This is a genomic window from Nostoc sp. DSM 114167 (assembly GCF_052692655.1).
Genome location: NZ_CP195116.1, coordinates 7,432,501 through 7,547,843, shown reverse-complemented (window position 1 = coordinate 7,547,843; position 115,343 = coordinate 7,432,501). Strand labels below are relative to the sequence as shown.

Genomic DNA, 115,343 nt, shown 5'->3' with positions numbered 1-115,343 from the left:
TATCTTTCATCAGAAATTACCTCGATAGGTTTACGCCGAAAAAGCCATGTTAGTGCTAACCTATGAGATGCCACTCAACATAGGTGAACTGAAACAGCTTTGTTTCGGTTCACATTAATATAACACTAAAAGCTTGTCTGTAGTAAAGAAGTGATTAATATGCTCAATCAACAAAATTATGAACGAGGTTTTTTTAGATGTATACTGAAGAAGCCTTGAGATTCAAACCTAATCCCTATCAGGGATTGAAATTGTAGGAAAGATGTGATCAAGGCATTAAGATAATTCCTAAATCCCTATCAGGGTTTGTTAGCCAGAGCAAGACTCTGGCTTTTTTTATATATTTATTCCAATACCTTATATTCTGTCCGTAATTAGTTGTTAAAAACTATATTTGCACGCAAAATAGAAGTTGACAAGAGAAAATATGTACAAAGTATACGGACATTTTTAATGAGTCGAAAAGGTCAATCTATTACACTGTCGATATCAGAACGTGATAAAGCCGAGCTAGAAGCGATCGCCTTAGAATTCGGTATGATGTGGGGCGATCGCCCAAATATCTCTAAACTGATAGAAGCGATCGCTCAACGTAAGTTACTCATCGGTAACAATAACGATTGGAAACAGTCACGCATCCGTGCACTACATCGCTGTATTGCGGCTTTAACTGATATTGGACAAATTGAACAAGCCCAAATCATTGCAAACTTACTTCTCGAACGCAGTGAACTATCATTACCATTGCGAGGCGAAATTGAACGTTTCTTAGAGAATTTGCCTCCACCTTGGCGCTTAGAAGTAGACCGTTATATATTACGGGAACAGCCCTTTCAGCTTTCTTATCAAGATGCAGCAGAGCGTGTGTTTAATTTTACTGTTCGCTGTGCCAAAGTTACGCCCCACGAAAAGCGGCTATATCTTGATTGCTGGTGCGAAGAGACAGAAGGAAACTTTGATATACCAGAACTGGCTCACAACTGGAGTTTACGGTTAGACAGGATTACTGAAGCTGCTGTCATGCCAATTTCTGGCGATTGGCGAAGTTTGGCTGAAATAGAAGTGGAAATGCATCTATTTGCTGGCTTGGCTTTTGCCTATCAAGCTAAACCAGAAGACAATATTAATGAGTGGATACCAGATAAAGCACGAGTCAGGCGAGTTGTCAGGCGAGTATCTAGTACATTTTGGTTTATGCGGGAAGTTATGCAGTATGCGCCAGATTGTGTAGTGATATCGCCTGAGAATGTGCGCGATCGCCTCAAACAAAAACTCCTCACTCTATGCCAGTTATACGATATCGAAACCAAAAGTTAAGTCTTGTGGGATAGGCATCTTACCTGCCTGGTTGTTGAGTTTCGACTACGCGGCAGTTGAGCGTAGTCGAAACACTGCCTCCAGCCTTTCTTTGTAAAAATTCTTTCTGTTGAATAACCCATTGGGGCGGATTCTAGCAGTTGTAGCAGGAGTGAGGGGTTTCCTTTTGGGAGCAGTGACGATGCTATTATTACGTCGCAGGACTAAGCCACGAACCGAAAGGATGTAGCAAATAAAGTGGGAATAAGTACCTATCAACTCAGTAAAAATACTAGCTTTCATCGTCGTCTCAAAGCAACCCTAGTAGTTTTATTAGTCTGGGGTGGCGTGAGTTTGCTGCACTGGCTACCAGAAACACAATGGTTGATGCTGGGATTAACGGCAATCCTGACTGTGCAAACGTTACGGATGCTGTTAGCCAAACCAGCGGCGGCGGTGATGGAGAGTGAAATTTATTTACCGCCAGTCTCGATTTTAGTTCCGGCTAAAAATGAAAGTCCAGTCTTGGCTAATCTAGTTTACAGCTTATGCCAACTGAATTATCCCAGCGATTCTCTAGATATCTGGGTTGTTGATGACGGTAGTACCGATGAAACGCCCCAGGTTTTGAAAGAATTACAAACTCAATTTCCAGCTTTACAAGTTCATCGACGGGAATCAAAAGGTGGTAAATCAGGCGCATTGAATGCGGTGTTTCCCTTTACTCAAGGGGAGATTATCCTAATCTGTGATGCGGATGCTCAGTTAAGAGCCAATTTTCTCCAGCAAACAGTACCTCTGTTTCATCAGCAAGCGATCGGTGCAGTGCAAGTACGAAAAGCAATTTCTAATGCTAATACCAATTTCTTAACTTGTTGTCAGCAGATGGAAATGAATTGTGATAGCTTTCTACAAACCCATCGCATTGCTATTGGTGGTATGTCTGAACTGCGCGGTAATGGGATGTTAGTTCGTCGGGAATTGTTAGAAAAGTGTCAAGGTTGGAATGAGAACACTGTCACCGATGATTTGGATCTCTGTTTCAAACTCTATTTAGCAGGTACGGAAATTGAGTTTGTTACAGTTGCATCAATTCAGGAAGAAGGTGTAACCACTTGGGAAAAACTTTGGAATCAACGCTGTCGTTGGGCTGAAGGTGGCTATCAGCGTTATCTAGATTATTTTCCGCAAATTCTTACTTTAGGTTGGGCAAAAGAAATTGATTTAATATTATTTTTTATATTGCAATTTCTTCTACCAATTGGATTAATACCCGACTTACTTTGGACAATTTTTTATAGCCATCATCCAGTTCTGTTTCCCTTGCAAACACTACTCAGCATCATTCTGACAATTGCCTTTACTGCTGGACTTTACCAATTTCAAAATTTACGAGGATGGTCTTTGGTTTGGGCAACAATTCAAGGGTCATTATACATGGTGCATTGGATTCCTGTGATGATTGTAGCCACTTCAAAGATGTGTGTGCAGCATGAGCGATCGCGCTGGGTAAAAACTGAACATAGAGGAGGATTTAATGGAGAGGCTTGAACCCAAGTTGTGAGCGCTCAGTCGAAGGATTTTCATTTTAATCCAAAATCGTTCGACTGAGCGACTTGCCTTGAGTTTCGACTGCGCGGTAATCGAGCGACTTGTACTGAGCGTAGTCGAAGTAAGTCGAGATTCAACTACCGCGAAGTCGAAAGGAGCCGAAGTCTAAAATCTAAAATCTAAAATTGTTCGGTCACAGCTTCTAGACATAACCAAGGTTAGTTAATTCGGAGAAGCTGTGATTAAACTTGGCGTTTTTTTTGATGAGATATTAGCTAATTTAATCCATCAGATGCTGCTGTACTTTGGAAACTAGTTCATTTGTCCAGTAGTTGGCAAGTTCGGCATTGGCTGCTTCCACCATTACTCTGATGACTGGTTCTGTGCCAGAAGCGCGAACCAAAATTCTGCCGGAATCGCCCATTGCCGCTTCAGCAAGAGCGATCGCTTGTTGCACAGGTTGGCAATCTTGCCATCCCAAACGGCGATCGCGATCGACAACGCGCACGTTCCGCAATAATTGGGGATAGGTTTGGAAGCTTCGATCTACTAATTCGCTCAAGGGAACACCCGCCTCTCTCACCAAAGATGCTATGTGTAATGCGGTTAACAAGCCATCCCCAGTCACGGCATAATGGCGGCAAAGAATATGCCCTGATTGTTCGCCACCTAGCATTCCCCCAGTGCGCTGCATTTCGGCTTGCACGTATTGGTCGCCAACTGCGGTACGAATTAAGTTACCACCAATTTGCTGCCAAGCTTTTTCAAAGCCTAAGTTAGCCATGACTGTAGATACAATCAAGTTGTCTGGCAATTGTTGGTTTTGTTGTAAGTGTCGTCCCCACAGGTAGAGAATGTAATCGCCGTTAACTTGCCTGCCTGTATTGTCTACTGCTAAGACGCGATCGGCATCGCCATCGAAGCCAAAGCCGATATCGGCGTTGTGTTCTTGTACCGTTGCTGCCAGAATGTCTAGGTGCGTGGAACCGCAGTTTACGTTAATGCGATCGCCATCTGCCTCGTTATGCAAGCAGATTACCTCCGCTCCCATTTGTGTAAATACTGATGGTGCTAACCCAACTGCGGCTCCCCACGCCAAGTCTAAAACAATCTTCATTCCCTGAAGATTTAGGGCACCGTTTAAGGGTTTTTTCAACGCCGAGCTATAATCTTCCACTAACTCGAAACGTGAGTAATGCCGTCCGCAATTACTGACTCTCGCGATCGGTGATATCTTGCCACGCAGTCCTGCTTCTATTTCTGTCTGCAATATTTGCGGCAACTTCCCACCATTGCTACCAAAAACCTTAATCCCATTGTCTTCTGGAGGATTATGGCTGGCAGAAATCATTACTCCGCCAATGGCATCACTGATACTGGTGAGATAGGCAACGCCAGGAGTGGGACATAATCCCAAATACCAAACCTCTAACCCCGCTGCTGTTAACCCTGCACTCAAAGCCATTGCCAGCATATCGCTGGAGTTTCTAGAGTCCTGTCCGAGAATGACTGGCCCTACTTGAGTTGCATGATTACGTAAAACAATCCCCGTCCAAAAACCAACTTGCAATGCTAAAGGCGCATTCAGTAATTCTCCGACTCGTCCGCGAATCCCATCTGTGCCAAATAAGGGATTTGCTGGTAATGGGATTAAATTCAGTCCAAAACTGCTCTCAATCCCTTTGCCCAATCCCTCAACTTCAGAAGTAGAATTCCCAGAAATGCCCGATGTCCGAGTTATAGATGAAACCATATTTTTAAACACTCCACACAATCACACTGAAAAATAAATAGCACTTAAGACTTTATTCAGCAATTTTGACATGCTTTTTCTCTTTAATAAATTCATTTTAGATCGAACTATCTTTACGTAATAATACTGAATTTTTTCTTCTGAGATTGTAAATCTTTGATAAAGTCAGTATTGGTTTTTACTTTATTAGTAAAGTCTCCACATCTTAGCTAATTATTCCTTTTCTGCCGACAACTTTCGTTTTGATTTTTATCTGTATTAGTTCACACTTTATAATGCTATTACCAGGCAAGTATGTAATAAATATTACTTTTAGTGGCTCGCAAAATTTTTCATCCAAGCTGAGAATGAAAGCAAGATTCACCTAATACAACAAAAAATCAAAATCCTCAAATCTAAAATTCTGTTCTCTTAGCCCGATCGCTGTGTAAAAAGCTACAAAATCATCGTAGCTTAAAAAATTTTAATATAAATTCTCATCAAATAGTTTTAAGGTAACGTTTTAATGGCCTTTTTAGCCGTTAGTGAATTAAAACTCCGGCAGTTAACTTTTTAAAGTTGAGAAATTTAGCATGAGCAGCAATTTAGCAACCAAATTACGTGTAGGCACTAAGAAAGCCCACACAATGGCAGAAAATGTTGGTTTTGTCAAGTGCTTTTTAAAAGGAGTAGTAGAAAAAAACTCTTACCGGAAACTTGTTGCTAACTTCTACTTCGTCTACTCAGCGATGGAAGAGGAGATGGAAAAGCACCGCCAGCACCCAATAGTTTCTAAAATTAACTTTCCTCAGCTAAACCGCAAGCATAGCTTAGAGCAAGACCTAAGTTATTACTTTGGTGCAAACTGGAGAGAGCAAATCAAACTATCTCCCGCAGGTGAAGCTTATGTACAGCGCATCCGAGAAATATCTGCTACAGAACCGGAATTGTTAATCGCTCATTCATACACTCGTTACTTGGGTGACTTATCCGGGGGACAAATTCTAAAAAATATTGCTGTTACAGCAATGAATTTGTCTGATGGACAAGGTACAGCCTTTTATGAGTTTCCAGAAATTCCTGATGAGAAGGCATTTAAAGCCAAATATCGGCAAATTTTGGATGAATTACCCCTTGACGAAGCGGCAACCGATCGCATCGTTGATGAAGCTAACGCCGCCTTTGGTACGAACATGAAGCTGTTCCAGGAATTGGAAGGTAATTTGATCAAGGCGATCGGTGTGATGCTGTATAATAGTCTTACACGGCGTCGTACACGTGGTAGTACTGAACTCGTCACAGCTGAGTAATCGTGTTGAGATTGCGGAGTCTGGTGTGTGGAGTCATAAATTCAGATAGCCTGATGAAGGATAATTCATAGGTGTTTCTGGCGAAAGAGCAATCGACGCTCAAAATATTTAGGGGCAATAGCCTTGTGACTGCTTTTGAGATGTGAAAGCAAGCATGGGGAAATTGCCCCTCAATTTTGATTTCATTGGGAATTGGGAAGATAAGTATCTGAATTCAGATCCCAACCAAATTGTGAAATATTTTTTAGTTTAGTAGTTTACACTAGCACATTTATTAAGAAGGGGAAGGGACAAGGAGGAAGGGGAAAAGGTAAAAACCTCGCCCGCAAGTGGCGCGACCTAATTCATCCCTTTTCCCTTTAACCTTTAACCTTTTCCCCTCTTTTTATTTCTGTTGTGTATAGTTGCAGATGATACACGAGAAGCATTTATCGCTCGCGAGATGGAATAGTATCGATGCTTTGTCGAGTTCTGACTGAATCGGGCTGATAAGCAGCAAATATAAAATAATTAAATACTCAGCAAAAGTCGGCAGTATTCCAAAATGGAATACGGAAATGGAATTTAAGTATATCGAGTCACGACATCGAAAAAATTGTCGCGCTCAAATCTGATTCATTAAAACTACGGTAATACGATAGGTTTATGATATATTACCACCATCAGAAAATTGTCTACTTGTAAATTCAGAGTAGTTTCCAGCCGCTCTCAAGCTTTCGATTTTGACTAAAATTTTGCCCAATCGAGTTTTAGCTGATTTGTTAGCGATGACAAATTAGGCTTTGTTACATCACTTGCAAAGTGAGAGAAATAACCAAGCAGTTTCAATTACAAACGCACAATTATGGTAGATATTAAGTTTGCATACTGGATTCCCAACGTTAGCGGGGGGTTAGTTGTTAGTAAAATTCCCCAACGGACAGATTGGACTTACGAATACAATGCTCAACTGGCTCAAACAGCTGAAGAAGTCGGGTTTGAATACGCTCTAGCACAAGCCAGATTTATCGCCAGCTACGGCGCTGAGTACCAGCTAGAGGCATTAACAACCGTATCAGCGTTGGCTCCAGTCACCAAGAAATTAAAGCTAATTGCGGCAGTTCACCCCGGATTGTGGCATCCGGGAGTAGTTGCCAAAATGGGTGCTAGTATTGATTTTCTCTCTAACGGTCGGTTTGCTCTGAATGTAGTTAGCGGCTGGTTCAAAGATGAATTCACTATATATGGCGAACATTGGTTAGACCATGACGAACGCTATCGTCGTTCAGAAGAATTTATCCGCGTTCTCAAAGGTTTGTGGACTGAGGATGAGTTTCACTTTAAAGGCGACTTTTACCGCATTAACGGCGGTTGGGTGAAGCCTAGACCAATTAATCAGAATCCTCACCCGGAGATATTCCAAGGTGGTAACTCCAAAGCAGCGCGGCGCATGGCTGGCCGCGTCTCTGATTGGTATTTCATGAATGGCAATACCATAGAAGGCGTGAAAGAGCAGATTGCAGAGGTGTCTGAATTAGCGAGTCTTGAAGGACGCACAATTAAGTTTGGTTTGAATTCCTTTATCATCGTGCGAGATACGGAAGCAGAAGCGCATGAAGTATTGCGCGATATTATTGCCCAAGCTGATGTGGAAGCGGTGAAAGGATTTGGCGAAGCGGTGAAACAGGCGGGAGCTTCAACTCGTGAACGTCAGGGAATGTGGGCGAATTCCAATTTTGAAGACTTGGTGCAGTATAACGATGGCTTCCGATCGGGGTTGATTGGCACGGCTGAACAAGTAGCTGAGAAGATTCGCCAGTTCCATGAAGCGGGAGTCGATCTAATTCTTGGTGGCTTCTTACACTACACAGATGATCTTCCAGCATTTGGTAAGACAGTAATACCAATTGTGCGCCAATTTAAAGCTAATCCTCGGACAGCTGATGAGTTGGTTGGAGTGTAGATTAACAGCAACATACTCTGTAGGAGCGGGTTTTGTGGATTGAAGCTGTTGTAGATAACAGCTATATCTGAACGGCACTAAGAAAAATCCAAAGGCTGTCTCATAGTAGTGGCGATTATGAGTTACTCAATCACAATCAAGGAGTTTTACTATGACATCAGTAATTGATGCTGACCAGAAGGCGCATATTATTCAAGATGACAAAGAAGCGATCGCGATCGCTCACGAATTAGCAGCTGAGTTTGCCAAGGGAGACTCAGAACGCGACCAAAATCGGCGTTTACCTGCCCAGGAAGTAGAAAAGTTCTCCCAGAGCGGATTGTGGGGAATTACAGTCCCGAAAGAGTATGGCGGTGCTTTTGTATCGAATGCCACTCTCGCAGAAGTAGTTAAAATCATCTCCGAAGCTGATTCTAGCCTCGGTCAAATTCCCCAAAACCACCTCTATATGGTCGAAGCAGTCCGGTTGGATGGTACAGATGAGCAGAAGAAGTTCTTCTTTGATTTGGTTCTACAAGGTAAGCGCTTTGGTAACGCCTTCTCGGAAATTGGCACTAAGTCTGTGACTGATGTCCAAACAAAATTAACACCAGATGGCTCTGACTTTGTACTCAACGGACGCAAATACTACTCTGCTGGGGCATTACTTGCACATTGGGTTCCTGTAATTGCCAGTAATCCAGAGGGTAGGACAGTGGTGGCATTTGTCGAAAGAGATGCCGAAGGATTAACCCTACTTGATGATTGGACAAGCTTCGGACAGCGTACCACTGCTAGCGGCACTACCATTATTGAAAATGTGAAAGTTAAGGCAGAACACGTGATTCCGCACTACTTAGCCTTTGAGAGAGCAACACCAATGGGTGCGATCGCCCAAATCATCCAAGCCGCCGTAGACGTGGGAATTGCTAAAGCCGCAGTCCGTGACACCATCTACTTTGTCCGCAACCATACTCGCCCTTGGGTTGACAGCAATTTAGAAAAAGGCTACGAAGACCCCCTGACGCTCTATAACTTAGGCAATGTCCAAATTCAGGTTCACGCTTCTGAAGCATTACTGCGTCGTGCAGGCGAATTTATTGACATCGCCAACGAGTCAGGCTTAGAAGAACCCAAGGTAGTTGAAGCATCAATTGCAGTTGCCGAAGCCAAAGCCTTAGCCACCGAAGCAGCATTACTAGCTACCAACAAATTGTTTGAACTAGCAGGTACTAAATCCACATTGGAGCAATTCAACTACAATCGCCACTGGCGAAACGCCCGCGCTCACACACTCCACGATCCCGTGCGTTGGAAATACTACGCTGTTGGTAACTACTTCCTCAACGGTGTCTATCCCCCGCGCCATCCTTGGTTGTAATTGCAGGATTTTCTACTGGGGTGAAGCTTTCAGAATTAACATTTACCAGAATGCTTTACCCCTGATAAATTTATTGATTTGGCATCCCGCTCAATCAAACTCCGCCAAATATTAGCGGCTTCTTCATAATTTTTCACTTATTCGGCAGATGTTGCTTTTTGTTCCAACTCCTCTACCGTTTGTGCCACAATGATTTGCAAAATTAAAGCCAAACCTAAACTCAACAAAAACGGGAATATTTTCAGGTTTACCATAGACTTTCAGCTTAAAATAACTAAGTAAATCTTCAAACCAAGCTTAATCTCAGTATTTAAGTTTGTAACCCGTAAAACTTACCATACTGAGTAAATCAGGCAAAAATATGGCTACGAAAATTCCTGTCACAGTAATCACAGGCTTCTTAGGTAGTGGAAAAACCAGCCTAATTCGCCACTTGCTACAAAACAACGAAGGACGGCGTATTGCCGTTTTAGTCAATGAATTTGGCGAACTCGGTATTGATGGTGAATTGTTAAAATCTTGTCAAATTTGCCCTGAAGATGGTAATGGTGACACTAATATCTTTGAATTAACCAACGGCTGCTTATGCTGCACCGTGCAGGAAGAGTTTTACCCGACGATGCAAGAGTTAATCAAGCGGCGAGATAGCATCGATTGCATTTTGATTGAAACCTCTGGTTTAGCTTTACCAAAACCGCTGGTGAAAGCTTTTCGTTGGCAGGAAATTCGTAACGCCGCCACTGTAGATGCGGTGATTACCGTGGTAGATTGTGCGGCGGTTGCAGCCGGGACATTTGCTAGCGATCCAGAGGCGATCGCTGCCCAGCGACAAGCAGATGATAATCTAGAACACGAAACACCCTTGCAAGAATTGTTTGAAGACCAACTTGCTTGTGCAGACTTGGTGGTGTTAAATAAAATTGACTTGGTAGATGCAGAGACAAAAGCCAGAGTTGAAGAATTGATTAAGCAAGAGTTGCCCAGAGTGGTGAAAATTGTCGAGAGCGACCGTTCTCAACTAGACACATCTATATTATTAGGATTTCAAGCGGCAGTTGAAGACAATTTAGATTCTCGTCCTAGTCATCACGATACCGAAGAAGACCACAATCACGATGAAGAAATTACTTCAGCTAATTTAATTTTGGATCGTACCTTTGACCCCGAAAAGTTGCAACAGCAGTTGCAAACATTGGTACAACAACAAGAAATTTATCGGATTAAAGGCTTTGTCGCAGTGCCTAATAAATCCATGCGCTTAGTGATGCAAGGCGTGGGAACCCGATTTGATAAATTTTACGATCGCCCCTGGAAAGCAGAAGAAGCTAGGCAGACGCGCTTAGTTTTCATCGGACGTGATTTGAATTCTTCAGAAATTGAATCACAGCTTGTAGCTTTATAAGTTAGGAGTTAAGAGTTAGGAGTTAGGAGTTAAGTGGAACTAATACACTGTGGCGGAAGTTTACCCAATACAGTTCGGATAAGCATTTTGAACTCAAAATAGGGTTTGGGGAAAAGATAAATGGGTTTGCGGTTAAAGGTTTTTTATTCCCCTTTCCCCTTTAACCAAACCGTATTGGAAGTTTGCCTGCCTTTAACAAGGAAACTTTACCATTGTCTATCGATTCTTATGCGGCTTATAGCAACTTATAATGGTAAATTTATGCCGCTATTGTGTATTAGTTAACTCCAAATCAAAAATAATACCAATAACTCAAAGCTCGGAATTTTTTACTCTCAACTCCTAACTCCTAACTCCTAACTTAAATCCTCAACCTTCACTTTACAAATATATGACGATTTCTCAAATATTTAACGTTGCCAACCTCTTCGTTTTGCCATTTTGGGCGTTGATGATTTTATTGCCGAACTGGAAATTTACACGGTGGATAATGTCATCATATCTGCCCTTTGTGCTGTTAGCAGGAACATATTTATATTTGTTTATTAACAGCATTACTCCAGAAAATGCTCAAGCTTTATCGAATCCTCAATTAGCTGATATTGCACGGTTTTTTGCAGATGAAACAGCTGCGGCAACAGGTTGGATTCATTTTTTAGTGATGGATTTATTCGTCGGTCGCTGGATTTATTGGGAAGGACAGAAAACAGGTGTTTGGACAATTCATTCTCTGGCTTTATCTTTGTTCGCTGGGCCGTTAGGATTACTATCTCACATTTTAACTGACTGGATTACTAAGAGATTTTTCCCAAAGTTTCAGCAGAATGAAAAGGCGACATTAGCAGAACAAGAAGTACCATCAACTACCACATAGCAATAGAGGCACACATCTGTGCGCCCCTATTAATGATAATTGCTAATAGTTTACTTCCCTTACCAATTATCTCATTTTTAAATCATTAACTGTTACCGTGTCTATAGTCAGCATCTATCCAGCAGCGTGGTAGAACTTCACCTGAAGGAAAAACAAGATTTTGTTTTTTAAAAGTTTCAGGTTGCTGTTCTTCTTGACCTTCTTGGTCTTTTGCCCGAACAACATCAGTATTCGGGTCAATTAATTCCTGAATTTCAACAATTTTTACCAATTCACCACTATCTTTGACTTGTAAAAGCATAGAAATCGCCTCAATAAGTTTGCATGAAAGTTAAGAGCAAGTTTAAGATAAACTCATTCTCGTCTCAACCAATTTAGAAGGTCGAGATTCCTTAATTGTTAAAGGAAATTTTTACCAGATATGAACACATAAATTACACCAAATTTATCTATGTGTCTCTGCGGTTTTTATCTTTATAAAATTGGCGCAACAAAATAATCCTCAATTCAGCATTTCAAATCCAATCAGGAAATACTGACCGAGAAAATTGTCTAATTCAAATAATCTTGGTTGTAGATATTAGATTTCGCGTTGATATTTTTCTAAAATATCAACTAATGTTACTTGGCATTGCAGTGGCAGTAAATCACTTAAAGGTAGTTCGCTTCTACCGCCGCCAATTTTGACTGTAATTGATTTCAAGACGTTTAAAACTCGATCTTCACTTACATTGTTGGAAGTAATTAAGGGATACAACTGTTCAGCAACAAGGGTGTGCAGTTTGGCATTAGATAAATAAAGATGCCATTTGGCAATGTCTATGTAGACATTTTCGCCAATTTCAGCTGCTAGGGCTTCCAGTAGTTCTGTGGTGTTAGTCTTTGCCATAAAAATAACCCTACGTTAAGAAAAAGTGCGAAATCTCAAGCTTTTTACATTATCGCTCAATTAATAGGCTGATTCTACTACCACAGGTTACAATCGCCCCAGCATCAGTAATCCGTCTTCAGGTGGATTTAGGTGGAGTTTCGCTGTAATTAGCGATCGCACTAATATAAATCAGATGCACTAATACTATTCCTGTCCAACTTGCAGTAAACAATGGCAGCCAGTCCCAGGTAGTGCTTTTCAAAATATGAAAAAACCATAAGCCAGAATTAATCGTAGCAGCGATCGCTACATGCAAAGCAAAATTCATTCGGTCATCAATCTTGCGGTAATCAGGGTCTTTGCGATCGGGTTTGCGAGGCCAACGAGGAGGCATAAATATTTGTTACAGATTTAAATACACCCTACTCATTCTAAGGTTTTTAGTGCAGTCGTTGCTATTAGACTTCTAGAACCAGTCATAATTGAATTGCAAGTGGAGATGAAGAAGGAAATAGGGTACAGGGTACAGATTAGACTTCTTGCAAAAGTGGGGAAAAGGGTAAGGGTTAAAGGGGAAAGGGCTAATAAAAACCCTTTTCCCTTTGACCTTTTCCCTTTAACCCCTCTTGCAAAAGTTACTTTTGCAAGAGGTCTATTATTCCCTGTCACCTGTCACCTGTCACCTGTCACCTGTCACCTGTCACCTGTCACCTAATATGCCCAATAGCTTATTACTCTGCCGACAAATAATCTCCTGATTTCCCGCCACTCTTACTTATTAAACGAATTGATTCAATTTGAATCGACTTTTCTAAAGCTTTGGCCATATCGTATAAAGTCAAGGCAGCGACAGAAACGGCAGTTAAGGCTTCCATCTCTACACCGGTTTCAGCTTTGGTTTTGACTGCGGCTTGAATTTGATAACCCGGTAGTTGGGGATCGGGTATGATTTCGACTGCGATTTTTTGCAAAGGCAACGGATGACACAGAGGAATTAAATTGGCTGTTTGCTTGGCTGCCATAATCCCAGCCAATCTTGCAGTTGCCAACACATCCCCTTTTGGGACATTTCCGGCTTGAATGGCAGCGAAGGTGGCTGGTAGCATTCGCACGTTGGCAGCTGCTACTGCTTGGCGAATGGTAAGTGTTTTATCAGACACATCAACCATCTGTGCTTGTCCTTGGGGATCTAGATGGGTTAAGGAAGCAAAATTAGCTGGAAAATTATCTTGCGCCATTTGGTTAAAACATGTTAATATAGATTGTCGGTGAGGGCGTGTAGCTCAGTGGACTAGAGCACGTGGCTACGGACCACGGTGTCGGGGGTTCGAATCCCTCCTCGCCCGTTTTTAAAAGTAGAGACGCGATTAATCGCGTCTCTACAAGAGTTGAAAGTTAGGAGTGAGGAATTAAATTTCATCACTCCTAACTTTTAAGTTTTTCAAGGCATAGGCATCTGGAGCTAGACCTAGTGCAAAGCGCAGTGAGTTGGATAAGTTTTTGCTCGAACGGGTGAGGAAGAGGATAAGTGCTAGAGAAGTCATCGCAGCACCATAGCCAAACATATCGCGATAGCCTACAAGTTCTGCGATGATACCCAAAAGAGGAGCAGCGATCGCAACTCCTAAATCGAGTCCAGCTATGCAGATAGCAAAAATTTTCCCCCGTTCTTGCGGCAGCGAACGGTCTGCCATCATGGTAATCATCATCGAGAACAGTGTACCACCACCAGCACCTTCAGCGATCGCAGCCAGTAAGAAAACGATCGCGCTGTCAGCTTGCCACAGCAGTATTAACGCCAAAATGTAGCAAAAAATCCCAAAGGTAATAAACAAACCACGCCCGAAGCGATCGCTTGCTTTGCCAGCAAATATCCTGATACTAAAACTAGAAATTGCCGCAGCTGTAAAAAATAGTCCGCCATTGAAGTCCATCTCAGTGGATTTGAGGAACAACGACACAAAGGTATGTACAGCACCAAGAGACAAACCAACCAGCAACATAACTATAGTTGGAACTCTCACCCGTGGGCTGAACAAAATTTGCCAAAATTTGCGATCTTCTCCCTCTGTCTGCTCCGGCGTTTGCACTGGCGGATTCGTAACTTGTAAAATCCCCAAGAGGGCGACAAAAGCCAATTCGGCGGATAACAGAAATAATATTCCGTAACCACTTGTAGCTTCTAAATACCCACCCAAGGCAGGGCCAATTGCTAAACCAATAGGAGTTGCTAGGGTCATGTAACCAATGATTTCACCACGAGTCTCGGCGGGTGCTAAATCTGCAACTAAGGCACTGTAGCCAGTGGTAAAAGCAGCAATACTAATGCCGTGAAAAATCCGCACCAGGATCAACAGCCCAATTGATTTAGTTGACAAGTAACCAAAAGGTGCGATCGCAGCTACGATCGTACCAATCAACAAGACAATTTTGCGATCGCGTTCATCAGCTAACCGTCCCAGCATCGGGCGAGATAACAATAACCCAATGGCAAAACTGCCCATAACAAGACCAATTTCTTGCTTGCTTGCGCCCACATCATCGATGTAAAGCGGTAGAGTTGGCAAAAGCGAAGACAGGCTCGACCAGAATAATAAACCTGCCGTAAATAAAATCAGCAGGTTACGCCGCAGTTGGGCGTCAAAGGTATTAAATGCTTTCAAGGTAGATGGATGTCAATAAATAGTTAGGAGTTAGGAGTTAGGAGTTAGGAGGTGGGAGTTAGGAGTAAACCAATATTTATGTACTCATCCCCAATGCCCAATGCCCAATACTTCGACTACGCTCAGTACAAGTGCCCAATGCCCAATTCCCAATAACAATTGTTACGTTACTTAACATTTTTTGTTACCACCTCTCGCACGCGATAGATAGGCCGTCCTTGGGATTCGTGGTATGTACGCATAAGCAATTCTGCTAAAAGTCCGAAGCAAAACAACTGCACTCCTGTTAGTAACAAGAGAACTGCTAAAATCAGCAGAGGGCGATTGCCAATCATCTCACCTAAAGCCAATTTGACGAAAGTCAAGTAAATTCCGATCGCAGTTCCCGAAAACATGGAAATCAAGCCCAACAGCCCAAAAACGTGCATCGGGCGGGTGAGGAATTTTTTCATAAACAGAATGGTTAACAAATCCATCAATACCCGGAATGTCCGCCAAATTCCATATTTACTACGACCAAAGCGGCGAGCGTGATGACGTACAGGTATTTCGGTAATTCTAGCTCCTTCGATGTACGCCAAAGCGGGTAAAAATCGATGTAATTCTCCGTAGAGGTTCATATCTGCCAACAGTTCTGCACGATAGGCTTTCAGCGAACAACCATAGTCATGAATATTCACGCTAGTGGTGCGGCGAATTAACCAATTGGCAATTTTGGAAGGAAGTAACCGATTTACAGCCCCATCTTGGCGTTTTTGTCGCCAACCACTCACCAAATCGTAACCTTCGTCCAGCTTTGCTAATAACATCGGGATATCAGCCGGATCGTTCTGGAGATCGGCATCTAAAGTAACGATCGCTTTACCGACTGCATAATAAAATCCAGCAGCCATCGCCGCAGTTTGTCCGTAGTTGCGGCGCAAAATCACCGCTTTTAAATCAGTGCGGATTTGCGCCTGTTCTTTAAGAAAATCCCCAGAACCATCTGTAGAACCATCATCTACACAAATGATTTCATAATTTACCTGACTAGAAGATAAAGTAGAGGCGATCGCTTCTAGTAAAAGCGGCAAACTCTCCACCTCGTCATGTATTGGTACTACCACCGAAACATCTGGAACAATTGCTGAAATCGTCCCATTTTCCCCCATTACCCCTTGATCGATCAACCCACTCCTCATAAGCCTCAGCATCCTCAGCGTCTCTGTGGTTCGTAACTCTTAAAAACTCTACCAGCACCTCGCAGCTGCTGATAGTACGACTGACTAACTGCATCTCCCTGTTCCGAGAGAATATCAATTCCGATCCCATTCCGTCCCTGTTCTTTCCCAGAACTATGGATATAATAACCATCCGCCAAATAAAGCCCGACATGGGTGGCTTTTTGCCTAGTTCCAAAAAATACCAGATCCCCGGCTGCTAATTCTGCAATCGTAATTGGTTGAGTGAATCCTTCCTGTTGATAGGCATCTCTAGGTAGCCAAATACCCACCGAAGCAAACGCCGCCTGCATCAACCCAGAACAGTCATAATTTGGCCCAACCGTACCACCCCAAAGGTAATAATTTGATTGTTGCATCGCTTTTTGGGTAAAGGCGATAATCTCTGCTAGAAGTTTTTTAATCTCCGATTCAGAAAATGTTGCAGCCTGATAAGGTACAGTAGCAGATTGTAATGAATCAAAATCTGAAACAGATAGCCATCCCGGATAGTCATCTTCACATAAATACACCTCAACCGCCGAATTTTGATGATTTGATGTTAGCCACAAATGTCTCCCAGATGCAGCTTGAGTTGCTAAACGCGTACATTCAGGAGAATCATATAAATTCAGGTCAGCTAAACACTGATACTCCCCTGATTTTGGATTTTGAACTTCGGCTTCGCTCGGTCGAACCATTTTGGATTTTAGATTAAAGGACATTATCAGAGAATGATTTTTTTTAATAAAGACGAACAACTAGAGAATCTTGGTAATGGCATTTTAGATGCAACTTGGGCAGCATTTCCAACCTTAGCGCGAAACCAAATTGCCTTGACTTGGGTTGTTTACGATCCACCAGTGCGAGTAAATACTGGTGGGGCGCTGACTCCCAACGCTTTTTGGGATCACCCAGTTCGTGGTTTCACTTATCGCGGTGTTGAGCGGATTTATCCTGCCAGTGTAGTCAAGCTATTTTACCTGGTAGCGGTAAACGAATGGCTAGAAAAAGGTATGAGTCAAACCTCCAAGGAGTTAGAGCGAGCTTTGCAGGATATGATTGTCGATTCTAGTAACGATGCTACCAGCTTGGTTGTGGATATTTTGAGTGGCACTACATCAGGGCCAGAATTACCAATTGGGCCCTTTGAAACCTGGAAATATCAGCGTAATATTGTTAACCGCTATTACCAATCTTTAGCTTGGGAAGAATTGGAGACAATTAACGTCTGTCAAAAAACTTGGGGTGATGGCCCTTATGGGCGGGAACGGGCGTTTGTGGGAGAGTTACTAGAAAATCGCAATATGTTAACCACAAATGCGATCGCTAGGTTACTGCATAGTATTGTAGGTGGAGTGGCAGTTTCAAGCGCGCGATCGCAAGCCATGATGGCTTTACTGAAACGTCCTCTCAAAGATTTGCCCACTGACACCGAGGAAAATCAGGTGACAGGTTTCTTAGGCGGTGGACTGCCTGAAAATGCTCAAATTTGGTCAAAAGCAGGTTGGACAAGTCAAGTTCGCCATGATGCAGCGTATATTGAATTACCAGAACAGCGCCCTTATCTTTTAGTGGTATTTACTGAAGGGAAAGCCCAGGCTAAAAGTCGGGATATTTTGCCTTTTGTTTCTAGGCGAGTTGCCGAAGCGATCGCTAGTCTATAATCTTAGGATTTACGCAGAAGAGATACCCCATTTTTTATTTGTCGTTAGCCATATTTTTGTAACAGTCAAAGTATTGCGCTCACCCAATATCCCGCCCAGAACTTCAGTTCTGGGCTGATAGTTAAAGTCCACTCAAGTGGACTGAAATTCTCCATTTTAGATATGATAGCCATCTCAATACGGTTCGGTTAAAGGGGAAAGGGTAAAGGGTAAAGGGGAATAAAAAACCTTTAACCGCAAACCCATTTCCCTTTTCTCCAAACCCTATTTTGAGTTCAAAATGCTTATCCGAACCGTATTGATAGCCATCTATTCGTTAGAGAAGAACGCCTTCGCGCAGCGTCTCGTAGAGAAGGACGCAGAGAGAAGAAAGAAATGCTTAACTGAACTGTATTGGTATTTAGTCCTCTTGAGAGGACTTTAGCTATTAGCCTGGGAATTTATTCCCAGGCGGTAATGGTAAGGATGACAATTTCAACTTAAATTCATCAAACTTCAATACTTCCGAATCAGGCTTGCGAGTATCAAAACGATAACTACTTACCGTACCTGTCCCCGTATCAAAAATACTAAAAACCGTAATATCATTACTCGCAATATAAGGCATCGGCTTTCCATCTTCACCCAGCAAAGGGGCAATTGTTGGCACTATCGGTTCTAACCCATTGGGATCGCCAAGCTTAACATAATCCTCTTGATATCCAATTGGCACTTCTCGCTTTCTGTCACCCCAAGCAGCACCATAAGTATTGCCTACATTAGAGGTTTCCAAAAAGTGCATTCCACTGGGACTAACAAAGCGGTTCCATAAATGAGAATGTCCATAGAATACCAATTGCACATTAGCCGCTTCAAGTATTGGGACAACATCGCGGATAATATAATCTGCGTCTTTTGGGTACTCATAACGCACTGCTTTGATATTGTCGCTATCCCGTTCAATTATCTGTACTGGCTCTGTATAAGCAGGAACTATATTATCACCCAAAGTATGGGGTGGATGATGGAACATCACAACTTTGTATTTTGCTTGTTGAAACTCAGGGCTGTTAAGTTCCGACTCTAGCCAATTATATTGCTTGCTGCCTTTAGCAATTGGCTCATAAATCACCTGTCCATAACCCCAATTTTCAGGATTATTTAAATCCTTTTCAGCTTCTCGATATCTACCCTTAAACTTTCCATCTAATTTGGGAGTTCGCCACATATTTGTAGCGTACAGTACCACCAAACGCGTATCACCAAAACTAACTGCATAATACCTTTTTTCACCCTCTTTACTTTTTGGTAAAGAAAAAATCTCTTCATAGGTATTAGTATTAAAAGAATTATCGATTAAAGATTTATCTGGATAGATTCTTTGAGCAACAACACGGGGAATTGTATCATCAAATTCATCATTTAAACTCCCTGTCCTAGCAAACCGCCCCATTACCTCATGATTGCCAATGCAAGTAAACATGGGTGCGTGTTGAATTATTTGTCCGCCAGTGTAGATTGTTTTAACACCATTGTGCGTCATTTCATGTTTAGCACGACCTTGCAAACCGGGAAACAACGCACCACCACCATTATCATCAAACCATTCTGAGGCGCGATCGCTAACATTGACCAAATCACCGGCAAACCACACGCCATCGACTCGTCCCACTGTTTCTACCACCTTTTGCAGATTTGCCGCTGTCATCGGCTTTAATTGATGATCTGAGGTCAGTAGAATTTTAAGTGGTGTATCTGATTTAGGAGTAGCTGCAAGGCTGAAAACATCACTGTCAACACTTTTGCCGTCTTCTTGCACACTTGTGACACGATAGTTAACCCGCACACCAGGAGTTAACCCAGTTACCTCAGCCTCATGTCGCCAAATGTCCCTTTGGACGGGTTTTTGATAAACTTGTCCGTCTTGGTTTTGGCTTGCAACTCTTGATTGTTGGTCTTCACGCGTGCGACTAAGTTTGGTAGTACTTGCTCTAGCAGTTTGTTTGAGATTTTCCCCGTAGGTTACTATGTGATTAACACCAGCAAATTCAGTAAACCAAACTACTTGCACTGAAGTTGCAGTCGGCAATTGCAAAAATGGGTCGGTGAGCAGTTGGGGTGCTGATGTCATAATTGTTTGCCCAAATGAACGCACACCTACCAGAGTAAAGCATATAACAAGCACAAGCATCGCTACTGAGGAAATTTTTCGGCGGCTTTTGTGTCTGAGCATGAGTAACACACCAAATTTTAGGGTATTCACCGACTGAACGCATTTTATTATAGGAAATGTGTGTAAAATCCCGAACAATTACTCCAGCAGCTACCGGATTTATTCAACCGTCAGCAGCAAGTAAACCAGACAGGACAATTAGTTGCTAAATTTAATAGACCCGCCTTGAAAATAGGGAATAGGGAATAGGGAACAGGAAGAAGTATTTTCATTGTTCCTTGTGAGTTCCACTCATGAAGTCTCTTGCAAAAATATATTTTTCCAAGAGAGGGAAAAGGGACTCATGTTAAAGGGGAGGATTTTGAGTTTCTTTACCCTTTTCCCTTTCACCTTTACCCCGGCTTTTGTAAGAAGTCTAATATCAGTGTGAGTAATCAAAAGTGGAAATACAAACTTTTTCACAACTACTAATTTTTGGCTCTTTTATCGGATTAATTGGTTGGACTATTAGCAATCAAATTGGCAGAACTCAACTTCAAGTTAAAAGCCATGAAGATTGGTTACTAGATGGTACAGGGCTAATGATTCAAGGAATTTTGATTCCCTTACTACAAGCTACTTTAGTTTATTGGCTTTATAAATACTTATTACCAACTCAGCAAGGAGATTTAAAATTATCATTAATTCCAACTTTTCTGATCGGTTTTGTTGTAGTTGATTATTTATATTATTGGAATCATCGTTTATTACATACAAAACTTTTGTGGAAGGTTCATCAAGTTCATCATACTGTTACTCAGATGGATGTACTAGGAACTTCTCGCAACACACTTTGGACAAGTTTGTTAATTATTTATTTATGGATACACACTTTATTTTTATATCTTTTAGCCGATCCTACAGGTTATGTACTTGGAGTAAGTCTAACTTCTGCCTTAGATTTATGGCGACATAGCCGTTTGATAATTCCTGAACATAGCTGGTTTTATCAATTTTTATCTTCTTGGTTAATCTTGCCACAGGATCATGCTTGGCATCATTGCTGTGAAATCCACAATTATAACTATGGAGCTAATCTAAAAATTTGGGATAAGTTACATGGGACATATTATGAAAGCAAAAAAATGCCATCTACAATCGGAATTTCTAGCTCATTAAACTTGTTCCAAAAACTTTTATTTCCATTTTCATGACTGTTCTAAGTAAAATTCTGTTGTTTTTTCCCGCCTTTGTATTATTGCTAACTGGGGCAGCAATAGTCTACCTCGTTTATTCACCCAACATCTTCAGTATTTTCGGGGTGTTCCTTTCTATTTATGGGCTACCAGTGCTAGTTTACCGCTTGCATGAATGGGTTTATCCTGTGCGGGAAGGTATTAGTTATCTACAAAATAAAGAATATAATTCCTGGTGGGGTAGTCATCAAATCCAAGTAATTTTTATTGCAATTCCAGTGTTGGAAGCAGTGTTGCGGTTGATTCCAGGGGTGTTTTCTTGTTGGTTGCGATTGTGGGGTGCTAAAGTGGGGCGAGATGTCTATTGGACACCAAGTTTAGAAATTGCCGATCGCAGTTTATTAGAAATTGGCGATCGCGTCGTTATCGGGCATCGTGTCGGTATCTATTCTCACGTCATTAAACCCCGTAAGCAAAATTTAATGTTGTATGTCAAAAAAGTCAAGATTGGCAGCAATGTTTTTGTGGGAGCCGGATCTAATCTTGCTGCTGGTGTCGTCATTGGTGATGGTTCTTATGTACCAGCAGCCAGTAACCTTTATCCTAATCAAAAGGTGCAATAATTCGTAAGGTAGCAATGATGGAAAAAGCGGTGTTATCTCAAACTTACAAGGTGCGTTGCATTCCATTAATACACCCTACAAGATCGGCGATTACACTGATAAGTTTTCAATTGTTGGGAGCAAGAAAATTTTTATACTGCTTTCCTGTCTCCTAATCTAAATAGTCTCCTGTATCATAGTGAAAACCACAATTCATGCAAATATATTGCATTGTAAGACCACCATATCTAGATATAAGAGCCGCAGGACCAACCATTTGATCTCTAACTGAACATCTAGGACAAGCTCCTATTTTTTGTATCTGTAAATCGGGATAGTTAGACATAGTAGGAGAAACAATAATTCTCTTTTCTTCCTCTTCTATCTGCTTTAACTCTTCTTCTGGAGGCAAGTCCTCTATTTCTAAATCTTCTCCTTTTTGATATTCTCTTAATGCTTCAGATAGACTGTCATATAGATGAAATTTAAGCTCTTTTTCACCACACTTTTGACGAAGTTCTCTATATAGAAATGAATTTAAATACAACTTGCCTTTGAATTTAGAGAAATAATCTGAATCAGCAGTTATAATCCACAAACTTTTACTGTAATCAAAACTATCTAACAATTGTTCCCATGAGAGTTCGTCACCAATAGCATCCTTTGTTTTACCTGGTGGATGACCCAGCATTTTTCTTGTTTCAGCACGCTTAGTTTGAGAATCACTAGCCTTAATTGCATCCTCAAATATTTTTTCCAATACTTGGGTGACTGTATCCTCAGAATGTTCAATACTACTAAGTAATGAGTGAACATAACTTGAAAATTTCTCACTCAAATCTGTCCCAGCTTTTTCAAGCTTTTTCCTCTCATCATTCCAGTCTTGTGCAGTTGTTCCAGCAGTAGCAGCAGTCAAATGAACTGGTATACTTACATTATTTATTTTAAGCTTTTCGCTATAATTATTAACAGATACAAGAGTTACATTTAGGCGATTTCTTCTAACTTCATTTGCTACTTGTTCTGTTATAAATAATTTGTTTTTTAGCTTAAGGAGTGTTTCTAAGAGCTTTCTAAATTCAGGTGCGTTCGTGTTGTAAAAGCGTAATAGTATGTTAGCATCGATAAAGATCATTGCTTGTATTACCTAAAAAAAGTAGAAACGACAGGTAGTATAACTATTTATTAGTATGCAGAAAATTTCCATATGTTGCACTAAGTGATTCAGATAGGGAAAGACTTAAGAAGTATTTTAATCATAATATCAATATATAGTTGGATATTTTCACTATCCAACTATATATACAGAATTTTTCTGTATATATAGTTGATTTGAGGCAGATATCTAAAATTTTTCTGGACTTTATCCGAAAAAGTATAATAGATAGAAAATTTACGTATAGTAACTGAATTTTATACCTAGTACAATATCTTCAGTGTATTACTCGCTGATATACCGAAAATTTCCACATAATAAATATCCAAATTAAGATATTAAATACCATTTCATTCCATTAAAAATTATAATGCGTCCGATTATTCAGCTTTTTGGGCAAATTCTCGCACCAGCGGCTAGGCGATTCGATCGAGCTTTGCATAACCCAGAGTTAACGCAGACATCTGTACAAAAGGAAATTTGCGATCGCCTAATCAAAAGCGAGTATGGTAAAACTTTGGGGATTCACTCTGTAGACGATTGGCAATGCGTACCAATTGTAAATTATGATACACTCGAACCCTACTTAAATCAAAAACATCAGCAAATTTCCCTGACACCAGAACCTATTTTGTTCTATGAAAAAACCTCTGGTAGTAGTGGAGCAGTAAAATGGATTCCTTATACTCAATCTTTGCGGCGATCGTTTAATCAAATGTTCTGTGTATGGGCACACGATCTGATTGTACATGGCCCGAAGTTTTCTACAGGCAAACTTTATGCTTGTATCTCGCCACAATTAAATGTAGCTGATAGTCAAACTTTACAAGATGATTTAGATTACTTAGATGGCTGGTTGCGTTGGTTTTTGCGTCCTTGGTTGGTGATACCAAATAAACTTAATCGGCTACATGATGCGAACTTATTTAAACATCAACTGGCTTTGGCATTATTAGAGGCTGAAAAATTAGAAATTATCTCTATTTGGAGTCCTAGTTTTCTACAAGTACATTTAAAATATATTCAAGAAAATCAAGATTTATTACGAGGAGAATTACACAACCGGATTTCACATCATCGGTTGCAACACCTGTGCGAAAGTAATATTCCCTGGATGCAACTCTGGCCAAATTTGAAGCTGATTTCTTGCTGGGATAGCGCCAATGCAGCAGACCAAGCGCAAGGATTAAGATTAAAATTTCCAGACGTATTAGTTCAAGGTAAAGGACTACTTGCAACGGAAGCACCAATGACGATTCCGTTGATTGTCGCTGGGGGATGTCTGCCGGTTCTCGATGAAGTATTTTTCGAGTTCGAGGACGATACTGGTTCGTTGTATGGTTTACATGAACTCAACATTGGCAAGGAATACACGATTATTTTATCTCAAAAAGGGGGTTTGTATCGTTATCGAATTGGCGATCGCATTCGGGTAACTCATTACTATCGCCACACTCCCTGTTTAGAGTTTCTCGGACGACATCAAGCCGTTAGCGATTTAGTGGGCGAAAAGTTGCAAGAAACCTTTGTAAATAATGCTCTAACTCTCTTGAACTTGCAAGAAACTAATTTTAAAAGTTTGATGCCAATTACCGATCCTCCGCACTATATTTTATTATTAGATTCGGCAACACAAACCCCAGAAATTATCGCTCAAAAACTGGATCTGGCTCTATCAGAATCGTATCATTACAAGAGAGCGAGAGCCATCGGTCAACTTACACCACCACAAGTTTTAATCTCTAGTCAAATTCCTGAAATATTAGTTTCCCATCGTATCCGCACTGGAAGTATTTGGGGAGGTATTAAGCATCCAATTCTAGCAACATCACCCATTAGCACTGAACTTTTACAAGAATTGCAGGTGAAAATTGTCCAAAAATAGCTCAATACGGTTCGGTTAAAATTTTTTGATGAAAATTATAAATCGCCGTCAACACGAAAAACTGATTATTGTAGAGACGGCGATTCATCGCGTCTCTCACCTTCGGCGATTCATCGCGTCTCTCACCTTCGGCGATTCATCGCGTCTCTCACCTTAATGTGTTCATTTTTAATTTTTAATTTTTAATTCCGCCTTGCGGTACTAGCCTTTTAAAATGTGATTAAATATTTAACGTGATTCTAATTTAGCAACTCGCTCCTCTAATTTATTAACTTGTTGCTTCAATTCAATCACCAAAGTTGCAAGCCGATCGAACATCGGATCTTGTTGTGATAAGTTCCTTCTAGAACCAGTTGATTGTCGTGGGGTAAGTGTTGTTCTTGAAGATGGAGACTGGCGAGTTCTACCTAACTGAGACTCTAGCTGATTTAACCGCGACTCAACACGATTCAAATCCGCTTCCAGATTGTAGATGCGGGACTCTACTTGCTGCGATGAGGCAGTTTTAGAAAAAAAACTGCCCCAGATAATTGTTGCTAAAATCCCGGCGATTACTAACACCTTGATTTTTTTCATACCAATAGCTGACTTGTTAGAACAGTCTATCTAACCAGACTTGGTTGAGATAATTTACAGACTAAAAATCTGTAGATATTTCATCTCTTATCTGGTTGTAAATTAGAAAATAAACTCTGCCAATCGATATTGACAGTATTTTCTCCCTGCTTAACCTCAAATGTGACGTTAGATGCTTTTCCTATTTTTAACGCTTGTACGCAAAGTTCTGCCACATCCTCACGACTGATTTTGCCTCTAATATTATCACCTTGCTCAAATATTAATTCCTTACCTCCTGGGTCTTCAGTTAAGGCACAAGGTCTAATAATTGTATAAGGAATTCCGCTTTCTCTTAAACTATCTTCTCCCTTCAACTTCCAAGTTAAAATTCCTCCCAATTGGTCATTTAATTTCACTGCTGGCGGTTCTTCATCTAAATTAATGCCAGGACGACCAGGACGAGTGACACCTGCTGAACTGACGAGGATAAATTGTGGTAAAGTTGCCCCCCCATAAGCTTTAATTGATTCCAACTGGAAAGTAAAACTACCTGGGGAAAATTTCGGATTTAAAGCGCCATCATGTTCAAATTTGCTCAACATCAGTTGAAATGAGCAAATTCTACTTTGCTCAATTGGTGGCGCATCTTTGACAGTTTTTGCCCGAAAGACGGGAATCAAATCTGCAAAGGGAACATGAACATCTATCCAGGTATTAGCTACGGTGTCAAAAGAATAGCTGTAGCCAACACCATCCCATGTTGTATCTGTCCGTAGAAAGATTTTATAGCGTTGACCATCACCTTTGACACGCAATTTCACACCTTCATAACTAGATAAGTTGAAAGGTGGATCGAAATTCTTCGTTCTGACAGAAGCAAATCCGCCAGAGTTAGCGGTGGAAACATTACCCGCAAATAAAGCTGTATTTTCTACTAATTGGATATTACTGGCACTCACGCCACCCATGACAACATCATCCAGCGCTCCCCAGTAATCCTTTAATTCTGCTGATGGCTTGGTGAAATCAAATATTAGTTTTTCCTTTGCTTGAGGTAGATATTTTGCTGCCGCTTGAACTAAGTTTTTGACTCCTTGATATTCTACATTTTCGGGAGTGTCACCAACAATTTCTGGTTGGTAAAATTTAACACCTTGATAGTATTTAGCTCTATCTGCTGTGTCTCCCTCAACTGGTTGTACGCGTACTGCTGTGCAACAAATTACAGCTTGGATATCAGAAAGAACTAAAGGAGTTAAAGTTTCTGGTTGCGTAATATCTGCAACTACTAAATCGATATCATTACCAAGAATTGACCGCGCTTTGTCGATATCTCGAACTAGAGCGCGAACTTTATAACCTTGTTGGAGCGATCGCTGCACAACTCGTTTACCGACACCGCCCGTTGCACCTGCTACTAATATTACACCCACGTTTCTTCCCCCATTGGGTCTATATTGATTATCCTTAGGACGACCTTGGATTAATTGCTGTACCCAGTTAAGGAAAGGAATTACCTCAAAGTAAGTCAGGGTTTCGATAAACCTGCCTAAGTCCCATTGAGAACGATTTTTGTCAGTCATATTTGCGTCCTCATAACTTTATTTACTCTAACAATTTTAGAGGGAGTAGCGAGTCAATACTTTTTGGGTTTTGGGGGAAAGGGAAAAGGGAAAGGGTTTGATATTTACCTTTTCCCGCAAACCCATTAACCTTTACCCAGACCAAAAGAGAGATTGTTGGATTTATCCGAAAAGTATTGAGTGACGAGTAGTGTAGTTCAATTACTTGAAAAACGCTGTCATTTCTTCAGAGTGCAAGAGTATCATCAGCAATATCTAGAGAAGCATGGACGCGCCTCTTACAGGATAGGCTAATCTTTCACTGGATTGAGGGAATATATAAGTGCTCAGTTAGAATATTTATACTTCATAAATAGTACAAAAGATTTTGTTAACCTCTTTCGTAATTGAGATAGTCCAAACTTAGACTTGAGGGATGGTGGTAAGTCTTGAAAGTTAACGGATACAAAACCTCTTTGAATGTAAAAATTCACCAATTGATGTTTTAAGCATTTTAAATAAAGCGGTTGACTAGCTTGAGTAATTAAATGCTGCACTAGAACAGTCCCCAAACCACGGTTTCGCCAAGCTGGTGCAACAAATAAACTACCTAGTTCTTGTGCTAAGTGAAAGTTTCGGATCTGCCCGAAGGCTACTAAATGCCCATCACATTCAATGACCCAAAATTGCTGCCATCTGAGTTGACTGGGATCTAGCTTTGCTTTAAACACAAAAAATACTATTAACCACATATCAAAAGGCTTGGCCTTACGAAGAACATACTCAGGTGGCAACGAGACATTAGACTGTATCATCTATCCAGCAATAATTAGACAGTCCCAATTTACCTTGACTGGTTGAAATTTTTTGACCAAAACAGGGTGTAGGCTGTAGGGGAAAGACGAAATGGTAAGCTGAAATTGTAGTTATCCCGACAACAGGCATCAATTACTATCGTTACCAGAGCAGTAAAGCAGGCAGAATATAGCTTTTGGGCAATAATGCAAAAACTCCTTTTTAATGACAAAGATAGATTTAGAGCGCAGGCCCTGTTCCTTGGTAAAGGTATTAACTTACAGACACTAGATAATTACGTTTCCTTGGCGACTATGCCACTAATAATTAGAGTTGGTGAAGAAGGCTACGCAGTATTGCTAGCCTATGGTGCAGTTGTCCTGTTTAACCTTGAGCCGAGAGAAAAGGTAGCCTTTTTGACCAAACTATCTTCTCAAATTAGCGGCCCTTTTGCCGACCCAGAAACAGAAGAGGTAGAAGTTCATCTCAGTATTAGTGAGAGTGAACGAGCCAAGGAAGGAAAAATTTTACTGCATGAATTGAGTATAGAACGCTTGCAGATAGTGGCTGATATTCTCGCCAAGAGTGTTGTGTTGTCTCACTATGAAACCAGCCTAGCGACTGTATTCGATCAAATTGAACCGTTCGCAGCTAGTCTCCAGCGTGAAAACAGAAGTAGACAACAAAGCCGGGAATTACTGCGTCAACTAGGAACTACCCTATTAGTTCAACATAAGATTGTAGGTCAAGTAGAGATTATCGATAAGCCGGAGTTGCTCTGGGAATCTCCACAGCTAGAAAACTTATATCTGCGCTTGGAGGATGAATACGAAATTCGCGAACGTCACCATGCTCTAGAACGTAAACTAGAGCTAATTGCCCAAACCGCTCAAACGGTGCTGGAGTTCATGCAGCATAGCAGTAGTCAGCGAGTAGAGTGGTATGTGGTGATTCTGATTGTGGTAGAGATTCTGCTGTCACTTTATGACATCCTTTTCAAAAGCTAATCTGAAATTTGGGGTTGTGAGATGGCGAGGGAGCGATCGCAACTACTCAAAATTCAGTGCGAGAAATCGCTCCTCAGAGCAATGTTATTACTAATACCATTTTGAAAAATGATTGCGACACATGGATTCACACCAAGCCAGACGCACCAAGGCAATTTCCAATCCAAAATCGTTCGACTGAGCGCAGCCGAAGTCTAAAATCCAAAATCTAAAATGGTATAACTTACTGGCAAACTGGAATACGGATTTGAAACTCCGCTCCCTCGCCCGGTTCTGAAGTGCAAGAGAGCGAACCACCATGTTTTTCGGTAACGATTTGGTAGCTAATCGACAAGCCCATACCTGTTCCTTTACCCACAGGTTTTGTGGTGAAGAAAGGATCGAACAGGCGACGGCGAATCGGCTCTGGTATACTCATCCCATTGTCTGCAATCCGAATTTCGACTCGATCGGCATTAATTTGCTCAGTGTGAATAGTAATAGTTGGAGTTGTTATTTCTCCTTGATTGTTCGTTAATGACTCTTCCAAAGCATCGATCGCATTACTCAACACATTCATAAATACTTGATTTAGCTGCCCTGCATAGCATTCCACTTGAGGCAAATTACCGTAGTGTTTAATAAGCTCAATAGCGGGACGATCTGACTTGGCTTTGAGGCGATGTTGGAGAATCATTATCGTACTGTCAATGCCCTCATGAATATTAACAGCTTTAATTTCGGCTTCGTCCATACGTGAGAAGGTTCGCAGAGAAGCGACAATTTGCCGAATCCGATCTGCTCCAACCCACATAGAAGATAGTAGCTTCGGCAGGTCTTCTAGCACGAATTCTAGATCGATCGCCTCTGCTTCTGACTGAATCTCTGGATGGGGAGATGGGTAATGCTTCTGATAAAGTTCCAGCAGTCTTAGCACCTCTTGGGTGTAACTGTTGGCATGGGTCAGATTGCCAAAGATAAAATTGACTGGATTGTTGATTTCGTGAGCAACCCCAGCTACCAATTGCCCCAAGCTCGACATTTTCTCGGTCTGCACAAGATGAGCCTGGGTTTGTTGTAGTTTATACAGAGATTTTTCGATTTGTTCGGCTTTTTCTCGCTCTCGCGTTTCGGATGCTTGCAAAGCTTCATTTTTAGTTTCGAGTTCTTGTGATTTAGCTTCCAGTTGTTCTGAATAAGCTTGCAGGTTGGTGTAAAGACGGGCGTTGTCGATCGCAATCGAAATTTGTGCTATCAACAGACTCAACACATTCACCCGTTCTGGGGTAAAAGCACCAGAAATGAGATTATTTTCCACGTAAATAATCCCAGTAAACTTGCCAGAGTGAATCAGCGGCAAACACAAAATTGACTTGGATTGGTAGGTGGTGATATAAGCATCAGCCACAAAACGTGAGTCTTTAACAGCATTGTCTAAAACCAGATTGTTTCTAGTTCTTTCGACATAATTCAATAAGGCAACTGGGAGTAGGGGTGAATTAGTTTTATCCTCTGTGTTAACAACAACGCTAACCTCCTTATCTATAACTATTCCCGTCGCTTCTAATATCCATTGATTCTCATGCTTGGCAATAAAATAACCTTGTTGAGCGCCAGCATTTTCGATGACAATCTTCATCAATTTTTCGAGCAGCTGAGTTAGCACCATTTCTTCTGATAGCACTTGTGCAGCTTTCATCACTGTCATGAAGTCGAAAATGTGAGCGCCTCCAGTAGTCGTAGAGCTTGTTTGAATAGTGTGTAGGTAATTCGTTTCTATTTTTTCTGTGTTTGACCGCAAAATTAATTGCGGATAGCGTGTTTCTAAATCTTTGACTTTAGCAACAGCACCCCAATGGCTGTAGGCGTAGTAAGCATTTGTCATGTATATTTGGGCAATCGTTTCTTTACCCCATGACAGATAAAATTTGGCGGCGAGTTCGTGGGCGATCGCTTCTTCGTTGATGTACTCGTTTTCTTTAGCAAGTGCGATCGCTTTTTCATACATCTCGATCGCTTCGATTTTTTCGCCTAAAACTCGATGCTGTTCTGCCTCTACTAAATAGAATTTGTGTAAATGATTCATTGGGGCATAATCTGCCCATTTTTGGATTTTTTCTTGATTAGCTTGGACGCGATCGAGAATTGCCTTTTGCTCTGATTCTTGGCTATTAGGATACACCGCTAGCCGCAGTAAAGAATCGTAAAAATTTAATAGAGGAACAAGGGGCATTCCTACCACTGCATCTAAATACTTCTCTGCTATAGCGAGATTCTCAATCGCTTCCGAGTAATTTTCAAACCAATAACAAAGCAAAAATTTGTTCAAATAGATGTAGCCAACTCCCGCATTGTCGTTTGCTTGTTGGTGCAGTGGCAACCCGATCTGTTCATCGCAGGCTTCACCCTTTAGAAGGCAGGGATTTTCATTTTTTCCCAGTAGATTTAAGGTAGCCTGCCAATAGATTTCTATATAATTAAGCGCTGTTTCTTGCTTAATTTTATGAATAGCATCTCTGTTTCTTGCCATCTCTCTTTCAAGGACAGCCAGTTCTTTACCGCTAAAGTAAGCTAAACAGGAGTACTGTAGTAGACAATAGCCTGCATATTCTAAATCTCCTGTCTCCATTCCGCTAGAGTAACCTGACAGCAAAGGCTCTAAGGTTTCTCTCAGATGCTCTTTCCAATGTCGGATAAATAGATTTACGATGAAAACTGTCTTGGCTTTGATTTCTTGAGCATTTAACTTTGACACTAGATTTAAAGCCAACTGACCAAATTTATAACCTGAATCAATATCTCCCACAATCGCACAAAGAAGAAAACCATAATTGGCATAAGCAAACCCAGAAACGGCAGCATTACCATATTCGACAGATAATTGTACTTGTTTGCACACCGTCAAGGGCAACAGTGCAGGAGCAGCAATATATGCAGGGGCAAAGATACTTGACAAAAGTCTAATAGCTGCTAATTTATAGCGATCGCTCATTTGAGGTAGCTCAATTAAATCCTCAATTCGCGTTCCACTCAAAATTGCCGCAGTGTCCGCCAGACCTTGCCCAATATCTGACGCGTTCGGTTCTTGGGGAAACTCTACCCCTAACTGCTTTAAAACTTGTAGCGCTGTGTTAACCGCTTCTAATAACCTGTTCTGCGCCATATAAGCTTGCATCTGGACTTCATACACTTTAATTTTGTCCAGTAGCGTCACACCACAGTTTTGGACGATCTCAAACAATCTCTGCATTTCTTCAAAATCACCGCTCAAAAAAGCTGCTTCTGCTGCTTCTGAGTGCAGTGCTAATGTCAGTTCATATTCACACTTCCAGCTTTCTTCTACTAACAATCCCAAACCAACTTGCAAATATTTGATGGCGGAATCGTGCGCTGTGGCTGCTTTCGCTCTCTGACCGGCGATCAGATTTAGTTCTGCAAGTTGATATTTTTCTGCTTCAGATATCAGTAAATCAGTACCGTAATTGAGTTGATTAACTAAAGCAAATATATTTTCTTTGCGTTCTTCTGGTGTCGTATTTTGTAGTAGTAATTGACCAATTTTTAGATGCGTTGCTTGCTTGCGATCGTCGGGAATTAAAGAATACGCCGCTTGCTGTACGCGATCGTGTAAAAACTTATAATCAACCTTGACATCAGTTAAATTAATTCTGTCAGAATCTTCCTGACTAAAGACTAAGGGAATTTTGTAATCCTGATTTAACGGCAGAATTAACCCAGCTTGGAGGGCTGACCACAATTGCGCCGCAGTTGTTAGAGAAGATGCTTCGTTAACGATCGCCAATACATCCAAGTTAAAAGTATTACCAATACAAGCAGCCAGTTTCAAAACTTGTTGCGTTTCTAATGACAGTTTGCGAATATTTCTCGCTGTCAGTTCAACAACATTCAGGTCAGTAATGCCGATCCCTTGAATATGTTGGATATTCCATTGCCATACTCCTGAATGGAAGTCGTATGTTAGTAAGTCTTCTTGGTGTAGGGTTTTCAGCAGTTGTGTTAAGAAGAAAGGGTTCCCCCCGGTTTTGTGGAATAGTAATTCTGCTAGTGGCTGACTGTGTTCTATGTGATTCAATGTATCGCCAATTAACGCTTCCACATCCGTTAACTGCAATGACGACAAGACGATGTTATTCACCACCGCACCAGAAGATTGGATTTTGGACAAACCCATCATCAGTGGATGGGTGGGCGAAACTTCATTATCACGGTATGCCCCGATTAGTAATAAATATTTGCGCTCAGTATCGGTCATCAATAGCTCAATTAAGTTCAGTGATGCCGAATCTGCCCACTGCAAGTCATCCAGAAAGACAACTAAGGGATGGTCTTGGTTTGTAAAGACCCCAATGAATTGCCCAAAAACGCGATTGAAACGGTTTTGAGATTCTGTCGCTCCCAATTGTGTTACAGGTGGCACAGTTCCAATAATGAGTTCGACTTCGGGAATCACATCAATAATGACTTGCCCGTTTTCTCCCAACGCAGTTAACAGTTTCTCTTTCCAACCTTGGATTTGGGCAACGCCTTCGGTGAGTAATTGCTGAATCAAAGATTGGAACGCCTGAATCAACGACGTGTATGGAATATTGCGTTTGAACTGATCGAACTTGCCTGCAATGAAATAACCTCTGGCCCCGACAATCGGTTTATGAACTTCATTGACGACACTCGTCTTGCCAATGCCCGAATAACCAGAGACGAGCATGAGTTCGCTGTTACCTCCTGCCACACGCTCAAATGCAGTCATTAATGTTGCTACTTCTGCTTCGCGTCCGTAGAGTTGTTGTCCAATCAAAAAATGCCCAGATTTGTCCCGTCTCCCTGGTACGAAGTTTTCAATCTTGCCAATCACTTGAAGTTGAAACAAGCATTCCTCTAAATCCGCTTTCAGCCCCCAAGCGCTTTGATACCGCTCCTCTGCTGTTTTCGCTAACAGTTTCAAAATAATTGCACTAATCGCCTCTGGTACATCTTCCAGAACACGGCACACGGTTTCGCTACAAGGTGCGACTGGCATTTTGGCGATGTGACAGTGGATCAACTCCATCGGGTCACTAGCATAAAATGGCAGCGTGCCTGTTAGCATTTCATACAAGGTGACACCCAACGAATAAAAGTCGGTGCGATAGTCGCACACCCGGTTCATTCTGCCTGTTTGCTCAGGCGACATATAGGCAAGTGTACCTTCAAGCAAATTAGGATTGCTCAAAGTAGGATTTTCTCGATCGAGGCGCGAGGAGATACTGAAGTCAATCAGTTTGACTTCCCCAGATTCGGGATTAATTAAAATATTGTGCGGCTTAATATCTTTATGTATAATTTTTTGGGCGTGTAGCTCTCCTAAAGTCTGTGCCAAATTAATCGCCACCTTGAGAAAAGTAATCAAGGTAGTTTTTTCAGTCGCAATTATTTCTTTGAGCAAGCAACCTGGGATATCTTCTAATACCAAAGCCAAACCATGCTGATAATTCTTTAATTCGTAGGCTTTAACAATGCCAGGAATTCGCAGGGACTCAATGATTTGATATTCGTGGCGCAGTCGAGCAATATCTTCCAGTGGTGGATGTTCGCACAGAAGAGTTTTGATCGCCACAGAGACATTATCGGTTTCTCGCCGTCCACGATAAATGACGGTTTTACTACCGGAGTGAAGGGTTTCGAGGAGTTGATAACCAGATAAAGTAGCTGTCATTGTTTTCTCTTGCAATATAAGCATTCTTAATATGCCCATGCAAGTTTAGCTTTGTAACATCTGAGACAAAAATAAGCATATTTTTACGAGATGTTACATGAATAATTTGGAAAAAAAGTATTTATTCTTACTTGATTTTCACGGTATTTTGCGTGTTTTTGACCTGTAACGAACTAACGCTTATCTTATCGCAGCCGCAAGTAAAGACATGACACAACGAATCAAAGCCAACACCTATTTTCTCTGCAACAAACAGAAGAATCGTTGGATTTTCGCGGGAGTCAACTTCTCGATAAAAGATATTTGTAGGATAAAAACTGGGTGATATGGTCGTTATGCTCCAGTTTCTCAAAGATTGAGGTCGGACAATCCAGGTTAATTATCAAGACGATGGCCCAGTATCCAGTGGTATTTGCGAATAAACAAGCAGATATTCCTTAATTATACAGTTTTTTGAAATGAGGCGATCGCATTCGTGTATTCTCCAAGTATGAATACTGCACCAAAACCAGCAGAAAAGGTGGATGTGTGGCATGAATATGTCGGATATTGTAAATTAAAACCATCATTTTATATCTAGTAAAATTAACTGAAATCAGTCAATGGGTAAACACATTTTGGAGATTACTTTATATAGGATTTATCTAAAAGTTTAAAATATCTAATGATTCTTCTATTTCTAAATCTAATATTATTTCTCGTGTATCTTTGAGTGCTTCTAGCTTACCTTCTTTACGATAGATATCTGCCGCTTTTTGAAAATCTTCAATTGCTCTCTGTTTGTCTGCAATTTCTAAACGAATATTACCACGGTTATAATAAGCATCAGCATAACTAGGATTAATCTGGATTGCCTGAGTATAATCTTCGATTGCGCCCTCAAAATCTCCTAAATCTGAACGAGCATTCCCACGGTTGTAATAAGCATCAGCATAACTAGGATTAATTTGGATTGCCTGAGTATAATCTTCAATTGCGCCCTCAAAATCTCCTAAATCTGAACGAGCATTTCCACGTTTTTTATAAGCTATAGCATCTTGAGGATTAATCTTGATTGCTTGAGGAAATCCTGGCTGAGAACCTAATAAATAACGAGTAATTCCACGGTTTTTATAAGCATCAGCATAATGAGGATTAATTTTAATAGCCTGGGTATAATCTTCAATTGCTCCTTGATTATCTCCAACATGAGAACGAGCTTCTGCCCGATTTTTATAGGTTACGGCAACATTAGGATTAATTCTAATAGCTTGAGTATAATCATTAATCGCTTCCTCTAATCGCCCCAGTTGATAGAGAGCTAAACCTCGTTTATTATAAGATTTAGCATCATGAATATTCATCTGGATTGCCTGAGAATAATCTGCGATCGCCGCTTCGTAATCTCCTATTTGATAGTGAGCTAAACCTCGTTTATAATATAAATTAATATCATTATTAACTTCTAAAGCTTGAGTGTAATTAATAATAGCATTTGGATATTCTCCTTTCTCGACATATTCATCACCCCTTTTTATATGTAGATTTAAATCTTCATCACTATATTCAGGTTTAAAAGGAGATTTTAACACCTGATTAATAGTTGGTTTAGATGAAATTTCCTGTTTCGGAAGATATTTATAAATAGCTGGTTGTTGGCGAGAAGAATTATTTATAGAAGATTGTAACTGTTCTAGATAACACCATAAACCACCCCCATATAGTAATTGTTCTATTCCAAAAGAAATTTTCCCAGTCTTCAACTTAATCATTCGGGTTGGGAGAAAGCCAGCCAAAAAAAGGTGATACTCAGATTGTGCTTCACTGACATCTTCTTGAATTAAAATGCAAACTACTACTGCATTCTTTTCAACTTCTTCAGAACTAATTGACCATCTAACTCTGTCAATGCGACCATGACGAGATTTAACCTCAATACCAATAGATGGGTCAGAAGTCAAAGTAAAATCTATATTACCATCACCGCCAAATCGCTTTTCATAATCGACTTCGGTAATAAAATCGGCTAAACGTTCTTTGACAACTTCTTCACCCAACTTTCCTTTGAGATAGCTAAGAAAAACATCACGTACTGGTAAAACACGCTTATATTTCTCAGCCATCTGCCAGCAAAATTCCCGTAATGCTTTTAATCTCTCTCCAGAAATTATAGTTAATTCACTATATTGACCTTCTGTTTCACAATGAAGCAGACAACCAGATGCTAACCTTTTAATAAAATCAGACTGTAGCGATCGCAGTAGTGTAATCCAGTCCATTGATATTTCTGCGAATCTTTTGATGAGATTATTCTATTAAAATATTCAGTTGGCGTAAACCTTTTAATTAGCTTGGGTGATATTCCCAAAAATTGTTGACTATTTTGCAATAATTCTTTATTTAAATTAATATATGACAATGGGCTATGATACTTACCGTTGGACATTGGGGTAATTTACATTAGTTTTGAAACTGCGGCCATGTTTGATTATGCCAAAGTTTTGAAGAGTTGGGAGAGTGCGATCGCTGGGAATAATACATGAAATATTAATTAGCTAACCACCAATCGCGCAAATGGCCCAAAATCAAAACCCCAAGCCAAACTCTCTCACCAACTCCAGTCCCCCCTCCTCGCTTGCGGGGAGGGGGTTAGGGGGTGGGGTTCCGGGATACCCTTGGCAAACCCCACACGAACTTTGGAAAAAACTTAAACCATTGGTGCGACAAATGCGGTGTGAACCAACTCCAGCAGAAAAGCTACTTTGGGAAAAGTTGAGACACAAGCAACTTTTGGGTTTCAAGTTCCGCCGTCAGCAAACAATTGACCGTTTTATCGTCGATTTTTACTGTAATGAAGCGCGGTTAGTGGTGGAAGTGGATGGCGAAATTCATCACTACACACAAGAGGAAGATGCGATACGTCAAGAATTTTTGGAGAGTTTGGGGTTGCAGGTTGTGCGATTTAGAAATGAGGATGTTCTGGAGAGGGTGGAGGGGGTATTGCAGGATATTGGGGCTTGGTTGCAGAGATAGAACCCCACCCCCAACCCCCTCCCCGCAAGCGAGGAGGGGGCTAATTATGTGGTTTTTGGGGTGTGTGTGCTCGTACAATTTTACATAAGTTTGACAAATTTCTAAATTTTAGCCTTGCTACCCCACTACTGACTTCATTAACTGTGTTGCGATCGCAGTAGTGTAATCTAGTCCATTTATATTTCTGCGAATCTTTTGATCAGACTGATGAATCAGAGTCATCTTTTAGTAAAAAAGGAAATTGCTTTTCCTCAAGCTAATACAGAGCAAATGCGATTATGTTAATCGCTTAAGTAATACGGGAATACTATGTATAAGTTTTAAGGATAAAAATATGACTTTACCAATGGAAGAGTTTGGGCTAAATTTTGAGCAAACAAAAATTTTGTATAGTTTTCAGTATTTTTTAGTACAACAAGATATTGACAGAGAGACAGAATTTGTAAATAGGCAGCTTAAACGTAGATATTTAAACAAGTGGACTAAATCAGTTGAAAAATTTTTAGAAACTCTTGCGAGTAATGATTTACAAAAAAATAATAGTTTTTTATATACTGATTATTCTTTATTCGAGGAAGTATTCAAAAGAATGAAGTGGTCACTCAATAAAAAACGACCTTTATATTCAATTGTATTAGAATTGTCATTGTTTAGTCTCTATGCTCCTTTTGGTACTGAAGAAGATGAACAATTTAAAAAATTAAAACTTAGCGAAACATTTCGTCCACTAATTATAGAAAAAATTGTCTTTTTTGCCAATGAGCTTGGAGTTGAAAGAGAATACGTTACAAGATTTAAATCTAATTATCAAAAATGGAACAATGAAATTACAGGCTCAAACCCTTTGAATTTTTTGTTAGGAGGCTTGATAGGGGGAGCCGTTGTGGCAGCGGTAGTTGCTGCTATTGCAATACCTATTCTTGTTCCTTTACTAGCTCCTATACTTGCGCCGGGGCTTTCAGGCGCAGCGGCAATCTCAGCTGTGCTAGCGGCTTTGGGCGGAGGTGCTATTGCAGCAGGTGGTTTTGGTATGGCAGGTGGAATGGCTGTGATTGTTGGTGGCGGTGCAATTCTTGGCACTGGCGCTGGTAGTGGTATTAGTTCATTATTTGCTCAGTCACCGAATTTAGCAGTCCGCGAAGCAGCAAAATTTTTAGTGACTTTTAACGATATTATATTAGTTCAAGAAGATGTTATAAAGCAGGAAATTGCTTTAAACGCCAGAAACATAATTAAAGGACAGAGAAATGCAATTAATGAACTAGAAGAACAAATTTTAGAAATGCAAATGGCAAGAATTAATAATCAAGAGCAAATAAGTAATTTACAACAAGTTGTTAAATATTTGAGAAAAGCTTTAGAAATAAGCCAAAATTTATTAAAAAGTTTTTTGTATAAAAATGATTTACAATGAAATAGTAAATCGGCGACAAAATATTTGGGACGTAGTTGAGGATAAAAATAATCTGCGTAGATGCAAAGCAGCTTGTCGTCAGACATCGCTACTATTAGTCTCCCATGTACTCCTGGCCATAATTCAGGATCTTCTAAATACGGGTTCATTCCTGGAAATGGATAAGCCATAACAAATATCTCAAAACCAAAAAAATTTTAAAAGTAATTCTCATAGCCCCATCCTCGCTTGCCTGTTGGGGGTGAGATTTTAAGAACAACTAGTGAGGGCTGCACCACATTGCTCTTCCTTTGTCAACCAACCTTTAACACCTTGATATTCCACCTGCGCCCAATCTCCCTGACAGCCTAACAATTTGACAGCCGTATTAGCAGGAATTCTTCTCAGTTTTTGGCTTTTTTGACTGCTACTAGCATAGAAATCCACACCATTAGTACCGTAGCCTCGCGTTGTTAAGCCTAACTTTGGCACGAATACCCATCCAGTTGCTTGAAAACCATTGCTAGCATTAGTAATCTGCATCCAATTTCCAGCAGCACCAATAACGTGAACTGTTTCGTTAATGGGTATTTGTCCTATAATTATGTTATTTCTACTTGCACCACTCCGCACATTTAACCCTTGCGAATCTGTATCGATGACGTAGGCAAAAAGATCGCACTTTTGAGAATTACTTGATTTCGCTAAACTTATTTCACTAGCTATACCAGTATTGAGTATCATATTAATACAACTGAATGCTAATCCGAACGCTAACTTTGGTGCTGGATTTTTCACTTTTTTTGCGATCATTTCTTCAAGCTTCTGGCATCAGTACTCAAGGCTGGAATCTTAGTTTATATCTTTGAATCTACCTAAATAAATTCTGGTTAACTTTGTAACGTAGTTCGATCAAATAAATTTTAGTACCACAATAACACTTTTAATTTTACAAAATTTAGTCCTGCAATGTCTACGATGGTCACTGAGCCAAGTCGTTCGCGGAGCGTCTCGCAGAGAAGTGCGGGCTACGCCTACGCTGATGGATGCAACACAACGATATCATTGAGTATTAAGATGTCAATATATGGTGTAGTTAACGCCAACAGGAAGTTTATATTTCGACAAAGATTCATTAAGTTATATGAATAAGAAAATACATTCCATATCAGATAGCATAGTTCAAAAAATTAATAATCTCGACAATGTGAGTATTTTAGAATTAGACAAAGAAGAAATTATTAGCTTATTTAAGGCTAATGGAATCTTGCTTTTTAGAGGATTTGATGTTGATGTTGATATTTTTAAAAAATTTACCAATCTCTTGAGTATCGATTTTATAAATTATGCTGGTGGTGCATTCAGTAGAAGGGTAATTAATGGAGATGAGACTCTTTTAAGCGTCAATGATTTTAAATCTGAGATTAAGTTGCACGGAGAAATGTATTATCAGCAGAATATCCCACTTATGCTGTGGTTTTTCTGTGCTAATCCACCATTAAAAGATGGTGAAACTACGGTATGTGATGGCAGACAGTTTTTTAATGAAATTAGTAGTTCAACCAAAGAGTTATTTAGCAAAAAGAAGTTAAAATTTACTGTTCGGATATCTCAAGAGGACTGGCAGAAAAAATATCAAACAAATGATTTGAATCAACTAGAAAAGATGTGTCAGAACAACAATACGCATCTGACAGTAAATAACGATAAATCGATTCTGCTTGAATATATTTCTCCAGCCATCATCCCCAGCAGATGTGGAAAATATCAGGTATTTATTAATAGTCTATTACCCACAAAGCAGTTAAGTCCAAAGATTCTTAATTTTGAAGATGATTCAGAAATCCCTGAAGAGGTTGTCTCTGAACTTAATGAAGTTGCTGAAAAAATAACTACGGAAATTTCGTGGCAAAAAGGCGATATTTTAATGATTGACAATACAAGAATACTTCATGGGAGAAGGTCTTTTGTTGACGATCAAAGAGATATTTATATCAGGCTATGTTCTCCAGCTTTTTCATTTTGAGATTTTATTACAACAGTTATCATTGATTTAAATGATATCTGTCGTCAGGGTACAGCATTGCTATGCTATTACTGCATTATCCATAACACAATACTTTTCAGTTAACGGTTATTGGTGTAGATAATTTGTCTTTCAAGACGCGATCAATCGCGTCTCTACATTAGACGCGATAAATCGCGTCTCTACATTAGGGTTTTGTTGCTCTATCTAAACTGTATTGATTTTATAACAGGTTATTTCATATCATAGCCAAACAAATTTGGGTCTACTTCTCCTAACTGCAACTCTGCTAAACCATACTCCGCCCATCGTCTCTCTACCATCGCCGCCACATCTGGGTCAGATTCCAAAGGCGAACCCCATTCATGATTTGTTTCCGGCGGAATCTTGGTAGTCGCATCAATTCCCATCCGTCCACCTAAGCCAATCTTCTCACTGGCAAAATCCAACGTATCAAAAGGTGTATTTGGCAAAATAAAGACATCCCGCACTGGGTCAACTTTAGAACTAATCGCCCAGACAACTTGACGCGGATCGCGAATATTTATGTCTTTATCCACAACAATTACAAATTTGGTGTATGTAAATTGAGGTAAAGCACTCCAAAACGCTAAAGCCGCCCGTCGCGCTTGTCCCGGATATGCTTTATCAATGGAAATAATCGCTGCTTTGTAACTCAAAGCTTCCATTGGTAAGAAGAAATCGACAATTTCTGATACTTGTTGCCGCAGTATAGGCGTATAAATGCGATTGAGTGCGATCGCCATCATCGCTTCTTCTTTGGGTGGACGACCGCTAAATGTTGTTAAGTAAATCGGATTTTTCCGGTGCGTCATACACTCGAAGCGAATTAACGGCGAATCTTCCACGCCGCCGTAATAACCCATGTGGTCGCCAAAAGGCCCATCTGGTAAAACTTCCCCTGGTGTAATCGTTCCTTCCAAGATAAATTCGGAATCTGCGGGAACTTCCAAATCTACAGTTTTACATTTTGCCAACTGGACGCCAGAACCGCCATAAAGTCCTGCAAACAGCCATTCTGATAAATCTACAGGTATAGGTGTAGCTGCTGCCATGATAATTAGAGGATCTACACCAAGTGCGATCGCAACTTCTAATTTTTTCCCACGTTCGGCTGCTTTTCGCAAATGCCTCGCCCCACCCCGCACCGATAACCAGTGAACCGTCATCGTATTTTGAGATTGTAGTTGTAAGCGATACACACCTACATTTGGAGTACCAGTCTCACAATCCTTGGTAATTACTAATCCCAGCGTGATAATCTTGCCCGCATCACCAATATAAGGACGTATCAAAGGCAACTTATTTAAATCTAAATCATTACCTTGAAGCACAACTTGCTGACAAGTGGGGAAAAAGTCTCGTCCTGGTTTCGCCTTCACCACATCAAACAGCACTTTTCCAAAATCTATCGCCTGGGAAATCTTTTTCGGTGGTTTTGGTTGTTGCAGCATACTCAATTTTTTACCCAGAGTTTCCAACTCCTCTGGATGCTGCATATTCATCGCCCAGCAAATCCTTTCCACAGTTCCCATCAAATTCACCGCCACCGGGAAGGAAGCGCCTTTGACGTTTTCAAACAACAACCCTGGACCACCTTTTTGCAGCATTCGGTTGGAAATCTCAGCAATTTCCAAGTCTGGGTCAACTAAAGCTGAAATTCGCCGTAATTGTCCTCTTTCTTCCAAAATTTTGATGAATCCCCGCAAGTCTCTCGCCATTGTTCTAATAAAGCTGATTATTTAAGAAGTGTGAAGCGCTTTCTTATATTATGGGGCATTGGGAGAGTGGACTAGAAGACAAGGAGAATTGGAGACAACACATCTCAGGAAAGCTGATGAGTAAACTAGTAAACCTACTGTTCCAAAAATTGTGTAAAATTACTCCCCCAGAGTGATGTTACTAATCCTTCATATAAATGAAGAGTTTTGAAACCTAAACTTTCAGTTACCCTGAAATTGATATATATATAAAAGAGCAATTTTCAAATGACCATTTACTTTTATAAGGTTTGGCAGCCTTATGGCTGTTTTTCTAACTTTTCTCTCCACGGAATCCACATCGAGGGTGTTTACTGGCCAACGGTTGAGCATTATTATCAAGCGCAAAAGTTTGTAGGCAGCACAGATGCGGCAATTATACCTCTTATCCATGCCGCCGCCACCCCAGAAGAAGCTGCGACTTTGGGAAGATGTAGCACTCGCCAACTCCGTCGAGACTGGGATTTGGTTAAAACTCAAATTATGCGAGAAGCTGTACTCAAAAAGTTTCTCACTCATGCTGATATCAGAGAAGTTCTCCTGAAGACAGGTAATGAGATGTTGGTTGAAAACTCCCCAACCGATTCTTTTTGGGGCTGTGGTGCTAATAAAAGCGGTCAAAACCATCTCGGTAAAACTCTTATGAGTGTGCGTGAAGAAATTCGGAATTTACTATCTTTAACGGTAATTTACGAATAATTTAATCAAAATAGTTACATCCAACATCAAGTCAAGCAATTAAACGGGGAATAGTCAAATTCCCCAGCCAAAAACATTTTCAAAAATTACTAATAATTTAGTTATGGCTCTGAATAAATTTTAATTAATTGAATTAATGGGCAAAAAGATTAAAAAAATCTTTTTAATTTCAAGAAATTATTCCAGTTCTAAATTAAGTAAAATTACTGGAATAGTTTAATGATTGAGAATATAAAATTAATAAATGTCAATGATTAAAATTTTCTGAACTTTAGACTTGAGATGAGCGCTAAAAAGTATTTAATGATACAGCAATTTTATATATCACTTAAATCCGCTTTCCAAGAGACCTCTTGGCAAAAGTGCTTTTTACACTCTCGTAGGAAAAGGTTTTGGTTAAAGGGGAAGGGAAAATACAAAACCTTTACCTTTTCGCGACAAATGCCAAGAAGTCTAAGGGCTACAGGGAACAAGCAAAATATCTGTTACTTTTCAAACATCTTCTAATCCATTTCCAAAAATATTTGTAATACATGTATGCCCTTAGCAATACATTATTAGCAAGAATTTTTGGAAATAGGATGAAAATCAAAGTATTGTAAGTTGAAAATTACGATCGCGAACAATTATAAAAAATTATACTTAAATAAATTAAATAGAAGTAATGACACGTAGGTATAAACCAAACGAGTTGCAGCAAAACTTCGGTCGAGAAAGCTTACTGCACCGGATGACAAAACAGATTAGGCGATCGCTCGACCTTCAAGAGATATTAACAACTACTGTTAGCGAAGTGCGTTTATTTTTGGGTGCAGATCGGGTGAAAATTTATCGCTTTGATGCTGATGGTAGTGGTGAAGTGATTGCAGAATCTATTCATAAACAACGTCTGCCATCTTTATTGGGTCAACGCTTCCCAGCTGATGATATTCCAGAAGCCGCCAGAGAGATGTTTTTGTTGGCGGGGCAACGTTCGATTGTCGATGTGGCAAATGAGAAGATTGGGCTATCGCCTCTACAGTCAAAAGAAACTGGCAAACGTCTAGAAACTAATATCTACTATCGGCAAGTAGACCAGTGTCATATTCAATACCTAAAAGCAATGGGCGTGCAGTCTTCGTTGGTAGTACCAATTTTAGATTGCGAGCCACAAGAACTATCGGCAAAGCCTAAATTGTGGGGATTGTTGGTAGCTCACCACAGTGAACCGCAAAAGATTTTGAAGCGGGAACTAAAAGTATTGCAGCAAGTTGCCGATCAGGTAGCGATCGCGATCGCTCAAAGTAATCTACTCGCTGAAGCCCACGCCAAGCAAAAGCGAGAAGCTACTATTAATCGAGTCACCACATTATTGCATAAACTGCCGACAATCCAATTACAAGGAGCACTAGAAGAAGTTATTACTGCCTTCTGTGGAGTCGGTGGCAGGCTTTACATTGCAGAGAACCGAGAACTATACACCTGGGGCGACCAACCGACACTCCCCTACGAGTTAGATAACAGTATTATCGAACAGCATCCCATCTGGCAAAACTGGATGGCTGAGTTTCAACAAGGTAATATTTGGGCAACTACCGACCTCTATAAAGAACCACGTTTGCGAGTTTTGGCTTTAGCATTCCGTTCTACTGAAATTCGCGGACTCATGGTGATTCCGCTACATTACCGCGAAAAATTTATCGGTGTATTAACTATTTTTCGCTCGGAATTGGAAACGGAAATCTTGTGGGCGGGAAGATGCGAACATAATCGGCGACAACTTTTACCCCAGCTTTCCTTTGAGATTTGGCGAGAGCAAAAAAAAGGGCAATCACCTGAGTGGAAATTGGAAGACATCTTTTTGGCACAAGCTTTATACGATCATTTCTCAATGGCAATTCAGCAGCAGCAGATGTATAAACAGGTACAATCACTGAATGCCAACTTAGAACTGCGGGTGCAAGAGCAAACCTCTGAACTCGAAAAATCATTACTGTTTACCAAAGTCATCAAGCAAGTCACAGAGCATATTCGCCGCACATTGGACTTGCAAGCAACTCTGCAATCCATAGTTCAAGAAGTCCGTCCCCTGCTAAATTCAGACCGAATGCTGATTTTCTACCTGAAGACTCAATCAGTGATTGTGGAAGAGATTAATGGTGATTGGCAGTCAGTTTTGGGAGTGAATGCACCACCAGAATGCTTTCCTGATGAGTATACCCGTCTATACTGTCAGGGTAGGGTACGGGCAATTAACAACCTTTCAACGGCTTCTTTAAGTGATTGTCATCGAGAGTTTTTGCAGAGTTTGCAAGTGCAAGCAAACTTAATAGTTCCAATTAATATGGGTATGGAACTATGGGGCTTATTAATTGCCCATGAGTGTGAGGCTCCCAGAAATTGGCAAGATACAGAAATTGATTTATTGCAGCAGGTGGCAGATCAGGCTGCGATCGCAATTCAACAAGCACAACTCTACCAACAAACCTCACTAGCCGAAACTGAAGCCAGAAATCAAGCTGCTCAGTTAGAGCAGACCCTACACGAACTCCAAGAAACACAGACAAGATTGATTCAGACCGAAAAAATGTCTAGTTTAGGACAGTTGGTGGCGGGTGTCGCCCACGAAATCAACAACCCCGTTAACTTTATTTACGGTAATCTGTGCCACGCCAGTGATTACACCGAACAGCTGCTAGAAATTTTACGTCTCTACCAGCTATACTATCCCCATCCCCATAGTGAAATTCAAGCCGCGATCGAAGCGATCGATTTTGAATTTTTGGTAGAAGACCTGCCAAAAATCATGACCTCAATGCAACTAGGAACCGAACGCATTCGCTCAATAGTGTTGTCGTTACGCAATTTTTCTCGCTTGGATGAGTCTGAAAACAAGCGCGTTGACCTGCATGAAGGTATTGACAACACCTTATTAATTTTGCAACATCGGCTGAAAGGAAATGCCGAATTTCCACGAATTGAGATAATAAAAGATTATGGCAGCATTCCACGGGTGGAATGCTATGCCGGTCAAATGAATCAAGTATTCATGAATATTTTCAGCAATGCCATAGATGCTCTGGAAGTAGGGCGTCGAGAGTGGCGGGATCGGGGTGACAAGGAGAATAACTCATGCCCAATTCCAACTATCCAGATTTCCACTAAAGTCTCAGCAGACAACTCTCGTCTGTTAATTCGGATTACTGACAACGGCCCCGGAATGAATGAAGACGTAAAAAAGCGAATTTTTGACCCGTTTTACACTACCAAGCCTGTGGGCAAAGGTACAGGATTGGGACTAGCAATCAGCTATCAGATTATTGTTGAAAAACATGGGGGAATAATGGAGTGCATTTCAGAACCTGGCAAAGGTACAGAGTTCTGGATTGAGATTCCCATCAAGCCTCCAGCCAAAATAGTTAACTAGCAATAGTTGTGGGAGATGAGGATGCAGGGGAAAAATCACTATTGGTTATTGACCAATGCTCAATTGTTAGTTTCAAAACTTAAAAATCGATTGATAAATTTTTAAATTCATCCACAAGATAGATGATAATTTTCTTAACATCTAGGCTAAATAAATAGCTATCAGCGATCCAGGATACAATACTGCTCGCTTTGTGCATTTTTAAATCGAAATTGGATTTGGGGAAAAGGTTAAAGGGTAAAGGGTAAAGGTTTTTTCTTTCCTCTTTACCCTTTCCTTTTCCTCAAAACCCGACAAGTATCGATCCAGGATATGCAATATATTTAATTCGATTAAAATCATTTAAAAGTAAAGTTTAGTTGCAAAATAAATTCCTCCCAGCTACAAATGATAATCTAATAGTAGAAGCTAATAAACAAGCTTCCTTGGCAGATAATAACAGCTGCATTTGAAATGTTAGTAAGAGGTATAAGACGCTGTTGAACTTACATCTGTCTCGTCAAAATACAGCAACACCCAACGCGAAAACTGCTGTTTCCTCAAATCTAGAAGATTAGGGGGCACTGTAACTGATTTTCATTACTTGTTTACAAAAGCAATGGAAGTTAGTACATCCCTAACTACGATCGACAAAGAGAGGAGATAGTTCAGCGAGTAGAGGCTTGGGTGTTGTTGTATTTAAACAGAAGTCTGAAATAGGGACTCCTCTGGGTGTAAGATTATACGAAGTTGAATAGTGAGAAACAGTTAAAATAGCGCCTTATGTCAATAATTGCGCTCAGAGCGTGGTATCTACAAGATTATGAGCCGATTCCAGAATTGGAAAAACGTCCGCCAGACATTCGCTTAAGCAAAAAAAGCCTGCTGAAATCAGCATTGCGAGCAGACTTTTTGGAAGACAGCGACGAAGTGAAAAAATCAACTTGGTTTGGGCGCTATTTGGAAGGGGAAAATATTGAATTTTATATTGAAGGTAGCGGTGGCTATTGCGTCTCTAACATTGACTTAATTAGTCATGAAATTTATTTTACTAAACAGGCGGTGTTGGCTCAGTTAGAACCAACAATTTTTTTATCCTATCAAACTGAGTATGGCACAGCGACGAATATTCTCAAAGAAGAACTGCGAAAAAGTTTAGACAATTTAAACTTGCGATCGCGTCTTCCTCTAACATTAATAGAATCCTCTCGTCCTAGCGGTGCTACTTTCCGAATTAACCGCACAATCATGCGGAAAATCCGTAAGAGTTTATTATTTATAGCTGACACCACGCCCATTGCTAGTATTGATGGTAAGGAAACGTCTCAATTAATTCCCAGTCCGAATGTCTGTATTGAAATTGGCTATGCCATCCAAAGTAAGCGATCCGAACAGATTCTACTAGCGCAAATGCAACGCCCAGATTTTGAAGGTGAATTTCCCTTCGACTTACCAACACAGCAAATTTTGCAATTCCAAGACACTATAGAACTGGACAAAATCCTGACAGAGACAATTAAAAACCAGCTAGCACGATTCAAATTGTTTTTTTGAACAAGATATACAAGATAATACTTACTTACCAAAAATAAAACTATAGCACTCCTAAAACATGACTAGGCTCTATGCTAGGGCGTTAAAGGGAAAAAGAGCACACGGTGCTCGTCCAGACAAACGTGGTAAAAATACAACTATTATTGGGGCGATCGCAACCCGTGGGATTGTTGGTGCAATGAGTTTTAAAGGTGGAAATGATAAAAACGCATTTAAAACTTATATTAACCAAGTCTTAGTTAGTTCGGCGAAAGAGAGCATTCGACGGATGAAGCCTCCGAGGTGTACCCCGTATCCGCCTGCCGCCCGATACAAGCGGGTGGTCGTGCGGTCGCTGTGGTACGACGCGGATGGACTGACCGTCGAAGTGCAGGGGCCGGGGTTCGTGTTCGCCCGTGTGGTGTTCCGGCGGCCGGTCGGGTTCCGAGTGCTGGACGAGCGTGACCTGTGCGAATTCTGGGACAGCTACCACGCCGGCAACGGGTGGTTGTACGAGGTTCACGAAGGCGGCTGGCAGGAGTTGGAGTCGCACCGCCAGTACTTTAACTCCCCGTTGTGCTTTACCGGTCTGCGGGAGTTCCTGGTGGTTTGCGACCAGTGCGTCAGCGTACTGGCCGTCGAGCCGCCGGAGCTCATCGACTTGGGTGCGAACCCGGAACACCCGCTCGCCGACTGAGTAAAACTAGGGTATTTGAGCATTAGAAGAGGATTTTAGAGAAAACAAAGGCTGAAAGGGTTGCTATTGCTTTAATTAGAATAAACGAACAGGTTTACTTTGCAGCTTTGAACTAATTGAACTTACCCGATCGACCACAGAAATCATGTATTTGTAATCTGGTACTTGTCCATTGGGTACATACCCCACTTCTTGAGCTAAATCTGAAGGCGAATCACTCATCACTTTGCGGATAAATTCTTGACGGTTACGTTCTACATTCGGCCCAATCAAAACCACACCTAATGGTACATAGTGAGGGTCTTTAAATAGTATGCGGAATTGGGTTGGTGCCAACTGCGAACTGTAAAGACTTAATTCCGCCTCCGAGACGGCACAGGCGATCGCTTTTCCTTGAGCCACCAATTCTAGAGCTGCTTGAGGTGTGGGTGCAAACAAGATGTCAGCCAGTGTTGTACCATAAAGATTGTAAAGAGGAAAATAATATCCTGTTGCTGAACCTAACTGTCCTAAAGCTATTGTTTTGCCTTGTAATTGTTTCAAGTCAGCGATCGGATTATCTTTGCGAACAACGAAGATTGAACGTAAATTACTAATACCTATTAAAGGAAATAGGGGAACATATTGGTGACGTGCGATCGCAATAGCCGCTAAACCCGGTGGAGCAAATACCAATGACCAAGCACGAGCATCAAGGCGCTCAACCGCTCTATTTTCATTAAAAACAGGCTCTAACTGAATATATGAGTTTGTTTTTTCACCTAAGTAATTATTAAATTTAGCATATTGATTAATTATCTGTTCGCCTCCACCATAGTTGATTACACCAATAGTTAATGTGCCCTCAACCCCATCTCCATTTTGTGGTTTGCAGGCAGCAAATGTGAAACCTAGTAGATGAAACAGAAATAAACGACGGGGAAATCGCACAAACATCACTAATTATGGTTAAAGAAACAATTTGGCTTTCAGGACTAATTTAGATAAATTTTACTGCTGCCTAAAAAGGTTATATTGCAGTAAAAAATTAATATTTATTTAGATATTGTTGAGATGCTTTCTAAGAGGTATAAATAAATATTAGACAAACTCACAGGCCACTTTCGTTGCTTAGGTTATGTTAAACAACATTACGTTAAAAAACTTAAAAATAGGTGCTAAATTTAACTTGCTTTTAATATTAGTTTTCATCATCAGTATTTTAGGAAGTGGCGTTGCCTTATCCAGTGTACTTCAAGGGAGAGCGCAAAATGAAGTAAGTTCTCAAGCGGAGATTCTCATTCAAACGGTAAATGCAGTTAGAGATTATACACAAAATCGTATTGCTCCCCTATTAGAACCTAGATTAGATACTAACCCAACATTCCTGCCTGAAGTAGTACCAACTTTTTCCTCTAAAGAGGTTTTTGAAAATTTTCGTAAAAAGCCTAAATTTAAAAACTTTTTTCATAAGGATGCAACACTTAATCCAACCAATTTAGCGGATAAAGCTGATAATTTTGAAACTCAACTTGTCGAGCGTTTTCGCAACGAACCTAATACTTTAGAAATCACAGGCTTTCGTAAATTGTCAGAAGGTGAAGTATTTTACATTGCACAACCACTAAAAATTACCCAAGCGAAATGTTTGCGATGCCATTCTACACCAGATCAAGCTCCTAAAAGTCAGTTGCTAAATTATGGCTCGGAAAATGGTTTTGGCTGGCAACTTAATCAGATTGTTTCTGCCCAAATAATCTCTGTTCCTTCTCAAGATATTTTTGCTAATGCCACACGGACTTGGATATTGATAATGGGACTTTTAATTGCGATCTTTGCGTTCGTAGTTTTCTTAATTAACTTCTTAATTACAAAATATGTGATTCAGCGCATCAGAAGAATAGAGAAAATAGCTCAAAAAGTTAGTATTGGTGATATGAGTGCTGATTTTGAAGAAAGCTCTCATGATGAAATTGGCGGGTTAGCAGAAGCATTTAATCGGATGAAAGCTAGCTTGAAAATAGCTTTGGAAATGCTGAATAATTAAGGCTAATAATCCGTAATTCACAGAGAGAAAAACGCAATTTTGAGAAAATCAAGAAAGTAAGCGTTGCTCAAATTGCAAAGCTTTTTGACGTTCGGGAATTTGTGATGCTAAAATTTTCACAAATTCTGCACGAGAGATTTGTCCAGCAGATTTCATAGCTTTTTGCACTAGAAACTTAGCTATCGGGCCAATTAAATTAGCCAACTCACGTTCGCACTCTTCCAGAAATTTTTCACTGATGACTTGAGATTCTTGGTTTGCTAAATTATTTGAGTTAATACCAGATGGATCGGATTTTACAGTAAGTTCTTGTAATAGAGTAGGTTTCTCTAGTAGAAATGTTGTTTTCTTCTTAAAATCAATTTGTTGATTTTCTCGAAGATGAAGGGCTAATTGACTAATTAATTCTTCCAAATTGGACGCTGATGCCGCAACTTGTTGTAGCAATCTTGAGGCGATGGGACCGACAAATTCTAAAAGAATTGTTTCTAAGCGCTTGTAACTTTCCCCAGACAGAATAGAAGCAGTTGGATACCCAATTGAGTTTTGTTGAGAAAGCGAAGTTTGAGGCGGTTGTGTAAAATCTGGTAGTTGAAGCGATTGCGCTTCTACCTGGTAATCTTGACGATAATATTCTTGCTGTTTGGGTGTCGAAGATGGTAGTTGAAGCGATCGCGCTTCTTTTCTAGGATCGAGATCCTTAAGCACGTGTAAAACTTCAGCCGCAGACTGATAGCGCTGTTTAAAGTGATGTAGCACCATTTTAGATAGCACAGATGCCAACTCAGAACTGACGTTAGCTTGATGCTGCCAAGAAATTTCTCCTGTATCTGGGTCTTCTTCAAAGTTGATCGGATGTAACCCTGTCAGCGATTGTATACCAATAATGCCCAAGGAATAAATATCACTGTTGAGGCGGGGCTTACCTTGTCCCTGTTCTGTAGACATATATCCGGGAGTACCAATAATAATAGTAGCTCCCGTGTGCCCTGCAATTGTCAGCAGTTGAGTTTGGACTTGTTTAACAGCGCCAAAGTCAATCAGCACTAACTTACCGTCTTGTTGCCGCCTAATTATATTGTCCGGTTTGATATCTCGATGAATAACATTGTGGCTGTGAATAAATTGTAGAATATCCAAAACCTGTTGGAGTAGTTGAATGACTCGATCTTCTGGCCAACGTTGATTGGGGAATAGTTCCGCTTTCAGGGTATGTCCTTCAATGAACTCTTGCACCAAGAAGAACTCTTGGTTTTCTTCAAAATAGGCTAAAAGCCGAGGAATCTGGTCATGGTAGCCCAGTTTTTCTAGTGTTTCTGCCTCACTAGTAAATAGCCGTCTGGCAGTTTTGAGAAATTCAGGACTACGAGTGACGGGCTTAAGGTGTTTGACAACACATTTTGGGAAACCTGGTCGATGGGTATCTTGGGCTATGTAGGTTTGACCGAATCCCCCTCCACCTAATATCTGGAGGACTTGGTAACGTCCGTCTAATAATTGTCCTAACATTGTGTTACAAACCTTAATTCCTCAAATTAATCTTGACACAACTACCAGCTTTGGTAAGGTTTGTTCAGACAGAAAGTAGGTAGTGGCAAAATTTCAAGCAAGGTCTTTTGAGGATTGCATTACAAGTTTATGACTGACTAAACTCCAGATCGGCTTGCAGGCATATTATTGTTGAAGCTTTAATAATTCCTCAGAAATCGCCAGTGTCTCAGCTTTTGAAGTAGTTGTTGGTTGAGAGACTAGGCTAACCTCTCCTAATTGAGTTTTATTGACAAAATAGGTTATTCCCCGAAAGCTCAATTTATAGGCTACTGGTGCTAGAGGAACTTCTGCCGATTTAGAATTTGGATCGACACAATAGTTAACACCACGGTAGATCAAATTATAAGCTGGCCCAATTTGAGGAACTGGTTGAAACGGCTGTTGTGTTTTTTTGCTGCCAACTTTGCTTAAGTCGTATTCGTAGCTCAGACCACGATAGTAAAGTTTCATAATTTTCGCTTCCTGAATAACTGTTTTTCAATAATGCCAATGGCTTATCAGAAGTTGATTGGAATGTTATGCAAGAGCTAATGTAAACTTACACTTTTTAAGGAACTGCTTAAAGGATTAAGCGTCTAGAGTGAAGAGTTATTGGGCATTGGGCATTAGGAGTGCTGTTAGCGATAGCGGGGGCGTTTAGCCCGTGCTGAGTTAAGAGTTAGGAGTTAACAGTAGAGACGCGATTAATCGCGTCTGTACAAGAGTTAGGAGTTTTGTTTATCTCCTTGTCCCCTTGTCTCCTTTGTCTCCTTTGTCTCCCCTGCTCCTCTGCTGCTCTGCTCCCAACCTCCCGTATGCTTACCCTTTTCATTCGGGGGTTACGTGGTTAACAATGGGTTGAATGTTTTTTAAATGATTCAACTTTATGGCTAGAACCGCAAATGAATATGCCGTATACCTCCTACTGGAAAGCGGCCACCGAGAAGAAGTACGTTTTCCTACTATTCAAGAGTTTCAGAAATGGTATAGCGGCGAACTTGTGCCAAAATCTGCTTCTAATGACTTTATTAGCGTACCGATCAAAAATATTCAAGGGGAATATATGGTAGTACGCCCTTCTCGGATTGTGGCAATCCGGGTAGAACCGATTTTTAGTTCTAGTGTTGAAAGATTCAACTAAATGATGAGAAAAACCCTTGCTTTGGTTTCCTTGAGTCTAGGAATTGCCCTCGTAAACCCTCTCTGGTCGGCTGTTGCTCAGGTTCCTAACTTACTGCCGTTGCCACTACCGACTGCTCCCGATCTTCCACCTATACCAATACCGATCGCTCCTGAGTTAACGCCGCCGCTAAAACCAATCACTATCGAAAGCGATTGTACACTCCGGCCGACTTGCTTGGGTTGGGATGAGCAAATTTGGAGTCAAAGAGGTAAAACAGGCGATCGCAAAGCGCTGTTGGCTTCCATTGATAACAGTTTGCTTTATCTAACAAAGGGTGATGCGATCGCAGCATATCAAAATTATCCAGTTCGGGAAATTACTCTTGATCGCGTCCGGAGGAGTTTGCTGCGTTTCCGCCAACTGGTTGTCAGTTCTAAGTCAGCAGCCCAACTACAAGCTGCTGTCAGTCGTGAGTTTGTCTTCTACCAATCTGTGGGCAACGATGGCAAGGGTACTGTTAAGTTCACTGCTTACTACGAACCTGTTTACACCGCTAGCCGTGTGAAAACTGCAATCTATAAGTATCCCATTTATCGGCTACCACCAGATTTTAGCCAATGGCCTAAACCTCACCCAAAACGAATTGATTTGGAAGGAAAAGATGGTTTAAAAGGGAATAAGAGCAAATTACGCGGTTTAGAATTGCTTTGGTTTCGCGATCGCCTAGACGCATACATGGTACATATCCAAGGTTCCGCCCAAATTAAATTAACCAATGGCAAAACAACATCAATTGGCTATGCAGGTGGAACTGATTACCCCTGGACTAGTATCGGCAAAGAATTAGCCAAAGATGGCAAACTTCCCCTGGAAGGATTGACAATGCCACGGATGATTGCTTATTTCCGACAAAAACCCCAGGAATTGAACAATTATCTACCGCGCTGGGAACGATTTATTTTCTTCCAAGAAACTGGTGGTACCGGAGCTACAGGCAGTATTCATGTGCCAGTGACAGCAGAACGTTCTATTGCTACAGATAAGTCTCTCATGCCTCCAGGAGCGCTAGCGCTGATTTATAACTCATTTCCCTATCCTGCTGGTGGTGGCAAACTAGAGAACCGTACTGTTAGCCGCTTTGTACTTGACCAAGATACAGGAAGCGCCATCAAAGGGCCGGGCCGGGTGGATTATTTCATGGGGTCTGGTAAACTAGCGGGCGATCGCGCTGGTATCACAGGCGGTAATGGTTCATTATATTATTTGCTGCTCAAAGAATAGATATTGGGCATTGGGCATTGGGCATTGGGCATTGGGCATTGGGCATTAGTTATTCTCCTCTGCTCCTCTGCTCCTCTGCTCCTCTGCTCCCCTGCTCCCCTGCTTCCCCTGCCCCCTCATCCCCTCATCCCCTCATCCCCATTGTCCACTCCCCACTCCTCAGCTAATACGGCGGATAAGCAAAATCATCTTCATCAGCATAAATGTAAGAGTTGGAAACTCCTGCCATTGCCAATTTAGGGGTTTCTGATTTTACAGGTTCCTTGCCAAAATCTTTGTATTCTTCAAAAGTCTTACAAATCATTGCAGACTCCAGAGCATCGGAAGCAATTAAATATTGCGTTAAAGTCCCTACGGTGGGATGTTTATAGTCCACAGTTGAAGCTACCAAAACTGTATTTGGTTCAATTCCTCTTTCTTCACACTCAACGATCGGACAAAAAATCCCGTGAGCGTGGAACAAAGGCCCTTTTGGTGTCAAAGGTTGCTTGCGGTAGATAGCATAAGCTTTTTCTAGTTCAGCAACGAATCCACCTACTACTCTGCCTTGTTGATATTCGCAGTAGGTTTTGCTGAAACTCGCTCCAGCTGCACCATTGAGAGTTAGTTGTAGCGGTGATTCATGTAAAAACTTTTTATTTTCACCCACTATAAAAATTAGATAGCGAGTAAAGGTTTTAAATTTAAGTTTGTCGGCTAAAAAAGCATCATAATTATCTTTGAGCGTACCCAGTTTTAGACCACTTTCCCGGTCTTTAACAGACAATGGCCCCCGGCGCACTATGACCAAGCGTGGAGTAGCGCTAATAAACACTGTTTCTACTCCAGAGCTAAATTCATGCTCAACTTGCTGCCAGTTATCATCTGGTACAAAGCCGACAGCATTGGCATTATCCAGCTTAATCGCCAAACCGTGAGATTGTATACCATCTGTGCCATACCGAGGATTAATCATCTGACACCAGGGAAGGACTTGCGAAGGCGGTGCATTGAATTTCTCGTCTTCAAAGTCAAAATTAGCAGATGCTTTCATCGTTTTAGGCTATCAAAGTGTTTTATTGAACAAGGCGATCGGCAGGGCGCACAGGAAAGGAAAGCCAGTTATATGCTGTGGTTCCCAAAGTTTAAGAACATTAAACTGACGTAGTATTTTTTCTAGAGTAAGACAGAATCAATCTATGTTGCAATCTCTGTTTAGTTTTTTAACAACAAATTCTTTCTTTGGCATCTCTCTATCTAAATACGCTCTACTTTTTGTTCCTCTCGTGGTTAAATTCAAATCAGCAAATTACTGTAAACTTAAAGCCGCGAGAGTCTTCAAATCAGGCACTTCTAAATCAGGTTGAGTGACTGCTGGTAAACTCGCACTAACCCCTTGCTCTGCTCGACGATTTACCCAGACTGTTGATAATCCTAGAGATTTGGCTGTCACTATATCATGATATACACTAGCAGCAACGTGTAATATCTGCTCTAGCGGCAAATCAATTCTCTCAATAGCCAGTCTGAAGTTGTTGAAGGCAGGTTTGTAGCTTTTTGCCTGTTCTGCTGTGATTACCTTATCAAATTCCACCTCCAAGTGCTTTGCCGAGAAAGCAAAGAGATCGTCATCTACATTTGAGATAATTATCAGCCTAAACTTTTGCTTTAAAGTTCTAAGTGCCTCAACTGTATCGGGGAAAGGCAGCCAATGCTGAATCGAATCGGCAAGTGAATTTAGTTCGTCAGCAGTTGGCTCAAAGCCAAATCGTTCACCAAATTTCTGGACTACTCTTTGCAAAACTTCTCGATATTTGATATATTCTCCAATTTCGATTTCTGCTTCAAATTCAGCAAAAATATCAAGAATTTGCTCGTTATCCAAATTAGTGTTGTGTGTCAGCAGAAGTGGCCTTAGCACCCCTAAGATGCCATTTTCCCAATCAATTAGGGTTCCGTAACAATCGAAAGTTAAAGCCTTATACTGATTTAATTCAATCACTTTTTTATACTCCAGAGCTTGATTAATAGCGTTCAGTTTTCACAAACCAAAAGACGGGTGAAATCATCCGTGTTGGCGCAGGGGGCATTTCTCTACGAGACGCTTTGCGTAGCTTGCCCGCAGGGGTACGACAAAGCTACTTCGGCTGCGCGGTAGTTGAGCGCAGTCGAAACTCAGTACAAGTCAGTGACCACCGCAGGCATCGCCACATCCACTGTTCTTGAAGTCTCTGAACATTTTTATTTTTTCTATATCAGGGTAACGCGGAACTTATAGGTTGCTCAAAGATTGACAAAGTGAACCGCCAAGGTCGTTTTACAGTTATACCTGCGTTGGAGAGCATTGCTCGCCAAAGTTGTATTGGCATTATCCAAACAAATTTATATTACATTGATAATACAATATTACTAAGTTGTAGGTGTGGGATAATAGTTATTCCAAAAAGGAAATTATTCCTAAGTATAATTTGTATGGATGTGAAATTTCAGGATACACAAGCGAATACCACTAAACAATTAAACTCAAGTAAACAGCCATCTAATAGCAAGCCATCCGATACTTTTTCGGTAGCGGAGGCAGTGGTAAAAATTCTGGAAGATATGGGAGTGCAGTATGCCTTTGGTGTTTCGGGAGGTGCGATCGCCCCAGTATGGGCTGCGCTACACCAAAGTTCCATCCAGGTGCTGCACTTTCGCCATGAAGCCGGAGCAGCTTTTGCAGCCATTGAGGCATATTTTGCTAGCGATCGCCCAGTTGTGGTATTCACTACCACGGGGCCAGGAATCACCAACGCTTTGACAGGGCTATTAGCTGCTCGTTGGGAAGGTGCTAAGGTGATTCTGATCTCAGCTTCAACTTCAGCGCCACAGCGTGGCCGGTGGGCTTGCCAAGAAACTAGCACCTACACAATGCCTAGCGCCGGAATTTTTACTTCCGGGCAAATATTCCATTATGCAACCACTCTCGAATCCAGCGATGAACTCACAGAAGTTTCTCGAAGGCTTGCTCTTGGACTAGGACAACCAGGAGGATTCGTAGCTCATATAAGTATTCCTACAAATATCCAGACAACTTTACTAAAGACATTATTGCCACGAGTAACTCTATCTCACGATGGGGCAACAGCAACTGAGGAAACAATTGCCGAATGTGTCCGATTATTATCTGAGGAACCGTTTGCCATCTGGGTAGGTTTCGGGGCACGGGGTGCTGCAAAAGAGATTCGCCACCTAGCCGAGAGAACAGGAGCTGCGGTGATGTGTTCACCACGGGGCAAAGGTATTTTTCCTGAGGATCATCCTCAGTTTGTAGGTGTCACTGGTTTCGGTGGGCATGAGTCGGTTTTGAGGTATATGCAGGAGTACGGTCCTTTACGAACATTAGTTTTAGGAACACGTTTGGGTGAACTGACTTCGTTTTGGAACCCCATGATGGCTCCTCGGAAAGGCTTTTTACATGTTGATATAGACCCGCAAGTACCAGGAACCGCGTATCCATCTGTCGAAATTTTTGCCGTCCATTCTGATGTGAGAGTATTTGTCAAAGCATTACTGAAGTACTTTCCCGATCGTCCTGGCATATCAAAACTCCCGTCATTGGCATCAAAGACCGATGTAATTTATCCACTTACTGACGAGAAAGTGCGGCCAGATGTGCTGATGAATATGATTCAACAGGTGATTGTCGAACAGAGCAATGCAGTTGTCATGACCGAGGTCGGGAACTCGTTGGTTTGGGCAATTCACCTGCTGCGATTTGCCAAACCTTCTCGTTTCCGAATCAGCACAGGCTTCGGGTCTATGGGACATTTTGTGACTGGTGTCGTGGGTGCCGCCTTAGCAGGGAATGGCAAGGTGGTTGCGATTGTCGGGGATGGTGCTATGCTCATGAACAGCGAGATAAACACTGCGGTAGAATACCAAATTCCGGCTGTCTGGATTGTACTCAACGACGGGCGCTACAATATGTGCGAACAGGGAATGACGTATTTGGGCTTCAACGGTATAGATGCAAAAATTCCCCAAGCAGATTTCGTCAAAATTGCTCAGGGTATGGGAGCTGATGGTATCCGTGTTCAAAGCGAGTCCAACATTCAAGCGGCGCTAGAGAAAGCTATGGCATCGCCTCGTCCGTTTGTTATTGATGTACTCATTGAACCTACTAGTTCTGCACCAATAGGAAGCCGTCTCGACAGTCTAATTTCGCAAGGCGCTACGAATTAGTGAGAGGAAATTAGTTATGGTGAATCAACCAGTAGGTATTCGGGCGATCGCACTGAGCTTTCCCAGCATTAGACGTACTAATGATTACTACAGGCAAAAATACCCTGAGTTAATTGCTCAGGCAGAGCAAAAAAGTTTGGCGAGGATGTTTTCGCTCGCAGGCTCAGCTCCCAGCAACGAGTTTGACTTAGAAATGATGCCATATCTGTCAGACCCATTTCGTGGTACTGTTGAGCGATGGGTACTTGGTACTGGCGAGTCATCACTGACGTTAGAAGAGCGGGCTGCAAGGGATGCCCTCGAAGCGGCTAGGCTTTCTCCCAAAGATGTCGATCTAATGATTGTCGCTTCTGTATGGCCCGAACAAATCGGGTTGGGCGATGCAGCTTTCCTTGCCCGTAAACTTAATCTAGGGGGTGCCGCATGGAATCTTGATGCAACATGCGGCAGTACACCTATTGCGCTTCAAACCGCCTGTGCCTTGGTACGAGCAGGAGAGTACCGCAATGTTTTGGTAGTTATCTCATGCACATACTCTCGCTTTTTCGACGAGGATGATACCATGTCATGGTTCCTTAGTGATGGTGCCGGAGCTTTCGTAGTTGGTTCATTAGAATTGAATCAGGGAATCCTTGGCACAAAGACCATTCATGCCGGTGAGTTGTGTAATGTCGTTTTTCCCAAACTTACAACGGACGCACAAGGCAATCCACAGCTTCGTATGAAGCTATGCAAGGAAGCCAACAAGGTAACTCGCGAAACCGCTGTGGGGTTTCTCCGTACATGCTGTGAGGGTGCGATCGCCGCAGCCAGTGTGACACTCGAGCAAATCGACTTTTTTATTTTCAATACATCTACTGCTTGGTTTGCCAGCTTCTGCATACGCGTACTGGGCATTGATCCAGAACGGACGATCGATCTCTATTCTCAATATGCAAATATTGGGCCAGTACTTACTGTCGCCAATATGTACTATGCTGCCAAATTGGGCAAGATTCGCGAAAATGACTTGGTTCTCGTTTATGGCTTCGGTGCAGCCGGTGCTATTTCTGCGAACGTGATGCGCTGGGGCAATGTAGCGCTAAGTCCTGACCCTCTTGAAAGCTCTAAATCAGCAAAAGAAAGCTCTAAACATTCGAGCGAAGTTTCTTTTTAAAGACATGTTTGCAAGGTTGAAACTAGATTAAGGAATTAGCTGTGCAAAGACAAATTATAACAATAGGATTTTTGCTATTATCTTTGATATTTCCACTCAAAGTATTAGCAAAAGATTATGACAACATTTACGTCTTTGGAGACAGCTTTTCTGATACTGGTAATGTATTTAATGCCACTAACGGAATCATTCCTCCAAGCCCAACCTACTCTAATGGGCGTTTTTCTAATGGCCCAATTTGGGTTGATTATCTTGCCTCTGATCTAGGATTAACATTAAATCTGAAAAATAACTTTGCTTTTGGTGGTGCGACGACAGGAACTAAGAACATTGGTATACCTAGCTTACCAGGATTACAGCAACAGATAAATAACTTTGTAGCAGGACAAACTGCTGATTCTAATGCTCTATATATTATTTGGGCTGGTACTAATGACTACCTAAGTTACTTTTTCGGTGGTGTTCCCAACCCTACCAATACTGGGGGAAATTTATCAGCAGCGTTGACATCACTTGTTACTGATGGCGCTAGAGATATCATGGTGGTCAACTTGCCAGATTTAGGAAAATTGCCTTTTGCAAATTTCGATAGTCAACGTTCCAACTTATTTAATACATTCAGCAGCACACATAACTCTACCTTAAACACGACACTCAAATCTTTAAAGCAACAATTAAGTCCCGATATCAACATTATAGAACTAAATGTTAATTCCCTATTTGATAGGATTATTGCGACTCCAGATGAATTCGGTTTTACAAACGTGACCAACTCTTGTATTAGCAAAGACTTATCAGTAGTACCCATAGATGTTCCCACACAACAAGTTTTATGTAACCCTGAAAAATTTGTGTTTTGGGACGAAGTTCATCCTACAACTGCTACTCATAAGCTAATTGGAGAATTAGCTTTCTCAGCACTTGAGCCAGTGCCTGAACCATCTGCTGGATTAGGGATATTAGCATACAGCGTTTTAGGTGCAGTTTCGCTACTGAAACGCAAAATCCCCAACTGATAGTGTTCGCGCAGCCTGTCGTAGAGAGCGTCTTGATTATGACACCTTAGCAGACCGTCTCCGGCTCTGCTCCTGAATTCAGAATAGCCGAATTCTTCTTCAATTAACGTGAGTTCGACGGAACTAAAAAATGGCAGGAGGTAGCGCAGGCAAATCTTTTGGGTAAATATCAATTGAAGGTTTTTTAGGCAAATAGGTATAAGCAGCTAAACCAGCCATCAAATTCACCAAAAAATTAAATGGACTACGATGGCGAGAGTGTTCGATTTGACATATATTTTTCAGATGGTCATTGACGGACTCAATCACAGCACGTTTGCGTAACAGAATTTTATCAATCAGTTTTACCAAGCGATTTTTCATTTTCTTTTTAGATTTTGTGATTAATTGCAACCCTCGTTCATATAACTCCTCAAATAATTTTTGAGAGATGTAACCTCTGTCACCAAAGAGTTTACCAATTAAATCTTTAGTCATATCTGGGACTGGTTTTCGGTCATCGATATTTGCTGGAGTTAGTGAAAATGCGAGTAATTCTCCACAATCATTAATAATCAAATGCAGTTTAAATCCAAAGTGCCAGCCCACAGAATTTTTGCCCCATTTCACCAACCCTTTAAATACCTTGTGAGAATGCGCTCGACAGTTGTGACAAACATCTATTGGGGTGGAATCGATAAAACTAATCCCTGTAATTTCTCCTGTTCGTGTATGCAAAAAACAACACAGCAACATTAAACACCAAGGCATGAGTTCCACAAATCTTGTGTAACTGACCAAATTTGGAAACACTCCACGCCAGCTTTGTAGTACGTGCAACGTATAAAATTCCTTAAAAGTCTTATAACCACTGCCATGAAACGCGATTACTATTGTCATCACTTCCGATAAATGCATCCTGGACTGACTGCGACGTTCTCCTTTGGTGGATGGTAACTGTGGTACTTGTTGCCATAAGCTTTGCCACTGATTGCAGAAATCATCCACATCCCAGAAGATTTGCGTGATATCAAGGCGAGATACAATGGTGGACATAGCCGAGACCCTTATTTTTCTTAGATATTTTTAGTCTCGGCATTTTTTTGTGATTTTTTGGCTAATCCTCAATTAATCTTAGCGATCGCTGCCGTGAATAACCTTGTTTTGCAAATCTATACATCGCAAGCTTTTTACCTTTTTATAACCGTCGAACTCACGTTATATTAATACTCAACTGCTCCTAAAGCTTTTAAAGTATCCTTCTGAGACTCAGTTAACCCAGTTATGCTAGTGATATTCATTCCCTCATAAGGGCTTTTGCTTCTCAAAGTTTTCAAGCATGCACCTGTTTCTACATCCCAAACTTTAATTGTCTCATCTTCACTGCAACTGACCACACTTTGACCATTGGGACTAAAGCCAACTGACCAAACCCACCTAGTATGTCCAGATAAAGTCCTTAAGCAATTACCTGTGTCAACATCCCAAAGCTTCACTGTTTGGTCGCCACTACCACTAGCTAGTATGCAACCATCTGCACTGAAAGCAACTGAGTATACGCTATTAGTATGCCCTTGCAAAGTTCCAAGGCAGCCACCAGTGCTAACATCCCACAGTTTTATAGTTTGGTCTCCGCTACCGCTAGCTAGAGTGGAACCATCCGCACTGAAGGTGACTGAATATATCCAGTCAGTATGACCTTGCAGAGTCTGAAGGCATCTACCAGTATGAACATCCCAGAGTTTCACTGTTCGGTCATGACTCCCACTGGCTAATATATGACTGTTAGGGCTAAAGGCGACTGACCATGTTCTACCGCTATGTTCTCGTAGAGTATTAAGACATTGACCAGTGCTAACATCCCAGACCATTACTGTTTGGTCATCGCTACCACTGGCAATAAAATGACTATCAGCACTGAAAGTGACTGATGTAACTCGATTAGTATGTCCCCTCAAAATTTTTAGACACTTACCAGTATTAAGATCCCATAGCCTTAAGGTTCGGTCTTCGCTGCCACTAACAATAAAATGATTATCGGCACTGAAAGTGACTGATGTAACTCGATTCGTATGCCCTCTCAAAATTTTTAGACATTTACCAGTTGTAATATCCCACAGTGTCACTGTTTGGTCATAACTACCACTAGCAATAATCTTACCGTCTGGGCTGACAACGACTGACCATATCCCATTGTTGAAACTTTGCAAAGTTTTAATACATCTACCAGTGCTGATATTCCATAACTTTACCGTTTGGTCATCACTGCTACTGGCACAAATATTTTGATTTATACATATTGCTAAAGACCATATCCTACTTCTATGTCCTTGTAGAGTTTTAAGGCATTCACCAGTATCGAAATCCCATACCTTAACTGTTTGGTCATCACCGCAACTAATAAGAGCATTACCATCTAGACTGAAGGTAACTGAATGTACTAAGTCAGTATGCCCCTGCAAAGTTTTAAAACATTGAGCAGTACTGATGTCCCAAAGTTTCACTGTTTGGTCATGGCTGCCACTAGCTAGTGTATTACCGTCAGGGCTAAAAGCGACTGAGTATACCCTCTGAGTGTGACCCTCTAAGATGTAAATACATGAACTGCTGTTAATATCCCACAGCCTCATTGTATAATCATCATTTCCACTTGCCAATATGTAATCTTTTGGACTGAAGGCAACAGACCATATACTACAACCAACTTCTTGTAAGGTTTTTACACATTTGCCTGTAGTGGTATTCCATAGCTTCACTGTTTGGTCATCACTGCCACTAGCAATAACCTGACTGTCGGGACTAAAAGTGACTGAACGAACCCCACCACTATGACCCTTTAAAGTTTTGAAACACTCACCAGTACTAGTATCCCACAGCTTTATTGTTTGGTCATTACTGCCACTAGCAAGAACCTGACCGTCGGGACTAAAGGAGACTGACCAAACCCAACCAGCATGACCCTTACAAGTCAGAAGTTGCTGACTATTTGCAACTTCGTACAAGCGAATTTCTCCATTGGTATCACCAGTAGCTAAAAGTTTACCATTAGGGCTGAAGGCTACTGAAAAAATACCACCAAAGGTTTCAACAAAAACGCACTTAGCTAGATGGGCGTGAGCAAAATTTGCATTATATAACTTGACGTTTTGCAGGTCGGCTTGCCAAATAGTTAGATAAGAAAAATCATAACCGCTAAGATCGGTTTCTAAATCAGAAAGTAGGTTAAAAACATTTCCTGCCGTATAACTTTGTTCTAGAGGGGATATATCTCGTAGGGTTGTTAAAATTTGAGCTAAGTGATTTTCTAGGTTTTTTTTACTTCTAAAGACAGTAAGCAACCCATTTATAACTGGTTTGACGATCAGGCGAATTTGAGTATCTCTAACATATTCTTTTGCTGTCGCTTTTATCAAAGCTTTGCTCGTGAATACATCAAGATTCTGAGTGATAATCTCCTCACATACGATTTCTATAAAGCTACTAGTCACATACTCCATGACAACAGGCTGGAGAGTAAAAAGCGATCCAGTTTTTTCAATGAGCGTAGGCGTAGCCTTCTCGATTAGCGATCGCCTTCCTAAAGATTCTACAGCCTCTAGTAATTTTGCTTGCGGTACTTGTGATATAATATCGTCTCGCAATTCTGGAAGCGTCATTGGCTCACGATTAATCGCTAGCCAATACATTATTTCCTTTTCTAAATCTGACAAGCGCTCAAACTGCTGCTCTAAGATATCGCGAATGTCTCCAAAAACAGCTGTGTCTTGTTGTAAAAAGTCAGTAATATTACCATCAAAGATATGTTGAATGGTTGTGGCAACTATCTTTAAAGCTAATGGATTGCCTGCGTAACGTTCAATCATTACTTTCCATTCATCTTCTGCCGCCGATAGTCCCTTGAGTTTTAAAATTTCTTGCCCTTCCGCCACCTTCAATCCACTCAGTGGCAATGAGCGAACAGGTAGTGCTTGTCCTTCCAGAAATGCTATTTCTCTGGGTTTTTCACGACTAGTTAACACTAAGCAGCTTTGGTGAGTTGCTTCTCCTACCCGTCTTAAAAGCTCACCATATTCTTCATATCCTTCTCGATAAAGTCCAGCGCGGCTACCACTACGGAGAATTGATTCTGCATTATCAAGGAATACTAAACAGCGATAATTTTGTAAATAATAGAGTAGTCGCGATACCCGATCGCTAAAACTTTCTGGTAAGTTATTTTCTGTTTCCTGTTCGTCAGATAAAAATTGAATTAAGTTACCTAAAATAATTTTAACAGGTGGTGCTTCTCGTAGCGATCGCCAGATCACATACTCAAAGTTGTCCTGAATTTTTTGAGCAAACTTTACAGACAGTGCTGTTTTTCCAATACCTCCTATTCCCAAGAGTGCAACCAATTGGCAGTTCTCATTAAGAATCCATTGCTCTAATGTAATAAGTTCTTCTATACGCCCATAAAAAGCGGAGTTAAAGATAGCCTCTCCCCAATCTAGACGAGTATTTGAGCTTGAATAGTCACTTTTGTCTATTTTTAAATTAAAAACTGAAAAAAGCTTCTCAATAGTCTGTTTGTCAACTCCTCCTTCCCGATTCAATACTTTCGAGATGGTAGCGGAATATAAACCAGAACGTACACTCATTTCTTCAAGAGTATACCGATTTCCAAAATTTTCCTTTGCTTCTGATTGATGCTTTGCTTCTTTAATTTTTTGTAAACCCTTCGTAGTAAGTGCAACGCCACGCTTACGTCTCCAATTCTGTAAAGTCATGTATTAACTCACTGTTCGTTTAATCACTTTTTATTAAAAGGAATTATCTACTAGGTTGTTATAGATATAGGGTAATAGCCATAACAAACGAATAATCTCATGTTGCAGAAGATTCAAAATAGGCATATTACCAACATACCCAGTAATAAAAACTACCTTTGCATCCACTCATATCGGTAATTCAACACCGCTTGCTCAACAGACTATCTGGACTGTAGGACATTGCTAACATCATCTTTTTAGCCGAAAGCTTCTTACATTTGGTAATGGCAGATTTATTACGTAGGGTATTAGTGATTTAATACCTCGTATTCTCAGTAATATTTTTGGGAGTAAAGCTTAAGTTCAATCTCAAAATCCCGATCTTCACTGGTAAATACAGCTCAAAATTGGCAATCTTGATAAGGAAAGTTTCTATATATCTAGCTTATCAATCAATGAATAAAACTGCTGCACTGAAATTTCCCCGTTTGACCACCTCCAGTCAAAAAAGAGCGCTTAAGCGAATCACTATCAATTTGACAGCAGATGAAGCTAAAAACCTTGAAAAGTATTGTGAACAGAAAGGCAAACTAGCAATAGACGTGATTCGAGAACTCATTCAAGCTTTGCCTTGAGCTGCTGAACGTTGACGCCAAGTCCCAAAAGCGATATCCAGAAGAGTTATAGCTAAAGTAGAAGTGCAGATTTGGACAAAGGTTTCCAATTTTTCTCTGATGTGAGTAATTGCAAGAGCTGTAATCATAGATTAGATCCTCACGACTGTATATTTGCTACCTCAATGCTATTGTTTGTGGCGAAAATTTTAAACAATATGGGTTAGAGATTATTTTCTGACGAAGATGACGACACAATATAATTACCCAACCAAAAAAATATTCTCTCACTCCTCATTGTGCAACTCAATAATAGCGCTCGCGTCATCTTCTTTTTGACGTGCTGCGCTCGTAGTAATGAGCGCAGCACGCCAGAAACTAAATTTTTACGTTCTTCTCAATATCACAAAAAATTACTACCTCTTACTTTAAGACCTCCAAATTAAACCAAATTTTAATAGTTATATCTTGAAAATCAACCAGGGTGAAATAGTTCGCAAATCTACTTTTATTTTGTCAGTGGCAAGGCTCGAATAAGTTCTCTGATGACATCCGTTGCTGGTCTGCCTGTCTGTTCACAATATTTTTCAAGGTTTTTGGCTTCATTTGATGCCAGGTTTATAGTGATTCGCTTGACCGCCCATTTTTTGTTCATACTGAAATAGATAAATCGTGTAATCATAACTTCAAATTCTGATTTTACCTTCCAACTGGAAAGTAACCTAAATTTTGGATATACTGAGATACCCTTTTAATAGGACGCGTTGTAAATAAATATTGCAGGTGTGCTTTACTGATTTACTAACTTGTCTATAAATGATAAAGGAAGAATCAATCTTTGGTACTCTATCATTTAATTTTTTATATTTTTTAGCTTGGGCTGTAGTCTAATGCATACCCCGTTTGCTGTGCGTAGCAAGCTATGCGCAGTAGTAACCACAAAACAAGGGTGACACATAGAGTTGCTAGTGTCTACAACTCGAGCGAACGAATGGTCTAGAGTAAGGAAATCCAAACGCACTTGGCAAATAAAGATAAATTATAAAATTATCCCTACATTTTGAATGTTTATTCATCATTGAAAGTGTAAATTAAAAGTGATATTGTTACTCAATTTTTAAAAAATATCTATGGTATCTAATTAATTATAGATGCTCTAAATGTTACAGATAAATTCAACTATAAACCTACTTAATTCACCTCAATAACTCAATTAATATTGGCATAATATCTATTTATATCGTTCTAAATCGAGTCATCATTCAAGCTTAATTGCAATAAATTTAGAATTAACAATATTGCAGAAATCCTTAACCTAAATTTGTACCAAGCTTAACTCAACCTTTGCTTACGCTGTATGCCTTAGTAAGAAGATTATGTAGTAACTATGGTAAACTACTGTATTTACATAGGGTTTTAGAGGTATTAATACCATTAACTCAGAGCTACAAGTCAAATTGGAAGTTCTTACAAGTTGCTGTTGACTGTATTAAGGAGCGGAGATTCATGAAACTGCAACTGATTTAATTACATATACTCTGAGCCAAATTAACTGGAGGGTAGACTCATGAGACACACAGGTGCTACTTGCATAGTCCAAAACAGGTGTCTACGCCTACAGCATGACATTTGCATATTTTCTGTGGAGTTTTTTTATTAAACTTGAGGAGTACAAATGCTTGAGGCTATCGCTGTTGCTTGGTTGTTACTGTTTGTTGGCGATTTTCTATCTACATTTTTTTACCACGTACCCGAGCACGTTTTTGGTAGCCTTCATTTAAAAACGCACCACTCCTGGAAGAAAGACTTCCGCCACTACGCTATTTTGACTTTTAATCCCCAAGTTCTTTTAGATGGTATCTTGGGAGCTTTGCCTTATGTACTTATAGCAGTAGTCCTGTGGTCTTTTTCTCCTATTGGCGTGATTTCTGGATTACTGCTTGGTCAATTACATGTATGGTGGAGACATATAAGTGTACTGGGTTGGCAAACTTCAAAGCCTGTAAATATTTTATGCCAAATTCTATTTATTACTACTCCTGAAAGACACTGGTTACATCATCACAAAACTAATTTGGGTTTCGGTGATATTTTTACTTTCTTTGAACAACCTGCACAAATGTGGTTACGCTGGCTACGGCTACTCAGACTTCGTTTTCGCTACTCTCGGATCTAACTAAAACTAGCACCTACCTAAATACTTTTTAAAACCACCAAAAGAAGCTGCGATCGCAGCTTCTTTTGATGCACTAAAGGCGATTATTTTACTCTCATAAATACGCTAACTTTTATACTCAAAAAAGCTGATTCCCAATTTATCAGGAGTAGTAACAACAGACATGAATTTAACATAGACTTTAATCTATGGTTTTATATAATTAATAAATTTTTACTTATAGTTTTTTTAGAACCTATCAAACATTAAGCGAGTTATAAGAACAGAAAAATGCCTCTGGTAAAGAGTTTAAAGATATTTGCTACCGTTCGACTTCGCTGTTATATCGCTAAGGTTTTTGGGAAAACTAGCCTTAATTAGTAAACTGTTATATCCCTAGATTTTTATGAAAATTCCTCTCTTATCGGGAGATGGTAGCTCTAGCTTGCTTATGCAAAGGAGTATGGATAGCGACATTGAAGGTGGCAGGAGTTTGCAATACACTGTATTTTTCTCGATGAGAAACTACGCCAACGAACCAACACTGATTGTGAGAAATTTGCAACCTGCTCTAGATGAGGTGTTTCATGCCCGCACTTAGCCTCAGAAAGATGCTCAACAAAAAAGAGTTGCCATCTCTTATTCATAACTTAGTTTACCAGTTCAACATCGCGATTGATATTGAACTGGTAGACGGCACGAAACTAATTAGCATTGGAGAGCAAACTGTAGAAAACCGTTATCCAATCGAGGTCTCAGGAGAAATCATCGGTTGGGTTGTTGGAGAAGAACAGGCAACTATACTTGCAAATTTGCTTTCATTTTTGGCAAAGGAGGAAGCTGAAAAAAAAGTACTCGCCAAAGAATTGTTAGAGCGATATCAGGAAATTGATTTGTTTGACGATATCTCGACTCAACTGACAACAAGTTTAGATACGCGACAGATTGCCCAACTTGTGCTTCAAGAATTGAGTCAATTAATTGAATCATCTGCGGGAATGATTCTGCTCCTGAATCGAGATGCAACTGCGTTTGAAATCATTGCCGAATTTGGAGTGTTTTTTGACCACAGTCAGCCAGAACCCGGTAAGGGAATTATCGGCAGCATTGTGCAATCCAACCGGGCCGAACTCGTTAATGATGTGCAAGCCGATCCGCGATTAGAGGGACAAAAACACGTTAGTGCAATGATTTGTGTACCGTTACGAGCCAAAGAGCGGGTACTGGGAGCGATCGCTATTGGAACGTCCAAAACTGACTCATACAAGGCTGAACACTTGAAACTGGTGAGTATTTTTGCCTCTCAAACAGCGATCGCTATTGACAAAGCTGTGCTTTACGAGCAAAGCACTCAAGTAGCTCTCCAGGCAAAAGCCCAAACACAGAAGCTTCAGCAAGCTCTCCATGAGTTGCAATTAGCCCAAACTCAGTTAATCCAAAGCGAAAAAATGTCCAGTCTCGGACAACTTATTGCTGGAGTTGCCCACGAAATCAACAACCCAGTTAATTTTATTTGCGGCAATTTAAAGTATGTTGCCGAATACACTAAAGACTTGTTACACCTGTTGGAAAAGTATCAGAAATTTCTACCTGTTGCTCCTCCAGAACTGGAATCAGAGTTAGACAATATAGACCTGGAATTTATCATGCAGGATTTTCCCAAACTGCTAGATTCGATGAAACTGGGCACAGGTCGCATCGTCGAAATTGTCCAATCCCTGAAAAACTTCTCCCGCCATGATGAAGCTGAAATGAAAGCCGTGAACATCCACGATGGCATCGATGGAACGCTAATGATTCTTCATCATCGTCTGAAAGCAGATGTTCATCGTCCGGCAATTGAAATTGTTAAAGACTATGCAACACTTCCTCTGATTGAATGCTATCCCGGACAATTGAATCAGGTGTTTATGAACATCCTGGCAAATGCCATTGATGCTTTAGAAGAAAGCATGGAAAATCGGAGAATCAAAAATAATTCTCAATCCCCAACCCCGAATCCCCAAATCACTATTCGTACCATAGCCATTGACCACCAGTGGGTTGTAATTCGCATTGCCGACAACGGCCCAGGCATGAAGGAGGAGGTAATTCGCCGCATTTACGATCCCTTCTTCACCACGAAAGATGTTGGGAAGGGAACGGGGTTAGGCATGGCAATCAGCTACCAAATTGTTGTAGACAAACATGGGGGAATGCTTAAGTGTCGTTCTCAACCGAGTGAAGGCACAGAATTCTGGATTCAGATTCCAATAAATTGTGCATTGGCAGACGCTATTGAAGAACAAAATAGCACATCTGGCTTGTCAACTCCCACAACGGAATCATCCCCTACTCCCGATACCGACGGTTTTATTCGATCAACAGCTCCAATCCTCAAGCCGACGGATCTGCTGATCCGCCATACTCAACTGATCCAGCGACTTTCACAGCACAGTCCAGATGTGGAAAGTGCATCACCCGATCAACTTTACCAAATGTTTCAACACCACCCAATTTCGTTAAAGCTTTACGCCACTTTGTTGTCTTGGTTCTGTTGTTCTAACCCTACCCAAATACGCCACTAAAGAAACCTCAATCATGTTTAACCAACTTGATGAATACAATAGTCAGCTATTTGAACAATGTCCTGTTGGGCTGGTACTTTGCCGAACAGATGGGACGTTAATTAGCATCAACCCCGCCTATGCTGCCATTTTGGGGCGAACTGTTTCAGAAACCCTGAATCTCACCTACTGGCAGATTACCCCAGAAAAATATGCTGCTACAGAGCAATCTTGCCTAGAAGACTTGGAACGAACTGGTCGCTATGGCCCTTATGAGAAGGAGTACATCCATAAAGACGGGCATCTGGTTCCGGTGAGGATTTCTGGACAGATGATTGAGAAAGATGGAGAGCAACTGATCTGGTGTAGTGTAGAGGACATCAGCTACCTTCGACGCGTCCAGCAGGAACGCCAAGATACCGAACAAATACTGAAACAGAGTGAAGCCCGATACCGTTCCTTGGTAACAGCTAATACACAAATTGTCTGGGTAAGCACACCACAAGGAATTTGTTTTGAACTGGCAAGCTGGATAGCCTATACAGGTCAAAGTCTAGCTGAAGCGGAAAATGGGGGCTGGATTGATGCCGTTCATCCTGACGATCGCGCCTATACCGGAGAAGTCTGGAGTGCTGCCGTGGCAAACCTGAGTATGTATCAAATTGAATACCGAATTCGTGGCAAGGATGGCAACTATCGCTACTTTTGGGTCTGGGGCGCGCCCGTTATAGAAGAAGATGGCAGCGTCCGGGAGTGGATTGGCACCTGCACCGATATTCACGATCGCAAACTAGCAGAAGCCGAGAAGCAATATCTCGAACAACGGTATCGCTCTTTAGTGACTACCACTTCACAAATGGTCTGGACGGCATCTCCGGAAGGAATGGTGAACTCTGAAATAGCTGGTTGGGAGGCATATACAGGTCAAAGTGCAGCCGAAATGATGGGCTGGGGCTGGTTGGATGTCATGCATCCCGATGACCGTGCCTACAGTGCTGAAGTTTGGAGTGCTGCTGTGGCAAACCAGACTATTTATCAACTGGAATATCGGATTCGTGCCAAAGACGGCACTTATCGCTACTTTTTTTGCAATGCAGCTCCTGTTTTGGAAGCAAATGGCAGCATCCGGGAGTGGATTGGCACCTGCACCGATATTCACGATCGCAAGCTAGCAGAACAAACTCTGCAACAGAGCGAACAACGGTTTCGCTCTTTGGTGACTGCCAGTTCGCAAATTGTCTGGGTGACTACCCCTGAAGGACTGGGGGTGAGCAGTGAAATGTCTACCTGGTTAGCGTACACAGGTCAGAGTGCAGATGAAATCCAGGGTTTGGGCTGGCTCGATCCGATTTACCCCGATGACCGTACCTGCACCGCCCTAGCCTGGAGTGCTGCTGTGGCAAATCAGAGTCTCTTTCAAACCGAATATCGGCTGCGTGGTAAGGATGGCACACACCGCTACTTCTTTGTCTGTGGCACCCCCATCCTAGAAGTTGATGGCAGCATCCGAGAATGGATTGGCACCTGCACCGATATCCACGATCGCAAACTGGCAGAAGCCGAAAATCAGCGTCTTAAAGAACGATATCGCTCCTTAGTAACTGCTACTTCACAGATTGTCTGGGGAGCTACCCCAGAAGGACTGGGAATCAGCAAGGAAATGCTCACCTGGATTGAGTATACGGGGCAGAGCCAAGCTGAAGTTGAAGGTTGGGGCTGGCTCGATCCGATTCACCCAGATGACCGTGCCAGCTCCACAGAAGCTTGGAATGCTGCTGTGGCAAACCGAGGTATCTATCAAACCGAATATCGACTGCGTGGCAAGGATGGCACATACCGCTACTTCTCTGTCTGCGGTGCCCCCGTACTAGAAGAAGACGGCAGCATTCGGGAATGGATTGGCGCTTGCAGCGATATTCACGATCGCAAGCTGGCAGAAGCTGAAAATCAACGTTTATTGGATATGTTGAATCATTCCAGCGATGCCATCATTGTCCGCGACATGAGCGAGAAAATCTCTTACTGGAATCAGGGTGCCGAAAGACTCTACGGTTGGACGCGTGAGGAAGTGAAAGACCAATACATTCACACATTTCTAAAATCAACTTTTCCAAAACCTTTAGAAGAAATCCTATCAGAGTTTCTACGGGAGGGTACTTGGGAGGGAGAACTGGAACACATAACGCGCGATGGCAGACCGATCACCGTTCAGAGCCGTTGGACTTTGCAACGAGATTTATCTGGTCAACCCTGCGCTATGCTAGAAATCAATACCGATATTAGTGCCCGCAAACAAGCAGAAATCGCTCTGCGGCAACTAAATCAACAACTGGAAGCTAGAGTTGTAGAGCGGACAGCTGCTTTGCAAAATACCCTAGCAGAAGCGCAGGGATTAAATGCCATTTTGGATAACTTAGCAGATGGTTTGTTAGTGGTAGACACCGCAGGACAAATCACCCACTTCAATCCTGCTTTTTTAGCTATGCATGGATTAACAGCTACCGCCCTCAACGGTCACTACCGAGAATTGCCGATATCTGGTTTAGCAGACCTAATTGCACGAACTCAATCCCATCCTGGTGAGGTGTTCTCTGCCGAAGTTGCACTGACCAAAGAACGCATTGGTCAGGCAGTGGCAACCGCCATTTTCAAAAAGACGGCAAATTCGGAACCCGCTGCCTGCTTCGGTTCAGCACTGCTAATTCGAGATGTGACGGCAGAAAAGGAAATCGACCAGATGAAGACCGATTTCATCTCAACAGTTTCCCATGAGCTGCGAACGCCACTGACTTCTGTCCTCGGTTTTGCGTCGATCATTCAAGAAAAGCTGGAAACCGATGTGTTCCCAATGATTTCTACCGAAGACCGCAAGCTTCAGAAAACGATTAAGCGGGTGGCTGACAATCTCAACATTATTGTGTCGGAAGCAGAACGGCTCACGTCTTTGATTAACGATGTCCTGGACATCGCCAAGATGGAAGCAGGTAAGGTGGAATGGCAGATGCAGCCGATCGATCCCAGCGAATTACTGGATTGGGCAACCAATTCTACTGCCGGGTTATTTGAAACCAATGGCTTGCAGTTGGTCAGCGAGATTGAACCTGGACTGCCTCAGATAGTAGGCGATCGCAACCGTCTGCTGCAAGTTTTAATTAACTTGATTTCTAATGCCGTTAAGTTTACCGAATCTGGTTGTGTCATCTGCCGCGTTAAACAAGGAAACGACGGTGTTTGCATCAGCGTCATCGACACAGGCATTGGAATTGCACCTGAAGACCAACCGAAAGTATTCGAGAAATTCCGCCAAGTTGGCGACACTCTTACCGACAAACCCAAAGGCACTGGGTTAGGACTGCCCATCTGTAAACAAATTGTCGATCATCACGGCGGTAGAATCTGGGTTGAGAGCGAACCAGGTAAAGGCAGCATATTCTCGTTCATCATTCCCACCTACGCTTGCGATCGACAAACCACTGCTAATCTGAATTTGGATATGCTTGTCAAACAACTCAAAGAACACGTTATTACCAAAAACGCTGTACTGAACCAAAACCATAAAACCATTTTAGTTGTAGATGATGACGCTAACATTCGGGAACTGCTGCGTCAACAATTGGAAAACGAAGGCTACAACGTTCGAGAAGGAAAGGATGGTATGGATGCAATTCATCAAATCAAAACATCCCGTCCCGATCTGATTCTCTTGGATGTGATGATGCCCCAAATCAACGGCTTCGATGTGGCAGCTGTTCTCAAAAACGATCCTCAGACCGCAGACATTCCGATCATTATTTTGTCAATTATTGAAAACAAAGAACGAGGCTACCACATTGGCATCGATCGCTATCTCACCAAGCCCATTGATACAGAAAAACTCCTTAGCGAAATTGGCTCACTGCTTTACCAAGGCACTTCTAGTAAAAAGGTATTGGTTGTAGATAAAAATGCCTCAGCCTTAAAAACTTTATCTGATGTATTACAAGCTCAGGGATACAGCGTCATTGAAGCCTCCAATCCGCAAGAATGCATCAATAAAGCCCTGTCAGCCAAACCTGACATGATCATCATCGATTCTATCTTCTCTCAAGAAGCCGATTTGGTGAAAACCCTACGCTTTGAGAAGGAGTTAGAAAATGTATTTTTTATTATGCTGTCAGAACAGTAATTGCTAGGGAGTGGGGATTGGGGACTGTGCAAAAAGCAAGGGAGCAGGGGAGCAGGGGGACAAGGGGACAAGTCTCTTCCTTGTCTCCCCCCTCTTCCTTGTCTACCTTGTCTCTTCTTCATACCCTGTTTACCAATGCCCAATGCCCAGTACTTCAACTCCCTTCTACTGCGCTACTTCGACTTTGCCCTTCGGCTACGCTTAGGACAAGCTCGGCACAAGTCAGGGAAAGCCGCTCAGTACAAATACCCAATACCCAATACCCAATCCTTATGAACCAGAAAATTCTAATTGTTGACGATGAACCCAATATCTTGATTTTGATGGAACAAGCCCTAGAAGCATTAGAAGACGAGGGTGTTGAACTTTTAACTGCTAGAAATGGCGAAGAAGCTCTCGAAACTATTAAAACTGAAAAACCAAATCTAGTTTTTCTTGATGTGATGATGCCGAAAATGAATGGTCTGCAAGTCTGCCATATTGTAAAACACGACCTGCAAATGACTGATATCTACATTATAATTTTGACAGCTAAAGGACAGGAATTTGATAAACAAAAAGGAATTGAGGTTGGTGCAGACTTATATCTAACTAAACCATTCCGCCCCAAATAAGTACTTGAAAAATCAATGCAGGTTTTGGGTTTGTGAGGAAAGTTATGAATAATTTTCATCTGCGATCGCTTACAATTTAACGTAGGCGATCGCAGTACTTTCTTTGTTATGCTAATTCATCCGCAATGGGCGTAGCTTACTTCTGCAACTAGGCTATTTTGACTTTTATCACCAGTTTTTTTAGATAAAATTAAATACTTTTTAAAATTATTAAAATTAGCGGCGATCGCATCTGCTTTTGGTAGATTAATCCTATCTAACTTATGAGAAATAATTTCTTATAACGTAAAGAACGAGTGGCTTGCCGTAGGCGATCGCTCCAGACGCCGAGAGAATCAAGAGAGATTTTCATGAATTATTTAAGATTGCTATACGTTGTTTATATGATTAAATAGTTAAATCTGAAAATTACAATCCAAATTCTACACTAATCTCAGGAAATTAGAAACTCCTGAATTTATACTTGATATAAATAAAACCATAGATAAACACAAATGCATACAGATGAAGTCATTACTAATATTAATCAAATTAACCTTGACTGGCTCAATTCAGCACTCGCCACTGACTCTATCCAAAATTTTGCTATTGAAGCCTTAAATAGTAGTAATTCTCAGCTTACTAAAATTCAGCTTCAGTATCAATCAGAAACAACAGGTACATTACCAGCATCCCTGCTGCTAAAAATTTGTGCAGATAACAATGACATTTTCGGTGAATCTGAAGTCAATTACTATATACGGGATTACATTGAGCTAGCAAATCGACCTATACCTACTTGCTACCATGCAAGATATGCAGAAAATCCTCGTCGTTATCACCTTCTTTTAGAAGACTTATCTACAAGCCATTGTGACAACCGACGAATTCAGCCGACACTTGCCTATGGTTGTACAGTCGCTAAAGCATTAGCCACATTACACGCTCATTGGTGGGGTGTTGAAAAATTACGAGTTATTGACAGTAATATTACTAGCCAGACTGAAATTGAGCAATATGTAGCTCACGTTCAACTTGGATTATTACCAATGTTAGAGGAGATTAAGACCAAAATTGATGATTCATGGAAGTCATTGTTAATAGATGTATTTGAAAATCATCCTTACAAGATGATTGAGCGTACAAAAAACCCATCTGGCTTTACGCTAATTCATGGCGATCTTAACCCTGGTAATGTCCTGTCTCCCCTAAATGGAAACGGCAAAACCTATCTCATCGATCGCCAACCGTTTGATTGGTCTTTAACTACCTGGCTAGGAGTAAGCGATCTTGCGTATATGATGGTGCATTGGTGGGAGACTGATTTACGTAGGCAATGGGAAATTCCGATTTTGCGTGAATATCATGCAAATCTCATCAGCAATGGTGTTTTTGGCTATGATTGGGAGCAACTGGTCAACGATTATAAACTTACCGCAGTTCAAAGTCTTTACGTTGCTACAGAGTGGTGCGTTTTAGCAGAAAATCGCCAACGGATGAAATGGTTATGGTTTTGGCAATTGCAAAAATCCATAACAGCTTTCTTGGACTTGGAATGCTCTGAATTATGGACAGGGAAAGTGGACTAGTTAGCATTTTCGCTTTCCCAACCCCAAATCTCTAAGCTGTTACGCAAAAAGAAAAGCACATCAACTGGTGAAGGTTGTCCTAAGTCAATTGTCATTTGTCCTTGGTAAACACAAATGACTAATGACTAATGACGGTCTTAACGGAGTTTGTGCAATATGTAGGCGCATTAGCTTATACAGTTTTTCAAAACTCGATCATCTTGCCAAACAGAAGCTTTCATCCTTACCCTTGCCTCTTACTTGTTCAATCAGAAGGTAATTCTGGGAAAGCTTAATTTGTGAGAGCGGGAGGCTTTTGCCAGAAGGAACTAGAATTAGGAAACACCTAGCTGGGTTCTTCTGACTTTTGAAATTAGGAGTGCATGTGTGCCAAAATCCCCTAAATATTTGCTGATTGGATCGACCGAGAATTACAGCGGTAAATCTGCAACTGTTCTGGGTTTGTCTCATCAGCTACAGCAAAAAGGTCTGGATATTAGCTACGGTAAACCACTTGGTACGTCTTTCAATTCGTCCGGTGGAACCGTAATTGAGGAAGATGTCCAGTTCATCGCTCTTAGCCTCAATTTGCCGGAAAACCGCGTTGCACCTACAATGCTGGCTTTGGATGAACCGAATGTGCAAAAGCGCTTGCGGGGGGAAGACAAAACCGATTATCAGCAGTCCCTAATACAGCAGTATTTACATAAGTCTCAAGGAGATTTAGTGTTACTGGAGGGGCCTGGTAATTTGTCCGAAGGCAATTTGTTTGATTTGTCTTTGCTGCAAATGGCTGAAGTATTGGATGCTGGTGTGCTGTTAGTAAGCCGCTATAAATCCTTGCTTTCGGTTGAGGCGCTGTTGGCTGCAAAACAGCGTCTGGGCGATCGCTTGATTGGAGTTGCGATCAATGATATCCCTATCACCCAACTAGAAGCGGTTGAAACCCTCATCCTACCATTTTTGGAACAGCAGGGTATTCCAGTACTAGCAATGCTGCCGAATAGCGATTTGCTTCGCAGTGTGAGTGTTGGCGAACTAGTCAAGCAGTTAAAGGCTGACGTTCTCTGTCGCAACGATCGCATGGATTTGTTGGTGGAAAGTTTAGCAATTGGAGCAATGAATGTCAATTCCGCTGTAAAATATTTCCGCAAACGCCGGAATATGGCAGTGGTGACAGGAGGCGATCGGGTGGAAATTCAGCAAGCGGCTTTAGAAACTTCTACCCAATGTTTAATTCTTACCGGGCAACTACCCCCGCCGCCGTTCATTCTCAGTCGCGCTGAAGAACTAGAAATCCCCATTTTGTCTGTTGACTTAGATACCCTAACTACTGTAGGAATTGTCGATCGCACTTTTGGTCAAGTCCGTGTCCACGAGCCGATTAAGGTTCAGTATATTCGCCAGTTGATGTCCCAGCATTTTGACATTGACCGCTTGTTATCCAAACTAGGTTTAACTCCCGCAGCGGCATTGTCTTAGATTCATCAACTCAAACTATGAAGAGCATCAATGCTCAGTTATCAGTTAGGAGGCTGTATCGCTGGTGAAGGTACAGCTGGTTCGCCGTCACCTCCCAGGCGACGGCGTGCTGTTTCCTTGCGCCCGATAGCTGGGACATGATTAGTTGCAGCAGCTAATCCAAAGACAGGCATATTTCCGTAAACCGCCTCATATTTTCCCGGTTCAATTAAATAGGTTTCGTGCCAAATGCCAACACTGCCATCAGCACCAATAGCTTGATTAAACCTTTGCCAAGCTTTTAAATGTACATCGGCTGGATTTCTAGCAAAACGCTCCAAATCCTCGAACGATCGCCAATACTGAATCAGTCCCACTCCTCGCCAGTAAACAAAAGTTTCTCCCCCTAAAAACCCTTTTTCGGGATTCTGGTAAAGGCTTCGTAACATGGGCGACATTGCTGTTGCAGTCGGAAGCCATTTGGAAAAAGCGAATAATTTATTAATTCGCATCCCAATCAGAAACACAACAAAGGGTTCATCAATTTGGGCTGTAAATCGTCCCGGTATGACTTGAGGCATATACCACTTCTTGTTCTTAAGTTAATATGCAACTAATTGTATATTAACTTATTTTATGCAATTAGTTGCATAAGTCAAGTAGTGAATTCAAAATTATGGCATTAGCGCACGCAATATTAGCGGCTCTGGTTGATGCACCCTGTAGTGGGTATGATTTAGCAAAAAGATTCGATGGCTCTGTAGGCTTTTTCTGGTCAGCAAGCCACCAGCAGATTTATCGGGAATTGGCGAAGCTAGAAGATCATGGATGGATTAGTTACGAATCGATTCTTCAAACCGGACGGCCAGATAAAAGGCTCTACAGCGTTACAGACTTGGGAGAACAGCACCTCAAAGAGTGGATTGCTCAACCTTGTGAACCCACACCGATTAAAGATGATTTACTGGTAAAAATTTTTGCTGGTCATATTGTTCCTAACCAAACCATCTTGGCAGAATTAGAACATCACCAAAAAGCCCATCTAAAAAAATTGTCTACGTACAATGAATTAGAACAGCGTTACTTTCAAAATCCGCAAGAACTACCAGAAGCAGGCAAATTTCAGTATTTAACTCTCCTAAATGGCATTAGTTATGAAACACATTGGCTAGCCTGGTGTTCCCAAGTAATGGAGTTACTGAATCAAAGAATCGAAAAATAGTCGCAATGTCTAACTTAAGTTTTCCTCGCATCTACACGCTGTTTGGTAAAATATCTGGGTCGTTTAGTCTGATTATCTCCATCTTTGAGCCAATCAACAGACCTTATTAACCTCGATACATTAGCGCAAGAACTGGCGACAATCCAGCAAACGGGTTCTAAAAGAATTGCCTTGCTGGGTTCTCGTCACGTCCCGATTACGCATCAGAATCTTATTGAAATGATGACTTATGCCTTAGTTTTATCAGGTAATCGAATCATCACTTCTGGTGCTACAGGTACAAATTCAGCTGCTATCAAGGGAGCAACCCGGGCTGATGCAAATTTGTTAACAGTGATTCTACCCCAAAGTCTGGAACGCCAGCCTTTGGAATCGCGCCAGCAACTAGAACAGGTAATGCATCTAGTCGAAAATCCCAGTAATGATAATCTGTCTCTAGCAGAAGCTAGTTACTTGTGCAACAAGGAAATTGTCTCGCGTTGCCAGCAACTAATCTGCTTTGCGTTTCACGACAGTGGCACCCTGTTACAAACTTGTCAGGATGCAGAAGAACAAAGAAAAGTGGTAACGCTTTTCTACTTTGATTAGTCATTTGTCATTTGTCTTTTGTCATTTGTATTTGACTAATGACTGATGACTGATGACCCTTACGGGTGACGCTCGATCCTCGCTAACGCCAGTCACTCATGGGGGAAACCCCCAGACGCTCGCGGACTCGCTCTAAGCAAAGCCATGCCGAAGGCTTTACGCTGTGCTATGCGCTAAAGCGTCTCCCCTTCTCCAAAGGGAGAGGCTAGCGCCAAGGGAGAAGACCGCGCTGGCTCACAGATGACTAATAACCAACGACTAATAAGTAATGATAATTTTTTTGTACTCGATCGCTGCTGCTGCATTTCTCATTTATGTGCCATTTTTGCTAGTAGCTTATGCCCGTGCGCGTATTGGGTATGAAATGTTTTCTACTCCTCGCGCCATGTTTGATAAATTGCCACCTTATGCCCAACGGGCTACTTGGGCACATCAGAACACCTTTGAAGCCTTTATGATATTTTCCGCAGCCGCATTGATGGCTTATATAACTGGTGTAAATTCTTTTACAGCCCAAGTAGCGGCGATCGCCTTTGTGGTGGCTCGTTTCCTATACTCAATTTTTTATATTTTGAATATACCCCTTTTGCGATCGCTCATGTTTGCCATTGGCATCTCTAGCTCTGCCACTCTCATCTTTTTGAGCATCATCCAAGCTACTAGTTAATTGGGGCATGGAGACTGGGGACTGGGGAAGAGTTTTTCCAACCCAAAATCGTTCGACTAAGCGACTTGCCTTGAGTTTCGACTGCGCGGTAATCGAGCGACTTGTACTGAGCGTAGTCGAAGTAAGTCGAGATTCAACTACCGCGGAGCCGAAAGGAGCCGAAGTCCAAAATCTAAAATCCAAAATGTTTTATGGCTTCTACTTTTTCTTTTGACATTGTGAGCGACTTTGACCGACAAGAGTTGGTTAACGCTGTCGATCAAGTTATCCGAGACATCAAAGGTCGTTACGACCTCAAAGACACTGAAACTACTGTCGAGTTAGTTGAAGAAAGCATTAACGTTAGTACTGACAGCGAGTTTACCTTAGATTCTGTACACACCATTCTGCGAGAAAAAGCCGCCAAGCGTAACCTCTCCCAAAAAATCTTTGATTTTGGCAAGGTTGAATCAGCCAGTGGTAATCGTGTCCGTCAAGAAATCAAACTCAAAAAAGGCATAAGTCAGGAAATTGCCAAACAAATTTCCAAATTGATTCGGGACGAATTTAAAAAGGTACAAGCTTCAATTCAAGGTGATGCTGTGCGGGTTTCTGCCAAATCTAAAGATGACTTGCAAGCTGTCATGCAGCGGCTAAAACAAGAAGACTACCCAGTTGCTTTACAATTTACAAATTATCGTTAAAAAATTCGTAATTCGTAGTTAAAAATTCAATTACGAATTACGAATTACGTTAGCGCCGGCGGCAAGCGAAAGCGTTGCGGTAGGGAGTACTCGAGCGTCCGCAGGAGCGTCATTACGAATTATTTTCAGTCCGTCCGCCAATACTTCTTTGAAATGCCGGACGTTCAGATAACTGCTTCATATAGTTCAACACTGCTGGATAGGGGCTGAGGTCTAGTTTCAGGATCATGGGAATGTAATTCAAAATAGACCCCACTGCTACATCAGCAACAGTGAACTCATTGCCAAGTAAAAAAGGCTGCTTACTGAAAATTTCATTTAAGGGAGTCAACAAGCGGGGCATTTCCCGCTCCCGATTTGCTTCTACAAAAATCCCTGGGCTAAGGGTAGCATTGGCAAACAACACCCATTGGGAAAATAGAGCATTTTCCTCTGGTGAAAGTGGAGTTGTACTATACTTATCGGCAAGATACAACAAAATTGCCCCAGATTCCCAAAGCTGAAAATCTCCATCAACAATTGCTGGAACTTTACCAAATGGGTTAATTGCTAAATATGCAGGCTGGAGGTGTTCACCCGCCTGCATATCAAGCTTGACGAATTCGTAGGGAATTCCTAATTCCTCTAAATACCAGTGGACAATTGACGCTCGACTACGAACGCCACCGTAAAGTTTTAGCATAATTACTTAAAGCACTTTGTGAGTGTGAGAATGCTGTTTAATATTGTCTTCTTTGGTTACAATTCTGGCTGCGTTTAACACCCGTTTCCGCTCAATTGAATATTTAAATTCAGTGTAGTTTGTACCCAAGGGAATCAGAGATTTTGCAGATTCACGACGCTTATAGGTACGAGCTGCTGCAAATGCCCGTGGTACAAATTCTTCTCCAAACTGAGCCGACTCTGGAAAGCCATCTGGTAGCAGTGGTGAATCGCCATCCAGCACAGATCCCAAAGTTGTGGCATGAGCCAGCTTATAGGAGGTAGGAATGCCCTTTAAAAGCGCTTCCAAAGCCGCAGAGGGAATCGGTTCTATAACTTCGATTTGATAAACTTCTCCATCTTCTTTGACGAAGCAGGTTGCCAAGCCGACCACAATGTAATCATCGGTTGCTAAATCAGGGGCATTGGGATAGGAAATTGCAGTTGTCATCAGAAAATTTCTCAAAATTTAAAAATTGAATTTAGGGAATGGGGCATTGGGCATTGGAAACAGGGTATGAAGAAGAGACAAGGTAGACAAGGAAGAGGGTAGGAGGATGGCTGCGCCGGGGAAAGGGAAAGGGGAAAAGGGGAAAGGAGAAGATCCGCCCCTTTCCCCCTCTTCTGCGAAAAGATAAGGTGCGGTATTGCCTTTGAATTGCACTTTCCCTTTACCCTTTACCCTTTACCCTTTCCCCTTTCCCCCTCTTCTGCTCCCCTGCTTCCTCATTCCCTCTTTAACGAACGGCTTGTTGGCATTCTACCAATTTGCTGCTCTCACTACTTGACTAGTCTTTAAGATTAACGTCTGCTATTTCTGGAATTCATCTTCGGGATCGAGTATCTATGAATAGGTTTGAGGAGCAATTGTTTATTTAAAGAGTAGATTTCTACTGGTGTGAGTAGTTTAAATCTCAGTCTTAAGATGGCTTTCAAGTAACCATAAGTACCTTGAAAATAAAAATAGTGGTAAAACCACCAGCCTTAAAAAACTCAATTTTTATTTAAAAAAGCAGGGATTTCAAGCAGGGAAAGATGAATATTCACTCATTTTTAGCTGACGATGACCATGTTTTAAATAGTACAAATAAACTTCAAGAGCGGAGGAAAAGCGATCGCAGCGAATATATTTTTGGGGATAGCGACTTGCGCTCTTGTGCTTTGAGGTTGGCTCAACAAGGAGATTATACCGAAGCGATCGCATTTTTAACCCAACTAATCTGCCGCCATCCTGATAATGCCGTTGATTACAACAACCGGGGGCTAATTTATTTCCAAAGTGGCGAAAGGGAAAAAGCGCTTTCCGACTACAATACCGCCCTGAAACTGAATCCTTATTTGGCTAGTGCTTATAATAACCGCGCAAATTACTACGCGGCTTGTGGAGAATTAGCATTAGCAATTGCCGACTACGATCGAGCGATTGATTTGAAACCTCACCATGTCCGGGCGTGGATTAACCGAGGCATTACCTGGCGTGATTTGGGGCAATATCAAGAGGCAATTGATAATTTTGAGGTAGCACTGCTTTTCGGTCAACTAGAAGGTCATATCTGGGCTGAACGCGGCAGGACTTACCATCTTTGGGGCGACTGGAATTGTGCGATCGCTGATTATCGTCGCGCTCTTACTCAACTAACCTCTCTCGACAATGATAAGGATATTACTGATTGTCGCTTGCGTTTACAACTCGAAAATTGGTTAAACGAGTTACTATCTCAATCAGCGTCCTAATTGGTAGATTAGTTCTTCTGGGGGATTTAAAATTCAAAATAATTGATTAATTTTGAACTATAGTTTAGTGACGCTGTATCGCTAATAACTAATAGATGATAACTACATAGCTATTCAAAAATTAGCTATTAACCATTATTTATTAGCAATAATATAAATTAACACCCGGTTTATACGTAGCCTAAATCACAATAAACCTAAATAATCCCAAATTCGCCATTTGTCTTAGGGTGACGAGTCTGTTTGCTCATCTTCTCGGCGATCTTGATTCATCAACACGATCTGACGCTGGCTGGGATCGAATCGGTATCCTTGTCGTTGTCTAATAATTTTAGCTTCTTGGGGATCAAAGTTACGGCTAAATTCCGCCTGTAAACCATTGACATGTCCTTCCATCAGCTTGACTTCAGTACTCATTTCTCGCAATTTTTCTTGCTGTAACCAATGATAAGGCAAGAGTTGTGTTAAGGCGGATGCTGCAACGGCTGTAATCACAAGATTGACCGCTATTTTGGCTGTGCTTTCTAGTGCCATCACTTTGTAAGAACGTTGCCGAAGATGCCGCTTTGGTCGAGAAATGACTCGGCGTTTTTGTATAGGTTGTAACGGTGGTTTGGAGGGTTGAATCGCGTTCATGATGCTAAAAGATAACCTCGCTTAGTGAAGGGAAACACTATCAAGAGTGCTGAGTTATGAGTTATGAGTGAGATTTCCAACTCAGCAACGCCAGTTGCTACAACGGAGGGAACCTCCGCAACGCACTGGCTCCTCAGCACTTAGCACTCAGATATCAGCACTCCTGAATGCTTGATTTAGCTGTCATATTACTTCATTTTTTTGAAATAGCTACAAGTGTCGCACTAGTTAAAAAATAACCTGGCTTACGTAAGTGCAAGGTTTCTAGGTACTTATGACATAAAGCCATAAAATCTGGAAATTGCACCCCGTACTGCCAGGATTATTAGCTTTTCAACTGTGTCACATCGGAGCCTTATTTGTAAAGTTCCGTGGCTAATCGCCAAGCTAGAACTCCTGGGATCAAGGCTACAACTAGAGCGATGTAGACTTGAGTATCTGAGATGGAAGACACTTGAGCAATGTACAGAGTATCTAAGATAGGCATGGCTGAAAACCTCCTAACCTGAATTGATTTTGAACAGTTCGTTTACTACTTTTCCTTGTTTTGCCAGAATTGTGGAATATCTTGTTACAAGATGCAACAAAAGCAGTTATTGGTCAGTAGTTCTTATTTATTCTCCATTAAAAAAATTTATAAAAATTATGAATTTATATCTGGGTATCGACTTCGGCACATCTGGCGGACGCGGTGTGGTGATTGACGAGGAAGCCTCTTGTATTCAGGCAGAGGTGCGATATCCCTTCTACGACTCACCAAGTACCGTGACGCCAAAAATTTGGCAGAAGGCTTTGTTTGCGTTGGTGGAACAAATACCCGAGCAATTGCGGCGAGAAATTAAAGCGATCGCAATTAATGGTACTTCCTCTACCGTCTTGCTGGTCGATGCTGCTGGCAACCCTGTAGATGCACCATTGCTATATAACGATGCGCGGGGATCGTTGGTGCTAGAGCATTTGAGGAGTATTGCACCTCCCAATCATACTGTATTGAGTGCCACCTCTAGCCTCGCTAAACTTTTGTGGATGAGGCAACAACCCTCTTTTAGTGAAGCTAGATATTTCCTGCATCAAGCAGATTGGCTGGCGTTTCTGCTGCATGGACAATTGGGTATTAGCGATTACCATAATGCTTTAAAGCTGGGTTATGACGTAGAAGAGTTGAAATACCCAGAATGGCAAGAATTGCTAGAAATACCGATTCAGCTACCCAAAGTTTTAACTCCTGGGACTCCCATTGCCGAATTGCGTTCTGAAATTGCGGACAAGTTTGGTTTAAGTCGTAATTGTCTGGTGTGTGCTGGTACAACCGATAGTATTGCCGCTTTTCTTGCCAGTGGGGCAAAATTACCTGGTGAAGCCGTGACTTCCCTTGGTTCAACGTTGGTACTAAAGTTGTTAAGTCGTACCCGTGTAGAAGATGCTAGATATGGAATTTACAGCCATCGGTTGAGTGATTTGTGGCTGACAGGGGGTGCTTCTAATACTGGGGGTGCAGTACTAAAGAAATTTTTCACAAACCTTGAGTTAGAAAGCCTTAGTCGGGAGATTGATGCTTCAATTGCCAGCGAGTTAGATTATTATCCGTTGTTGAAGGTAGGCGATCGCTTTCCGATTAACGATCCCAATCTACCCCCACGCTTGTCACCACGCCCAGATAATCCAGTAGAATTTTTGCATGGGTTGTTAGAAAGCATTGCCCGCATAGAAAGCCGAGGGTATGAATTATTACAGCAAATGGGAGCAGACAAATTGAGCCGTGTTTATACTGCTGGTGGTGGTGCGGCGAATGATACTTGGACTGCAATTAGGGCACGTCATTTGCAGGTTCCTGTAGTAGCGTCAGTATACACAGAAGCTGCTTACGGGACAGCACTGTTGGCGATGGGGAATGGAAGAAGCGTTGAAAAAGAGTAATTGTGTACCTGTATTTTTGTAGATATCTTCTAAATCAGTATCTATCCCAGTGACAATCGACATATCTCGGCCGATACTAGGATGATTAGATACCGGACTATAGATTCCAGGTTCATTATCTGGGCAGCTATTCGGGGATGGGTGCTTCGCAGCAAGCGAAATGTCATCGATCCCCTTTACTCATTACTGGTATAAATTTTGAGGGAATTAGGAGAAAATCTAAAGGTTCTTGAAGAAGGTTTGATCGGCGCGATCGAAATTATCATCTAGAGAAAAGGTAAGGCTGCGGACTCGGATTCGATCGCTTTTAATATTTACTTTGCCCCATACCCCTCGCTCACTAAGCGTAGTCGTACCCCTCCTCTTAAAGCTTGCTAGCAAGAGCGTCTCCAAAAGTTGTGCTGCTTTTGTGCCTCTTGTCCCCAATGCCTAAACTATTTTTCTCTACGTACCAGCATTTGATAAGTTAGTACATAATCTGAAACAATAACAGTAAAAGCAGAGAGGGGATTAAGTTGAGTCACAATCCAGATGCCATAGCCCCCCACGGTGGACAGTTGGTTAACCGTATCGCTACACCAGAACAAAGAGCAGAGTTTCTCTCAAAAGCTGACTTTTTGCCACGAGTGCAACTTGACGATCGCGCCGTTTCCGATTTAGAAATGATTGTGATCGGTGCTTTTAGTCCGCTGACGGGTTTTATGAACCAAGAAGACTACGATCGCACTGTCACAGAAATGCGATTAGCTAACGGTCTTGTGTGGTCAATCCCGATTACACTATCGGTAAGCGAAGAAGTAGCTTCCCCGTTGCAAGAAGGCGGCTTAATCCGTCTGGATAACTCCAGTGGCGAATTTATCGGAGTTTTGCAACTTACGCAAAAATATCACTACGACAAAATCCGCGAAGCAATAAAAGTCTACCGTACTAATGATGTCAATCATCCCGGCGTACAGGTACTCTATAACCAAGGTAGTGTACATCTGGCGGGTGATATTTGGTTGTTGCAACGCGAACCTCATCCCCAGTTTCCCACTTATCAAATCGATCCAGCAGCCTCACGGCAACTATTTCAAGACAAGGGTTGGAAAACCATTGTCGGCTTTCAAACTCGCAACCCCATCCACCGCGCCCATGAATACATTCAGAAGTGCGCCTTAGAAACTGTTGATGGTCTATTTTTGCACCCATTAGTCGGGGCGACAAAAGAAGATGATATCGCCGCTGATGTCCGGATGCGCTGCTATGAAATTTTGCTGGAACACTACTACCCCTTAGACAGGGTAACTTTGGCAATTAATCCCGCTGCAATGCGCTACGCTGGGCCTCGTGAGGCGATCTTCCATGCTTTAGTCCGCAAAAACTACGGCTGTACTCACTTTATCGTCGGACGGGATCATGCTGGTGTTGGTGACTATTATGGCACTTACGACGCTCAGTATATCTTTGATGAATTTGCGCCAAGTGAATTAGGCATTGTGCCCATGAAATTTGAACACGCTTTTTACTGCACGCGCACTAAGCAGATGGCAACATCTAAAACCAGTCCCAGCAGGCCAGAAGAACGCATTCACCTATCAGGGACAAAAGTTAGGGAAATGCTGCGGCGCGGTGAGTTACCTCCACCAGAATTTTCTCGTCCAGAGGTAGCAGCAGAGTTAGCGCGGGCAATGCGGATAGAAGTAACGGCTTAGGGGATTGGGCATGAAGAAGAGACAAGGTAGACAAGGAAGAGGGGGGAGACTTGGGAGAGGTTTGTTCAAGAATTCCCCCTTGTCCCCTTGTCCCCTTGTCCCCCAAGTCTCCTGCACTCCCTACATTTTTGTAACTTTACAATACAGAGTTCAGCCCTGTAAGCTGCTAACTGAATAGCTGAGGGCTGATAGCTAATTATGAAACGTCGCGCGTTTTTAGAGAGAATTGGCTCAATACTCGCGGTATTGGGGATAACTGAAGCTGAGTGGTTGTCTTTAGGAAATCGCTATTATCAAGCTTTGGCACAACCCAGTCCGCGCAAGTTGGCATTGTTAATAGGTATTAACCAATACCCAAAAATTCCAGCCCTCAGTGGTTGTCTGACAGATGTGGAACTACAAAGAGAGGTTTTGATTCATCGCTTTGGTTTCCAAGGCTCAGATATCCTAACCTTAACTGAGGAAGAAGCTAGTAGGGAATTCATTGAGGCAGCTTTTTTAGATCGCTTGGGCAATCAAGCTAAACCCGATGATGCGGTCTTTTTCCACTTTAGCGGTTATGGCAGCCGTGTCAAATTGGAAACATCTCCTGAGACAATCCAAAATGCTCTGGTGACAGCTAATACCAGTTTTGAGCCACAAGAAGAAAAAATAGTCAACTATATATTAGAAGAAACTTTATTGCTATTATTGCGATCGCTCCCTACAGATCGAGTCACAGCAGTATTAGATACTAGCTATCATGCGCCAACCCCAGTATTAGGATTAAAAAGTCGTGCCCTTCCAGAATCAGTAGAGGCAAAGCTAGCAGCAAAAGAACTCGACTTTCTTCAACAACTTAAAACTCAGAAGTTACCCAGCACGCCGATTGTCTTAGCAGCTACCTTAAATCCCAAGCAGTCGGCGAGGGAAGAACTCTTTTCTGGTTTTAGTGCTGGGTTATTTACCTACGCCTTGACACAGTATTTGTGGGAATTCACCCCAAATACCAAAATTCAAGTCGCCCTCTCGTATATAGAAAATTCTCTATCCAAATTGGGTAGTAAACAACAACCAGGGTTATTAAGTAGTCAAAAAAATCAACATTTAACGTCTCTACCGCCAGACACTATTATTGGTGCAGAAGGCGCAGTGACAGCCATTGAAGAAGACGGTAAAACAGTCCAGCTGTGGTTAGCAGGATTACCGCCACAAGTGCTGCTATACTACGGAGTTAATTCTCGATTTACTTTAGGAACAACAAGAGAAGAATTAGTATTGCGATCGCGGACTGGGTTAACAGCAAAAGCGCAAATTTCCCAAATAGAAGGTGCAAATCCCCTACAAATCGGGCAACTTGTCCAAGAAGCAGTCCGAGTTTTACCCCGAAATATTCATTTAATAATTGCTCTGGATACTGGATTAGAAAGAATTGAGCGGGTAGACGCTACAAGTGCCTTTGCTGCATTTCCCCATGTCTCCACCGTAGTCGCAGGGGAAAAACCGGCTGATTATCTATTTGCCAAACTACAGCAAACACCTAGCCGTTATGGTTTATTTTCTCTTAGTGGCGAACTAATTTCTAATGCCACGGGGGAAGCAGGAGAAGCAGTAAAATCAACAGTGCAAAAGTTAGCACCAAAATTATCAACCTTGTTAGCAGCCAAGTTATGGCGGCTGACTGAAAATCAAGGTTCTTCCCGCTTGGCTCTCAAGACAACCTTAGAAATAATTAACAACATATCGCCTCGCGTTATCATGCAGCGCGAAACAGTACGAACTTCTAAAACAGAAACTTCGATTCAAAAATCACTCCCTACTCCGATTGTCCCTATCGGTAGTCGAATGCAATATCGGGTAGAAAACCAGAGCGATCGCCCAGTATATTTAATCTTGCTGGGATTAAACAATAATCATACAGCGATCGCCTTGTATTCTTGGGAAACCCCCCAAGAACCAAACACCTCGGACACCAAGCCCCTCCTGAAAGAAGTCGTTATCTCTCCAGGTGAAACCCTCATCCTACCCCAAACGAATACTGCTTCCGAATGGATGATTTCAGGACCAGCTTCGGAGTGCGAACACCAACTGATTTTTAGTACTGCCCCCTTTAACGCAACTCTGGCCGCTTTGAACGCTGCCAAGTATTCCACAGCCGAACAAGAACCAATTGGCCCATTGTTGAATTCCTTAGAAGTTGTACAAGCTTTGCTACAAGACTTACATAACGCTAGTGCCTTCAAAACAGAGATGAACGTTACAGCAGCCGATTCACATAGCTTGGATGTGAATAATTGGGCAAGTCTTAGCTTTAGTTTTCTAGTGCTGTAAGTTAATGTGATTGAAGAAGAATGCAGAATTCAGAATCAAGACATTAGATTTATTGGCATTTGTTGGGGTAAAGGGGCGGAGGAAAAGGGTAAAGAAACTCAAAATCCTTTTCCTTTAATATGAGTCCCTTTTCCCTAAGAGTGCAAAAACATATTTTTGCAAGAGGTCTAATTTCTACGATACGCTGCGCTATTCGCTTTTTCAATCAGAATGAATTCTGACTCCTGATACCAATTCTGTATGAAGCTGCGCTAAATTGTGGAAAAGGGTGTATTTGGTAAAAGTGTAATGGGTCGGAGATTGATAGTTGAAATTAAAGAGAGCCAAGAAGAATTACAAAAAGCAGTGAAATATGCGCTAGAAGCTAGTAGCAAAGAGAGATTACAAATGCTCAACTGGCTAAAAACAGGACAGGTTACAAGTAGGCGATCGCTGGCAGCGTTGTTAGGGAGAGATGAGGCAACAGTAACTCGTTGGCTAAAAAAATACAAGGAATTAGGATACAAAGGCTTACTAGAGGTGAAACAGGCACCAGGAAAACAGCCAATTGTCAGTGGCGAGAATTTAGAACGTTTAAAAAAAAGATTATCCGAACCACAAGGATTTCAAAGTTACAGTCAGATTCAACAATGGTTAATGGCGGAATTAGGACTAAATGTTGCTTATAAAACGGTATACCAATTAGTGAGATATCAACTTGGTGCCAAGCTGAAAGTTCCGCGTCCTCAAAGCACCAAACAACATCCAGACAGTCTATCTCACTTTAAAAAAAACTGCCTCTAGCACTCAAATTCTTGCAGGAGGAATTTGGCGAAGGGAAAAGATTGAGGTATTTATGTCAGGATGAAACACGTTTAGGATTAAAGACAATTACCGGACGTTTAATTACAGCTAAGGGAGTTAAACCTGTAGGTTTAAGTCAATGGCAACGCGAAAATTTTTATTTATATGGAGTTGTAGAACCTCTAAGCGGATACAGCTTTTTCTACGAATTCCCTTACCTTAATGGGGAAGCAGTTTTCAAAACTTCTTAGAGTTGTTGTCTGCTGATCTTGGTGATGATAGTGCCGTAATTCAGTTCGACCGAGGTTCTTTTCACAAAGCGAAAACTCTCGATTTTCCAGATAACATTATCCCGCTCTTTCAGCCTCCTCACTCTCCTGAACTCAACCCGATTGAGCGGTTTTGGGAATTTCTCAAATCTCAACTCCAATGGGAAAACTGTAAAACACTCTCACAACTACAGCAAAAGTTAACTGATGCCCTCAAAGAAATTACACCTTCCATGATTGCCTCTCTTACTTCTTACAATTTTATCCTTGAAGCCTTATTTAGCGCAGCTTCATAAAGAATTGGTATGACTTCTGCCTTATCCCAACGACAAATATTTACGCCCACCTACTTATACCAATTCACAAAAAATATGATACTAGATGCAAACCATCAAACCTATGCTAATTCTCACTTTCTTAATTTTGAATACTTCGACTCCCTTCTCTACGAGAGGCTGCGCCAACGACTTCGCTCAGGGCAAGACGCTCAGTACAAGTTTAGAATTTGGAATTTGGAATTGCTATTAGTGCCTCTACTAAAGCCTGATTTTGCTCATCTGTCCCAACAGTAATGCGTAATTTATCATCTAGTCCAGGCTGCTTGAAGTAGCGAATTAAAATTCCCCGTTCCTTCAATTTTTGATAGAGATATTCTGCGTTTCCTTCTCTTGGCTGTGCCAGCAAAAAGTTAGCTTGGGAATCCCAGATATGAAAACCTAATTGTTTTAAGTCTGTTGCTAACTTAGTCCGTGATGCTTTAATCTTGGCTACACAAGCATTTTTATAAGCTTGGTCAGTGATGGCAGCCGTGCCAATTGCACAAGCGATCGCATCAATGTTATAGCTATCTTTAACCTTAAACAATCCCTGCAAAAGTTTAGGATTCGCCACCCCAAAGCCCAATCGCAATCCTGCCAACGAGTACCCCTTAGATAGTGTTCGAAGCACAATCACGTTTTCGTATTCCTTAACCAAAGTCAATGCATTCTCTTCGGTAAAATCTATGTATGCTTCATCAATCACTAAAACTCCAGATAACTGGCTGGCTAATTTTCGCAAATCATTTGTTGCCACCACATGACCCGATGGACTATTGGGCGACGCAATAAAGGTCACAGCCCCATTGGCAGCAACTAATTCGTCCTTTGGTAAGCTGTAGTCTTTGCTGTAAGGAATCTCAATAATTTCCGCCGCTTGCATTTCTGTCAATGTCCGATATAGCACGTAAGTAGGCATCGGATAAACTACCTTTTTCCCAGGTTCAGCACAGGCTCGAATCACCACACTTAACAATTCATCACTGCCATTTCCGACAATTATCCAGTCACTAGGAACTCCTAAAACTTTACTTGCAGCTTGCCGAAATTCTCCCCCAAAAGGTTCTGGATACCGCCGCAACCATTCACCATCAATATTCCGTAGCACAGCTAATGCCGCAGGAGAAGGAGGATAGGGATTCTCATTGCTGTTAAGTTTAATAATCTGTGTACCACGTTGAGGCTGCTCGCCAGGAACATAGCTAGCCATTGCATCAACATTAGAGCGAAAGTAGTTGGTCATAGGGCATGGTAAATTGGGTGGGATGTCTACAACGGGCGTAGCTGCAACACCTTATGGCGTATCTTAAGCAAATTTCAACCCGCAATTTCTGACGATATCGTTTTTTTTGTCGTTTACATCAGAAAATACGGCTTTATAAATTACGAATTACGAATTATAAAAATATGTCAGATAAATGGAATCCAGAACTATACGAACGATTTCAAGCTGAAAGAAGTCGTCCATTCTACGACTTGGTAGACATGGTACATTGGCAAAAAAACTTACGAGTTCTCGATTTAGGGTGTGGAACCGGAAAGTTAACGAAATATCTGCATGAAACCTTAGCAGCACAGGAGACTTTAGGGATAGATGCTTCTGAGAAAATGCTGGAAAAGGCGCGTCAATTTGAAGGCAATGGACTACGGTTTGAGCAAAGACGGATTGAGGAAAACCCAGGAAATGAGGAGTTTGATGTGGTATTTTCTAATGCGGCATTGCAGTGGTTGACGGGACACGAGATTTTATTTGAGAAATTGCGGGCAAAACTGCGACCTGGTGGGCAGCTTGCCGTACAAATACCAATGATGGATAGTGAGCCAGTGCATCAGATAGCAGTTGAGACTGCACAGGAATTCAGTGAAGAATTAAGAGGATATGTGCGGCGTTTAGAGGTACTTCCTCCAGAAACATACGCCAGACTGCTTTATAAATTGGGGTTTGTCAAGCAGGAAGTCAAGCTTCAAATTTATGGGCATGTGTTGCCCTCACGAGAAGCCGTAGTGGAGTGGTATCGCGGGACATTGCTAACGGCTTATGAGTCCCTACTGGATGCCCAAACCTATGAGAGATTTGTCGAACGCTATCAGCAGAAGCTATTCGAGTTGTTAGAGGATGAGCGCCCGTTCTTTTTTCCCTACAAGCGTATCTTAATGTGGGGGTGTATTTAAGAAACAGTCCACTAGTTGTGATTTCAAGCATAATCTTGCTTAATTTTGAAGGAGAAGTTAGACAAGTTGTGCAACTTCTCCTTCAGGTGACACAAAACAAACAGGTTTTGAGTACCTATGTTTTAATAGTGGAGCTAAGCGGATTCGAACCGCTGACCCCCTCAATGCCATTGAGGTGCGCTACCAACTGCGCTATAACCCCAAAACTACTAGTAGATAAGCTTAAAAAGCTTACTAATTAGTTTTATAAATTGTATTAGCTTTATTATTATGCAAGTTTATGCAATTTAAGTCAAGACACCTGTATTAAGTTATGTGGATGCGATCGCCATCAGTTACGCTTGTTATCAAAATGCCCTGTCTGTGAAAAACCCTTTCCTATTCTGGCTTTATGGATAAACGGACAATGCCAGCAATTGCTTTATATCCTTTGCAGAAATTGCAGAATATCAAAAGCATCAAAAGCATTACTAACTAAGAGAACTTGTCTTAACAAAACAGCGCAGATGTTTCACCCTTACGTCTAAGTTTCACTGGCACATTACGAGTTGTTTGTCGTGCTTCCCAAAATTCCAACGTTTACAACCACAAGAACTTCCCTTTTTTTGAGTTGGTTAACTGTGGAGATTCTCGATCGAGTTTTACCTGAAAGGGTTCATAGAAACAACCCTAGAGCGATCCATTCTTCTGGAGTTTGGGCTTTTACTGGTACAGACGGAACTAAAAGACACAAACAAATTAATAAGGATATAAGTCGCTTAAGTTTGTTAGATACCATACTTTAACAAAATAACTACTTAAAAATCGTAATTAACTTGAATAAACAATCTCTAAAGCTCAAACCATTTTGCTAAGAGCCTCTAATGAGCAATAACTTCACTGCGTAGCAAACTTATATCTAGCTTAAGAAACGATCCAACACCGTCTTTAATGCTTCAATCTCAGTTTTAATATCTCCTTGTTGAGTAGTTCGAGCAACGGATTCCTTGAGATATTCATCTAAAATAATTCGACCAACTTGCTGAACTGCTCCTCGAACAGCAGCTATTTGAATCAATACATCCGGACAAGGACGACTACTCTCAATCATATTTTTAACACCCCGAATATGTCCTTCAATACGAGACAATCGCTTCATCAAATCATTTAGAGATGCTTCACTGTAACTATGTTTTATATTGGATATGTTTTCTTGATGAGAATCCATATAGCTATTTTTGGTAGATTTTGATCGGTTTAAAATTGATAAGTAACAATTTACTAGTAGCTTAAAATCTAAATTACTGCTAAAAAATCTTGATAATAGCAAGTACCTGTTTGAATAACAATTGAATGTGATTGAATCAAACAAATTCACCATACCGAGATGGACTAACAGGTGCGTGTTCCAGCTGACAATAAGGGCGGCTATAGCATAATGGTGACTCTAAAGCGTGCCTAACCAAGAACTCTGGATTGCTCATTACCTGCTCAGTTGCACCATCGTACACGACCTGACCTTGACTGAGAACAACTGTGCGATCGCACAAATCCAAAGCTAAATCTAAATCGTGAGTTGCAATCAGTTGTGTTAGAGGTAAACTGTGCAGCAGTTCGATTAATTGACGGCGAGAACGGGGATCTAACTGAGCTGAGGGTTCATCAAATACTAATATTTGTGGATTCATGGCTAAGACACCAGCGATCGCAATCCGTTTTTTTTCACCTCCAGATAAATTACCTGTGTAGCGTTGTCCATACCATTGGGGATCGATATCAACTGCTGCCATTGCATGAAGAACTCGCTGTTGTAATTCCTCACCTTGTACGCCCATATTCATCGGGCCAAAAGCAACATCTTCCCAGACTGTTGTCATGAATAACTGATGATCGGGATTCTGGAACACCAACCCGACAAAATTCCGAATGTTTCGCAAATTCTCAACATTTAAAGGCCATTCTCCAATCGTTACCTGTCCCGATTGAGGCATGAGAATGCCATTCAGATGTAACAGCAACGTAGATTTTCCTGAACCATTGGCTCCAATTAATGCTACTCGCTCAGTTGCTTTGATGGACAGATTAATATCTCTCAAAGCCTGAGTTCCATCAGGATAGGTATAGCTAAGATTTTGAATTGATATTGGATTATGATGCATTAAAACAATCTAAACAAATATTATTTCCGCCAGTAAATAGCCTGACCCAATAATGCTAAAACTATAGTCAAACTCAAAGCCACAATGTCATTTCGTCCTCCTGACGAGACTTTTTCTATCATCGGTGGGACTCCTTGATAACCTCGTGATAGCATCGCCTGATAAACTAAATTTCCCCGGTCATAAGTGCGGATAAACAACGCTCCGATCGTGTTGCCAACAATTAAACGTATCGAGCGATTGCTGTTCATCAGGTTTCGGGACTCGGCTGCTCGACGCATCGCGTTAAACTCACCTATTAATACGCTGATATAGCGATACATAGATGCCAGAATTGCTACTAGTAGCGGTGGGGTTTTCAGTTCCAGCAGGGCATGAAGTAGTGCTGTTACTGAAGTTGTTAACGTGAGTAAATTTAGTATCAATAGCGATAGCAATGCCTTAAGCGTTACACTACCCAAAACAGTTAGCCCCACTGTCGTAATCTGTAATGGCCCCCAAGACCATAAAACTTCGCCACCACCTCGAAATAAAGTCCCCAGGAGAACTACACCAATAAATGTGAACTCTACTGCCAACCGTTTCAGTAGTACTGCTAAGGTGACTCGACTCAGTAATAGCAGGCAGACTAAAGCTAATCCATAAATAGTCCAAGTCCACCAGTGGCCATCTGGTGTTAAGACAGTGGCGAACACGAACAACAATGTACATAATATCCGGGTACGGGGAGCAAGTTTGTGCCAAACAGTAGCCTGCTTGCTATCGATATCCAGCACAAATGCCCCAATGTGCAACAGCATGATGTTAAGTTCCTATTTGTATTTAATCTGCTGCATCTGAGTCGGAATAGCCATCATGTGTGGAAGGTGAAGTTGAACCACGCACGACTAGTTTGCCAATACCCCAAGCCAAGCCAAAAGTTACTAGTGTTCCAACTAAACCAGCTAAGGGAGTGGCGATCGCCTCTGGTACACCTCTGAGAGCATACTCATCAAATATGCCGTAAAAGGGTAACTTACGAGCTGGCGTATCTTCATGTGCCTTGCTATCAAACTTCAGGTCTTGTGAAACTCTATCTAACCCATCTGGGTTTTTGCTAGCTAGCGGCGAAAGGAAAATTGCAATCAGCAGGGCAATACCTAAGCCAGCGATGACAAAAGCACGGTTACGCGATCGCGAGATGTTGCTACTCATAAGCATTCACTCCTGATTCATTCGATTTAACTATCGATAACGGGTCTAAATCCCTTTACAAAAAATAATTACGAATTACGAATTACTTTAATACCGAGACAGAGGACGAGAGGTTGATACTTTCGTCTTGCGGGGCGGGTCGTAAAGTAATTCAGGTCGAGTCCGCCAAATGAAACTGAGTGCTACTACAGTAATCACTGCCTCGCCAATACCAATTAGAACGTGCCAAGAAGCCATTGCTGTGAAAGCTACCGCTAGAGGAACTGTCCCAGAAATTGCAAGTTCCAAGGCACATATAATTGAGGCTACGACTACGCTTGTCCAGGCGGCGATCGCCGCGCCAATAACTAATCCAGATAAGCGATCGCGTCCAATAGCAAATCTCACTGTGCGATAGAGATAGTAACCGCCAAACGTACCAATTAATCCCATGTTAAAGATGTTGGCTCCTAACACGGTCAGTCCACCATCTTGAAACAGAACGCCCTGGACAATGAACACTGCAACCATCACTAGCGAACCAGCCCAGGGCCCTAGTAAAGCTCCTGCCAGCGTTCCACCCAAAAGGTGTCCAGACGTACCTCCAGGAATCGGGAAATTAATCATTTGTGCTGCAAAAATAAAAGCTGCACAAACTCCCATTAAAGGTACGGCTCGTTCTTGGTATTCTGCCTGTGCTTGCCTTATAGCTAGTGCAATCAAACCGATAGCAATTATCCAGGTGACAAGGATAACAGGTAGATTCAAAAAGCCATCGGGAATGTGCATCGCTAAATGCGGCTGTATTATCCAGTACAGCCAGCCGAAGGACGAAATACCCGCGAACGCTACTATGTTCATAATTTAAGAAGTGTTCTTTGCAGCCAGATTATTTAAGGGTCTAGTTTTTTAGTAGACCATGTATTTTGTATAAACTTCAATCCGGTAGGGGGGCATAAAATTTGTAGTGCGATCGCCTACGGCGGACGCTTGCGCCATCAAAGTAATGGCAGCAACACGAAAAAATGATGCTTGCACACAAGCAATAATTGCTTTCTTTTCACAGATACGGTATCTACGATCTGATTTAGTACGGTTTACCGCACTTACTTGCATTGTCAAGCATTTGCAAAAAATATTCACATATAGTTATATTTAGTTACATAAACCAGCAAAGGAAAAAAACATGACTAGCAAAGGCTTCACCATCAACGAACTCGGTTAACTCAACAACTTTGCAGTTGAACCAAAAGTTTATGTAGACCAAACTCCAAGAGTTGGCTTTACCGAGTATGCTGAAAAACTCAATGGTCGTCTGGCAATGATTGGCTTCGTCTCACTTATCGCTGTGGAAGTAATCACCGGACACGGCCTGATTGGATGGCTGACAAGCTTGTAAATAATTTCGACTATTCAAAAATTACATTCAATCAACCCATAGAAAATTAAAGGAGAGTTATGAGAACTGATTTTGATTTCCCTAAACAAGATTTGATTGGCCCCGTTGTTTTCCGACCTGATTTCACCAACTTTGAGAAAATCAATCTTAACCAAGCTTGGTCATTGTTTTTCACCGCAGGTCAAGATGACAAAGCACTTGGACAAGAAATTGAATTAGGCAAGTTTTTTACTAACCTTTTAATTGCTGTAGGAGTAACAGGAATCCTTTGGGGAACTTTCTTCAGCAATTTGGGATAAGCAATTGTATAAGCGTGTTCAATCGAATAAATTCGCTTGAAGTTTTGGTAAACAAAACCAAGACTTCTTTTAAATATATAGTGATGTCTGAGTTTGAGGCTTGTTTCTGCTTCAAAAAGATTTAAGTCCTGATAGAAGCATTGTCTTTCATTATTGAAATTCTCTAACTGTAAAATTATTAAAAATTGCGAAATAATTCTACTATTCGTTGTTGCACTCGTTCTCTAACTACTCCTGACTCAGCAGATAACCCATTAAATAACATCTCATATATCAATGGTATGCCCAACTCTAACTCTTCTAAAAGTGTACGCTGGCTAAATATATCTTGGGGTTTGCCTTCTAAAATCAGTCGCCCTTTATCCATAACAAAAATCCAATCCGCCCACCGATAGACTAAATCTAAATCATGAGTTGCCATTATTAAAGTAGTGCCATCTTGATGAATTTTTTTCAGAGTTGCTATCAAATTACGAGTATGTTTGACATCTAAATAGGCAGTAGGCTCATCCAGCACTAATAGTTCTGGTTGTAGTACCATCACATCTGCAATAGAAACTCGCTTTTTTTGTCCCAAACTCAGATGATGTACTGGTCTTTGGGCTAAAGTAGTTAGTCCAAATTCAACTAATGTTTGCTCTACTCGCTGTTGAATTTCCGATACTGGTAAACCCAAATTACACAAACCGTAAGATATATCTTCTTCAACAGTAGAAGCTACTAATTGTTGTTCTGGATCTTGAAATACTAACCCGACATTTTGCCTTAATTTAGCCAGATAATTCCGATTATAACTTAACGGTTCACCACGCCACCGAACAATTCCAGAATCAGGTTTATATAGACCATTAGCTAGTAAAAATAATGTTGTTTTACCACAACCATTCTGACCAATTAACGCACATCTTTTACCTAATGGAATGTTCAATGTTACACCATTCAAAGCTGATTGTTGTGCGCCAGGATAAGTATAATATACCTGCTCAAATTGAAGTAAATATTCCTGCATTCCGCCAAAAGTCCAATCCTATTAATACTACACAGCCGAAAATCGCTTCGATAATATACCGTAATTGAGGACGATAGCGACTCTGATGCCAAACTCGAAATTCACCAACAAAACCTCGTGCTTCCAGTCCCAGAGAGAACTGACTATATCGTTCTAAGGTTCGCTGTAATAGTTGTCCGATTAGTAGTGCTAAACTTTTCATTCCACTACGCCAAGTTCGGTAGCCACCACGGGAATTTTGTGCTGTCCATAATTCATTGGCTGTGTTCAGCAGGATGAAAATAAACCGATACATTAGCAATAATAAATCGGTTAACAGCACTGGGAATCGTAAGTAACGCAGAGTTTGTAATATCTCTATGAAAGGGACGGTCAACATGAGAAAATATAAGCAAGAAACAGAGGCTAATGCTCTGGTTAAAAGTCCCAATGCTTGGATACTGCCACTATGGCTGATATAAATATAGAAGTGTCCGAGAGTCAGTCCATACCACGAATCTAATTTGACGCTTTGTAAATCAGGAATGGCAACTCCATTTACCATCAGGGCTGGTAAACTCGTCAAACAAAAAACTATGGTGAACGTTAACAACCGAAAATAAACTCCAGCCGGAATTCTTGCATAAATTACTGTCCAAATACTCATCCAAACTATGATTAAAATTTGTACTAGCGGATGGCTGGCAAGGGAAATAGCAAGAGTAGTAAATGCAAAAATTAGTTTATGTTCTGGTGGCAATCTCCGGAGTCTATTGGTATAAGCTAAAGTGTCTATTTGCAGGCTCATTCTTCACGTTTTTGTTGTTGGGAACGTCCTTTATACAACCCAATTGCATAACCGACTACTCCAGCACCTAAAGCTGCTTGTGAAGCAAATAATAAACTTTCTATTTCCCCACTAGCTGGTTCAAAAAATGATTTAAACCAGGGTTTATATCCAGGTTGGATTTCAGTAATTGCTTTTTCGGCTTTGTCATCGGAACCTGTAAATTCGCCACCACGGACAAATATTAACGGTGCAACTGCTAAAGCTAATACAGCTACTACCAACAGCCAGTTACTCAACCCTTTTTTAGACTGATTCATTTCTTTGGGGTTCCCGTTTGATTAATTTCAGCAATTCCAACTCTTGAGGATTATAAGATTGCAGCCAGTTCCACACCAATACAGTTAGCAACCCTTCACTAATTGCTAAAGGGACTTGAGTTATGGCAAAAATCCCGGCGAACTTGGTAAATGAAGCGAGAAACCCACCAATAGGTGCAGGAAAAGCTAAGGCGAGTTGGATAGAAGTGATAACGTAAGTGAGTAAATCTGCGATCGCAGCTGCTAGAAATATCGCAATTTTTTGTTTACCACCCAACTTGATTGTCAGATTATATATCCAGTAAGCGGCAAATGGCCCAGCGATCGCCATTGAAAAAGCATTTGCTCCCAGCGTCGTTAAGCCGCCATGCGCTAGTAACAAAGCTTGAAACAACAATACTAAACTACCCAAAACCGTCATAGTCAGGGGGCCAAACAGCACCGCACCTAACCCCGTCCCTGTAGGATGAGAACAGCTACCCGTGACGGAAGGGATTTTTAATGCTGACAGCACGAAAGTGAAAGCACCAGCCAGGCCTAGTAGCAGTTTTAGCTGTGGGTTAGCTTGGGTAATGCGAGTCAGACTACGCAATCCTAATAAAAAAAATGGTAATGCCACAATCCACCAAAAAATCGCCCACTGCACTGGTAAAAAACCTTCCATAATGTGCATAGCGTAGGCGGGCTTGGGTAAACCAACTACTAGATAAAAACTAATAACTCCCATCAGGCTTAGACTGACTAACGCCTGTTTTCTTTTCATAACCTGTACCTCGCAGATTTATGTAAACGAATTGATTCTAACCGGCGGGCATCCTGACTCACCTATTTTAGGTTCACAGTTGCGGGACAGTGCTGGATTTTCACCAGACTTTCCCCCTTGCGTCCGATGGCTGCTCCCCATCAGAACCGATTGGAGTAACTATATCACTATTACCAATTTTGAACAGCGATTTTTTCTTAATACAGCTGCCGCAATACGGTTCAGTTAAGGCTCAAACAGTTGTAAATTAGGTATTGCTTCCAAAAATGGAAATCAAGTACGGTGTATCTGAAAGAATTCTCATTAATGTATTACAAGATACAAAATACTGAGATATTCAAAGCAATAGAGATGGCTATTCCAGCAACTTCAATCGAAGAAGCGATGCCTTCGGCAAGCCGCTAAGAGCGTCTACGCTAAAACTAAGGTCGAAGAGGAACGTCATCGCTCGTTACCAGCACAACTGGTAGTTTGCTTGATAATAACAATGAGCCTGTGGTCGAGAGATGCAATGCGGGATGTACCTATTTTCAGGAGTGTCAGCTAAATGTAAAGATAAATATTTCTGATTAGTATTAATAATCAAACTATAGTAAATCTTAATCTTATATCATGTCCGGCTAATCACTTATGATTACCGGATCTGTGCAAAAATCCCAAAAGTCTCTTTCCCCCTGATCCCAGCAAGAACTGCCCTCTAAATGATAAGTCTTCAACCGGATATGATATTAAACGACCTTTCAGGGCTTCAATTCCAACTTTCATGACTATCACGCTGTTGAATGAGCATAGTCATTTGATAGTCAAAAGAGGCTTATATAGCAATTCAGCTCCCTAGTACTACAAATGCCTAGAAGCTGAAACACTTATATTATCTTACTTTTAAAATGGCTCAGGTCGGAGTTGAACCAACGACCCCAGGCTTATGAGTCCCGTGCTCTAACCAACTGAGCTACTGAGCCATGTTTTTCAAAATCATTAACTACTATAGCATATAAATTTGCTCAAGACTAGTCTGTTTTGCAATTTTGTTAGAACTTTCATTCTTATTGAGGTAATAAAAGTAGAAGAGGGAGGTAAACTCCCTCAACTAACAAAGCAATGATTTAGTTAAAGACAACTAAGAATTACAGGCGTTGTGGTAGAAAGGCTATTGGGTTAACAGCACCCTTGCCTGATGGATGAATTTCAAAGTGGCTGTGTGGGCCAGTGCTGTGACCAGTAGTACCCATTAAAGCAATTGTTTCTCCTTGATGTACCTGTTGACCCGGTTGCACCAGAATCTTGCTGTTATGAGCATAGCGAGTGCTGCTGCCATCAGGATGATGGATTTCGACGAGGTTGCCGTAGCCACCATTGTTCCAGCCGGCTTTTTCTATCGTACCGTCAGCTGAGGCAACAACTGGCGTGCCAGTGGAGTTAGCAATATCAATTCCCTTGTGGGGTCTTCCCCAACGCATACCAAAGCCAGAAGTGAGAGTACCCTTCGTTGGCCAGATATAAGCCAAAGTTGAACTAGATGGAGGAGGCGTAAGTTCGTCAATGGGTCTGGGAAGATATTGATCCACTGCTGCCAAAGGCGGTAATACCTGTGGAGAAACTGTGGTTCCTCGCATCTTTCCTAAAGAGTCAGAGGCATTTACTTTTCCAGGAGGCGTTGCCACCCTTGTCGCAGATTGAGTCCGAGAGGGAGTCCACTGGCTAGCAGAACCTAGATTAGGCAAGAATTCTGGGTTTACTGCTTCGGTAGGGCGTACAGTAGTACGCAATTGGGGCTTAGGCTGAACGCTATAGTTAGCCCGAATCGGTGTCGGAACTGGAATTGGTATTGCTACACTATTTGGTCTAGATGCAGAGTTAGGTACACTGAAATTATTGGGCGTAGAAATAGGAGTGAGTATAGCAGCATTATTTGCTTCGATCGCTGCTGCTGGCACAACTAAATTACCAGACTGTTGAGCGCGATATTTCTGCTGTAATCTCTGGATTTCCGCTTGTAAGCCCCGCAAACGGTCATTATTGTTATTGTTTACCCTTGCTACCCTATTTACTGGTGTCTTCGGCTGTTGCATTTCGGCAAAAGCTTGTGGCACTGGAATATCACCACCGACGCCATTAGACTTAGCTGTCGGGGGGGCCGTTTCTAAGTCGGTTGCACTATTTGCCTGAATCTGTACAGTTACCGGTGCAGGGACGGCAACGCTACTGTTGTCGGCAATAGTTGGTGATGGTGAACTAGGTAGATATGAGTTAGCACTACCAATATTCAAAGGGGAGGTAGCAACATTAGGAGTTTTGCTAGACTCTACAAAAGTCGGCTGATTCGCTACAGTTGCCTCAACTTTAACGGTAGGAATTTGAACCGCAGGAATTTGAACCGCAGGAATTTGAACCGCAGGAATAACTAGTTTTTGACTAATTCGCAGTTCATTGGGATTATTGAGGTTATTTGCTTTAACTAGTTCTGATACTGAAGTGTTGTATCTGCTGGCGATCGCTGCTAGTGTATCTCCAGGTTTAACTTCATAAGCTGTATGCGTCGAGGAGGCAATCACTATTGGCGCCGATGGTACAGATGCAGTGTCTCTTGGCTTCTGTTTTAACTTCGATACCAGGTTCGCTTGGCTTGCATCGCTAGAAGTATCTGACTGGACTGCTAATGCAGTCTTCTCAACCACAGTTGTCGGCTGCGCCAATTCTATATCAGCTTGTGATAAATTTTTGGTCTCTCCAGACTGCAACTGCGCCAGACTCTTTCTTAAGCGGTTCGATTTTTCTTGTAAGCGATTTAGTGCGAACTCTTGTTGCGCCTTAAGTTGTGCATTTATTTCACTGTTAACTGCGGTTGACGTTGCCACTGTTTGTGGCTGGGCAGTTAGTGATGTATTTGTACTATCAACACCATCAGCACTATAGTCAGACAGCTTATTGACTGTTGGAAAACTAGTTTCGGCTAAGGTATTGTTCAATCCCTGTGCCATTTTGGGCTTCAGGTAAGTAGAATTTTTATCACCTGCTGTTGTTTGAGAAAACGTGTTTGATGCAGGAACTTGCAAAGATATTCCACTTGCCGCGACTTGCCATTTAGCTTCAAGCCCAGGCACTTGTGATACTGCCGTTGGTTCCACGATTACAGGATTTTCCGGCACGCTCGCTGATGAGACTGCTTGGGACTCCAGCTTTGTGGAGGCAAATTTCACTTTGGTGTCAGGAACAGCAGGAATCGCTGAAGTTGCCTTTTGGCTACCTACTGGCACCGCTGCTTGGGCTTGATCGCTTTGTCGAGTCACCAAAAGGCTGGTTGCTCCCATAGAGATTGCCAAGCCAATCATCGCCGCTTTTGTCCGCACCCGGCTGTTCACTTTTGGATTCATCACATTTAGCAGTTCTACCGGGGCATCATCGCTGCTAGGGGTATTGTTCAACACAGCTTTTACTCTCTTTTTCAATGCTCGTTTCAAAGACGACCTCCTTACGATCACTAGCGCTTAACTAACCTCGATTTTTCAGTTGGATACTAGTCAATGATTTAGATCGCAACAAATGATAGATCGAGATCACATTCACCAGAGATGCTTACGCAAGATTAACCTGCTTCTCTGATTTAGACAAGTTCACATCTGTTTGCAAAACTTAAATTTTGCTGTGTTTACTTGTCCGAACCACTCCTAACACCACTTAGGACGAGATTTTATTCTTTACCATTATCCGCGCTTGTCTTGCGTCAATCACGGGGACTGGACAAATTATTTGCCAAGTCCAAGTCGCTGCTAAAAATTAAATTGCGGCGACTTCTGGAAAAGTTATGCCCCCTGCTGTAGATATCTTCAAGATATTTCTACCCCATCCGTCTTCTCAACACGAGACTTTACGTTGATTATTCCCTAAAAAACAACCGTATTAACTATCGGCTACTTTTGGGCTAATTTCTGTCCTCGATCGAGCAAAAATAGCTCAAATGTAATACATGACTGGATTTTAGCAATTTCGTTCCTAGTTTAGGATGTTTTAAATTCATCAAAATCTATCATTCAAATTTGGCAATATCCCAAGTTTTATATACAAATTTCTTATAATAACCTTACTATACTTGTAAGTATCTTCCACTACATTTCGCGAATAAACCCATTTTTTGGTATATTGTTTTACATATTATTGCCATCATCAAGAAAATTTTTACAGTCACAAATAAATCGTCTAATAGGTTTATGGAAAGCTTATAAGTAAATACACTTATAAGCAGTCATGTAAACAACTATTCTAAATAGCCTAACTGGCGACGGGTTTCAAATAAGCCTATTGCTACACTCACTGACAGATTCAAGCTACGAACCCCTGGTTGGCTCATGGGAATATAGACGGTAGCATCGCAATCTGACAGAATTGCTGGTGGTAAACCCGTGGTTTCACTACCGAACAGTAGCCAATCATCAGGTTGAAACTGAAAGCTTACATAATTACAATTTCCATTAACCGTATAACCCAACCATCTGCCGCCACGCCTCTGATGTACGGTTTTAAAGGCTTCTAGTGATTCGTGATAGTGTAGTTTGACATAAGGCCAGTAATCTAAACCGGCTCTTTTGAGGTAGCGATCGCTAATTTCAAACCCTAAAGGCCCCACCAAATGCAACTCTGTACCTGTAGCTGCACAAGTACGGGCAATATTACCTGTATTAGGAGGTATCTGCGGGTTAACTAAAACTACCTGAGGCATTATCCGTACAATTTAGGTATTGTATAAAAAAATTTATTGTCAATGTTAAATCTACCAAAAGGTAGAGGCTATTCATAGGTTTTGTTAATAATAATCAAGCATCCTCTATCGATTAGATTTTTAAAAGGAAGTACAAATTAGCCCAGATCAATGCCTGAGAGGATATTTGGCTACAATCGGGAAATATTAAGTTTTGTGTAGACAAAGTAAGTGCTTGTGTCTTTTAGGGCTGGTAGTGCCTGCAATAAAATCTACCATTTGTATGAAGACGGGAATGGGGAATGGGGAGTAGAGGTGAGGGGATGAGGGGACAAGAACATAAACAAAGTGTTTTCTCAATGCCTAATCCCCAATGTCTTTTGAGTTAACCCAGCAGCGACGAACATAATTTGTCTTCGAGTTCGATTTCGCGCTCTTGGGTGGCAATAATAGCCTGAGTGATGACGCGCTGGGTGTCAAAACCAACTGCGTGTAATTGCAACCACTGTTGAGCTTCATTGCCTTCGCGGAGGATTTTGTGCAAAGGGGAAAGGAAACAGCTAAAACCTTGTTGCTTGGCGATCGCCCAAACATCTTGGTAAATTTCGGCAATCCAATCTCTGGCTACAATACTTCTGCCATCTTGCCAATGCCTCAACTGAGCATCAAGACTACCAGCAGCAGCAGCAGCTTCGTTGTCAGCAGTCAGGGTGACAAGTTCTTCAGCAGAGAAAGTGCTTTGGGTTAACGGATCGATGCTGGGATTTTCGATTATTTGCAACAAACGCGCTTCTAATAAGGCAGTAATAGCTAATAAGGCAATGGGATCTGTGACTAAATCGCAAATTCGTAGTTCTAGGCGATTCAAGTCATAAGGACGGCGATCGCCATTTGGTCGCACCGATGCCCACAAATGCCTTACATTCTGCATGGTTCCGGCAACGAGTTGATCTTCCACCCACTGGATATGATCGGCGTGGCTGGCAAATAAGGGCACATGGCTGGGCGTTTGTGGGAAAACGCCCCAACGTGTGGAATGATAGTCGGTAGCTTTGCCATCCAAGAACGGAGATGAGGCGCTGAGAGCGAGAAATAGGGGTGCTTCCATACGGATTACCCGACACGCCCGCATCAATACTTCTGGGTCGCTGATGCCTATATTGATGTGTACGCTAGCGGTGACTACTTTCGTGCCGTAGGTGTTCTCAATGTAGTCATGATAGGGGTTTGCTGGATCGGAACGCACAAAGCGATCGCCCCCACCCAAAGATAAAGTACTCCCTGGTATTAAGGTGTAATCGCCCAAACGATTGAGGTAGTTTCGCAACTCCCGCCGGGGACGCAGCAAGGCACACAACAAATTTTCGTAATTATGGGATGGTTGAGTTATGTACTCGACGTTGCGGCTATCTGGTTCGCGCATAAATCCATCCAAAGCCGCAACAATTTTGTCGGAGAGACCGACGATTTCACCTTGAGGCGTGCCCGTGTACATCTCAATCTCAAAGCCTTTTAATAAGACCACCTTGTTCTCCTCGGCTCTCTCTACCCATAAATTGTATCGAACAAGACGAATCTCTGGATCTATCTTTAAGTCAATCAAAGGTTAAGAATCATTTAATTGACAATCCCCGCCAAATCAAGACGGTATATTTCAGACGGCATATTTCTCGATTGTCTTTGATAAATTATTACTATTGAAGTATGAAAAATATCCCAGTGCGGGTTAAGTGCGGTACAAAATAAAATGATTGCGTGAATCACTCTCTTGAACAATATTGAGACGTATAAACTGCGCCCATACTTCATCATTAAGTAAGTTTAAAGCAGTTTCAGCATTATTAATTGCGATCGCGCCGATAACTTTCCGCCATCCCTGTTGCAATTGCTCAATAAAAGCTTCTTCAACAGAAACTTGACTGAGTAACGAAAGTGCAGTTTGAAAACTTGTTGAATCACCTGATAGGTTTTTCGATTTTAATCCCTGTAGTGCTACATTTAACCATACAGGCAAAAGTTCAAACCAATTATTTTTTTGTATCTCTTTGAGTACAATATCTTCCATACCTAGCGCACTCCAGATACATAAAGACTCTACAGCCAATTGAGAATCACGGTTTTCGAGAGCATTTTGCCATAATTTTTGAGCGTGATTTTGGAAGCGATTAGCGAGAAATTCATAAGCTTCCTGGACTTGAAGGGGAATTGTAACTTTATAAACTGACTCGTCTAGTGGTAGGTAATTACCGCGATCAGATAGCCACTTATGAGAGCCGCAAAGATAGATTTCTCGATCGACTATTACTTCTTTGACATGGGAATCTCCCAAACAAAAAACCTGTACGGATGGTAACCCATCGGGTGTTTTTATCGCTCGAAGTTTTTTTTCCACTTCTGGTGGAATTGGTTTATCTTCATTTTCTAGTTGCTGCGTAATTCCATATCCAATTAAAATCCATACTCCGCGATTAGCTAATTTCTGTAATAGAGTCAGAAATTTTTCATTAACAACTGCTTGATTCATCCAAGGAGAATAAATCAGAACTTGGCTTTTCGCCGAATTTAAAACTTCTAAAAAAGCTTGGCTAATTTGTCCATTCCGTAGCTGAATTGCTTGACCTACTACTGATTTTTTAGAAGTTTCTAGAGCCTTTGTGCAAATATTTTTGAGTCTAGCTTCTATTTCAGTATTTTTCAGCTTGAGAATGGTTTCACGTTCATAATTGATGGTTGCAATTGAAAATTTACATAATTTTTGCAAAGAGATTTTTCCTTCACTATGTAGCATTTCTAACCAATTGGATGCTGACTCTAAGATTTGTTTTCCATTTCTTATTTGAATACTCAATTTATCTTCAAGGGCATCAAATATAATGAAAATCGATATCTTTCTCCAAATTTTTTGAGTTGAAGCTAGCACCTTACAGGAAGTGACAATTTTTCCCTCTTCTGGAACATGAAGTCCTAAACCTGAAGCTTGAATACTTTTTTGGATTTCCTCAAGAGGTAAGGAAGCAATATCAGCAATTGTATTATCAATATTTATAAAGTCTGCCAAATCAGGCAAATTTATTACTGTCTCATTTAAGGATTCAAATTGAAAGGTTATCTTATCGCTTAAAGGGTCTGTAATAGCATAAATTTGTATAGGATATGGCGGCTGTGGCACTGACCCTTTTTCATAAAACGATCGACCTTCAGGAGTAACTGTTAGTGGCGATGTTGGTGATAGAGTTTGTAAAGAACGAAGTGTTGCAGTAGTAGTTTTAATAAATACAGAATCCAGCCCAAGTATAGAGGCTAATTCATCTTCTGTTGGCGGAGGTTGAAATTCAATAGCAGCACGGATGATAAATTCTTCGAGTACGTTAAACTGGCGGGGTTCTTTGATGCTCACTTCTACCGGAGTTTGAAGCAAACTATAACGGAATTGACGCGCTGCTAAAACTGATAAACTAAAACTTTGCGCTTCAATTTCGTCTACTAAATTTTTGAGATTGTCATCAATGGGTTTAGCAGAAGAGGCTAGAAACATCAACGTAACAAGATTGAATAATTCAATTTCTACAAATACTTGTAACCTATGAGGCAAACTAATTTTATGCTTTCAAAAAATATTGGTGACGACTAGTCCACCAAGCAAATCCAGCACCAGTCAGACAATTTTGGATTTGAAATACTTCGACTTACCTCGGTTCCGCTACCTCGACTTCGCTCGGCACAAGTCGGTACGAGTCGCTCGGTACAAGTTTTGGATTTTGGATTGACCCCATAGATAAATCTAGGGGCTTGGGAATTTGAGATACTTCGACTTACCTCGGCTCCGCTACCTCGACTTCGCTCGGCACAAGTCGGTACGAGTCGCTTAGTACAAGTTTGAGATTTGAGATTAACTCCATAAATGAATTTAGGAGCTTGTACCATCAAGGAATGTCGGTCACAAACATTAGCAGACCATAAATTGCCCCAATAAATAATGGTCATTGTAGGACTGTTCAGTAGTGTAGGTGTAGAAGCGATCGCGATCGCCAGTGTCCCATTTTGAATTCCTACTTCTACTGTAATTGCTGTAAAACGTTTTTCTCCTAATCCGGTTAAAGTAGCGATCGCAAAACCTAAAGTTATTGCAACTATATTCAAAACTAGAGTTGCCTAGCCTACATCTATGACATAAGAAATAATAGCGTCACTGAAAGAGCAATATCACCCCCAGCCAAAAACGTAATCATATTACTTCCATCCTTAACCCGCGTTGATAACAATAAAAGTACCTCTGGATTTTACCGTATTCCCGTTAAAATTCTCGTTATTGCTTGTGACAATCAATATAATTAACCACAGATCGATATAGATTCTCATAGAGGCGCACAGATGTACGCCCCTAAGCAAGCCTATATTTTCTTCAAATGAGAATCGCTACAGCAGGCAGATTTCATCGAAGAGGAGTGGTTTATACCTCTTCTAAGGGTGGTAGAGATTTAGAAGAACTAGCGCTACTTTCTGGTGTTGAAAGTTCATCATTTACAACTCCATCCCATGAATAATTGCAGATTTTAGTGCGAAGTAATGTACCAAATGTCAGGTTAATTACTACAGCAAAGGAATCGATAAAAATTAGATTCAAAAAGCGATCGATCATTAGACCCCCTTGAGCTAACTTGAGCATCAAGTGATATTTGCTTTCTTACTACACATGCCACAATGTCTTTTCCAGAAATGCATCGTGTATTAATACTTGTCGGTTGGGTCGCATAGCTAACTGTGTGCCCATAATATAAATATAATTTGGGATAATTTATTTTTTGGAAGTCTCTAAATAATAGACTAGACAAGCGATCGCTGAGAAATGCAGCACTCAAGCTGGAAGATGGATTATAGCGAATATCTGTATTCACATCCTACTTATTACCCGTCAATGCTGAAACTGCTACCTGCAAAGGTAACTTTCCCGGACGCCAAAATAATTCTGCTAAGGCTCTAGCCGATTCGTTATACACTCCACCTAAACCTACTGTCAGATTTTCCGATGAACCCCAACGCCCAGCAATTCCGCCCCGAAAGTCAGAAAAGTTACCCAACAAACTTTGATTTTCCACAAAATCCCGTCGTAAGCCACCAGAAACGATTAATCCTGAAGCACCTGTTGGTAATTGTCCTAGTACTGTCGAAAAAGTAGCCTCTTGAATTTCTGGTTGGGCGGTGAGTCGTCCTTGGGGATAGAGCAAGATGCGATAATTGTTGCCCAAAAATTGATTTTGGCTTTTAATATTTTCAAAACGGTAAATGCCAGAAGAATCAACTAAAATTTCGGCAATCACGCGAGCGCCAAAACCTTGCACCAATCGCACTAATGTACCTGGTTCAGCCTTACCAGAAATTGTCCGTCCAATAGAATCTGCTTGTAACCGTTGGCGAGGATCGGAAGAACCACCACTGAAGGGTTGAGGTGGTACAAACCCCCGTCGTTGAATGGATGTAAAATCCCAATAGTCTCCTGTTCCTTGAGCCTGCCAAAACGTTGGCTGGGAACCTACAAAATAATCAGTTGAATTAGTTTGTCGAAGAAACTGCGCTTCGGCAATATTCCAAGTTTGCGGATTTTCTAAATTTGGTTGAGCGGTGCGGAAGAACCACGAACCACTAAAAGCACTACCAACACCAAGAAAATCATCTCTATAGTTTGTCGCTCTGCTAGCACTACCGCTAACATTTACCTTCTGTTCAATTGCGGCGATACTAAACTTTTGAGGTGCAACGTGTGGTAATCCTTCTAGTTGAATTGGAGTTTCCGTTTCTGCCAATTTGCCACTAAATCGATCTAGTCTTGGAACATCCAAAACTATGGCGTATTCATTGATATCAAATTTTGCCGTTACCCCAAAGAGATTTTGTAAATCTTGAATTGTAAAGACTAATCCTAATTCTGAATCTGTGCGAAGTTTTGTTGGGTCGATGCGAGTCATAACACCAGGCGATCGCACTTTTAATTGACCATCAGGTAAAGTGGTAATAATATTTAATTTTAACCCTTGAATTACAGCATCGTATGGTAACAGCCAATTTTCAAAATCAACTGCTTCGGAACCATCTTCTTGACCACGCACTAAAACGCTAGGATTGACATTGCGGTTCCCTACATTCAATCCTACGGGAAAAACTTTAAATTCGGAATCCTTAGCTAATTGGGCAGTTGTGGGCGTTTGGGGATTTGAAATCGCAGGTATATCTGCCTTCGCTGGGGCAATCGTAATTTGACAGATCAGAGCGTTCGCAGCTAGCAGACATTTGCGTGTGCTAGTTAATAACCGAAATTGCACAAAATTTTCATTTACCAGGAAATTTATTCATAAAAATAGAGACGTTGCATTGCAATGTCTCCACAACATATAATTCCCACTTGCCAGACAAAATTATCTATATTAATGCTGTATTTTACAGCCAGATTAATTCTTCCAAATCAGGCTACAGATACCACATATAATTTGAATTTATTCAGGATTTACGCAACTGGCACAAGCAATGGTGTGCGAAGCGCACATAGCACCCAAAAACTACACAGAAGACATAGCAATCTTTGGACGTTTTAGTTGCTCAATTAAATAATTAAAAAGCAAATTGTGCTTGAGCTTGTAAATAGTTTTACCTGTTTGATAAGCTAAACTTTTCAGTCTTAGCTCAACTAACATAGTGCAAGCAATATGATTTATTTTAAGATACATCATTGATTATTATTACTAATTCGAGTAAAGCCAATCAAACACATTCTGGGTAATTAAATACTTCTGTACTACTGGGTAGCGATCGCACTGTGCCAGTTGCGTAAGTCCTGTGGTTATAGGATACATAAATATCCTTATTTGAAAAGGCAGTATATAATGCGTCCCCCTTTATACCTGAAACACTTGTAAACTAGGCCCCCTAGATGCTCGATAGCGTTCTTCGCGCAACGTCTTGTAAAGAAGCTTTAGTAACATAAGAGCGTCGCCCTCAGCACATCAAGCCTGCTCTACTTGAGAAAATTCTAAACGCTTAGATGCGAAACGCCGCGCGAAGGCTCTCGCGTAGGGGTTTTCGCGTAGGGGTACGCGGACTCATGAAAATCCTTGGCGTCTACCCTTATCTACCAAACGCTCTTTCGAGGTTGAGAGAAAAACCGCGACACTAATACCACTGTGCCTCTACGCATAATAAATAATAGAAACCTCAAAACACCCTAACTCAGTCTGATAAACTTCGTCTTCTAAAGTCGTAGTAGCAAGAACTGTCTTTTATATTTATCTTTACATCTGCTAGCATTTGCATAGAATCTTTGATAAAAACTCATACAAACTGTATATTTTTAAGTATGTTAGCAAGTAACTATTTAATTATTGCGAAAGTGAGGTTAGTATACCTAACTCTGTAGAATTCAGGTAAAAATTCCTAGACAATGGGCTAAGGTATAGCTTCTTTAACAGACTAAATATTCTTGAGATGACCGAAAGCTAATGACTGAAGCGATCCAAATCGGTAATCGTACAATTACAGCTAGTGAACTGATTTCTTTACTGGCAAGTTACCAAATGCTGCCACAGTTGCAGCGGGAATTAATTATTGATGAGGCGATAGAGCAAAACTCACGTTCCGCCAAGGTAGTTATAGAGTGTACTCCTGAAGAAGTGGCCCAAGCTAAACAGCAGTTTTACGCTGAAAAACAGTTTAAAAATGAAGAAGACATCCAGGCTTGGATGGCACATCAAGGGCTGACTTCCGATCAACTAGAAATTATTACCACTCGTAAGCTGAAAATTGAAAAATTCAAGCAAGCCACTTGGGGTAATAAACTGGAATCTTACTTTTTTCAGTCCAAGGCAAAACTGGACAAAGTAATTTATTCCCTACTGCGAACCCAGGATGTGGGAATTGCCCAAGAACTCTACTTTAGGATTCAGGCAAAAGAAAACTC

Annotated in this window: 97 protein-coding genes, 3 tRNA genes, 4 pseudogenes and 1 riboswitch (2 of these 105 only partly in view); of the genes and pseudogenes, 50 read left to right on the top strand and 54 right to left on the bottom strand. The window is 41.4% G+C overall.

Annotation, left to right across the window (positions count from 1 at the left end; translation table 11 throughout):
* Positions 1–10, bottom strand: the 5' portion of a protein-coding gene (locus NSTC731_RS31680; protein WP_445628407.1) for a hypothetical protein. Its footprint begins 197 nt before the window's first position; the window shows 10 of its 207 coding nt (coding positions 1–10); its start codon is at positions 8–10; the stop codon falls past the left edge of the window.
* Positions 11–453: 443 nt separating this feature from the next.
* Between NSTC731_RS31680 and NSTC731_RS31675 the strand changes: the two genes are divergently transcribed.
* Together NSTC731_RS31675 and NSTC731_RS31670 are read left to right on the top strand one after the other, a co-directional pair.
* Positions 454–1,317 (top strand): WYL domain-containing protein, encoded by an 864-nt coding sequence (locus tag NSTC731_RS31675; protein WP_445628406.1) that lies wholly within the window; start codon positions 454–456, stop codon positions 1,315–1,317.
* 237 nt (positions 1,318–1,554) lie between these two features.
* The gene (locus tag NSTC731_RS31670; RefSeq protein ID WP_445628405.1) at positions 1,555–2,847 is read left to right on the top strand and encodes a glycosyltransferase; all 1,293 of its coding nucleotides are present in this window, start codon (positions 1,555–1,557) and stop codon (positions 2,845–2,847) included.
* Positions 2,848–3,127: 280 nt separating this feature from the next.
* On the opposite strand, the gene glmM is transcribed toward NSTC731_RS31670, so the two are convergent.
* The gene (glmM, locus tag NSTC731_RS31665; protein ID WP_445628404.1) at positions 3,128–4,600 is read right to left on the bottom strand and encodes a phosphoglucosamine mutase; all 1,473 of its coding nucleotides are present in this window, start codon (positions 4,598–4,600) and stop codon (positions 3,128–3,130) included.
* Positions 4,601–5,172: 572 nt separating this feature from the next.
* Between glmM and NSTC731_RS31660 the strand changes: the two genes are divergently transcribed.
* The 5 genes from NSTC731_RS31660 to NSTC731_RS31640 all read left to right on the top strand — a co-directional run bounded on the left by NSTC731_RS31660 (position 5,173) and on the right by NSTC731_RS31640 (position 11,467).
* The gene (locus tag NSTC731_RS31660) at positions 5,173–5,889 is read left to right on the top strand and encodes a biliverdin-producing heme oxygenase (RefSeq protein ID WP_445628403.1); all 717 of its coding nucleotides are present in this window, start codon (positions 5,173–5,175) and stop codon (positions 5,887–5,889) included.
* 844 nt (positions 5,890–6,733) lie between these two features.
* Positions 6,734–7,831 carry a dimethylsulfone monooxygenase SfnG gene (sfnG, locus tag NSTC731_RS31655; protein ID WP_445628402.1) on the top strand — a complete coding sequence of 366 codons (1,098 nt, stop codon included), beginning with the start codon at positions 6,734–6,736 and terminating at the stop codon, positions 7,829–7,831.
* Between the two features lie 151 nt (positions 7,832–7,982).
* Positions 7,983–9,191: an SfnB family sulfur acquisition oxidoreductase gene (locus NSTC731_RS31650; protein WP_445628401.1), complete on the top strand. Its 1,209-nt coding sequence runs from the start codon at positions 7,983–7,985 to the stop codon at positions 9,189–9,191.
* A 361-nt stretch (positions 9,192–9,552) separates the two neighbouring features.
* The gene (gene cobW, locus NSTC731_RS31645) at positions 9,553–10,593 is read left to right on the top strand and encodes a cobalamin biosynthesis protein CobW (RefSeq protein WP_445628400.1); all 1,041 of its coding nucleotides are present in this window, start codon (positions 9,553–9,555) and stop codon (positions 10,591–10,593) included.
* A 391-nt stretch (positions 10,594–10,984) separates the two neighbouring features.
* Entirely contained in the window at positions 10,985–11,467 is a 483-nt protein-coding gene (locus NSTC731_RS31640; RefSeq protein WP_445628399.1) for an ABA4-like family protein, read from the top strand.
* 85 nt (positions 11,468–11,552) lie between these two features.
* Here the strand turns inward: NSTC731_RS31640 and NSTC731_RS31635 are convergent, their stop codons facing one another.
* From NSTC731_RS31635 to moaC, 4 genes are all read right to left on the bottom strand, one after another.
* The gene (locus tag NSTC731_RS31635; protein WP_445628398.1) at positions 11,553–11,768 is read right to left on the bottom strand and encodes an acetyltransferase; all 216 of its coding nucleotides are present in this window, start codon (positions 11,766–11,768) and stop codon (positions 11,553–11,555) included.
* Between the two features lie 279 nt (positions 11,769–12,047).
* Positions 12,048–12,356, bottom strand: coding sequence for a DUF3181 family protein (locus NSTC731_RS31630; RefSeq protein WP_445628397.1), 309 nt, complete (start codon positions 12,354–12,356; stop codon positions 12,048–12,050).
* A gap of 118 nt (positions 12,357–12,474) precedes the next feature.
* Positions 12,475–12,732, bottom strand: coding sequence for a hypothetical protein (locus NSTC731_RS31625; RefSeq protein WP_445628396.1), 258 nt, complete (start codon positions 12,730–12,732; stop codon positions 12,475–12,477).
* Between the two features lie 337 nt (positions 12,733–13,069).
* The gene (gene moaC, locus NSTC731_RS31620; RefSeq protein ID WP_445628395.1) at positions 13,070–13,576 is read right to left on the bottom strand and encodes a cyclic pyranopterin monophosphate synthase MoaC; all 507 of its coding nucleotides are present in this window, start codon (positions 13,574–13,576) and stop codon (positions 13,070–13,072) included.
* Between the two features lie 34 nt (positions 13,577–13,610).
* Between moaC and NSTC731_RS31615 the strand changes: the two genes are divergently transcribed.
* A tRNA-Arg gene (locus NSTC731_RS31615) sits at positions 13,611–13,684 on the top strand.
* Positions 13,685–13,747: 63 nt separating this feature from the next.
* Here NSTC731_RS31615 and NSTC731_RS31610 read toward each other — a convergent pair.
* From NSTC731_RS31610 to NSTC731_RS31600, 3 genes are all read right to left on the bottom strand, one after another.
* Positions 13,748–15,001 carry an MFS transporter gene (locus NSTC731_RS31610; RefSeq protein WP_445628394.1) on the bottom strand — a complete coding sequence of 418 codons (1,254 nt, stop codon included), beginning with the start codon at positions 14,999–15,001 and terminating at the stop codon, positions 13,748–13,750.
* 167 nt (positions 15,002–15,168) lie between these two features.
* The gene (locus NSTC731_RS31605; RefSeq protein WP_445628393.1) at positions 15,169–16,182 is read right to left on the bottom strand and encodes a glycosyltransferase family 2 protein; all 1,014 of its coding nucleotides are present in this window, start codon (positions 16,180–16,182) and stop codon (positions 15,169–15,171) included.
* A 14-nt stretch (positions 16,183–16,196) separates the two neighbouring features.
* The gene (locus tag NSTC731_RS31600; RefSeq protein ID WP_445628392.1) at positions 16,197–16,925 is read right to left on the bottom strand and encodes a C40 family peptidase; all 729 of its coding nucleotides are present in this window, start codon (positions 16,923–16,925) and stop codon (positions 16,197–16,199) included.
* Between the two features lie 9 nt (positions 16,926–16,934).
* Here NSTC731_RS31600 and NSTC731_RS31595 point away from each other — a divergent pair, with 9 nt between their 5' ends.
* Positions 16,935–17,867 (top strand): serine hydrolase, encoded by a 933-nt coding sequence (locus NSTC731_RS31595; protein WP_445628391.1) that lies wholly within the window; start codon positions 16,935–16,937, stop codon positions 17,865–17,867.
* Between the two features lie 427 nt (positions 17,868–18,294).
* On the opposite strand, the gene NSTC731_RS31590 is transcribed toward NSTC731_RS31595, so the two are convergent.
* Positions 18,295–19,977 (bottom strand): metallophosphoesterase, encoded by a 1,683-nt coding sequence (locus NSTC731_RS31590; protein ID WP_445628390.1) that lies wholly within the window; start codon positions 19,975–19,977, stop codon positions 18,295–18,297.
* A gap of 482 nt (positions 19,978–20,459) precedes the next feature.
* Between NSTC731_RS31590 and NSTC731_RS31585 the strand changes: the two genes are divergently transcribed.
* Both NSTC731_RS31585 and NSTC731_RS31580 read left to right on the top strand, forming a co-directional pair.
* Positions 20,460–21,212: a sterol desaturase family protein gene (locus NSTC731_RS31585; protein ID WP_445628389.1), complete on the top strand. Its 753-nt coding sequence runs from the start codon at positions 20,460–20,462 to the stop codon at positions 21,210–21,212.
* Positions 21,209–21,817, top strand: coding sequence for an acyltransferase (locus NSTC731_RS31580; RefSeq protein ID WP_445628388.1), 609 nt, complete (start codon positions 21,209–21,211; stop codon positions 21,815–21,817). The genes NSTC731_RS31585 and NSTC731_RS31580 overlap by 4 nt, the downstream gene beginning before the upstream one ends.
* A gap of 151 nt (positions 21,818–21,968) precedes the next feature.
* On the opposite strand, the gene NSTC731_RS31575 is transcribed toward NSTC731_RS31580, so the two are convergent.
* Positions 21,969–22,931, bottom strand: a complete 963-nt coding sequence (locus NSTC731_RS31575; protein ID WP_445628387.1) for a PIN domain-containing protein — start codon at positions 22,929–22,931, stop codon at positions 21,969–21,971.
* A 391-nt stretch (positions 22,932–23,322) separates the two neighbouring features.
* Here NSTC731_RS31575 and NSTC731_RS31570 point away from each other — a divergent pair, with 391 nt between their 5' ends.
* The gene (locus NSTC731_RS31570; RefSeq protein ID WP_445628386.1) at positions 23,323–24,837 is read left to right on the top strand and encodes a GH3 family domain-containing protein; all 1,515 of its coding nucleotides are present in this window, start codon (positions 23,323–23,325) and stop codon (positions 24,835–24,837) included.
* 28 nt (positions 24,838–24,865) lie between these two features.
* The gene (locus NSTC731_RS31565) at positions 24,866–24,994 is read left to right on the top strand and encodes a hypothetical protein (RefSeq protein WP_445628385.1); all 129 of its coding nucleotides are present in this window, start codon (positions 24,866–24,868) and stop codon (positions 24,992–24,994) included.
* Between the two features lie 71 nt (positions 24,995–25,065).
* Here NSTC731_RS31565 and NSTC731_RS31560 read toward each other — a convergent pair whose 3' ends face one another.
* The 3 genes from NSTC731_RS31560 to NSTC731_RS31550 form a co-directional block, all read right to left on the bottom strand.
* A complete protein-coding gene (locus tag NSTC731_RS31560; protein WP_445628384.1) occupies positions 25,066–25,413 on the bottom strand; it encodes a hypothetical protein in 348 nt (115 codons plus the stop codon).
* Positions 25,414–25,493: 80 nt separating this feature from the next.
* Positions 25,494–26,978 carry a CIA30 family protein gene (locus tag NSTC731_RS31555; protein ID WP_445628383.1) on the bottom strand — a complete coding sequence of 495 codons (1,485 nt, stop codon included), beginning with the start codon at positions 26,976–26,978 and terminating at the stop codon, positions 25,494–25,496.
* 326 nt (positions 26,979–27,304) lie between these two features.
* Complete coding sequence (locus tag NSTC731_RS31550) at positions 27,305–27,772, bottom strand: GNAT family N-acetyltransferase (protein WP_445628382.1); 468 nt, start codon at positions 27,770–27,772, stop codon at positions 27,305–27,307.
* A 186-nt stretch (positions 27,773–27,958) separates the two neighbouring features.
* Between NSTC731_RS31550 and NSTC731_RS31545 the strand changes: the two genes are divergently transcribed.
* The gene (locus NSTC731_RS31545) at positions 27,959–28,759 is read left to right on the top strand and encodes an RMD1 family protein (protein ID WP_445628381.1); all 801 of its coding nucleotides are present in this window, start codon (positions 27,959–27,961) and stop codon (positions 28,757–28,759) included.
* Between the two features lie 223 nt (positions 28,760–28,982).
* On the opposite strand, the gene NSTC731_RS31540 is transcribed toward NSTC731_RS31545, so the two are convergent.
* Both NSTC731_RS31540 and NSTC731_RS31535 read right to left on the bottom strand, forming a co-directional pair.
* Positions 28,983–34,451 carry a trifunctional serine/threonine-protein kinase/ATP-binding protein/sensor histidine kinase gene (locus tag NSTC731_RS31540; RefSeq protein WP_445628380.1) on the bottom strand — a complete coding sequence of 1,823 codons (5,469 nt, stop codon included), beginning with the start codon at positions 34,449–34,451 and terminating at the stop codon, positions 28,983–28,985.
* 644 nt (positions 34,452–35,095) lie between these two features.
* Positions 35,096–36,709 carry a tetratricopeptide repeat protein gene (locus NSTC731_RS31535; RefSeq protein ID WP_445628379.1) on the bottom strand — a complete coding sequence of 538 codons (1,614 nt, stop codon included), beginning with the start codon at positions 36,707–36,709 and terminating at the stop codon, positions 35,096–35,098.
* A gap of 295 nt (positions 36,710–37,004) precedes the next feature.
* Here NSTC731_RS31535 and NSTC731_RS31530 point away from each other — a divergent pair, with 295 nt between their 5' ends.
* Entirely contained in the window at positions 37,005–37,463 is a 459-nt protein-coding gene (locus NSTC731_RS31530) for an endonuclease domain-containing protein (protein WP_445628378.1), read from the top strand.
* 334 nt (positions 37,464–37,797) lie between these two features.
* The gene (locus NSTC731_RS31525) at positions 37,798–38,877 is read left to right on the top strand and encodes a hypothetical protein (protein WP_445628377.1); all 1,080 of its coding nucleotides are present in this window, start codon (positions 37,798–37,800) and stop codon (positions 38,875–38,877) included.
* Between the two features lie 11 nt (positions 38,878–38,888).
* Here the strand turns inward: NSTC731_RS31525 and NSTC731_RS31520 are convergent.
* A pseudogene (locus NSTC731_RS31520) lies at positions 38,889–39,047 on the bottom strand (DUF4058 family protein); the annotation flags it as partial.
* 79 nt (positions 39,048–39,126) lie between these two features.
* Positions 39,127–39,669: an SH3 domain-containing protein gene (locus NSTC731_RS31515; protein WP_445628376.1), complete on the bottom strand. Its 543-nt coding sequence runs from the start codon at positions 39,667–39,669 to the stop codon at positions 39,127–39,129.
* Positions 39,670–40,000: 331 nt separating this feature from the next.
* Between NSTC731_RS31515 and NSTC731_RS31510 the strand changes: the two genes are divergently transcribed.
* On the top strand, positions 40,001–40,882 hold the full coding sequence (locus NSTC731_RS31510) for a TauD/TfdA family dioxygenase (RefSeq protein WP_445628375.1): 882 nt from the start codon (positions 40,001–40,003) through the stop codon (positions 40,880–40,882).
* A 233-nt stretch (positions 40,883–41,115) separates the two neighbouring features.
* Here NSTC731_RS31510 and NSTC731_RS31505 read toward each other — a convergent pair whose 3' ends face one another.
* On the bottom strand, positions 41,116–42,624 hold the full coding sequence (locus NSTC731_RS31505; RefSeq protein WP_445628374.1) for a UbiD family decarboxylase: 1,509 nt from the start codon (positions 42,622–42,624) through the stop codon (positions 41,116–41,118).
* Positions 42,625–42,891: 267 nt separating this feature from the next.
* On the opposite strand from NSTC731_RS31505, the gene NSTC731_RS31500 reads away from it, so the two are divergent.
* The 4 genes from NSTC731_RS31500 to NSTC731_RS31485 all read left to right on the top strand — a co-directional run bounded on the left by NSTC731_RS31500 (position 42,892) and on the right by NSTC731_RS31485 (position 48,977).
* A complete protein-coding gene (locus NSTC731_RS31500) occupies positions 42,892–43,362 on the top strand; it encodes an N-glycosidase (RefSeq protein WP_445628373.1) in 471 nt (156 codons plus the stop codon).
* A gap of 664 nt (positions 43,363–44,026) precedes the next feature.
* Positions 44,027–46,768, top strand: coding sequence for a GAF domain-containing sensor histidine kinase (locus NSTC731_RS31495; protein WP_445628372.1), 2,742 nt, complete (start codon positions 44,027–44,029; stop codon positions 46,766–46,768).
* Positions 46,769–47,530: 762 nt separating this feature from the next.
* The gene (locus NSTC731_RS31490) at positions 47,531–48,301 is read left to right on the top strand and encodes a hypothetical protein (RefSeq protein WP_445628371.1); all 771 of its coding nucleotides are present in this window, start codon (positions 47,531–47,533) and stop codon (positions 48,299–48,301) included.
* Between the two features lie 178 nt (positions 48,302–48,479).
* A complete protein-coding gene (locus NSTC731_RS31485) occupies positions 48,480–48,977 on the top strand; it encodes a hypothetical protein (protein ID WP_445628370.1) in 498 nt (165 codons plus the stop codon).
* 75 nt (positions 48,978–49,052) lie between these two features.
* Here the strand turns inward: NSTC731_RS31485 and NSTC731_RS31480 are convergent, their stop codons facing one another.
* A complete protein-coding gene (locus NSTC731_RS31480; RefSeq protein WP_445628369.1) occupies positions 49,053–49,913 on the bottom strand; it encodes a phosphate/phosphite/phosphonate ABC transporter substrate-binding protein in 861 nt (286 codons plus the stop codon).
* A 181-nt stretch (positions 49,914–50,094) separates the two neighbouring features.
* Here NSTC731_RS31480 and NSTC731_RS31475 point away from each other — a divergent pair, with 181 nt between their 5' ends.
* Positions 50,095–51,003, top strand: coding sequence for a c-type heme family protein (locus NSTC731_RS31475; protein ID WP_445628368.1), 909 nt, complete (start codon positions 50,095–50,097; stop codon positions 51,001–51,003).
* A gap of 48 nt (positions 51,004–51,051) precedes the next feature.
* Here NSTC731_RS31475 and NSTC731_RS31470 read toward each other — a convergent pair whose 3' ends face one another.
* Positions 51,052–52,512: a protein kinase domain-containing protein gene (locus NSTC731_RS31470; RefSeq protein WP_445628367.1), complete on the bottom strand. Its 1,461-nt coding sequence runs from the start codon at positions 52,510–52,512 to the stop codon at positions 51,052–51,054.
* 165 nt (positions 52,513–52,677) lie between these two features.
* Positions 52,678–53,004 carry a DUF4278 domain-containing protein gene (locus tag NSTC731_RS31465; RefSeq protein ID WP_445628366.1) on the bottom strand — a complete coding sequence of 109 codons (327 nt, stop codon included), beginning with the start codon at positions 53,002–53,004 and terminating at the stop codon, positions 52,678–52,680.
* A 415-nt stretch (positions 53,005–53,419) separates the two neighbouring features.
* Here NSTC731_RS31465 and NSTC731_RS31460 point away from each other — a divergent pair, with 415 nt between their 5' ends.
* Both NSTC731_RS31460 and mltA read left to right on the top strand, forming a co-directional pair.
* Positions 53,420–53,674 (top strand): hypothetical protein, encoded by a 255-nt coding sequence (locus NSTC731_RS31460; protein WP_190728057.1) that lies wholly within the window; start codon positions 53,420–53,422, stop codon positions 53,672–53,674.
* A gap of 3 nt (positions 53,675–53,677) precedes the next feature.
* The gene (gene mltA / locus NSTC731_RS31455) at positions 53,678–54,937 is read left to right on the top strand and encodes a murein transglycosylase A (RefSeq protein ID WP_445632217.1); all 1,260 of its coding nucleotides are present in this window, start codon (positions 53,678–53,680) and stop codon (positions 54,935–54,937) included.
* Positions 54,938–55,100: 163 nt separating this feature from the next.
* Here the strand turns inward: mltA and NSTC731_RS31450 are convergent, their stop codons facing one another.
* Together NSTC731_RS31450 and NSTC731_RS31445 are read right to left on the bottom strand one after the other, a co-directional pair.
* Complete coding sequence (locus NSTC731_RS31450; protein ID WP_445628365.1) at positions 55,101–55,970, bottom strand: DUF5895 domain-containing protein; 870 nt, start codon at positions 55,968–55,970, stop codon at positions 55,101–55,103.
* A gap of 255 nt (positions 55,971–56,225) precedes the next feature.
* Positions 56,226–56,918, bottom strand: a complete 693-nt coding sequence (locus tag NSTC731_RS31445; protein WP_445628364.1) for a haloacid dehalogenase type II — start codon at positions 56,916–56,918, stop codon at positions 56,226–56,228.
* 470 nt (positions 56,919–57,388) lie between these two features.
* On the opposite strand from NSTC731_RS31445, the gene NSTC731_RS31440 reads away from it, so the two are divergent.
* Genes NSTC731_RS31440 through NSTC731_RS31430 form a run of 3 tightly spaced genes read left to right on the top strand, consistent with a single transcriptional unit; the run spans position 57,389 to position 61,312 of the window.
* A complete protein-coding gene (locus tag NSTC731_RS31440) occupies positions 57,389–59,140 on the top strand; it encodes a ScyA-related TPP-binding enzyme (RefSeq protein WP_445628363.1) in 1,752 nt (583 codons plus the stop codon).
* Positions 59,141–59,156: 16 nt separating this feature from the next.
* Positions 59,157–60,296, top strand: a complete 1,140-nt coding sequence (locus NSTC731_RS31435) for a 3-oxoacyl-ACP synthase III family protein (protein WP_445628362.1) — start codon at positions 59,157–59,159, stop codon at positions 60,294–60,296.
* Positions 60,297–60,337: 41 nt separating this feature from the next.
* Entirely contained in the window at positions 60,338–61,312 is a 975-nt protein-coding gene (locus NSTC731_RS31430; protein ID WP_445628361.1) for an SGNH/GDSL hydrolase family protein, read from the top strand.
* Between the two features lie 123 nt (positions 61,313–61,435).
* Here NSTC731_RS31430 and NSTC731_RS31425 read toward each other — a convergent pair whose 3' ends face one another.
* The 4 genes from NSTC731_RS31425 to NSTC731_RS31410 all read right to left on the bottom strand — a co-directional run bounded on the left by NSTC731_RS31425 (position 61,436) and on the right by NSTC731_RS31410 (position 67,308).
* A complete protein-coding gene (locus NSTC731_RS31425) occupies positions 61,436–62,347 on the bottom strand; it encodes an IS982 family transposase (protein ID WP_445628360.1) in 912 nt (303 codons plus the stop codon).
* A gap of 167 nt (positions 62,348–62,514) precedes the next feature.
* Positions 62,515–66,057, bottom strand: coding sequence for a WD40 domain-containing protein (locus NSTC731_RS31420; protein WP_445628359.1), 3,543 nt, complete (start codon positions 66,055–66,057; stop codon positions 62,515–62,517).
* Between the two features lie 601 nt (positions 66,058–66,658).
* Positions 66,659–66,802 carry a hypothetical protein gene (locus NSTC731_RS31415; RefSeq protein ID WP_445628358.1) on the bottom strand — a complete coding sequence of 48 codons (144 nt, stop codon included), beginning with the start codon at positions 66,800–66,802 and terminating at the stop codon, positions 66,659–66,661.
* 359 nt (positions 66,803–67,161) lie between these two features.
* A complete protein-coding gene (locus NSTC731_RS31410) occupies positions 67,162–67,308 on the bottom strand; it encodes a ribbon-helix-helix protein, CopG family (RefSeq protein WP_094348756.1) in 147 nt (48 codons plus the stop codon).
* 1,020 nt (positions 67,309–68,328) lie between these two features.
* Here NSTC731_RS31410 and NSTC731_RS31405 point away from each other — a divergent pair.
* From NSTC731_RS31405 to NSTC731_RS31375, 7 genes are all read left to right on the top strand, one after another.
* Positions 68,329–68,829 (top strand): fatty acid hydroxylase, encoded by a 501-nt coding sequence (locus NSTC731_RS31405; RefSeq protein ID WP_322674359.1) that lies wholly within the window; start codon positions 68,329–68,331, stop codon positions 68,827–68,829.
* Positions 68,830–69,271: 442 nt separating this feature from the next.
* On the top strand, positions 69,272–69,409 hold the full coding sequence (locus tag NSTC731_RS31400; protein ID WP_445628357.1) for a hypothetical protein: 138 nt from the start codon (positions 69,272–69,274) through the stop codon (positions 69,407–69,409).
* Positions 69,396–71,375, top strand: coding sequence for a GAF domain-containing sensor histidine kinase (locus tag NSTC731_RS31395; protein WP_445628356.1), 1,980 nt, complete (start codon positions 69,396–69,398; stop codon positions 71,373–71,375). The genes NSTC731_RS31400 and NSTC731_RS31395 overlap by 14 nt, the downstream gene beginning before the upstream one ends.
* 13 nt (positions 71,376–71,388) lie before the next feature.
* Positions 71,389–75,519: a PAS domain S-box protein gene (locus NSTC731_RS31390; RefSeq protein WP_445628355.1), complete on the top strand. Its 4,131-nt coding sequence runs from the start codon at positions 71,389–71,391 to the stop codon at positions 75,517–75,519.
* Between the two features lie 272 nt (positions 75,520–75,791).
* Positions 75,792–76,133 carry a response regulator transcription factor gene (locus NSTC731_RS31385; RefSeq protein WP_445628354.1) on the top strand — a complete coding sequence of 114 codons (342 nt, stop codon included), beginning with the start codon at positions 75,792–75,794 and terminating at the stop codon, positions 76,131–76,133.
* Positions 76,134–76,627: 494 nt separating this feature from the next.
* Positions 76,628–77,701, top strand: a complete 1,074-nt coding sequence (locus tag NSTC731_RS31380; RefSeq protein WP_445628353.1) for a hypothetical protein — start codon at positions 76,628–76,630, stop codon at positions 77,699–77,701.
* Between the two features lie 366 nt (positions 77,702–78,067).
* A complete protein-coding gene (locus tag NSTC731_RS31375) occupies positions 78,068–79,162 on the top strand; it encodes a phosphotransacetylase family protein (protein WP_445628352.1) in 1,095 nt (364 codons plus the stop codon).
* Positions 79,163–79,203: 41 nt separating this feature from the next.
* Here NSTC731_RS31375 and NSTC731_RS31370 read toward each other — a convergent pair whose 3' ends face one another.
* Complete coding sequence (locus NSTC731_RS31370) at positions 79,204–79,722, bottom strand: DUF4188 domain-containing protein (protein WP_445628351.1); 519 nt, start codon at positions 79,720–79,722, stop codon at positions 79,204–79,206.
* Positions 79,723–79,817: 95 nt separating this feature from the next.
* Between NSTC731_RS31370 and NSTC731_RS31365 the strand changes: the two genes are divergently transcribed.
* From NSTC731_RS31365 to NSTC731_RS31350, 4 genes are all read left to right on the top strand, one after another.
* Positions 79,818–80,363, top strand: a complete 546-nt coding sequence (locus NSTC731_RS31365) for a PadR family transcriptional regulator (protein ID WP_445628350.1) — start codon at positions 79,818–79,820, stop codon at positions 80,361–80,363.
* An 84-nt stretch (positions 80,364–80,447) separates the two neighbouring features.
* On the top strand, positions 80,448–80,951 hold the full coding sequence (locus NSTC731_RS31360) for a DNA recombination-mediator protein A (protein WP_292860451.1): 504 nt from the start codon (positions 80,448–80,450) through the stop codon (positions 80,949–80,951).
* A 268-nt stretch (positions 80,952–81,219) separates the two neighbouring features.
* Entirely contained in the window at positions 81,220–81,618 is a 399-nt protein-coding gene (locus NSTC731_RS31355) for an MAPEG family protein (RefSeq protein WP_445628349.1), read from the top strand.
* 191 nt (positions 81,619–81,809) lie between these two features.
* Positions 81,810–82,301, top strand: coding sequence for a YajQ family cyclic di-GMP-binding protein (locus NSTC731_RS31350; RefSeq protein ID WP_445628348.1), 492 nt, complete (start codon positions 81,810–81,812; stop codon positions 82,299–82,301).
* 112 nt (positions 82,302–82,413) lie between these two features.
* On the opposite strand, the gene NSTC731_RS31345 is transcribed toward NSTC731_RS31350, so the two are convergent.
* Together NSTC731_RS31345 and NSTC731_RS31340 are read right to left on the bottom strand one after the other, a co-directional pair.
* Positions 82,414–82,983: a glutathione S-transferase family protein gene (locus NSTC731_RS31345; RefSeq protein WP_445628347.1), complete on the bottom strand. Its 570-nt coding sequence runs from the start codon at positions 82,981–82,983 to the stop codon at positions 82,414–82,416.
* A gap of 6 nt (positions 82,984–82,989) precedes the next feature.
* Entirely contained in the window at positions 82,990–83,454 is a 465-nt protein-coding gene (locus NSTC731_RS31340; protein ID WP_445628346.1) for a hypothetical protein, read from the bottom strand.
* Positions 83,455–84,038: 584 nt separating this feature from the next.
* Between NSTC731_RS31340 and NSTC731_RS31335 the strand changes: the two genes are divergently transcribed.
* Positions 84,039–84,737, top strand: coding sequence for a tetratricopeptide repeat protein (locus NSTC731_RS31335; protein WP_445628345.1), 699 nt, complete (start codon positions 84,039–84,041; stop codon positions 84,735–84,737).
* 225 nt (positions 84,738–84,962) lie between these two features.
* On the opposite strand, the gene NSTC731_RS31330 is transcribed toward NSTC731_RS31335, so the two are convergent.
* Positions 84,963–85,373 carry a slr1601 family putative cell division protein gene (locus tag NSTC731_RS31330; protein WP_322715129.1) on the bottom strand — a complete coding sequence of 137 codons (411 nt, stop codon included), beginning with the start codon at positions 85,371–85,373 and terminating at the stop codon, positions 84,963–84,965.
* 355 nt (positions 85,374–85,728) lie between these two features.
* Positions 85,729–85,860 carry a photosystem I reaction center subunit XII gene (gene psaM / locus NSTC731_RS31325; RefSeq protein WP_190912801.1) on the bottom strand — a complete coding sequence of 44 codons (132 nt, stop codon included), beginning with the start codon at positions 85,858–85,860 and terminating at the stop codon, positions 85,729–85,731.
* A 158-nt stretch (positions 85,861–86,018) separates the two neighbouring features.
* Between psaM and NSTC731_RS31320 the strand changes: the two genes are divergently transcribed.
* The 6 genes from NSTC731_RS31320 to NSTC731_RS31295 all read left to right on the top strand — a co-directional run bounded on the left by NSTC731_RS31320 (position 86,019) and on the right by NSTC731_RS31295 (position 92,642).
* Positions 86,019–87,290, top strand: a complete 1,272-nt coding sequence (locus NSTC731_RS31320) for an FGGY-family carbohydrate kinase (protein ID WP_445628344.1) — start codon at positions 86,019–86,021, stop codon at positions 87,288–87,290.
* A 515-nt stretch (positions 87,291–87,805) separates the two neighbouring features.
* Entirely contained in the window at positions 87,806–88,984 is a 1,179-nt protein-coding gene (sat, locus tag NSTC731_RS31315; RefSeq protein ID WP_445628343.1) for a sulfate adenylyltransferase, read from the top strand.
* Positions 88,985–89,182: 198 nt separating this feature from the next.
* Complete coding sequence (locus NSTC731_RS31310) at positions 89,183–91,294, top strand: caspase family protein (protein WP_445628342.1); 2,112 nt, start codon at positions 89,183–89,185, stop codon at positions 91,292–91,294.
* Between the two features lie 288 nt (positions 91,295–91,582).
* The gene (locus NSTC731_RS31305) at positions 91,583–92,077 is read left to right on the top strand and encodes a helix-turn-helix domain-containing protein (protein ID WP_445627955.1); all 495 of its coding nucleotides are present in this window, start codon (positions 91,583–91,585) and stop codon (positions 92,075–92,077) included.
* 11 nt (positions 92,078–92,088) lie between these two features.
* Positions 92,089–92,328 carry a hypothetical protein gene (locus tag NSTC731_RS31300; RefSeq protein WP_445627956.1) on the top strand — a complete coding sequence of 80 codons (240 nt, stop codon included), beginning with the start codon at positions 92,089–92,091 and terminating at the stop codon, positions 92,326–92,328.
* A 5-nt stretch (positions 92,329–92,333) separates the two neighbouring features.
* Complete coding sequence (locus NSTC731_RS31295) at positions 92,334–92,642, top strand: transposase (RefSeq protein ID WP_445627957.1); 309 nt, start codon at positions 92,334–92,336, stop codon at positions 92,640–92,642.
* 202 nt (positions 92,643–92,844) lie between these two features.
* On the opposite strand, the gene hisC is transcribed toward NSTC731_RS31295, so the two are convergent.
* Positions 92,845–93,906 carry a histidinol-phosphate transaminase gene (gene hisC, locus NSTC731_RS31290; protein WP_445628341.1) on the bottom strand — a complete coding sequence of 354 codons (1,062 nt, stop codon included), beginning with the start codon at positions 93,904–93,906 and terminating at the stop codon, positions 92,845–92,847.
* A gap of 164 nt (positions 93,907–94,070) precedes the next feature.
* Here hisC and NSTC731_RS31285 point away from each other — a divergent pair, with 164 nt between their 5' ends.
* Positions 94,071–94,835 carry a methyltransferase domain-containing protein gene (locus tag NSTC731_RS31285; protein WP_445628340.1) on the top strand — a complete coding sequence of 255 codons (765 nt, stop codon included), beginning with the start codon at positions 94,071–94,073 and terminating at the stop codon, positions 94,833–94,835.
* Positions 94,836–94,964: 129 nt separating this feature from the next.
* Here the strand turns inward: NSTC731_RS31285 and NSTC731_RS31280 are convergent.
* The 7 genes from NSTC731_RS31280 to NSTC731_RS31250 form a co-directional block, all read right to left on the bottom strand.
* A tRNA-Ala gene (locus NSTC731_RS31280) sits at positions 94,965–95,037 on the bottom strand.
* 696 nt (positions 95,038–95,733) lie between these two features.
* The gene (locus tag NSTC731_RS31275; RefSeq protein WP_445628339.1) at positions 95,734–96,042 is read right to left on the bottom strand and encodes a metal-sensing transcriptional repressor; all 309 of its coding nucleotides are present in this window, start codon (positions 96,040–96,042) and stop codon (positions 95,734–95,736) included.
* A 136-nt stretch (positions 96,043–96,178) separates the two neighbouring features.
* Positions 96,179–96,973, bottom strand: coding sequence for an energy-coupling factor ABC transporter ATP-binding protein (locus NSTC731_RS31270; RefSeq protein ID WP_445628338.1), 795 nt, complete (start codon positions 96,971–96,973; stop codon positions 96,179–96,181).
* Between the two features lie 20 nt (positions 96,974–96,993).
* Entirely contained in the window at positions 96,994–97,773 is a 780-nt protein-coding gene (gene cbiQ / locus NSTC731_RS31265) for a cobalt ECF transporter T component CbiQ (RefSeq protein WP_445628337.1), read from the bottom strand.
* Positions 97,774–97,795: 22 nt separating this feature from the next.
* Positions 97,796–98,167 carry a PDGLE domain-containing protein gene (locus NSTC731_RS31260; protein WP_445628336.1) on the bottom strand — a complete coding sequence of 124 codons (372 nt, stop codon included), beginning with the start codon at positions 98,165–98,167 and terminating at the stop codon, positions 97,796–97,798.
* 87 nt (positions 98,168–98,254) lie between these two features.
* Positions 98,255–99,007, bottom strand: coding sequence for a cobalt transporter CbiM (cbiM, locus tag NSTC731_RS31255; protein ID WP_445628335.1), 753 nt, complete (start codon positions 99,005–99,007; stop codon positions 98,255–98,257).
* 48 nt (positions 99,008–99,055) lie between these two features.
* Positions 99,056–99,262, bottom strand: a complete 207-nt coding sequence (locus tag NSTC731_RS31250; RefSeq protein ID WP_445628334.1) for a hypothetical protein — start codon at positions 99,260–99,262, stop codon at positions 99,056–99,058.
* A gap of 70 nt (positions 99,263–99,332) precedes the next feature.
* Here NSTC731_RS31250 and NSTC731_RS31245 point away from each other — a divergent pair.
* Together NSTC731_RS31245 and NSTC731_RS31240 are read left to right on the top strand one after the other, a co-directional pair.
* Positions 99,333–99,545, top strand: a pseudogene (locus NSTC731_RS31245) (chlorophyll a/b-binding protein).
* 59 nt (positions 99,546–99,604) lie between these two features.
* Positions 99,605–99,844 (top strand): hypothetical protein, encoded by a 240-nt coding sequence (locus NSTC731_RS31240; protein WP_445628333.1) that lies wholly within the window; start codon positions 99,605–99,607, stop codon positions 99,842–99,844.
* 178 nt (positions 99,845–100,022) lie between these two features.
* On the opposite strand, the gene NSTC731_RS31235 is transcribed toward NSTC731_RS31240, so the two are convergent.
* Genes NSTC731_RS31235 through NSTC731_RS31220 form a run of 4 tightly spaced genes read right to left on the bottom strand, consistent with a single transcriptional unit; the run spans position 100,023 to position 102,702 of the window.
* A complete protein-coding gene (locus NSTC731_RS31235; RefSeq protein WP_445628332.1) occupies positions 100,023–100,853 on the bottom strand; it encodes an energy-coupling factor ABC transporter ATP-binding protein in 831 nt (276 codons plus the stop codon).
* On the bottom strand, positions 100,828–101,640 hold the full coding sequence (gene cbiQ, locus NSTC731_RS31230; protein ID WP_445628331.1) for a cobalt ECF transporter T component CbiQ: 813 nt from the start codon (positions 101,638–101,640) through the stop codon (positions 100,828–100,830). Before cbiQ (NSTC731_RS31230) ends, NSTC731_RS31235 begins: the two co-directional genes overlap by 26 nt.
* Positions 101,637–101,939 (bottom strand): energy-coupling factor ABC transporter substrate-binding protein, encoded by a 303-nt coding sequence (locus NSTC731_RS31225; protein WP_445628330.1) that lies wholly within the window; start codon positions 101,937–101,939, stop codon positions 101,637–101,639. Before NSTC731_RS31225 ends, cbiQ (NSTC731_RS31230) begins: the two co-directional genes overlap by 4 nt.
* A complete protein-coding gene (locus tag NSTC731_RS31220; protein WP_445628329.1) occupies positions 101,926–102,702 on the bottom strand; it encodes an energy-coupling factor ABC transporter permease in 777 nt (258 codons plus the stop codon). Before NSTC731_RS31220 ends, NSTC731_RS31225 begins: the two co-directional genes overlap by 14 nt.
* A 26-nt stretch (positions 102,703–102,728) precedes the next feature.
* Positions 102,729–102,868: riboswitch (cobalamin riboswitch) on the bottom strand.
* 264 nt (positions 102,869–103,132) lie between these two features.
* On the opposite strand from NSTC731_RS31220, the pseudogene NSTC731_RS31215 reads away from it, so the two are divergent.
* Positions 103,133–103,225 (top strand): annotated as a pseudogene (locus tag NSTC731_RS31215) (hypothetical protein); the annotation flags it as partial.
* Positions 103,226–103,590: 365 nt separating this feature from the next.
* Here NSTC731_RS31215 and NSTC731_RS31210 read toward each other — a convergent pair.
* The 9 genes and pseudogenes from NSTC731_RS31210 to NSTC731_RS31170 form a co-directional block, all read right to left on the bottom strand.
* Positions 103,591–103,664, bottom strand: a tRNA-Met gene (locus NSTC731_RS31210).
* Between the two features lie 165 nt (positions 103,665–103,829).
* Positions 103,830–106,163 (bottom strand): peptidoglycan DD-metalloendopeptidase family protein, encoded by a 2,334-nt coding sequence (locus NSTC731_RS31205; RefSeq protein ID WP_445628328.1) that lies wholly within the window; start codon positions 106,161–106,163, stop codon positions 103,830–103,832.
* A 794-nt stretch (positions 106,164–106,957) separates the two neighbouring features.
* Positions 106,958–107,419: a tRNA (cytidine(34)-2'-O)-methyltransferase gene (locus NSTC731_RS31200; protein WP_322674339.1), complete on the bottom strand. Its 462-nt coding sequence runs from the start codon at positions 107,417–107,419 to the stop codon at positions 106,958–106,960.
* A 364-nt stretch (positions 107,420–107,783) separates the two neighbouring features.
* Positions 107,784–108,923: a glutamate--cysteine ligase gene (gshA, locus tag NSTC731_RS31195; RefSeq protein ID WP_445628327.1), complete on the bottom strand. Its 1,140-nt coding sequence runs from the start codon at positions 108,921–108,923 to the stop codon at positions 107,784–107,786.
* Positions 108,924–109,124: 201 nt separating this feature from the next.
* On the bottom strand, positions 109,125–110,990 hold the full coding sequence (locus NSTC731_RS31190; RefSeq protein WP_445628326.1) for a hypothetical protein: 1,866 nt from the start codon (positions 110,988–110,990) through the stop codon (positions 109,125–109,127).
* Between the two features lie 35 nt (positions 110,991–111,025).
* The gene (locus NSTC731_RS31185) at positions 111,026–111,538 is read right to left on the bottom strand and encodes a hypothetical protein (protein ID WP_445628325.1); all 513 of its coding nucleotides are present in this window, start codon (positions 111,536–111,538) and stop codon (positions 111,026–111,028) included.
* A gap of 310 nt (positions 111,539–111,848) precedes the next feature.
* Positions 111,849–112,064: a hypothetical protein gene (locus NSTC731_RS31180; protein ID WP_445628324.1), complete on the bottom strand. Its 216-nt coding sequence runs from the start codon at positions 112,062–112,064 to the stop codon at positions 111,849–111,851.
* A 232-nt stretch (positions 112,065–112,296) separates the two neighbouring features.
* A complete protein-coding gene (locus tag NSTC731_RS31175; RefSeq protein ID WP_445628323.1) occupies positions 112,297–113,715 on the bottom strand; it encodes a hypothetical protein in 1,419 nt (472 codons plus the stop codon).
* A 234-nt stretch (positions 113,716–113,949) separates the two neighbouring features.
* A pseudogene (locus tag NSTC731_RS31170) lies at positions 113,950–114,111 on the bottom strand (IS701 family transposase); the annotation flags it as partial.
* 774 nt (positions 114,112–114,885) lie between these two features.
* Between NSTC731_RS31170 and NSTC731_RS31165 the strand changes: the two are divergent.
* Positions 114,886–115,343 carry the 5' portion of a peptidylprolyl isomerase gene (locus tag NSTC731_RS31165; protein WP_445628322.1) on the top strand. Its footprint extends 289 nt past the window's final position, so the window shows 458 of its 747 coding nt (coding positions 1–458); the start codon lies at positions 114,886–114,888; its stop codon lies off the right edge, out of view.

Coding starts and splice junctions, on each gene's coding strand:
- NSTC731_RS31570 (WP_445628386.1), top strand. CDS start 23,323: ATGCGTCCGATTATTCAGCTTTTTGGGCAAATTCTCGCACCAGCGGCT.
- moaC (WP_445628395.1), bottom strand. CDS start 13,576: ATGGCGCAAGATAATTTTCCAGCTAATTTTGCTTCCTTAACCCATCTA.
- NSTC731_RS31250 (WP_445628334.1), bottom strand. CDS start 99,262: ATGCAAGTAAGTGCGGTAAACCGTACTAAATCAGATCGTAGATACCGT.
- NSTC731_RS31475 (WP_445628368.1), top strand. CDS start 50,095: ATGTTAAACAACATTACGTTAAAAAACTTAAAAATAGGTGCTAAATTT.
- NSTC731_RS31235 (WP_445628332.1), bottom strand. CDS start 100,853: ATGCAGGAATATTTACTTCAATTTGAGCAGGTATATTATACTTATCCT.
- NSTC731_RS31220 (WP_445628329.1), bottom strand. CDS start 102,702: ATGAAAAGAAAACAGGCGTTAGTCAGTCTAAGCCTGATGGGAGTTATT.
- NSTC731_RS31450 (WP_445628365.1), bottom strand. CDS start 55,970: ATGAAAGCATCTGCTAATTTTGACTTTGAAGACGAGAAATTCAATGCA.
- NSTC731_RS31270 (WP_445628338.1), bottom strand. CDS start 96,973: ATGCATCATAATCCAATATCAATTCAAAATCTTAGCTATACCTATCCT.
- NSTC731_RS31625 (WP_445628396.1), bottom strand. CDS start 12,732: ATGCCTCCTCGTTGGCCTCGCAAACCCGATCGCAAAGACCCTGATTAC.
- NSTC731_RS31540 (WP_445628380.1), bottom strand. CDS start 34,451: ATGACAGCTACTTTATCTGGTTATCAACTCCTCGAAACCCTTCACTCC.
- NSTC731_RS31535 (WP_445628379.1), bottom strand. CDS start 36,709: ATGGACTGGATTACACTACTGCGATCGCTACAGTCTGATTTTATTAAA.
- NSTC731_RS31505 (WP_445628374.1), bottom strand. CDS start 42,624: ATGGCGAGAGACTTGCGGGGATTCATCAAAATTTTGGAAGAAAGAGGA.
- NSTC731_RS31275 (WP_445628339.1), bottom strand. CDS start 96,042: ATGGATTCTCATCAAGAAAACATATCCAATATAAAACATAGTTACAGT.
- NSTC731_RS31440 (WP_445628363.1), top strand. CDS start 57,389: ATGGATGTGAAATTTCAGGATACACAAGCGAATACCACTAAACAATTA.
- NSTC731_RS31385 (WP_445628354.1), top strand. CDS start 75,792: ATGAACCAGAAAATTCTAATTGTTGACGATGAACCCAATATCTTGATT.
- sfnG (WP_445628402.1), top strand. CDS start 6,734: ATGGTAGATATTAAGTTTGCATACTGGATTCCCAACGTTAGCGGGGGG.
- NSTC731_RS31200 (WP_322674339.1), bottom strand. CDS start 107,419: ATGCCTCAGGTAGTTTTAGTTAACCCGCAGATACCTCCTAATACAGGT.
- NSTC731_RS31425 (WP_445628360.1), bottom strand. CDS start 62,347: ATGTCCACCATTGTATCTCGCCTTGATATCACGCAAATCTTCTGGGAT.
- NSTC731_RS31465 (WP_445628366.1), bottom strand. CDS start 53,004: ATGAAACTTTACTATCGTGGTCTGAGCTACGAATACGACTTAAGCAAA.
- psaM (WP_190912801.1), bottom strand. CDS start 85,860: ATGCCTATCTTAGATACTCTGTACATTGCTCAAGTGTCTTCCATCTCA.
- NSTC731_RS31335 (WP_445628345.1), top strand. CDS start 84,039: ATGAATATTCACTCATTTTTAGCTGACGATGACCATGTTTTAAATAGT.
- NSTC731_RS31635 (WP_445628398.1), bottom strand. CDS start 11,768: ATGCTTTTACAAGTCAAAGATAGTGGTGAATTGGTAAAAATTGTTGAA.
- NSTC731_RS31470 (WP_445628367.1), bottom strand. CDS start 52,512: ATGTTAGGACAATTATTAGACGGACGTTACCAAGTCCTCCAGATATTA.
- NSTC731_RS31435 (WP_445628362.1), top strand. CDS start 59,157: ATGGTGAATCAACCAGTAGGTATTCGGGCGATCGCACTGAGCTTTCCC.
- NSTC731_RS31365 (WP_445628350.1), top strand. CDS start 79,818: ATGGCATTAGCGCACGCAATATTAGCGGCTCTGGTTGATGCACCCTGT.
- NSTC731_RS31410 (WP_094348756.1), bottom strand. CDS start 67,308: ATGAACAAAAAATGGGCGGTCAAGCGAATCACTATAAACCTGGCATCA.
- NSTC731_RS31525 (WP_445628377.1), top strand. CDS start 37,798: ATGACTTTACCAATGGAAGAGTTTGGGCTAAATTTTGAGCAAACAAAA.
- NSTC731_RS31345 (WP_445628347.1), bottom strand. CDS start 82,983: ATGCTAAAACTTTACGGTGGCGTTCGTAGTCGAGCGTCAATTGTCCAC.
- NSTC731_RS31240 (WP_445628333.1), top strand. CDS start 99,605: ATGAGAACTGATTTTGATTTCCCTAAACAAGATTTGATTGGCCCCGTT.
- NSTC731_RS31495 (WP_445628372.1), top strand. CDS start 44,027: ATGACACGTAGGTATAAACCAAACGAGTTGCAGCAAAACTTCGGTCGA.
- cbiM (WP_445628335.1), bottom strand. CDS start 99,007: ATGAACATAGTAGCGTTCGCGGGTATTTCGTCCTTCGGCTGGCTGTAC.
- NSTC731_RS31180 (WP_445628324.1), bottom strand. CDS start 112,064: ATGCTCAAGTTAGCTCAAGGGGGTCTAATGATCGATCGCTTTTTGAAT.
- NSTC731_RS31630 (WP_445628397.1), bottom strand. CDS start 12,356: ATGGCAAAGACTAACACCACAGAACTACTGGAAGCCCTAGCAGCTGAA.
- NSTC731_RS31600 (WP_445628392.1), bottom strand. CDS start 16,925: ATGTCCTTTAATCTAAAATCCAAAATGGTTCGACCGAGCGAAGCCGAA.
- NSTC731_RS31555 (WP_445628383.1), bottom strand. CDS start 26,978: ATGACTGACAAAAATCGTTCTCAATGGGACTTAGGCAGGTTTATCGAA.
- NSTC731_RS31550 (WP_445628382.1), bottom strand. CDS start 27,772: ATGATACAGTCTAATGTCTCGTTGCCACCTGAGTATGTTCTTCGTAAG.
- NSTC731_RS31675 (WP_445628406.1), top strand. CDS start 454: ATGAGTCGAAAAGGTCAATCTATTACACTGTCGATATCAGAACGTGAT.
- NSTC731_RS31530 (WP_445628378.1), top strand. CDS start 37,005: ATGGCCCAAAATCAAAACCCCAAGCCAAACTCTCTCACCAACTCCAGT.
- cobW (WP_445628400.1), top strand. CDS start 9,553: ATGGCTACGAAAATTCCTGTCACAGTAATCACAGGCTTCTTAGGTAGT.
- NSTC731_RS31560 (WP_445628384.1), bottom strand. CDS start 25,413: ATGAAAAAAATCAAGGTGTTAGTAATCGCCGGGATTTTAGCAACAATT.
- NSTC731_RS31605 (WP_445628393.1), bottom strand. CDS start 16,182: ATGAGGAGTGGGTTGATCGATCAAGGGGTAATGGGGGAAAATGGGACG.
- NSTC731_RS31510 (WP_445628375.1), top strand. CDS start 40,001: ATGAATAAGAAAATACATTCCATATCAGATAGCATAGTTCAAAAAATT.
- NSTC731_RS31370 (WP_445628351.1), bottom strand. CDS start 79,722: ATGCCTCAAGTCATACCGGGACGATTTACAGCCCAAATTGATGAACCC.
- NSTC731_RS31460 (WP_190728057.1), top strand. CDS start 53,420: ATGGCTAGAACCGCAAATGAATATGCCGTATACCTCCTACTGGAAAGC.
- NSTC731_RS31330 (WP_322715129.1), bottom strand. CDS start 85,373: ATGAACGCGATTCAACCCTCCAAACCACCGTTACAACCTATACAAAAA.
- NSTC731_RS31395 (WP_445628356.1), top strand. CDS start 69,396: ATGCCCGCACTTAGCCTCAGAAAGATGCTCAACAAAAAAGAGTTGCCA.
- NSTC731_RS31595 (WP_445628391.1), top strand. CDS start 16,935: ATGATTTTTTTTAATAAAGACGAACAACTAGAGAATCTTGGTAATGGC.
- glmM (WP_445628404.1), bottom strand. CDS start 4,600: ATGGTTTCATCTATAACTCGGACATCGGGCATTTCTGGGAATTCTACT.
- NSTC731_RS31490 (WP_445628371.1), top strand. CDS start 47,531: ATGTCAATAATTGCGCTCAGAGCGTGGTATCTACAAGATTATGAGCCG.
- NSTC731_RS31580 (WP_445628388.1), top strand. CDS start 21,209: ATGACTGTTCTAAGTAAAATTCTGTTGTTTTTTCCCGCCTTTGTATTA.
- NSTC731_RS31500 (WP_445628373.1), top strand. CDS start 42,892: ATGACCATTTACTTTTATAAGGTTTGGCAGCCTTATGGCTGTTTTTCT.
- NSTC731_RS31320 (WP_445628344.1), top strand. CDS start 86,019: ATGAATTTATATCTGGGTATCGACTTCGGCACATCTGGCGGACGCGGT.
- NSTC731_RS31480 (WP_445628369.1), bottom strand. CDS start 49,913: ATGTTTGTGCGATTTCCCCGTCGTTTATTTCTGTTTCATCTACTAGGT.
- NSTC731_RS31590 (WP_445628390.1), bottom strand. CDS start 19,977: ATGACATCAGCACCCCAACTGCTCACCGACCCATTTTTGCAATTGCCG.
- NSTC731_RS31285 (WP_445628340.1), top strand. CDS start 94,071: ATGTCAGATAAATGGAATCCAGAACTATACGAACGATTTCAAGCTGAA.
- NSTC731_RS31225 (WP_445628330.1), bottom strand. CDS start 101,939: ATGAATCAGTCTAAAAAAGGGTTGAGTAACTGGCTGTTGGTAGTAGCT.
- NSTC731_RS31660 (WP_445628403.1), top strand. CDS start 5,173: ATGAGCAGCAATTTAGCAACCAAATTACGTGTAGGCACTAAGAAAGCC.
- NSTC731_RS31650 (WP_445628401.1), top strand. CDS start 7,983: ATGACATCAGTAATTGATGCTGACCAGAAGGCGCATATTATTCAAGAT.
- NSTC731_RS31515 (WP_445628376.1), bottom strand. CDS start 39,669: ATGATCGCAAAAAAAGTGAAAAATCCAGCACCAAAGTTAGCGTTCGGA.
- NSTC731_RS31485 (WP_445628370.1), top strand. CDS start 48,480: ATGAGTTTTAAAGGTGGAAATGATAAAAACGCATTTAAAACTTATATT.
- hisC (WP_445628341.1), bottom strand. CDS start 93,906: ATGACCAACTACTTTCGCTCTAATGTTGATGCAATGGCTAGCTATGTT.
- NSTC731_RS31640 (WP_445628399.1), top strand. CDS start 10,985: ATGACGATTTCTCAAATATTTAACGTTGCCAACCTCTTCGTTTTGCCA.
- NSTC731_RS31355 (WP_445628349.1), top strand. CDS start 81,220: ATGATAATTTTTTTGTACTCGATCGCTGCTGCTGCATTTCTCATTTAT.
- NSTC731_RS31400 (WP_445628357.1), top strand. CDS start 69,272: ATGGATAGCGACATTGAAGGTGGCAGGAGTTTGCAATACACTGTATTT.
- NSTC731_RS31380 (WP_445628353.1), top strand. CDS start 76,628: ATGCATACAGATGAAGTCATTACTAATATTAATCAAATTAACCTTGAC.
- NSTC731_RS31575 (WP_445628387.1), bottom strand. CDS start 22,931: ATGATCTTTATCGATGCTAACATACTATTACGCTTTTACAACACGAAC.
- NSTC731_RS31565 (WP_445628385.1), top strand. CDS start 24,866: ATGAAAATTATAAATCGCCGTCAACACGAAAAACTGATTATTGTAGAG.
- cbiQ (WP_445628331.1), bottom strand. CDS start 101,640: ATGAGCCTGCAAATAGACACTTTAGCTTATACCAATAGACTCCGGAGA.
- NSTC731_RS31340 (WP_445628346.1), bottom strand. CDS start 83,454: ATGACAACTGCAATTTCCTATCCCAATGCCCCTGATTTAGCAACCGAT.
- NSTC731_RS31405 (WP_322674359.1), top strand. CDS start 68,329: ATGCTTGAGGCTATCGCTGTTGCTTGGTTGTTACTGTTTGTTGGCGAT.
- NSTC731_RS31305 (WP_445627955.1), top strand. CDS start 91,583: ATGGGTCGGAGATTGATAGTTGAAATTAAAGAGAGCCAAGAAGAATTA.
- NSTC731_RS31260 (WP_445628336.1), bottom strand. CDS start 98,167: ATGAGTAGCAACATCTCGCGATCGCGTAACCGTGCTTTTGTCATCGCT.
- NSTC731_RS31390 (WP_445628355.1), top strand. CDS start 71,389: ATGTTTAACCAACTTGATGAATACAATAGTCAGCTATTTGAACAATGT.
- NSTC731_RS31350 (WP_445628348.1), top strand. CDS start 81,810: ATGGCTTCTACTTTTTCTTTTGACATTGTGAGCGACTTTGACCGACAA.
- NSTC731_RS31420 (WP_445628359.1), bottom strand. CDS start 66,057: ATGACTTTACAGAATTGGAGACGTAAGCGTGGCGTTGCACTTACTACG.
- mltA (WP_445632217.1), top strand. CDS start 53,678: ATGAGAAAAACCCTTGCTTTGGTTTCCTTGAGTCTAGGAATTGCCCTC.
- cbiQ (WP_445628337.1), bottom strand. CDS start 97,773: ATGCTGTTGCACATTGGGGCATTTGTGCTGGATATCGATAGCAAGCAG.
- NSTC731_RS31545 (WP_445628381.1), top strand. CDS start 27,959: ATGCAAAAACTCCTTTTTAATGACAAAGATAGATTTAGAGCGCAGGCC.
- NSTC731_RS31310 (WP_445628342.1), top strand. CDS start 89,183: ATGAAACGTCGCGCGTTTTTAGAGAGAATTGGCTCAATACTCGCGGTA.
- NSTC731_RS31415 (WP_445628358.1), bottom strand. CDS start 66,802: ATGATTACAGCTCTTGCAATTACTCACATCAGAGAAAAATTGGAAACC.